The sequence below is a fragment of the Pantoea sp. EKM21T genome (assembly GCF_011800405.1).
GTDB classification, from domain to species: Bacteria; Pseudomonadota; Gammaproteobacteria; order Enterobacterales; family Enterobacteriaceae; genus Pantoea; species Pantoea agglomerans.
Genome location: NZ_JAALFV010000001.1, coordinates 572167 through 684252 on the forward strand (window position 1 = coordinate 572167; position 112086 = coordinate 684252).

The window sequence follows — 112086 nt, forward strand, 5'->3', positions numbered from 1 at the left end:
GATGGTTTCTTTATTCTGTACGAAGGGTTTATCACCCAAAAACTGCGGCTCCAGCACAGTGCTCTTTTTCTGGCCGATAAGATCAGGTGCGCGTGTAATAAAAGACCGGTACGGCTCTGAACTGAGATGTTGCTGGTATGCCTCTTCACTCGCATAAATTTCAATCATATAAGCCTGATGAGCATTTTCTTTATGTTTCAGTGAATACATCGCCAGCGTACCTGGTTGCTCTGCCAGCGAACGGGTAATATTATCTCTGGCAACTTCATCGTACTGTCCGTTTTTCCCGGCCTTAATTTCCATTTCATTCAGATTAATGACACGGTTTGTGGGGTCTGTTAAAGCGGCTGCCGATGCCGGGCCGGCCATCAGCAGAGTCAGAGTCAGAGCGGTAATATTGTTCACGGTCTGCCTTAATTATCGGATGAGGTGATTTGCGATTCATTCGGTGCATTAACCGGCGCGATTTCTGTTTCATCTGGCTATTAAGCCGTTGTGAGTTCCGCATTGAGCTGAGCAATGAGTCGCGACGCGTGTTGCTTTGCTGCAGCAATTTGCTGCGTGATAATAGTTTCATTACGACTGGCATAGCTTATCCCGCAGGTATAAACCGGTTTCTGCATCTCCAGATTGCAGAGTCGGGCGGTGGTTTCAAACTGAATCAGATAATCCTCCAGCTGATGACCAAAGACGCCATCTGCCGCGTATAACGCCTGCGGTGCGCCAGTGGTGAAGGAGAGGATCAGTTTTTTACCGCCGAGTCTGGCCGTTGATCCGTGCGCAAACCCATGAACAAATACGTCATCCAGCCATAACTTCATGAGCCCTGGCAGCGAATACCAGGAGAAGGGAAATTGCCAGACGATAATATCTGCCTTCAGCAGTGCATCCTGTTCGGCGCTGACATTGATGGTGTTGTCCGGATAAAGTGCATCCAGACGACGGATTTCAGCATCAGGCAGCGCAGAAGCGACTTCATTAAGAATGGTAGCATTACCGACCGAATGGCTCAGGTCAGGATGACCGGAAATAATTAATATATTTTTCATTTTCAGTTTTTAATCATCTATTTTTTAACAGATAGCCAGGCGTTGGCGATGCCATCACGCGCTGGTTACTTTTTGCCGCCCGGCACCGTTTAATCAAATCCACTCGCTACGGCTTCCGCCTTTCCTGCCGTTAGCGCTTCACGCGGCGTTTTTACTGCGCCGCCTCCCTGACACCTGTCGGATGACAACACACGGTAGCGGTTTGCGACTGATCATTGGGTCGCGCCCTCTTGCTGAGGCTTATATTCTGCAGCGAACAGGCTTTCCCAGTTGGTGAATGCACCTAACGGGATGCAGTCAAAACTCAGCAGACCGGCTTTTGCCAGCGGAAAGTCAGCCAGCAGGCTTTGGGCCTGTTCCACCGAGTCGCATTCAAGGAAGATCGCAACGCCGGGTCGATCCTGTCGGTAGTAAATATCGCGTAGCGCACCGGATTTAAACAGACTCCAGGCATGGAAAGCTTCGGCAGCTAGATGAGGGTGATACTTTTCCAGCGTGACATCGGGGGCGGGTTTATCCAGACACAAAATTCGCATAGCAATCTCCTGAGATTCACGGCCAGGGGGAACTGATAAGGAGTATATGCTCGCGATTTAGTGAAGATTAGGCCACTATTGACTCAAAGATATTTAGCCTGCGGCTAATAATAAGCAACCCGATTGTGTCAGGATTATCCCGTGAACAACGCCATCTATAACCAGATACGCATCTTCCAGAGCATTGCCCGCGAAGGGAATATTTCATCGGCAGCGCGCAAACTGGAGATTACTCCCCCCTCTGTCAGTAAGGCGCTGAAGCTGCTTGAAGCGCACATCGGTCATCCGCTATTTGTACGAACCACGCGCCGGATTGAGCTGACCGATGCCGGACAGCAGCTGCTGGAACAAACCTCAGCAGCGGTAGCCTCGCTGGAAAAATCGCTGGAAAGCATCCGCGACCAGAATCAGGAACCGTCGGGACTGGTCAGAATCACCCTTTCGCGCTTTGCTTATCTGCTGGTGCTGAAACCTGCGATGGCCGCTTTCTGCCAGCAATATCCCGGTATTCAGCTGGAAATTTCGGTATACGATGGCACCGTGAACATCATTGATGAACGCTTTGATTTGGGGATCCGGTTTGGCGACATTCTGGAAGGTGGCGTGGTGGCGCGACCGCTGATGAAGCCGTTTCGCGAAGGTTTGTATGCCTCTTCTGCCTATCTGGCAGCGTTCGGTATTCCAGAGTCTCCGTCTGACCTGCATCAGCACCGGCTTATCGGTTACCGGTTTATCACCAATAATCGTATTCTGCCGCTGATTCTGGATCATCATGGCGAACAGCTGACCGTTGAGATGCCGGGTCAGTTGATGAGTAATGATATTGAGGTGATGGCTGATGGCATTCGCAACGGGCTGGGTATCGGGCGACTGTTTGAACCGGTTCATAATTTACAGCCGGATAAAGAGGCATTTATTCCGGTGATGGAGCGTTACTGGAAAACTTATCCGCCGGTTTATCTCTATTATCCTAAAAGCGCGGGTAAAACGAAAAGAGTAAAAACGTTAATCGACTTTCTGCTTAAGCACACTGCGGGTTAAGCGCATGTTACTAATTGCGGACTTAATGTATGCGGCTAATGACAGATATTTATGACGAGATATCGCCTGTGACTTTTCTTGTATTCCGAACAATGAATGCTTTCAGTTAATTGCATTTTTTTGAGATCGTTATCGTAAAACTCGCTGTTTATCAGATGATTAAAGTCACTGATTTACATCGATTTTCAGCTGGACTTTTCCTGCAATAGTTGATTATATGTACAGGTATTTAGCGCGATACAGAGGTGTTGGAGCACTCCTGTATCGCTAATCACAACCACTATTGAACGAGAATAGAGATCATGACTGAGTCAGAGTGTAATGCAGTTGGTTTAAATTCAGAAGCCCCTTCCGTTTCCCAACGCAAATTAACGGTGAGTTACGCCAGCCGGTATCCCAGTTACGCGCGTATTCCGTCGATTATCATGAAAGGCCAGTGGCTGGCTGCCGCCGGATTTACCACTGGCACCGAAGTAGAAGTAAAAGTCACGGCGGGCCGTATTGTGCTGACCGTGAAACCACCAGAGCCGGTCGATGAGCAGCTGGTTAACGCGTTAGCGCAGCTGAATAAGCTGCCTGCAAGGAAACAGAAGCAGGTTCTGGCTTTGTCGGGTGTGGTTGCGGGTTAGTGGCGTTGAGGTAAAAGGATGCCGCTTCTGGTTGGGGAGCGGCAGACTTAAGTTGGGTGGTTTAACGAATGATGATGAGGTCTGCAGGTTAATAATCCATTATCAAAACATTTTTCCCAGAAAATATCCTGAATTTCATCCAGTATCAACACACCTTACAGTTAATATATATTTTCAGGTGAATATCAGCTTTTAGAAAAGTGTGTTTGAGGGATTAACCAGATTATTAACAGGGCGCACCTAAACTTATTAAAATAAATATTATGAAGAACCATCACCCTATAAAAAACAGAAGCCTATGATAAACTACCAAACGTAATTACTGGGATTATAACTTTCAAACACCCCCCAGACCAAATAAATCTGCCTCACCGAAATTTCTAAAAACACCCTTCGATATGCAAGGCGTTTTGATCTTCTCGTCAATGAAACGGATTTAAACCCATTACGACTACCTATGGAAATGGAATATGCAAATGGCATAACTCGCGCCCCAAAACCTTATGATTCTGGCACCCTGCCATCCTGCATTTTTCTGAACCAAATCCACCATGTGCAAGTATGCAAAGATACTGTTTGGCCGCCTGAAGCTCGTTCTCTGAAGGTGGCCGCACTAATCCATTTAGCTTTAAGGCAAACTCTGGATACGGTGTCTGTTCCGGGGAACATTCGATGTACCATTCCTGACCGCATTCCATGCAGCGATACATGGATTGAGAGTAATCAAGCCGCGGTTCGAAATGTTCACTTTCCGGTGTTTCGAAATAGTAATTGTGAATAAAGCCCCCTGAGAACTCAAAGCCCCGCTCCAGGGATTCAATTTCAGCCACACAAGCTGGCAACTGTCTGCAATTACACATAGGCCTACCTTTCATTTAACCGCATAACTGGGGTTACTATTTTAAGCCGGGAACGCTAATACGGGCAAGGTTATTAGCGTCGATCTGAATGATACAGAGTGAAAAGAGCTTAAGAGGCAGATACGAAAAAATTCACGCTAAGTGTTCGCACACATTAGGACGAAGCGGTGTGGTTTTGCAGGTCGATTTTAAGGGGCTCTGCAAATCTGAACAGGGGTGTTCAACATTAACACCGACATCAGCATGAATGATTAAGTTATGTTTTAGCCATAATTTAAAAGTGGTTCGAAGAAGCAGATGTCTGGCTTATAAATGATGTGTACAGGGTGGCTGGTCCGGCTTCTGCAATCATCCTAAGTGGAAACGATGCATATATAAATCCACACTTACATAATGGATTGAGTCCAGATTATGATCTGATTACAATAACTACTCCGGATCACATTAAGCGTTTAATTAAACAGAAAAACCAGCGCGAGATGAAGCAGCGTGGATATAACGATTAACCCTCATCAATCTCTTCAGATAAGGTTAAAAATGAAAACAATTACAATCGCAGCGACCATTTTATTACTCACAGCCTGTGTACCCCATAATGACAGACAACACGCTGTGGGCATGGCTAACCCAGCCTCTGTGTATTGTGAAAAGATGGGCGGCAAGCTGGACATAGTGAAGGGCGCGGATGGTGAATCAGGTTACTGTACTCTGCCAGGCGGAGAGCGCATCGAGGAGTGGGCGCTGTACAGAAGGGATAACCAATAGACTCGTTGGTCGGAAGGGATATCAGGGCAGCTATCAAGGAGCCGTAAGAATGGGACGTGGCTTTATGAAAGGAGGATTACCAGCATACGGCCGCATTGATGTTCCTGATTTCACAAAGTGTGTAGTGCGATGAAAATACTGATATTTATTATAATCTTCTCCGCAACTTGGTTTCTCAAACCTGAAAGCATCATCAGATCCCTGGTAGAAGGCCACATTAGCGGTGATGGTGAAGGCGCTATGGATAGTTTCGAATTCACAGTGATTGCACTTAAGGCGGTGCTTTCTGCTCTGCTGGCCTTTATCGGTGTCTGGCTATATCGCAAAGCTAACCAACGATAACGAAGCGACATTCAAGAAGCTGTTCATCGACGGTATCCACAAGTACCTCAAGGGGCTGAACCCGCGGTGGCCTATGGTGCCGGTTAGAGGGGAGCAGATCAGAACGGGATTGCACACCAGATGAGTGTGACTTTCAATAGATGCTAATAGACATCCGAATAAATTAACCTGGCTGAACGCCTTGATATTCAAGGTTCATCACTGCATGATTATGTGGGCGTAAATGACTCTGAACATAGTAAATATTAATAAAATTCTTAATTTACCTCACAAATAGAAAATGTATAATACTTAATCATTTGACTGAAAGGGATTGATTTTGAATGAAAGGAATCGACAAAAAACTTATAATCTTCACTACAAAAAAAAGATTCAATGACAGAAATGCTGATGACATGCAAAGTGGCGACATGGATGCTGATATACTGAAAAAGCATTATCATCTCGGGCAAGTATCAACTTTCATCGACTGGACTACTTTTGGTCCCTCCTATCAGCATCCTGCTACTAATTCTATACAGCCAGTTAGTAGAGAAAAAGCCATTGCGTTGTTATATGATGAGCTACGCTCTCAGTCCTATGCCTTTTCTTTCCGAGGACCATACCATGGCTTGATCATAAATCTTTTCAATCACATGCAACGTAGTAATGGAAATAATTTTCAGCATCCGTTTATGGATAATGCCTACAGAAATCTCATTTTGAGTGACAACTCTATCGATAGCACATTATCCATAATTAAAAACACTATCGAGCAATTTGATTTTAATAAGTCACAATTGACGAAAGAACATTTTTCAAATGTATTATCTAAAAGTCGTTTACCAAAATACACAAGATGGAAAGATTTTGTCAATGGCATGGGCATTACCGTCCATGACATAAACAGCACAGAAATTTCTATAGAAAGCCTGACCTTCCAGGGCAATAAATATACTGCGACTATCAAATACAGAGCACAAGACCATTTTGGCTTAGATAAAGAAGATATCTTAAAAGCTAAATTCAACTCAATTAGTTTCTTTAGAATATGGTTCGTTCTACAGAGGGCTAAGCATTTAGCTCAAAAGCCATTTTTCACAAATTTCGGAGCAACTATAACATTGACAGGAGAAACCAATGTTTAAATACAAAAGGATTGGAGCAGTTCTGATTTTGTTAATATCAGTATATTGCATATGGATTGCTGTAAGACCAGCAAAAATAGTCAGAGTTGATAATGGTGCAGTTTTTGTAGAACATTTACCGATGACTACAGAAGGAAAACTAAAATGGTGGTTAGAAAACAAAGATTCGCTTCAGAATAAATATCATATTATCAATACCCGAGATAACTTCACTGTTATCATCATGAACTTCGATGGTTATGAAAAGTTACCAACAGGAACCAGAGATGGTTCAATTGATGACTATACCTGCTTTGATGATACTAATGGCGGGCATAAGAAATGTGTATACAACAGCATAGCATTAGTTATAAGAGGGAGCCTTGATAGAAAAGCATTTATAAATATAGGCGATAAAACATATATACAGAGTTCTGATGGTAGGGTGACATTAAAATAAAAAAGATATTTTTTACTAAATCGCTTCAAAATTTAAATAGTCTGACCAGGTAAATCAGGCTATTTCAAAATCTTTTTGACTAAATTCTTTTTTAATAACCACATCATCTTCTTTAACAAAAACAGAATTTATTTTGCTTTTCTCTTCTTCAACCATTTTTGTTTGAATTATGCTTGTAATCTTATTAGTATCAACATCAGATGCTAAGACTGAAAAAACCACCAGTCAACACTATTGCATTCAACAATTTCGGTTAATTCAAAATATTCAACTATGCTCACGATTTTTAAGCAATCCTGAGAGGCGTAATACTCTCTAAACATAATATAAACAATATATTCAGCAGGATACATTCTATAGCTTTCAGTAATTTTATTTTTTTCTAATAAATCTACCAAATCATCATGCACTTTGTTAACAAACTCTTTTGCCTCAGTAAATGATATTTGTTCATCTTTCATTTTATCTTTACTCATAAAACCCCCCATTCTTATTTATAATTACTTTAACGCAGATTTATTTTTATCAATATAATTCACATAAAACCTAATGGAGATTTTTGGAAGAACTAATTGTCAGAGTGAATTATGTCTTCACTAATCGCCGTGTAAGCAAGTCCCAGCACATGGGAAAAGACACTCTTAACAGGGCCATAGCGAAGCTTTGCGGTATTGAGCCTGGCAGGAAGAAGCAACCGCCCAATGTTATGGGTGATATTGAATATTTTACTGTTCATGATCTGCTAAGAACGAGCCGGAGCTTACTATGCCACTACACCCGCTTCTCTTTACCAGCTATACGGTATTTGAGTCTCCAGCTTTTGGCTCCGTTTGGAAATATTTCAAGATACATACCGCCACTATCGGCAAGTTTGTATGACTTTTCTTTTGGCTTAGCAGAGTCAATTTGTCGGGCTGTCAGCTTCATTTGGGGGCATCCAGTTGATTGAACCTGGCAATGCCCCCTATCCTGCCCTCAATCGAAACAAGAACGCAATAGGTGACCCTGGACCAAACTGGACCACAGAGAATTGTTATATTCTGATTTTAAAGGAAAAAGTAGACCAGAAAGGATGTTAACAGAAGAAAATATGGTACGCCCTACAGGATTCGAACCTGTGACCTACGGCTTAGAAGGCCGGTGCTCTATCCAACTGAGCTAAGGGCGCATGGAGATGGCACGGATTATACGTCGGGAAGCGGGTACGTCAACGTTTTTGCCGTTTCTCCGCAGCGAAGTGCTGCGGTAATGACCAATTGACGTCAGTGGCGCCTGCGCCATTCGCTGAGCGACACGAGTTTACCGTTGTCGGTAAATTCTCCTTCCAGCTCAATCCCTTGTGATGTGAAACGCGCATTGTATTGCTCACGAAGTGCATGCAGCGCCTGGATGTCCGGTTCCAGCTGGCGCAGAAAGCCCAGCGCGAGCAGCAGCTGCTGGCGGCTAATAAGCGGTGGAAAACCGGCTCGACTGAGAATCGCATGCCAGCGCTGGCTATTCTCCTCACTGCCGTCAACAATGAACACCTGCCAGATCAGCAGTACCGCTGCGCCATTATGCAGATGCGTTTCATTATCGTTGCTGAGATAGTCGGTAAACTCTTTCGCCGCCTCTTTCCCCATCATAGAGATCATTGATTCCACCTGTACCGGTGGCAGCTGCAGCCGTTTGCTGAGCCGCTGAGCGGCGTGGCGTGAGCCAGCGGTGAGCAGCTGAAATCCAGCGACAAACACCACCGCCAGAGTAGCAAGTATTATCCAAATCATTACATCGTCCCCGGATTGTCCTGCAGATATCATACGCATGCAGGCTGGCACTCGTCGCGACGAAAAAGCCGGAAAGCGCATACACGGCTGAAACTGTAACTGACAGCGCGCCGCGCTTCTGACAAAATAGCCCCCTTCCCCGATTCAACACAACACAGTGGATTTCCTCTCTGATGGCAGCAAAAATTATTGACGGTAAAACGATTGCGCAGCAGGTGCGCGTTGAGGTTGCGGAAAAAGTGAAGCAGCGTCTGGCCGCCGGAAAACGCGCGCCGGGTCTGGCAGTGGTTCTGGTGGGTGAAAACCCGGCATCGCAGATCTACGTGGCCAGCAAACGCCGCGCCTGTGAAGAGGTCGGTTTCCACTCCCGCTCTTACGATCTGCCTGCCACGACCCGCGAAGCTGAGCTGCTGGAGCTGATTGATGCGCTCAATCAGGACGACGAAATCGATGGCATCCTGGTGCAGCTGCCACTGCCAGCCGGCATTGATAATGTCAAAGTGCTGGAGCGCATCACGCCTGATAAAGATGTCGATGGATTCCACCCTTATAACGTTGGTCGCCTCTGTCAGCGCGCGCCAACCCTGCGTCCCTGCACGCCACGCGGTATCGTGACGCTGCTGGAGCGCTACAACATTGACACCTACGGCCTGAATGCCGTGGTGGTTGGCGCATCCAACATTGTTGGTCGTCCGATGAGCATGGAACTGCTGCTGGCGGGCTGCACCACGACCGTCACTCATCGCTTTACCAAAGATCTGCGCCATCACGTTGAGCATGCCGATCTGCTGGTCGTTGCAGTGGGTAAGCCAGGGTTTATTCCGGGTGACTGGATTAAACCGGGCGCCATCGTCATCGACGTGGGCATTAACCGGCTGGAGAGCGGCAAAGTGGTGGGCGATGTTGATTTTGATAGTGCATCCGAGCGCGCCTCCTACATCACCCCGGTGCCGGGCGGTGTGGGCCCAATGACAGTAGCTACACTGATTCAAAACACGCTTCAGGCGTGCGAAGAGTTTCATGATAAAGAGGTGGTTTAAATGACAAGTTTTTCACTGGGTAAATTCCCGCACGTCGATCTGTGTGACCTGCTGAAACTGGAAGGCTGGGTTCAGAGCGGCGCACAGGCGAAAGTGGTGATTGCCGAGGGTGAAGTGAAGGTCAACGGTGCGGTAGAAACCCGCAAGCGCTGCAAAATCGTAGCCGGTCAGACCGTGGAATTCGCGGGTTTCCGCATTACTGTGGTCGAGTAATTTCCGGGCGTCCCTGCGGGGACGCTGTTACACCCGCTCATCCCCCTTTACGCATGTCTCCCCTTCCCGCTGTTCCAGTGCAATATGATTCACCGCCGTATGCTGCGCTATCAACGTCGCGAGCCGGGGTGAATGGCTGGTGATCCAGAGCTGACTGAACTCGCTGGCTTCGGCGATTAAGCGCGCCAGCGCAGGCAACAGATCTTCATGCAGGCTGTTTTCCGGCTCATTCAGTGCCATAAAGGCAGGCGGACGCGGGCTGAGCAGTGCGACAACCAGACAGAGAAACCGCAGCGTGCCATCAGAAAACTCGGCGCTCTCCAGCGGACGCAGAATGCCCTGGCGCGACATCAGCATCTGGAAACGGCCATTCTGCACATCGACATCAAACTGGCTGTCGGGAAACGCCTGTTCCATCACCTCAGACAGGAGTTCGGAATGACCACGCTCAACAATGGTCGCCCAGGCCGCCGCCAGATTGCTGCCATCATGGCTCAGCACCGGCGCACGCACGCCAATCTGCGGTGCCCGTATCGGTGAGCCAGGCCAGACCGCAAACTCATGGTAAAAGCGCCACTGCTGCAGACGTTCGCGCAACTGCGAAAGCTCCGGATAGCGATGCGGTTCGCCAAGCTGACCAAACAGCGACTCTTCGGGATGCAGCACCGCCGGATAGGCGACGCGCTCGCCCTCAACGTTGTGCAGAAAGGCAGTCTGATTTTCGCGCTGCATAATACAGGCGGAAGGACGGCGCTGCTGACCGCTCAGCCAGAGTCGCTCCTGCTTCACCAGCGGATCGAGATTAAACAGGCTGGTCACCAGCGGCTCGGGAAAGCCAATCTCCAGCTGGTAATCCATGTCATCCATCACCACGGCCAGCTCCAGGCGCTTTGGATCGTGTCGGCGATCGCCCCGGCGTAAGCCGCCCGCCCACATCGCTTTCTGAATACCGCCTTCTTCAGCCAGCGCCAGTGCCAGGCGACCGCTGGCCGCCTCATGCAGCAGCCGCACCGCTTTGTAGAGGTTGGATTTACCGCAGCCGTTAGGACCGCTCACCACATTCAGCTGCTGCAGCGACAGCGTCAGGTTACGTATCGAGCGGAAGCCGCGGATCTGAATCTGTTCAATCGCCATAATAAAAAAGGGCGATTGCTCGCCCTCTCCGGTTTATTTTCGACGCCAGCTGGAGCCCTGTGGCCCATCCTCGACGATGACACCCAGCGCGTTAAGCTTGTCGCGCGCGATGTCCGCTTCCGCCCAGGCTTTGGCGGCGCGCGCATCGGCACGGGCTTTCACCCAGTGCTCAATCTCGGCAACCTCTTCGTCATTGACCTGCGCGCCGCTTTGCAGGAACAGCTCAGGATCCTGCTGCAGAATGCCCAGCACGTTGGCCATCTCGCGCAGCTTCGACGCCAGCCCGTGCGCTGAAGCGCCATCTTCACTTTTCAGGCGGTTCACTTCACGCGCCATATCGAACAGCACCGAATAGGCTTCCGGGGTGTTGAAATCATCATCCATCGCGCTGCGGAACCGCGCTTCAAACGCTTCGCCGCCGTGGGCAGGCACGCTGCTGTCGGTGTGACGCAGTGCCGTATAGAGACGCTCCAGCGCCGCACGCGCCTGATTCAGGTTATCTTCGCCGTAGTTAAGCTGGCTGCGATAGTGACCGGACATCAGGAAGTAACGCACCGTTTCCGCATCATAATGTTGCAGCACGTCACGCACGGTGAAGAAGTTACCGAGCGATTTGGACATCTTCTCGCGGTCAACCATCACCATGCCGGAGTGCATCCAGTAGTTGACGTAAGGACCGTCATGGGCGCAGCTCGACTGAGCGATTTCGTTTTCATGGTGCGGGAACATCAAATCGGAGCCGCCGCCGTGGATATCGAAATGGGTGCCCAGCTGTTTGCAGTTCATTGCCGAGCACTCGATGTGCCAGCCGGGACGACCGTTGCCCCAAGGCGATGACCAGGCTGGCTCATCCGCTTTGGACATTTTCCACAGCACGAAGTCCATCGGATTGCGTTTCACGTCGGCGACTTCAACGCGCGCGCCCGCCTGCAACTGCTCCAGATCCTGACGCGACAGCGCGCCGTAATCGGTGTCGCTGAGCACATCGAACATCACGTCGCCGTTCTCCGCCACATAAGCGTGACCGCGAGCGATCAGCGTCTCCACCAGCTCGATAATCTCAGCGATGTGACGGGTAGCGCGCGGCTCCTCATCGGGCGGCAGAATCCCCAGCGCGGCGAAGTCGTTTTGCATCTCGCCAATCATGCGGTTAGTCAGGGTTTCGATACTCTCGCCGTTTTCGTTGGCGCGCCTGATGATTTTGTCATCAATGTCGGTAATGTTACGTACATAATTAAGCTGATAACCGAGGTAACGCAGGTAGCGCGCCACCACGTCAAACGCCACGAACGTCCGCCCATGACCAATGTGACAGAGGTCATACACCGTGATGCCGCAAACATACATCCCGATTTTACCGGCATGAATGGGTTTGAATTCCTCTTTCTGTCGACTCAGGGTGTTATAAATCTTAAGCATTGAACGGTTCCGTTTTCGCGTGTGGTTGGCACTTTTAAGTATCCAGACATTGTGCCGTATTTTTATCGCTCGCGCGACGCAAAGCAAGCCAACTGCGCCGCGCTGCTGACGCGTCATTGGAAATTATGATATAAGAACGGTCGACAAAAAGGGGGACGCCCATCGACAGAGCGACCTCAGCAACTGATGACAACCTTTACAGGACGACAAAAATGGTAACTTTCCAGACGAACCATGGCGATATCGTAATCAAAACTTTCGATGATAAAGCGCCGGCAACCGTACAGAACTTCCTGGATTACTGCCGTGAAGGTTTTTACGACAACACCATTTTTCACCGCGTAATCAACGGCTTTATGATTCAGGGCGGCGGCTTCGAGCCGGGCATGAAGCAGAAAGAAACCAAAGCCGAAATTCAGAACGAAGCCAGCAATGGCCTGAAAAACACCAAAGGTACGCTGGCAATGGCACGTACCTCTGCGCCGCACTCTGCGACCGCACAGTTTTTCATCAACGTAGCTGACAACGACTTCCTGAACTTCCGTGACGAAAGCGTTCAGGGCTGGGGCTACTGCGTATTCGCTGAAGTGGTTGAAGGTATGGATGTGGTCGAGAAGATCAAAGCGGTCTCTACCGGCCGCAGCGGCATGCACCAGGATGTGCCAAAAGACGACGTCGTTATCCAGAAAGTGACCGTCAGCGAGTAATGTCGCGCACGCTGTTTATCGCAGATCTCCATCTGTGTCAGGAAGAACCGGCGATTACCGCCGGTTTTCTGCATTTTTTACAGCGCGAAGCGCCCCACTGCGACGCGCTCTATATTCTCGGCGATCTGTTTGAAGCCTGGATTGGCGACGACGATCCCAATCCGCTGCATCAGCAGGTTGCCCGCGCCCTGCGCGCCCTGCCGGTTCCGGTTTACTTTATCCATGGCAATCGCGACTTCCTGATTGGCCGACGCTTCGCGCAGGCCTGCGGCATGACGCTGCTGCCGGAAGAGCAGGTGCTGACGCTCTACGGCCATCGGTTGCTGATCATGCACGGCGATACGCTCTGTACCGACGATGCGGGTTACCTGCGTTTTCGGGCCAAAGTGCATAATCCCTGGATCCAGCGGCTGTTTCTCGCGTTGCCGTTGTGGATACGTAAACGTATTGCCGCCCGGATGCGCGCCGACAGTAAACAGGCCAACCAGCATAAATCCCAGACCATCATGGATGTGAATCAGGAAGCGGTCGTCGCCACTATGCTGCGCCAGCAGGTGCCGCTGTTAATCCACGGTCACACTCATCGCCCGGCGATTCATACGCTGAGCCTCCAGGGTGAAACGGCGCAACGCGCAGTGCTGGGTGCCTGGCACAGCCGGGGTTCCATGATCCAGCTCGACGCCAGTGGCATTCAGCTTATCCATTTCGACTTTTAATCTGCGGTTAAATCCACGACCTTAAGCCCGACGCAACCGTTTTCCTTGCGTGCTTCTCATGCTATTCTCGGTGCCCTTCAAAACCTGTCCGCCCGGCCAGGTCTGTTTGTTCATTCACAGGAGTTGACCCCATGTCATCCAACGCCCCGGCCCGCATCGCCATTGTTATGGGTTCCAGAAGTGACTGGGCCACCATGCAGTTCGCCGCTGAAATCCTCTCCAGCCTGGACGTCCCTTTTGATGTTGAAGTGGTCTCTGCGCACCGCACCCCGGATAAACTGTTCAGCTTCGCCGAAACGGCAGCCGACAAGGGTCTTCAGGTGATTATTGCTGGCGCAGGTGGCGCGGCACATCTGCCGGGTATGCTGGCGGCAAAAACGCTGGTGCCAGTGCTGGGTGTGCCGGTGCAGAGCGCAGCACTGAGCGGCGTCGATAGCCTCTATTCGATTGTGCAGATGCCGCGCGGTATTCCGGTCGGTACGCTGGCGATTGGCAAGGCGGGCGCAGCCAATGCCGCGCTGCTGGCGGCGCAGATTCTGGCGCTGCATGACAGTGCGCTGGCGTTACGCCTGACCACCTGGCGTCAGAGCCAGACCGATGAGGTGCTGAACCATCCCGATCCGCGGGTGGATGCATGAAGCCGGTTTGCGTACTGGGCAACGGCCAGTTAGGTCGTATGCTGCGTCAGGCGGGTGAACCCCTGGGCATCGCGGTGTATCCGGTGGGCTTAGACGCCGATCCTACCGCGCTCCCTATCGCCGACAGCGTGATCACCGCCGAAATCGAACGCTGGCCGGAGACGGCGCTGACGCGTGAGCTGGCCAGCCATCCGGCCTTTGTTAACCGCGATATCTTTCCGCGTCTGGCGGATCGTCTGACGCAGAAACAGCTGCTGGATCAGCTGGGACTGGCCACCGCGCCGTGGCAGTTGCTGGCGGATAAAAGCGAATGGCCAGCGGTGTTCGACTCGCTGGGCGAGTTAGCGATTGTGAAAAGCCGCACCGGCGGTTACGACGGCCGGGGTCAGTGGCGTCTGCGTGCTGATGAGACTCACACCCTGCCGGAGGCGTGCTACGGCGAATGCATCGTTGAGCAGGGCATCAACTTTTCCGGTGAAGTCTCACTGGTGGGGGCGCGCGGTCACGATGGCCAGGTGGTGTTCTATCCGCTGACGCATAACCTGCATCAGGATGGCATTCTGCGCACCAGCGTTGCGCTGCCGCAGGCGGATCAGGCACAGCAGCAGCAGGCCGAAGCGATGCTGAGTGCGATCATGCAGGAACTGAATTACGTCGGCGTAATGGCGATGGAGTGTTTCGTTACGCCAGCTGGATTGCTGATCAATGAGCTGGCGCCGCGCGTCCATAACAGCGGGCACTGGACGCAGAACGGTGCGTCGATCAGCCAGTTTGAGCTGCATCTGCGCGCCATTCTTGGTCTGGCATTACCGCAGCCGGTGGTGTTTGCGCCGTCGGCGATGGTCAATCTGATTGGCACTGACGTGAATCTGAGCTGGCTGCACCAGCCGCTGGTGCATCTGCACTGGTATGACAAAGAGGTGCGTCCGGGTCGTAAAGTGGGCCATCTGAATCTGACCGACAGCGATACAGAACGGCTCAGTGCTGCCCTTAACGCGCTGGTGCCGCAGCTACCGGAAGCGTACGCCAGCGGCATCGCCTGGGCGGTTGAAAAACTGTAATCCCTGCACCTGAGTCTGATGATGGCTTTACCAGGCAGCTCAGAAGGTTAATGTGATGGACGTATACGCCGGTAAGTCAGATTCAGACGCCGGTAACGGGTGCGATCGGGATCAAGGTCAAAGGCGGCCTGGTGCCGCCTTATTCCAGCACTCCCTTACGTCGCATCAAACTTCCTGAACAACGCTTTCCCTTTGAGTAATCGGATCCCCAGCCAGCCACCGCACAGCGATAACAGCAGCGCGCCACACAACGGCAGCGCCAGCCACAGGGTCCAGTCAGGCTGCCACGGGAAGTCGAAAATCTTAGTCTGTAATCCCCACAGCGCCGCTTCTGCCCCCATCGCCGCCGCCACGCCGGAGACCACGCCGAGCAGGGCAAACTCACACCACAGCGTCGTACGCAGCAGGCGTTTACCGGCACCCAGCGTGCGATAGACCACCAGCTCCTGACGCCGCTGGCGCATACCGACCTGAATCTGCGCCAATAGTAGTAACACACCACAGGCGGTCACCAGCACCACCATGATCTCCAGCGCCTGGCTGACCTGCGCCAGCACCTGGCCGATCTGCCGCATTATGCTGCCGATATCCAGCAGACTCAGCGCCGGAAAAGCACGGTTAAGCTGCGCCAGCAGAACAGGATTCGCCTCCATGCGGAAGCTGGTGAGCCAGGTCTGCGGCTGGCTGTCGAGCGCGCCCGGCGGGAAGATAAAGAAGAAGTTCGGCTTCAGGCTTTCCCAGTCCACTTTACGCAAACTGGTAATGCGCGCGCTGAAGGTCTGCGTATCGCCATCGAACGTCAGGGTATCGCCGAGCTTCAGCCCCAGCCGATCGGCCAGCTCCACTTCCATCGACACTTCACCCGCTTTAGGTGGCCAGTTGCCTGCCACCAGCGGATTGTGATCCGGGCGATCGGCCAGTTCCGTCAGGTTGAGCTCACGGTTCAGGGCGTTATCCAGCTTCGGATCGGCCGGTTTGCCGTTGAGTTCACTGAGCCGCACCCGCGCAATCGGGTAAAAGGTGCCGGGCGTGATCTGATGCGACTGCAGGAAATCACGCACCTGCGGCACCTGATCTGCCGTCATGTTCAGCAGGAAGAAGTTCGGGCTATCCGCCGGTAACTGCTGCTGCCAGCGATCCAGCAGATCGCCACGCATTACCAGCAGTAGCGCCAGCAGCATGAACGACAGCGAAAAGGCCGCAAGCTGGCTCAGCGTCATGCCGGGCTGGCGCAGCAGCCGGTTAATCGCCAGTCGTAACGCCAGGTTGCGCACTACCAGCCGACGCAGCAGCAGCAGGGTTCCCCAGCCGAGTAGGGCCAGCAATCCCGCCAGCACCACCACACCCGCCAGCAGCGCCCAGAGCATTTTACTGCCGCCAACCAGCAGCGCTAACAGCGTCACCACAACAGCAATCATCACCGGAATATAGATCTTCAGCGGCCAGAGATTCGCCACCGCATCGCGCCGCAACACCCGCAGCGGCTGTGTCGCCAGCAGCAGACGATAGGGACGCAGACCCACCAGCAGCGAAATCACAAACAACGATCCCACCGCCCAGATCCACGGCCAGACGCTCGCCGCCGGTAAGCTGGCAGGCAGCACGGGTTTCAGCATCGCCATCAGGATCGCTTCCACGCCCTGACCCACCAGGCCACCGGCAATCGCCGCCAGCAGCAGCACCGCCAGCCACTGACCGATGATCAGCCGCTGCAACGCGCCGTGCGTCGCACCCAGGGTTTTCAGCACCGCCACCAGATCGTAGCGGCTGCGGCAATAGTGGCTCATGGCAACCGCCACGGCCGCAATCGCCAGCATCAGCGTCAGCAAGGCCGAGAGCAGCAGGAACTGCTGCGCGCGCTGCATCGAACGGCCCAGTGCATCTTCCGAGTTCTCCACGCTAATCCAGCGCTGGTCCGCCTTCAGCTGCGGTTCAATCCAGCGGTCATAGCTGTCCAGCTGATCGGGATTACCGGAAAACTTATAGCGCCAGGTGATGCGGCTGCCTGGCTGAATCGCACCGGTTTTGGCGGCATCCGCCAGATTGATCAGCAGACGCGGCGCCATCTCAAACGGGTTAAAGCCGCCATCCGGCTCCTGGATCACCTCGCCGCTGATGCGCAGCTGGGTGTCACCCACTTCCAGCGTGTCGCCCACTTTCAGGTTCAGCAGCGCCATCAGGCGCGGTGCCGCCAGCGCGGTACCCGCCTGCGGCCTCAGCCCTGGCGGCTGCGTCTGCAGCGTGCCAAACATCGGGTAGCGATCGTCCACCGCTTTTACTGAGGCAAGCTGCGGTGACTGATCGGCAAAGGTCATGGTCATAAAGGTCAGCTGACGGCTGACCGTCAGACCGCTTTCAGCTGCTTTTGCCAGCCAGGCTTCTGGCGCTGCATCACTGCTGCGCAGCGTACGGTCGCCGGCCATAAAATCACGGCTCTGCTGATTCAGCCCTTTTTCCATGCGATCGCTGATCGACCCCAGCGCCAGCACGCAGGCCACCGCCAGCGTCAGCGCAAGCCAGACAATCAGCAGCGAGGGCGAACGCCACTCGCGCCAGAACCAGCGCCAGATCATTGCTCCTCCCACAATTTACCGTCGCGCAGCCGCAGGCGACGATCGCAGCGCGCCGCCAGTTGCTCGTCATGCGTCACCAGAATCAGCGTGGTGGCGAAATCGCGGTTAAGGGAAAACAGCAGATCGGCAATGCGGTCACCGGTTTTACGATCGAGATTGCCGGTCGGCTCATCGGCAAACAGCAGACCAGGACGGCCACTGAAGGCGCGGGCCAGCGCCACCCGCTGCTGCTCGCCGCCTGAAAGCTGGGCGGGCAGATGATGCAGACGTTCACCCAGTCCGAGCAGCGTCAGAAGCTCTCTCGCCTGTTCACGGCTCTGGCGATCGCTGTCGCCGCGCAGCAGCGATGGCAGCTGCACATTCTCCTGGGCATTCAGGGTTGGCACCAGCATAAATGACTGGAATACAAAGCCGACCTGCCGGGCACGCAGGGCCGCACGCTGCTCTTCGTTCATCTGGTGCAGTGGCTGCCCCAGCAGATGGACTTCGCCGCTGCTGCCATCGTCCAGCCCGGCCAGAATTCCGAGCAGGGTTGACTTGCCGGAACCGGATTCGCCAATTAGCGCAATGGTCTCAGCTGGTTTGACAACCAACTCAACTCCGGTAAGGATGGTTAACTGATGCTCTCCCTGACCGACGGACTTAGTAAGATGATGAACTTCAACAATGTTTTCCGCTGGCATTATCCCTTCCTGTTATTGATTCTTCTGCTGGTGTCGCGTCTTGCTGCTGCAGATACGCTGATGGTACTGGGCGACAGCCTGAGTGCGGGCTATCGCATGTCTGCCACTGCGGCCTGGCCCAGCCTGCTCGATAAGCAGTGGCAGCAAAAACCTAAAGTGATCAACGCCAGTATCAGCGGTGATACGGCTGCACAGGGGCTGGCGCGCCTGCCCGCACTATTAAAACAGCATCAGCCGCAATGGGTGTTAATCGAATTGGGCGGTAACGATGGTTTGCGCGGTTTCCCGCCCGACGCTATCGCGCAGAATCTGAGTAAAGTTATCGACGATGTTAAAGCCGCCAATGCGAAGCCGCTGCTGATGCAGATTCGTCTGCCTGCCAACTATGGCCGCCGCTACACCGAAGCGTTCAGCGGCATCTATCCCGGATTAGCGCAGCAGCATAACATTCCTCTGGTGCCCTTTTTCATGGAGCAGGTTTATCTGAAACCCGAGTGGATGCAGCAGGATGGCATTCATCCTAATCCTGATGCCCAGCCTTTTATCGCCCAGTTAATGGCAAAAGACCTGGCCCCCTTAGTTAAGCAGCCGTAGCGCGCCGGGATGCGCCAAAAGGGTAAAGAAATGCAAAAGCACTAAATAACGGCAAGGTGGCGACTGAGATTTTCGACCGCTTTGCCATTCCTGAGTGTCCAGGCTTCCTCTCTAAACAATATCAATGCGAAAAGATAATTCCGCCCCAATATGGGAACAGTTAGACCCCAAAATTCGAGATGTCGTAACCGATATTTTCTATCAGGGTGTTCACAATGCCAGAGCACTGTTTCAGGCCGCAATTGAAGGTAAGCCCGCATTAATAGCCCATATTAAAAGTAGTCCTACATACATGACCTACGAAAACCACAGAAACAGAATAAGGTTTCTACAGTGAAAAAAGTCTTAATTCTAATGGTCGCTCTTATTGCACCTGCTATGGCGCAGGCTGAATTATCATCAGGGCCAGAACGTGACGCCTGCTTCAAACAGAATGAAGACATACCAACTGCATATAACTGTCTGTCTGCCAAAAGAGACAACAGCAATAAAGCGCTGGATGCGCTAATAGCGGATACATTTAAGAGAATCAAAGCCAACAATGTCGGCCCTTTTAATGGAAAAGAGTCCAGCAAAGAAACGTCCGGAGACGTTTACTCTCGGCGCTTTCTGGATGCGCAAAAAAAATGGAAGGATTACCGGACTCAACTTTGCCTGTCTGTAGCTACAGAGCTTAACGAGGACGCATACGACTACCAGTCATATATCGACCAGTGCCAAATTAATCTGAACAAAAACCATTCTGCTGAAATCACACAAATGGGACTGCCACCCGTCAATTAAGCACACTGGTCTCACTGCTCAGACGTAAAATCTGAAATCGGGCATTTTTTGCGGGGCTGTATAGCCCCGTTTACCGCCCGTTCTGTCAGCCGGTGCGGGCGACAAACTGTCAATCCACAACATAAAATCATTAAAGAACATAACTCAACTTAACTTATTGATTATTAAATCTTATTAAAGGGCGTGAATTTGTGCAAAAAACCATTCTGATTACAGGTTGTTCCAGCGGTATTGGCCTGGTTGCCGCTCACGATTTACTGGCGCGGGGCTACCGGGTGATCGCCGCCTGCCGTAAAGCAGAGGATGTCGCCCGCATGGAAACACTGGGCTTTACCGGGCTGCAGCTGGATCTCGACGATCCGCAAAGTGTGGATCGGGCTGCCGATACTGTGCTCGCGCTCTGCGATAACCGTCTGACGGCGCTGTTTAACAATGCCGGATTTGGTCTCTATGGCCCGCTGCACACCCTCTCCCGCCAGCAGCTGGAACAGCAGTTTTCCAGCAACTTTTTCGGCGTTCATCAGCTGACACTGCGTCTGTTACCGGCGTTGCAGGCCAGCGGCGATGGCCGCATTATTAATACCAGCTCGGTGCTGGGGCTGATCTCCACGCCAGGCCGGGGCGCCTATGCCGCCAGTAAATATGCGCTGGAAGCCTGGAGCGATGCGCTGCGGCTTGAAGTGCGCAGCCGCGGCATCCGGGTCAGCCTGATTGAACCGGGTCCGATTCAGACCCGCTTTACCGACAATGTGACGCAGGGCGAACAGCATAACCCGGTGCGCAACCCTGGCATCGCGGCACGTTTTACCCTACCACCGGAAGCCATTCTGCCTAAACTTCGTCATGCACTCGAGAGTAAACATCCGCGTTTACGCTATCCGGTGACACTGGTCGCACACATAATGAGCCTGCTGAAACGGTTACTCCCCGGCTGGATGCTGGATCGCATTTTGCGCAGCCATTAATCAGCCATGCGCAATAGCGCTTGAAGCCGGGCCAGTTGGCCCCATATTCTTAGAACACTTTTTGCAAAGAGACTTATCCATGTCACCACAAGCTTCGATCATCGACATCAACGAATCTAACCTGCAGCAGACCCTTGAGCAGTCGATGCAGCTGCCGGTGCTGTTCTACTTCTGGTCTGAGCGCAGCCAGCACTGTCAGGATCTGACGCCTGTGCTGGAGCGCCTTGCGCAGGAGTACGCGGGTCAGTTTATTCTCGCAAAACTGGATTGCGACAAAGAGCAAAGGGTGGCGTCGCAGTTTGGTCTGCGTTCAATCCCGACCGTCTATCTGTTTCAGGATGGTCAGCCGGTTGATGGCTTCCAGGGTCCACAGCCGGAAGAAGCGATCCGCGCCCTGCTGGAAAAAGTCCTGCCGCGCGAAGAAGAGCTGAAAGCGCAGCAGGCGATGGCGCTGATGCAGGAAGGTAAACCGCTGGAGGCGCTGCCGTTATTAAAAGATGCGTGGCAGCTGAGCAACCAGTCCAGCGAGATCGGTTTCCTGCTGGCTGACGTACTGATTACCCTGAACCGCAGCGATGAAGCGGAAGCGGTGCTGAAAGTGGTGCCATTGCAGGATCAGGACACCCGCTATCAGAGCCTGATGGCGCAGATCGATCTGCTGAAACAGGCAGCGGATACGCCGGAGATTCAGCAGTTGCAATCCCAGCTGGAGGCTGACCCGACTAACGCCGGGCTGGCTGCTAAACTCTCGTTACAGCTCCATCAGGTGGGTCGTAATGAAGAAGCGCTGGAACTGCTGTTCAGCTTCCTGAAATCCGATCTTAATGCCGCTGATGGCCAGGCGCGTAAAATGCTGCAGGAGATTCTGGCGGCGCTGGGTACCGGCGATGCACTTGCCGCGCGTTATCGCCGTCAGCTCTATTCCCTGCTCTACTAAGCGGCAGCACCCCGGGCCGAAGCGACTCGGCCCGTTAATCTGACAACGCGGAGGTTGTATGATAACTGTAATTCCTGCCCTGATTATTCTGGCGCTGGTGGCGGTCTGGGCCACCGTCAAGATCGTGCCACAAGGTTTTCAATGGACGGTTGAGCGCTTTGGCCGTTATACCCGCACCCTGCAGCCAGGATTAAGCCTGGTAGTGCCGTTCATGGATCGTGTCGGTCGTAAGATCAACATGATGGAACAGGTACTCGATATTCCCTCGCAGGAGATCATCTCCAAAGACAATGCCAACGTCACCATCGATGCAGTCTGCTTTATTCAGGTCGTTGACCCGGCGCGTGCCGCGTATGAAGTCAGCAATCTTGAGCAGGCGATTCTTAACCTCACCATGACCAATATGCGTACCGTGCTTGGCAGCATGGAGCTGGACGAAATGCTGTCACAGCGCGACAGCATCAACACCCGCCTGCTGCATATCGTGGATGAAGCGACCAATCCGTGGGGCGTCAAGATCACCCGCATCGAGATCCGCGATGTGCGTCCGCCGCAGGAGCTGATTGGCGCGATGAATGCGCAGATGAAAGCGGAGCGAACTAAACGCGCCGATATTCTGACAGCCGAAGGGGTGCGACAAGCGGCGATCCTGCGCGCTGAAGGGGATAAGCAGTCGCAAATCCTCAAAGCAGAAGGTGAACGGACCTCGGCGTTCCTGCAGGCAGAAGCGCGCGAACGTCAGGCTGAAGCGGAAGCTAACGCCACTAAGATGGTCTCGGAAGCGATCGCATCAGGTGATATTCAGGCCATTAACTACTTTGTTGCACAGAAATATACCGATGCGCTGCAAAAAATCGGTGAAGCTAATAACAGCAAAGTGGTGATGATGCCGCTGGAGGCGAGCAGTCTGCTGGGTTCGATTGCGGGCATCGGTGAACTGCTGAAGGAATCACGCACTGAGTCGAAACGCTGATGCTGGTCGATATTATCGCGCATCCGCACTGGTTCTGGCTGACGCTGGGTGGGTTACTGCTGGCGGCTGAGATGCTGGGCACCAGCGGTTACCTGCTCTGGAGCGGGCTGGCGGCGGTCATCGTCGGCCTCATTGAGTGGTTTGTGCCGGTAAGCTGGACGGCGCAGGGCTCTCTGTTTGCCGTGCTGACGCTGATCTGCGTCTTTTTATGGTATCGCTGGATGCGCCACCGTGAAGCGCGTCAGAAACCCAATGCCCTGAACCAGCGCGGCAGTCAGATGATCGGGTTGCAGCTGACGCTGGATACCGCGCTGCATAACCGCACCGGCCATGTGCGGATCGGGGACAGCAGCTGGCGGGTCGAGGCGGAGCAGGATCTGCCTGCGGGCACAGCAGTGGTCGTAACCGGCATTGAGGGGATTACGCTGCGTATTCAGCCACGCTGACCGCAGCATCCAGCCAGATTGTTGATAATCGGACATTCGGCGCCGTCATCGCCGGGACAGGCCTCTGCCAGCGCCAGCAGGCGAGCGCGCATGACGTGCAGCTCTTCAATATGCGCCGCAATTTCCTCCGCTTTCTGCAGAGTACGGGCTTTTACATCGGCACTGTGGCGCGACGGATTGTTAAACAGCGCCACCAGCTCACGACACTCATCCAGCGTGAAGCCAACCTGTCGTGCCTGACGTAACAGGTTCAGCTCCTCAAGATGGTGTCCGTTGTAGCTGCGGTAGCCATTTTCACTGCGCAACGGCGGCGTCACCACCCCCTTCTCTTCGTAAAAACGTATCGCCTTGCTGGTCAGTCCGGTCTTTTTTGCCACATCGCTGATGTTCATTTTCGTCCCCTTGACCTTCCCCTTGATGGAAGGTTTATGCTTAAGCATGAATCGAAAATGACCAATCGGTCAAATGGGATTACAGAAGGAGTTGATTATGTCACACACTATTTCTCTGGCACTGGACGGCTTGTCCTGCGGCCACTGTGTCAAACGTGTCAAAGAGGCACTGGAACAACGCGATGATGTTGACCAGGCCGACGTGACCCAACAGGAAGCGCAGGTTTCCGGTCACGCAGATGCGGCCGCGCTGATCGCCACCGTGGAGCAGGCGGGTTATCACGCGACGCTGAAAACCGCGGACGCTTCCCCAAAGTCTGAACCGTTGACAGCATCAGAGCCGCCGCCGGAGGCGCTGACAACGGAGACTGCTTCCCGTCCGGCAGAAACAACCCTCCCCACCCATATGCTGCTGATTGAGGGCATGACCTGCGCCAGTTGCGTGAGCCGGGTGGAAAAAGCACTGCAGCAGGTCGCAGGCGTCAGCCAGGCGCGCGTCAATCTCGGCGAACGCAGTGCGCTGGTGCTGGGCGACGCTGATCCGCAGCAGCTGGTAGCGGCCGTCGATGCCGCGGGTTATGGCGCGCAGGTAGTGGATGACGAGCAGGAGCGACGGGAGAAGCAGCAGCTCAGCGCCCGCAGCGCGATGCGGCGTTTCAGCTGGCAGGCTGCAGTCGCCTTAGCGTTTGGCCTGCCGCTGATGATCTGGGGCATGGTGGGCGACAACATGATGCTCACCGACCACAACCACGGCGTCTGGCTGACGCTGGGCATCGTGACTCTGCTGATCATGATCGTCACCGGCAGCCATTTTTACCGCAGTGCCTGGCGCAGTTTACGCAATGGCAGCGCCACCATGGATACGCTGGTGGCACTCGGCACAGGCGCCGCCTGGATTTACTCCTTTAGCGTGGTGTTGTGGCCCGACTTTTTCCCGCCGCAGGCGCGCCATCTCTATTTCGAAGCCAGCGTCATGATCCTGGGCCTGATCAATCTGGGGCATGCCCTGGAGCAGCGGGCGCGTCAGCGATCTTCTAAAGCGCTGGAAAGATTGCTGGATCTGACGCCAGCCCAGGCGCGGCAGGTTGATCAACAGGGCGACAGGCTGATTCCGGTCAGCGAAGTGCAGCCCGGCATGACGCTGCGCCTGGTCACCGGTGATCGGGTACCGGTCGATGGCGAAATCGCTACCGGTGAAGCCTGGTTTGATGAAGCGATGCTGACCGGCGAGGCGGTGCCGCAAAGCAAGACCCCGGGCGCAGCCATCTTTGCCGGCACCCTGGTGCAGGATGGCTCGGTAGAATTTATCGCCCGGGCGACGGGTAATCACACCACCCTGTCGCGCATTATCCGGCTGGTGCGTCAGGCGCAGAGCAGTAAACCGGATGTGGGCCGTCTGGCGGATCGCATCTCCGCCGTTTTTGTCCCGGTGGTGGTGTTGATCGCACTGCTCAGCGGCGCAGTGTGGTATCTGTTCGGACCGCAGCCACAAATTGCCTACATGCTGGTGATCGCGACAACCGTGCTGATTATCGCCTGTCCTTGTGCGCTGGGCCTGGCGACGCCGATGTCGATTATTGCCGGTGTTGGCCGCGCCGCCGAGCTGGGGGTGCTGGTGCGCGACGCCGATGCCTTGCAGCGCGCCAGCCAAATCGACACCCTGGTGTTTGATAAAACCGGCACACTCACTGCCGGCAAGCCGCAGGTCAGTGACGTGCAGGTCTGGGGCGATGCCACCCGTGAATCAGTATTAGCGACCGCGGCTGCGCTGGAGTTCGCCTCGGGTCATCCGCTGGCGAAAGCGATTGTCGCCGAAGCGAAACTGACCCAGCCGCCTCTGTTAGCGCAATTTCGTACAATACGCGGCAAAGGGGTCAGCGGTAGTCTGGATGGCAGAACGCTGCTACTGGGTAATGCCGCGCTGATGCAGGATAACGGCGTCGATTACCAGGCGGCGGAAGCAGAGATTGCGCGGCTGACGCAACAGGGTGCAACGCCGGTGTTACTGGCTGAGCAGGGCCAGCTAACCGGGCTTATCGCGCTGCGCGATCAGCTTCGGCCGGAAAGCGGCGCAGCTCTGAAGCGACTGCATCAGCAGGGTTATCGCCTGATTATGCTGACCGGCGATCATGAAAATACCGCGCGCGCCATTGCTGCCGAGGTCGGTATTGATGAAGTGATTGCGGGCGTGATGCCGGAAGGCAAAGCGGCCGCAATTGAACACTTACAGCAGCAGGGCCGTCGCGTCGCGATGGTGGGTGATGGCATCAATGACGCGCCCGCACTGGCGCAGGCCGATGTGGGCATTGCCATGGGTGGCGGCAGCGATGTGGCGGTGGAAACCGCGGGCATTACGTTGATGCGTGCCGACCTGAACAGCGTGGCGGACGCGTTAGCGCTCTCTTCCGCGACGCTGCGCAATATCCGGCAGAATCTGTTTGGGGCATTTATCTATAACAGCATCGGCATTCCGGTGGCAGCGGGTGTGCTCTATCCGCTGACCGGTACCCTGCTCAGCCCGATTGTGGCGGGTGCAGCGATGGCGCTCTCCTCCATTACCGTGGTCAGCAATGCTAACCGCCTGCTGCGTTACCCGCCACCACGCGAGTGATCGCCGTTTCAGCGCTGTTTTTCACGCGCTGAAGTCGCTAGCATGGGGTTTTGAATCGCAAAGGACCGGGAATGACAGGCAACATCTGGCGCTCACTGCGCGGCTTTATCAGCCAACTTTTTCCCGCCAGTTACCGCTGGCCTGCGATGGATGTCCGGCTTGGCGATCGTCAGCTGCATCTGGTCGGCAGCATCCATATGGGAACGCGCGACATGCAGCCGTTGCCCGCCCGTCTGCTGCGTCAGTTGCAGCAGGCGGATGCACTGATTGTGGAAGCGGATATTACGCAGGGTGGTTCACCCTTTGATCACCACGGCGATCGTCCCGCGCTTTCCACCCGGCTGGATAGCCACGCGATGCAAACGCTCACTGCACTCTGTCAGGAGATGAGCCTCAATCTGAGCCTGTTTGATAATCTGCCCGCCTGGCAGGTGGCGCTGATGTTACAGGCGCAGCAGGCACAAAGGCTGGGATTGCGACCTGACTACGGCATCGATTATCAGCTGTTGCAGGCCGCGAAAGGTCTGAACAAACCGGTGATTGAACTGGAAGGCGCAGAGGCGCAGATCGCCCTGCTGACTGCGCTGCCGGATGACGGCATGGCGTTGTTGCAGGATACGCTGCTGCACTGGCACACCAATGCGCGCCTGCTGCAGATGATGGTGAGCTGGTGGCTCGATACGCCGCCACGCCAGCCGGAAATCACCCTGCCCGCCACCTTCAGCCAGGCGCTGAATGATACGTTGATCGGTCAGCGAAATGCGCAGTGGTGTGACCGGCTTCAGGGATTATCAGCAGGAAACTATGTGGTAGCGGTCGGTGCTCTGCATCTCTACGGCGAAGATAACCTGCCTGAGATGCTGAAGAAGCCCTGAAAAAAAGAGAGCCGATAATATTATCGGCCCGTCAAAGAGGAATTTGTTTATGATTTTGGTTATCGCTCAGCAATCAGATTGCTGGCGCGCGGCTAATTTTCACTCAAAGAACAAAGTTTCGCCACCTTTTTCCACGATTCTGCGTAATAAGATTATTCTTAGTAAGGAACCTGTATGACGCCCGCCGTAAAATTGCTGGAAAAACAAAAAGTCAGCTTCACCCTGCATCCCTATGAGCATGACAGCAGCGAAACCCATTTTGGTGACGAAGCGGTACGTAAACTCAATCTGGATGCGCGCCAGGTCTATAAGACGCTGCTGGTGGCGCTGAATGGCGAGGCGAAACAGCTGGCAGTGGCGATTACGCCGGTATCTACGCAACTGGATCTCAAGAAAGTGGCAAAAGCGCTGGGCGCGAAGAAAGCGGATATGGCCGACCCACAGCTGGCGCAGAGGGTCACGGGCTATCTGGTGGGCGGCATCAGTCCGCTGGGCCAGAAAAAACGGCTGCCTACGGTGATCGACCACTCAGCCAGCGCGTTTGACGCCATGTTTATCTCAGGCGGCAAGCGTGGACTGGATATCGAACTGGCTCCCCGGGATCTTTCACGACTGCTGGACGCTCCGTTTGCGGATATCGCCCGCCACGGCTAAACCCGAGGCTGGGCGCAGAGCTGATCGATCATCCAGCGACCCGCCGGACCGGGCGGCGTACGGCGTGACCAGACCACCTCAATGGCGATATGCTGCGGCCAGCCCGGCATCGACAACTCTTTCAGAACGCCATGACCAAACTGTTTCACCAGCCAGCGCGGCAGAATCGTCCAGCCAAATCCCTGCTCCGCCATCTCCAGCAGTAACAGATAGGTCGGTGCCGACCAGATGCGCCCCATTGGCGCGGGTTCAGATGCCTCAACCCAGGTATTTAATCGCAGGTGACGAACCCCTTCCAACTCGCTTTCGCTCAGGGTCTTAAGCTGAGCCAGCGGATGATCGCGATGTAAAAAGACCGCCATCTGTGCTTCAACCTGCAGTCGCGCCACCGCGATATCCACCGGCAGATTGGGCTGTGCCCGCACCACGCCCAGATGTACCCGCCCGGCCTGCAGCAGATCCAGCACATCACCATCCTCGGCAATCATGACCTCCAGTTCAATCTCCGGATAACGGGCATCAAATTGCCTGAGCAGATGCTCGTGATGATCGGTTTGCCAGAAGTCTGACATGGCAAAGCTGAGCCGGGGTTCAACGCCCTGCGACAGCCGTATCGCCAGCGCATCCAGCCGCTCGCTGGCTGCCAGGATCTGCTGAACCTGAGGTATAACGCGGCGTCCCTGCTCGGTGAGGACCGGCTGACGCCCTGCCCGTTCAAACAGCGCAAAGCCGAGATCGTCTTCAAGACTGGCTACTGCCGCGCTGATGGTGGACTGACTTTTACCCAGCGCGCGCGCAGCGGCAGAGAAAGAACCGCTCGCCACAGTCTGCATAAAAGCCTCAAGGGATTCCGGGGAGTAACGCATCTGAACCATCGCTTTTTTCGATAGGTGTTCATTTTATCTTAGCATTCCGACGTGTGAAAATGCGCCGCATTATTGAAGGAGAACTCACAATGCGTACCCGCTCACTTAAAGAACGTATTCTTCATGCTGTCTGCTTTGAAACACTGGCGATTCTCACCGTTTCGCCGCTGGCGGCATGGGCAATGAATAAACCGCTGTTTCAGATGGGATCGCTGGCGATTATGCTCTCTACGGTCGCGATGCTATGGAACATGATTTACAACAGCGGATTTGATCGCCTCTATGCGCCAGGCCAGAAACGTAGCCCGGGCGTGCGTGTATTACATGCGCTGGGATTTGAAGGCGGATTCATCCTGATTGGTCTGCCCATTGCCGCCTGGATGCTGGATATCTCTCTGGGTCAGGCTTTCCTGGTCGAAGTGGCCTTTTTCCTCTTCTTCCTGCCCTATACCATGGCCTACAACTGGGTGTGGGACAAACTGCGCGAGCGCTGGATCAGACGTCACGCCTGCCGGGCGTAAGAAAAACGGGAGGCGCAAGCGCCTCCCGGTCAGTTCAATGCGTGGCGGCTGTTTCATTCCCCCACGGCCAGATCCACGCCAGGATCATTTTTGGATAGTTACGCTTCCGCGCTTTTTCCGCAGCTTCATCCCGCGCCCGGATCTGCTCATCGGTCAGATGCACAATCTGCCCTTTCGGCTGATAGTCGCTGGCTTTGACCGGCGAGTGCGTCTTGATCCAGTCACGCAACACCTGCGCATCGACTGCCCCGCTGTTGAGATAACCCGCATGATTATCCAGACGCGGATAACCGTCGCCGCCAGCCGCATTGAAGCTGTTGGTTGCCATGCGATAATGCTGCGCATCCTGCAGCGGTTTACCGTTAATGCTGACGTCGCTGACATGTTTACCGTCTGCGGTCAGGCTGATACCGGCAAACTGGGCGTAGCCACCTGAGTCAGGCTGAATATTGGCGACCACATCCAGATATTTTTTGATCTCCGCCCCGGTCAGGCTGACCGAGACCACCTGATTGCCAAACGGCTGGACCTGCAGCAGGTCACGCCAGCTCAGCTTGCCCGATTTCAGCGAGGTGCGAATACCGCCACCGCTCATCACCGCAAAATCGGCTTTGGTGTGCGCCATCTGGGCGCGCAGAATCAGCTGGCCGAGATTCGTCTGCTCAAAGCGAACCTGCTCTTTTTCACCGCTGAAGCTGCCGTCGGCGCTGCCGACATTCACGGTTAACTTCGCCTCAGCCCGTTTCTGGAATGGCATCAGCAGTTTCATCATGGCGGTGTTTTTCGGGATCTCTTCCTGCCAGGTGAGCCAGGTTTCGCTGCCATCCGCGTTCTTTATCTGATGTTTAAGGTTGACCGGCACCAGCTGATAAGCCTCCAGCGTCACCTGCCCATTACGGAAGGTGAAGTCACCACGTCCGACATATTTGCCCCATTTATCCGCCTGCATAATCCAGATCCCGTTCTGCTGATCGGGTTTGCAGGGCTGACCCGGCTGATAATTTTTAACGCTGACGTTCTCTTTTTCCATGCAGACCGCATCATGCGAATGACCACCAACAATCAGATCGATGGTGCCGGCAGGCAGGCTGCGCGCCAGGGTGACGTCATCAATGCCATTGCTGCCATGCTTACCGTCGTCATAGTGACCAAGGTGGGTCAGCGCGACAATCACGTCCGGCTTCTCTGTGGCGCGCAGTTCGGCCACCGCCTTCTCCGCCTCCGCAATCGGATCGCGGAACTCGGTATCCGTCAGGCCCGCCGGATTGGCCAGTTTCGCCGTGTCCGGGGTGATCAGCCCGACCACCGCAATTTTCAGCCCGAGACGGTTGAATAACGCCCAGGGCTTAAACAGGCGCTGACCGGTACTTTTCTGATAAACGTTAGCGGCGAGCAGCGGGAATCGCGCCCACTTCTCCTGCTTGCGCAGGACCGCGATGGGCTTGTCGAACTCATGGTTGCCCAGCGCCATGGCATCATAGCCAATCAGGTTCATCGCGCGAAAATCGGGTTCAGCGTCCAGCTCATCGGACTCCGGTACGCCCGTGTTCACATCACCGGCAGAGAGAATCAATGCGCCGCCGCCTCTGGACTGCACATCGTAGCGCATCGTATCCATCAAGGTTTTCTGCGCCGCCAGACCATATTCACCCTGCTCAGTAAACCAGAAATGACCATGCTCATCGTTGGTGTGCAGCAGGCTGAAACGATAGGTGCGATCGGCCTGGGCGGCCTGTGAAAACAGCGGCATCAGGGCCACCAATAGTGCCACGCCCGCCCCTGTCCATTTAGATAACAACACTGTGATTCTCCTTAATTTGCCGTCTGGCCCGATTTTAATGCCGGTTTGCCCCACTGTGTCGCACATTCCCCCGGCGAACTCAAGGCCAACGCACATTCGCCTGTCTCTGTATGCCACTCTTTTTATCTCCGGACCGCTTTTGCTGAGCATGACAACAGCCGCAAGGCCGCGCCCGTGTCAGACTGGTTTGTTCCGGATAAGCCAGAACGGGTAGCCAGACCTGTTGTTAACCAGTTGTTTACCCCTGCAAAAGTGCCGCTGACGGGCTTTACCCTGTCTGTGCGCGCATTTAACCCTTATTTGTGTCATACCCACGGCATTTAAGGATGCTAATTTTTATTTACCCGGACCGCTTTAAACCGTCAAATCAGCCAATATTATGGATAATGAACAAAAACACCCTTTCGATTGTGCATTTGACTTTTTTTCCTGCTTTTTTAGGGTATTCCCGCAAATTGCTCAGCGAAAGAATAGATTTTGTTTTAAACTCATTTGTTACAAGCGGATACATTTGTATACAAGGAGACAGGCATGCATCACACCACACCGTTGATCACTACCATTGTCGGAGCACTGGTTCTGGCATTTCTCCTTGGGATGCTGGCGAACCGCCTGCGTATTTCGCCCCTGGTTGGCTACCTGATGGCTGGCGTGCTGGCTGGCCCTTTTACTCCCGGCTTTGTTGCCGATACCAATCTGGCTCCTGAACTGGCAGAACTCGGCGTGATTCTGCTGATGTTTGGTGTCGGCCTGCACTTCTCAATGAAAGATCTTATGTCGGTAAAGTCGATAGCCATTCCCGGTGCCATCGCACAGATCGCGGTCGCGACGTTACTGGGAATGGGCTTGTCGTGGACGCTGGGATGGTCGTGGATGACCGGCCTGGTGTTTGGTCTCTGCCTCTCTACCGCCAGTACCGTGGTGTTACTGCGCGCGCTTGAAGAGCGGCAACTGATCGATAGCCAGCGCGGGCAGATTGCGATTGGCTGGCTGATTGTTGAAGATCTGGTGATGGTGCTGACACTGGTGCTGCTGCCTGCGATTGCCGGCATGATGGAACAGGGCAATGCCAGCGCCGGACTGCTGGCCTGGGACCTGCTGTGGACCATCGGCAAAGTCGCCGCCTTTATGGTGCTGATGATGGTGGTGGGACGGCGTGCCGTCCCCTGGATCCTCGCCCGCAGCGCCGCCACCGGCTCGCGTGAGCTGTTTACTCTGGCGGTATTAGCGCTGGCGCTGGGCATCGCCTTTGGTGCTGTTGAATTCTTTGATGTTTCGTTTGCGCTGGGCGCTTTCTTTGCCGGTATGGTGCTGAACGAGTCGGAACTGAGCCACCGCGCCGCGCGCGATACGCTGCCGCTGCGTGATGCCTTTGCCGTGCTGTTCTTTGTCTCGGTCGGCATGCTGTTTGACCCGTCGATTCTGGTGACGCAGCCGCTGGCAGTGCTGGGCGCGCTGGTGATTATTGTGGTGGGTAAATCGGTCGCCGCCTGGCTGCTGGTATCACTGCTCGGCCATTCACGTCGTACAGCGTTGACCATTTCGGTCAGTCTGGCGCAGATTGGTGAATTCGCCTTTATTCTGGCCGGTCTGGGTATCTCGCTGGGCCTGCTGACTGACGAGGGCCGCAACCTGGTGCTGGCCGCCGCCATCCTGTCGATTATGCTTAATCCGATCCTGTTTACTCTGCTGGAGCGTTTCCTGGCGAAAACGGAGACGATGGAAGAGCAGACGCTGGAAGAGGCGATTGAAGAAGAGAAGCAGATCCCGGTGGATTTCTGCAATCACGCGGTGATTGTGGGTTACGGCCGGGTGGGCAGTCTGATTGGTCAGAAGCTGCTTGAAGCCAATGTTCCGCTGGTGGTAGTTGAAAACTCCCGCGCCCGTGTTGAAGCGCTGCGCGAGCGCGGTATTAAGGCGGTGCTGGGTAATGCAGCCCGCGCTGACACCATGGAACTGGCCCGACTCGACTGCGCCCGCTGGCTGTTACTGACTATTCCGAATGGCTATGAAGCGGGTGAAGTGGTCACCGCCGCGCGTGAAAAACATCAGAATATTGAGATTATCGCCCGCGCCCACTATGACGATGAAGTCGAGTACATCATGGAACGGGGTGCTACACGCGTGGTGATGGGCGAACGTGAGATCGCCAGCAGTATGCTTCAAATCCTGCAGGATGAGATGACCCAGGGCGAAGATTTACAGCCCTGCGATGTCGTGCGCTGATTCGTGTTAAGCAAAACCTGGCAGCCTACTGATCTATCAAAATCAGGGTGAATTTTACCGCAACGAATAAACTCAACACGCAGGGAACACGGGCAGAAGAGGAAAGCGTCCCGCCGCCCGGACAAAAACGCCGGGAGCGTTTTTGAACAACGCGAAGCGTTGGCCCGGCTACGGGCGCACCTCAGGGATGAGGTGCGTACTAAAAACGTCGGGAGCGTTTTTGAACAACGCAATGCGTTGGCCCGGCTACGGGCGCACCTCAGGGATGAGGTGCGTAGTCGTGCGGGACGAGCGGCCCGGGATGGCTTAAGCGACTTTCCGATCTGACCGTGTTCCCTGAGCAGGCTCGATCTCATCGCTAACCGAGCCAGACGTTGCCAGTCTTCTAAGGCCCTTCTCTTCAGAAGGGCTTTTTTATGCGCGGCAGCTGCCAGCTTTACCGATCCCAGTAAGACTCTTCCAGACTGTCTTCCCGCTCCGGCAGACCGCGGGTCAGACGCGGCGAATGCTGATTCAGCACCTGGTAGCTGACGCGGTTGGCATATTTACATACCTGCGCCAGCGATGAGTAGGTCAGGTAAGGACGCGCATGTTTGCTGGAGTTCGGCACATTCAGGCTGTGATAGTTGTTGGCGGTGATGTCATGCAGTAACGCCGCCAGCGCACCATCTCCGGCGCCGTTGGTGTTCATGATCTTTTCCGGTCCGCCCATATAAGGCGCGATGTGCGAGAAAATGCGCAGCGGCTGCTGGCAATCCTGCTGGCGCATCACCCGGCTGAACTCATACTGGTTGAATTCAGCAATCGCGCCAGGCAGCAGCGGATGGTTGGTTTTGCGTTTGAACTCTTCTTCGGTGTAACCCGCCATATAGAGCCCAATCGGGCCAGCAGTACACAGCACCAAATCGACCCAGTCCAGCGCCATATTGGCGGCGAGCAGCGGATCGCTTTCGCCGGTCAGCGCCAGCGCTTCCTCTTCATTCATCGCCACGATGCTGACATGCTCGCGCAGGAAATCGCGCCAGAACTGAGGATTGTCGCCAATCACATGTTTGGTGCCCAGCGTCAGCACCACCGGCACGTTGTGGCGTTTGGCATACTCAATCGCCCGCAACGTTGCCTGTGGCATCGGTTCACCTTCGGCACAGCGCACCAGATAGGAGGTCAGTACCAGCGCAGAGGCTCCGGCGATCACCTCTTCCGGTACGTTATCCGGATGCAGCTGGTTCATCTGGCCGGGGCTGATAGCAAAGGTTCGCTCGCCATGTTCGCCAATCAGCGTAAAGCAGCGTCCAATGGCGCCATCCACGCCCTGCAGATAGTTAAGATCGACCCGGCTTGAGGTGTTACAGAGATAGCGATAGGCGTAGCCGCCAATCTGGATGTTATTGCACATGACGCCCAGCAGCACGGAGCGGTCATCGGCCAGCACCGAGAAATTATGCAGCGTGTTACCGATGGTGCCACCAGCAAACTGGTGGGTGATCAGCGCTTCCTGCATCAGCTCGTTGTACAACGCTTCCGCGACGGCATTATCGATAACCAGCGAGTGCCCGGCACTCAGGCCATAACGTGCGAGAAAAGCGTCATCGACTTTGGCTTCGATATCCACCAGCGTCTGGTCGATACCCACCACCCAGCTGCCTGCATCAACGTCGTGTTGGGCGGGCTGTAACAGGGGATCGCGTGCGCTGACAGGAAAGTAGTGTTTGGATTTGCGTTTGCCGGGAAATTTCATCGGGAGGTGCCGTCTGGAAAAACAGGCAGAGAATGATATCACACTCTCCGCCTGCGCTTTAACGGCGTGCGTCGACCAGTTGCACCATCATGTCGATATGCGCCTCATCGGCGTTCAGCGCAGGGATATACTCAAACTTCTCACCCCCGGCATGCATGAAGATTTCGCAGTTTTCACCACTGATCTCTTCCAGCGTCTCCAGGCAGTCTGACGAGAAGCCCGGGCTCATCACCTGAACATGTTTGATCCCTTTAGCGGGCAGGCTTTCCATGGTTTTGTCGGTGTAGGGCATCAGCCACGGCTCACGACCAAAACGCGACTGGAAGGTCATCATATACTGATCGTCACGCAGGCCCAGCGCTTTGACCAGGGCCGCCGTGGTATCCGCACAGCGCTGCGGGTAGTCATCGCCTTCGTTAGCAAAACGCTGCGGAATGCCGTGGAAGGATAACACCAGCAGATCGGGCTGACCGTGCCGCTCAAAGGATCGCTCCACCGTCGCTTTCAGCGCGGCGATATAGGCCGGATGTTCGGCGTAGTCGCGGATAAACTGCACATCAGGCAGCGAGCGGTAATCTTTGAATACCGCGGTCAGGCCATCCCACACTGCCGCCACGGTGGAGCAGGAGAATTGCGGATAGAGCGGCAGCACAATCAGGCGGGTCACGCCCTGCGCCATTAGCTTATCAACCGCGCTTTTCAGGCTGGGATTACCGTAGCTCATGCCCACCTCGACGGGCATATCGACCCGTGCCGCCAGCGCATCGCGCTGACGCATGCTGTAAACCAGCAGCGGTGAACCGCCTTCCATCCAGACCGATGAGTAGAGCTTAGAGACGCGCGGCGAGCGAAACGGCAGAATAACGGCATTGAGAACCGGCCACCAGAGCCAGCGCGGCGCATCGACCACGCGCGGATCGCTTAAAAACTGTTTCAGATAGCGTTTAACTGCAGGTGTGGTGGGCGCGTCTGGCGTACCTAAATTAACCAATAACACGCCGGCCTTATCTTGCCTCATTTGAGTTCCTTGATAACAACGGGGATGCGTGAAAACGGGGAAATTGTAGCGGAATTAGTGGGAGGTAAAAGCGATTACTGCAAAAGGGGCCAGTAATACCGGCCCCTGTGAACTTAGCCCAGGATCTTAGCCAGCTCGGCACTGACTTCGGTCACCTTACGGGTGCCGTCGATTTTGTGATAGGCAGTGTTGCCCACTTCCGCTTCTTTGCTGTAGTAAGCAATCAGCGGCGCGGTCATCTGATGATATTCCACCAGGCGCTTACGCACGGTCTCTTCCTGATCGTCTTTACGCATGGTCAGCTCTTCGCCAGTCACATCATCTTTGCCTTCCACTTTCGGTGGATTAAAAGTGACGTGATAAACGCGGCCTGATGGCGTGTGAACGCGACGGCCCACGATACGCTCAACGATCAGTTCATCCGGTACGGCGAACTCCAGCACGTGATCAACGGTGATCCCGGCCTCTTTCATTGCATCTGCCTGAGGAATGGTGCGCGGGAAACCGTCCAGCAGGAAACCGTTTTTGCAGTCTTCCTGGGTGATACGCTCTTTGACCAGCGCAATCACCAGCTCATCGGTCACCAGTTTGCCAGCATCCATAATGGCTTTCGCCTGGTTGCCCAGCTCGCTGCCTGCTTTTACTGCTGCACGCAACATGTCGCCGGTGGAGATTTGCGGAATGCCATACTTCTCCATGATGAATTGGGCCTGAGTCCCCTTACCTGCGCCCGGAGCTCCGAGCAGAATAATACGCATTGCGTAAATCCCCTTGCGAATCGCATTGATCTATCTTAGAAGCGAAAGAACATACCATTATGACCCGCTCATCACAAGGAAGGGCGCGGATCGCGCAGGGCGACCTGAGCTGCTTTTTGGCCCTGCCCCCTACCCGCCTGGCCTGCCGGACGCTTTTTCAGATTTACCGCCTGAGCCGAGCAGGAATTGCAGTCGTCGGCTCAGATGATGGGTCATATTCACGCTTTTTTTACCGCTGCCGCGCACGTTAGCATTCAGCAGCAGCCGCGCCTGCTGCGGCCATTTCACCACATCTTCCGCATCTGACAGCGATGTGATCACGGAGGCCGGGACATTAAAGCTGGCAAACGGCAAACCGGGCTGATGGCAGGAGTTCAGCGGCAGCGGGCCTGACAGGGAGAGCGCATCGACGGTGGCGGCATTATAAGGTCGCCAGTGCGGATCGTCGAAGCGGCGCAGTGCCTCATGCGTGGCGGTCAGGGTCAGCCCCTGTTCGAAAAGCCGCAGTTCGCTGCGCACCAGCGTACTGAAGTCATGTGTCCGCAACGCCACCAGCACCAGATCGCTGCAGATCTCAGCGTGGCGATCCAGTCGGGTGACAAACAGATGGGCTTCGTCGATCAGTTTCTGATGCAGTACGCTGGCAAAACTCTCGCTCGCCTCCGTCACGCCCTGGTTCTGGCAATCCCGCAGCGGACGCACGCGGCCATTGGGCAATTCGATATGCGGTACCAGCATGATGCTGCCTGCGATCAGCGGAACTGCTGGCAGGATGTTGAGTTCGGTTACCGGAAAGTGCGAGGCGTAACGGTGCTGATTGCGCGCCTGCTCCTGCCGCAGAAAGAGCTGAGAAAGAAGGACCTGCGCCACATGCAGCGAGGGCGCGAAGAAGAGATCGAACTGCTCCAGCCGGTAAAAACGTGAGAGCGCCAGGCGTAACCGATGGCGCGCCTCTGCTGAAGTTTCAGAGGATAAAGAGCGGTGTGCCATGGTTGTCTCGCTTCGGGGAGTGTGCGGCGTGAACGCTGGTTAAGCGAGGCGGAATACCCTGAAAAATCACAGATATAAGGCTGAGTCAACCCGCCAGAATTTGCCCTACAGAGTAGGTCAATGCGGCTGGACTTTAAAATGATATAAATTGACAATCCCTGTTAGATTTTTGCACAGGGGAAGAGGATGAACGGACTGCCGCCACTGAGAGCGCTGCACTATTTTCACCAGGCAGCCTTACACAGCAGTTTTAGCGTGGCGGCTGAACATCTGCATGTTACGCACAGCGCCATCAGCCATCAGATTCGCCAGCTGGAGAGCTGGATGGGCAAACCACTTTTTGTCCGCAGCCATGGCCGCGTGAAACTGACCTCACACGGTGAACGTCTGCTGCTGAGCTGTCAGCAGGCGTTCAGTGAGTTGCGCAGCAGCTGCGAAAGCATTCGTACCGGGCTGCTTCAGCAGATTCGGGTCTCCTGCGCCCCCAGCTTTTTGTCGCAATGGCTGATCCCCCGTATCGCCAGCTTTTATCAACGCTATCCGGAGATTGAAGTTCACTTCCAGCCGCTGACGCAGATCTCGCAACTGCGCAGCGAACATGTGGATGTGCTGATCCTCAGTCACGGCGAGCCACCTGAATCTGACATAGACGCCACGCTGGTCAGCGAGGATGAGATTGGACCGCTCTGCGCACCTCACTTTGCCTCGCAGCTGCGGGGCGGCGAGGATCTGGCCGCGATGCCCCTGCTGCATGCGGATACCCGGCTGCACGCCTGGTCAGAGTGGGCGGACAAAGCTGGGGTCAGCGGCCGTTTTAACGGCGGTAAGCATTTTGAGAGTCTGACACTGGGGATTCAGGCCGCACGAAGTGGTCTTGGCGTCCTGATGGCACCGCGTTTGCTGGTACGCAAAGAGCTGGAGGATGGCACGCTGCTTGCGCCGCTTGGCTTTGTACGCGTCGAGCGGGCCACATGGATGATGACAAAACAGAGCCGTCGGCACGATACGGAGATCAGCCTGTTTCGCGACTGGCTGCAGGATGCCGCAAAACCATAAAAAAAGCCGGTGAGGGTCACCGGCTTGATGCTGTGGCTTTATCAGCCGTCTGAGGCCGGTGAAAACCACCGGCCTGTTACCATTATGCGGTCAGCAACTGGTTCATGCGGCGGATAAACTGGTTAGGATCGTCCAGCGTGCCGCGCTCGGCCAGCAAGGCCTGATCCAGCAGCAGCTCAATCCACTCACCGAAGCGTGCTTCATCCTGCGTATCCGCAACACGTTTCACCAGCGGATGATCCGGGTTGATTTCGAACAGGTACTTCACTTCCGGCACTTCCTGTCCGGCCGCGGCAAACAGCTTCGCCATCTGCGTGGTCATCTCGTTGGCGTCGGTGGTGACAATCGCCGGAGTATCGGTCAGGCGATGCGTCAGACGCACCTCTTTCACGCGTTCGCCCAGCAGAGTTTTCACCCGCTCAACAAAAGGCTCCAGCGCTTTTTCCGCCTCTTTCTGCTCTTCGGTCTCTTCATCCGCCAGCTTGCTCAGCGATTCATCCGCTTTGCTGACTGACTGGAAGGTTTTACCATCGAACTCAGTGAGGTAGCTCATCATCCATTCGTCGATGCGATCGGAGAGCAGCAGCACCTCAATGCCTTTTTTGCGGAACAGTTCCAGATGCGGGCTGCTCTTCGCGGCGGCATAGCTGTCAGCGGTGATGTAGTAAATCTTCTCCTGACCTTCCACCATGCGGCTGACGTAATCTTCCAGCGAAATGGTCTGTGCTGAACCTTCGCTCTGGGTAGTGGCGAAACGCAGCAGCTTAGCGATCGTCTCCTGGTTAGCGTGATCTTCCGCCGGGCCCTCTTTCAGCACCAGACCAAACTCATTCCAGAAGGTCTGGTATTTCTCGTTGTCATCTTTCGCCAGTTTTTCCAGCATCTGCAGGGTACGCTTCGTCAGCGCGGCGCGCAGACTCTGGGTCACGCGGCTATCCTGCAGGATCTCACGGGAGACGTTCAGCGGCAGATCGTTGGAGTCAATCAGGCCACGCACAAAGCGCAGATAGTTCGGCATAAACTGCTCAGCGTCATCCATGATAAAGACGCGCTGTACGTAGAGTTTCAGGCCATGTTTCTGATCGCGGTTCCACATATCAAATGGCGCACGCGCCGGAATGTAGAGCAGGCTGGTATATTCCTGCTTACCTTCCACCCGATTGTGGCTCCAGGCGACCGGATCGCTGTAATCGTGGGCGATATGCTTGTAGAACTCGTTGTACTCTTCGTCGCTGATCTCAGATTTGTTGCGGGTCCACAGCGCCTGGGCTTTGTTAATCTTCTCCCAGTGTGTCCCTTCGCCTTCTTCATCTTTGCTTTCGATCTCAACCGGCAGCGCGATGTGATCGGAATATTTGCTGATGATGTTGCGCACGCGCCATGCATCCAGGAACTCATCCTCGCCTTCGCGCAGATGCAGGGTGATCTCGGTACCGCGATCGGCTTTCTCAATTTCAGCCAGGGTATATTCGCCCTCGCCTGCGGATTCCCAGAACACGCCTTCTTCGGCTGACGCGCCCGCGGCACGGGTACGCACCGTGACTTTATCAGCCACGATGAATGCAGAATAGAAACCGACACCGAACTGACCGATCAGCTGGCTATCTTTCGCCTGATCGGAGCCCAGGGATTCAAGGAAAGATTTGGTGCCTGACTTGGCGATAGTCCCGAGGTTCTCAATGACCTCATCGCGACGCATACCGATACCGTTGTCGCTGAGCGTAATGGTACGGTTGTCCTTATCAACAGAGAGACGAACGTGCAGTTCGCCATCACCTTCATACAGGCTGGAATCTGACAGGGCACGGAAGCGCAGTTTGTCTGCCGCATCCGAGGCGTTGGAGATCAGCTCACGCAGGAAAATTTCTTTGTTTGAATAGAGAGAATGGATCATCAGGTGCAGAAGTTGTTTTACTTCCGACTGAAAGCCACGGGTCTCTTGTCCTTTCATGGTCATTGCTACCTCAACAAAACAGGTTGAACAAACGTTGAGGTTGATGTGGGGGTGACAGGGAGATTTTCAAGCCGGTGTCTGTCACAACACCGGCAAGTGATTAAAATTTAAACTTCTGGCGGCCCGCCAGTGAATGGGACAGCGTGGTGCCATCAACCATCTCCAGCTCACCGCCCACCGGTACGCCGTGCGCGATACGGCTGGCGTCGACGCCATACTGACCACAGAGTTCCGCGATGTAGTTCGCGGTCGCCTCGCCTTCCACCGTTGGGTTGGTGGCGAGGATCACTTCCTGCAGGGTTTCACTCTCCAGTCGCTGCTCCAGACGATCCAGGCCAATATCAGCCGGACCGATGCCGTCGAGCGGCGAGAGATGTCCCATCAGCACAAAGTAGCGACCGCCAAACTGGCCGGTTTGCTCAATGGCGTGAATATCCGCCGGGCTTTCCACCACGCAGATTTGACCATTCTGCTGACGCCGTGGATTGGCGCAGATGGTGCAAATTTCCTGCTCGGTGAATGTCCGGCAATCGGCGCAGTGTCCGATCTCCGACATCGCCCGGGTCAGCGCCTGCGCCAGCCGCATGCCACCGCTGCGATCGCGCTGCAGCAGCTGGAACGCCATGCGCTGCGCCGACTTCGGCCCAACGCCAGGCAGACAGCGCAGCGACTCCATCAAAGATTCAAGCAGTGGACTGGTTTGCATCAGAACGGCATCTTAAAGCCTGGTGGCAGCTGCATGCCTGAAGAGACAGAAGCCATCTTCTCTTTCTGGGTTTCATCAATGCGACGTGCCGCATCGTTGAACGCGGCTGCAATCAGATCTTCCAGCATATCTTTGTCATCTTCCAGCAGGCTGGGATCGACTTCCACGCGACGGCAGTTGTGCGCGCCGTTAATGGTGACTTTTACCAGGCCAGCACCAGACTCACCGGTCACTTCAATCGCGGCAATCTCTTCCTGAACCTTGGCCATTTTGTCCTGCATCTGCTGGGCCTGTTTCATCAGGTTGCCCAATCCGCCTTTACCACCAAACATAGTTTTCTCTCTCAGCTGAGGCTACAACGCTATCGTTAAGATAGCAGCAGCGTGTTCAAACAGGTCGGATACTCTCCTCATCCAGATCGGCATCAAAAAAGCGCTGCAGCGTCTGGATGTGGGTATCACAGGTGATCGACTGACGCGCCTGCGCCAGTTTCTCTTCGTAAATGGCCTGACGCCATTCAAGTGGCGTCAACACCGATGAATTATCGTCTTCAACTACCGAGAGTTCAACTCTCTGCCCGGCATGCTGACTCAGCGCATCGCTTAATACCTGCTGCGCCGACGGTGAATTAAGGTGACGCTGGCTGCTACGCAAATGCAGGCAGACCCCAGTTTCGGTGGTCTCTTTCCAGGCATTTAACGCCAGCTGCTGCACCAGTTTCGGCAGCGGCAGGATCGCAATCTCTGCGGCCCAGGGATCGCGCTGCTGCGCTTCTTCGGCCAGACGCGCCGCCAGCTCAGGGGTTTTCTCATGCTCCAGCGCAGAACGCAAGGCCTTTGGCGTCGCCACCGGCTCCGCCACTTCCACCGGCTGATTAACCGCTTTCCAGCGGTACGCTTCCTCTTTTACCGGGGCGGCAGGCTCGCGATCGCGGATACGCTGCTGACTGCGCTCGGTGACCGAGGCCAGCCGCTCCAGCGCGGAGTTGGCCGGCCGCGCACCTGGCGCTGCCGGCTCACGCTTTTTTGGCTTGTTCGCTCCCTGACGCAACAACTGAGTGCGCGCCTGCAGGAGCTGACTGGTGGAACTGGAGAGTGCGGTGTCAGGTGCAACGTCAGGCGACGGCGAATGCTGCGGTGCAGCAGCGGGCGCGGCCATCTGCGGCTGAGCGGCAACCTGCTGCTGCGTCTGCTCCGGCACCTGCTGTTGAGTCTGCTGCGCGACGGGCGACGCGGTGTGCGACGGCGGCGTAGCGGCAGCAGGTGACGGTGAAGCTGGCTGTGCTGCCGGTTGCCGTGCTAACGGCGATGGCCCGGATGCTGCCGGTAACGTCTGCGCAGGGGCGACAGGCGCCGTCTGCTGAGTTAATGCGGGACGCGCAATGGGTTCAGCTACGGCAGCTTTAGGATGAAACGCCAATGCACGCAGCAGCGTCATCTCCACACCCATGCGACGATCGGGCGCAATCGGCAGATCCTTGCGGCCCATCAACAGAGTCTGATAATAGAGTTGCAGATCGGCGGGCGGCACCACGCGCGCCAGTTCACGCAAGCGAAGGGCGTTACTCTCATCATCGTCATTAAGCGAGGTCGGCAGCAGTTGCACCATCGCAATCTGGTGCAGCAGGCGCAGCATTTCTACCAGCAGCGCTTCCCATTCCACACCCCGTGACGCGGCCTGGCTCAACAGATTCATCACCTGCTGACCGTCACCGTCGACCAGCGCTTCCAGCAGCCCCAGCGGCTGTTCATCATCCAGCGTGCCGAGCATGATGCTGACCGTACTGCTGGTCACCGCGCCCTGCCCCATGGCGATGGCCTGGTCGGTAAGGCTCAGCGCATCGCGCATACTGCCATCGGCAGCCCGCGCCAGCAGTTGCAGCGCCCGGGTTTCACTCTCAATCTGTTCCTGCTTCAGAACATGCTCAAGCTGCTGACGGATTTGATCCACATCCAGCGCTTTGAGGTGAAACTGCAGGCAGCGCGAGAGAATGGTCACCGGCAGTTTCTGCGGATCGGTGGTCGCCAGCAGGAATTTAACGTGTGAAGGGGGCTCTTCCAGCGTCTTTAACAGCGCATTGAAGCTGTGACGCGACAGCATATGCACTTCATCGATCAGATAGACTTTGAAGCGGCCACGCGCCGGGGCGTACTGCACGTTGTCGAGCAGATCGCGGGTATCTTCAACTTTGGTACGCGATGCGGCGTCAATCTCAATCAGATCGACAAAGCGGCCCTGCTCAATTTCACGGCAGTTATCACACTGACCACAGGGGGTGGCAGTGATACCGGTTTCGCAGTTAAGGCCTTTGGCCAGCAGACGCGCAATAGTGGTTTTCCCTACTCCGCGGGTGCCGGAGAAGAGATAAGCATGATGGATGCGTCCCAGAGACAATCCATTCGCCAGCGCCGTCAGAACATGTTCCTGACCGACAACATCAGCAAAAGCCTGGGGACGCCATTTTCGCGCAAGTACCTGATAGCTCATGTGGAGTTCGACGAAGTTGGATGGAAAGATGAGCGCAGACGCTCTGCAACCCCTGTATAAGATTGCAGTAGTCTATCAGCTACGCTTTTGGCTGGCACTCGTTATCTTGACGCCGAAGGCGTGACGGCCTTGCCGGATGGCAAGGCCGAAAGAGTGGCTTAGTGGCCGGGGAATTTAACCAGGCTGTAGCTCTCAACGCCCATGGCATTAAGACGCGTTTCTCCGGTCAGATCGAACAGATTAATAATGAAAGCCGCGTCTTTAACTTCACCGCCTGCACGACGAATCAGTTTAACGGTCGCTTCAATCGTCCCGCCGGTCGCCAGCAGGTCGTCAACCACCAGCACCAGATCGCCTGGCTGGATGGCATCTTTGTGCAATTCCAGCTTATCGGTGCCGTACTCCAGCTCATAGGATTCGCTGTAGACTTCACGGGGCAGTTTGCCGGGCTTACGCACCGGAACAAAACCGACGCCGAGGCCTAACGCCACCGGTGCACCAAACAGGAAACCACGCGCTTCCGTCCCCACCACCTTAGTGATGCCTTTATTACGGTAACGCTCAACCAGCAGCGCAATCGACGCGGCATAGGCTTTGGGATCTTCCAGCAGGCTGGTGACATCGCGGAACAGGATGCCTGGCTTAGGATAATCGGGAATGCTTTTAATGCTGTTTTTAATGAATTCAAGCTGCTGCGCAGTGTCGGTCATAATGATACGCCTGGTAAAAAATTCTGTTTCGCGCAGCTTCAAAAGCGCTAATACCTGATAACAGGCTCAGCGGAAGTCAATTCACAAAGGGAAGCCACGCACGAAGACGCCCAAATCTAAGCAAATGACCGGCTAAATGCAACTTTATCGCGGCGGCGGCGGTGCGTCCGCTGCTTCTGCCACCACCGGAATACGCCACATAAACAGCAGCAGCGCCGCCAGCATGATCAGCAGCATGATGCGTACCCAGAGCTGATGCACCAGGAAGAGTGAGAGACTAAAGGTGGCGACTATCAGGCAGATAGCGCGTACTTTAGCCCCTGGCGGCATCGCGCAATGCTGCTGCCAGTGGCGCAGATAGCGGCCAAATGGCGATTTCCACAGCAGCCAGTGATGAAAACGCGGCGATGAACGGGCAAAACACCAGGCAGCCAGCAGCATGAATGGCGTGGTAGGTAATAAAGGTAATACAATGCCCAGCGTCCCCAGCACAATCGCCAGCCAGCCGAGGGTTAATAACAGAATGCGTTGCATGAATGCCGCCCAACTCTTTCCTCATCAGCGTACGTTAGCACAATTGAGCGTGACGCGATGAGTGCGATCGCCATACAACAGCGTCTGCAACAGCTCCTTATCGCCCTGCGGCAGGAACTCGCCTGCCATTCAGATGGGGTTTGCCGTCTGCCACGTTTTGACACTCAGCTGTTTCGCACCAAAGGTACGCGGCTGGCTGATTACCTGCTGGAAGTGGAACAGAATTTTGCCCGCCTGTGCGACAGCAGCCACGATCTGGCCCGCAGTGCGTGGCTGGCTGAACGCCTGGTCGATCAGATTGCCGCCCTGCAACGTGAGGCGAGTACGCAACAGCTGCGTACCCGACGCGAACAGCCCGTCAGGAACCCACGCGCCGCAAAATATCAGGAGTACCGTGAATTTGAGCGGCGTTTGCTGGCAATGATCGATCAGCGTGAGCAGAGACTGGCGCTGGCCGAAACGCTGGCGGTACAGCATCAGCTGAAACAGGATCTGGAAACGTTAGAGCAGCGACTGGCACGCTGTCGGCAGGCGATTCGCTCTGTCGAATGGGCCTCGTCGTTGCGCGGCAGCGAATAAAGCGCAGCGTGACAAAAGCGCTCCTATACTGGGTGTGATTCGGCGCGGAGAAGAACCATGGCTTTACTTGTGTGGCTGTTAAGCGGTTTACTGCTGGGGTTGCTGAAGCGCCTGCTGATGCCGGGACCACCGGGCGGCCTGGTTGCTACCCTGACGCTGTCGATGATCGGGGCTCTGATTGGCGGCTATATCGCCACCTATTTTGACCTGGGTACCCTGGCAACGCTGCATATTGGCGCACTGGGCATGGCGATTCTCGGTGCATTAGTGATGCTGCTGGTCGCGGCCCGACTACGTATTTAGGAGAAGAGATGTCACTGGAAAATGCCCCTGACGACGTCAAACTGGCAGTTGATCTGATTCAGCTACTGGAAGAGCATCAACTGCCGGTAGAAACCGTGCTCTCAGCGCTGGCCATGGTGCAGCGCGATTTCGAAAACAAGCGTGATCGCCCATCGGCTTAGTGGTGGGCAGTCAGCGTCGGACTGAGGCGCAGCATATCGATAAAGGCATTGACCAGCGTCGGCGCGTCTCCGGCTAAATCAAAACTGTCCGGCGCAAACAGCCAGCTTTCCATCATACCGTTGACGTAACCGCGCAGGATAAGAGCGGCCTGACGCGTGCTGAGACTGCCCGGAAGTTGTCCGGCTTCGATACACTGGCGCAGCACATCTTCAATTTTGTCGTAGCATTCCAGCAGTAAGCTCTGCTGCATATTCTTCAGCGCCGACATTTCGCCCACAAATTCACATTTGTGGAAAATGATCTCCATCAAGGCGCGGCGCTGCGGATCCTTTGCTGTCGCGTCAAAGATATAGACCAGCATCGCTCGCAACACAGAGAGTGGATCGCCAGGGTATTTTGTCTGATACTCAAGTTCCACATCGTCCAGACCAGCATCACAACGAAGCCATATTTCATGTAATACATCGGCTTTATTTTTGAAGTGCCAGTAGATGGCCCCTCGCGTGACGCTGGCAGCGGTTGCAATATCCGCCAGAGAAGTGGCTGAAACGCCCTGCTGCGAAAACAGAACAATGGCGGCATCAAGAATTTGATGTCGCGTTTCAAGTGCTTGCGCTTTGGTTTTTCGTGCCATAAGGGGCTTTTTTTACAAACAGGTAAGTTTACATACATTTGCGAATGTATGTACCATAGCATGACCTGCGACTTGACACAGCAATGGGTTTTTCAGTTTGTGATCCATTGACCAATTGATATCGGACACTAGAGGTTTATTTATGAATAAAATCAGAGGATTATCGCCTCTGGCGGCCGTCCTGATGCTATCAGGCAGCTTTTTGTTAACAGGATGTGACAACAATAAATCCGAACAAGCCGCCCAGCAACCGCCAGCAGTGGGGGTTGTAACACTGAAAACTGAACCCCTGAAAATCTCGACTGAATTACCTGGCCGCACCTCGGCATATCGTGTCGCCGAAGTCCGTCCGCAGGTTTCCGGTATCATTCTGAAGCGTAACTTTGTTGAAGGCAGCGATGTCAAAGCGGGTCAGTCTCTTTATCAGATCGATCCTGCTACCTATCAGGCCGCCTATGACAGCGCCAAAGGTGACTTAACTCAGGCGCAGGCCAATGCTCGCATCGCTCAGCTGACCGTCAAACGTTATAAGCCTTTACTCGGCACCAAATATATCAGTCAGCAGGATTACGACACCGCCGTTGCCACGGCCGCGCAAAACGATGCTGCGGTTCAGGTAGCAAAAGCCAATGTAGAAACGGCCCGCATTAACCTGGCTTATACCAAAGTCACCTCGCCTATCAGTGGCCGCATCGGCAAATCGTCAGTAACGGAAGGTGCGCTGGTACAAAACGCACAAACCACCGCCCTGGCCACTGTGCAGCAACTTGACCCGATGTATGTCGACGTTACCCAGTCGAGCGAAGATTTCATGCGCTTACGTTCAGAACTGGAGTCGGGTCAGCTGAAGCAGAACGATGGCAAAGCCAACGTGACCCTGCTGATGCAGAACGGCAACAGCTATCCACAGACAGGTACGCTGGAGTTCTCTGACGTTACCGTTGATGAAACCACGGGTTCTATCACCCTGCGCGCCATTGTCCCGAACCCGAACCATGCGCTGTTACCGGGTATGTTTGTTCGCGCTCGTCTGGATGAAGGTACCAATCCTAATGCGTTGCTGGTTCCGCAACAGGCGGTAGCCCGTACCCCAACGGGTCAGGCAACGGTCATGGTGGTAGGTGCAGATAACAAAGTAGAAGCTCGTCAGGTCACCACCTCTCAGGCGATTGGCGACAAGTGGTTAGTCACCGACGGTGTTAAAGCGGGTGAACGTGTGATCAGCACGGGTCTGCAGCGAGCCAAGCCGGGCGCACAGGTTACCCCACAAGAAGTCTCAGACGATGCGAAAGCGGCACCCGATTCAAAGCCGCAGTCTGACAAGTCATCGTCATAACAGGAGCCGTTGATTCATGGCTAAGTTCTTTATCGATCGGCCCATCTTTGCGTGGGTGCTCGCCATCATCATTATGCTGGTCGGTGCGCTATCGATTCTCAAACTTCCGATTGAGCAATATCCCAATGTTGCACCGCCGGCGATTGAGATTCAGGCCACCTACCCTGGTGCAGATGCTAAAACGCTGCAGGACTCGGTGACCCAGGTCATCGAACAAAATATGAACGGCATTGATGGACTGATGTATATGTCCTCAAGCAGCGACTCATCCGGTACGCTGACCCTGACGATCTCCTTTGAGTCAGGAACAGATGCCGATATCGCGCAGGTTCAGGTGCAGAACAAACTGCAGCTGGCGACGCCGCTGTTACCGCAGGAAGTACAGCAACAGGGGATTCAGGTTAAGAAATCTTCCAGTAGCTTCCTGATGGTAGCGGGCTTCATCAGCGACGATGACAATATGACGCAGAATGATATTTCTGACTTTATTTCATCGTCCATCAAAGACCCGATCAGCCGAACCAAAGGCGTGGGTGATACCCAGGTATTTGGTGCGCAGTACGCGATGCGTATCTGGATGGATCCGCACAAGCTGAACAACTACAACCTGACGCCGGTTGATGTTATCAGCGCCCTGAATACGCAGAACACCCAGGTTGCTGCCGGTCAGTTGGGCGGTACGCCTCCGGTTCCGGGACAGCAGCTTAACGCCTCGATCATTGCGCAAACCCGTCTCACCTCTACCGATGAATTCGGCAAAATCCTGCTGAAAGTGAATGAAGATGGTTCTCAGGTTCGTCTGCGTGATGTGGCAAGGATTGAACTTGGCGCGGAAAACTACGAAATCGTTGCCCGTTATAACGGCAAGCCTGCGTCCGGTATCGGTATCAAGCTGGCCACCGGTGCGAATGCGCTGGATACCGCCAATGCGGTGAAAGAAGAACTGGCCAAATTGCAGCCGACGTTCCCGGCCGGTTTGAAAGTGGTCTATCCGTATGACACCACGCCTTTCGTTAAAATCTCGATTTTCGAAGTGGTGAAAACGCTGATCGAAGCGATCGTGCTGGTGTTCCTGGTCATGTATCTGTTTCTGCAGAACTTCCGCGCCACGCTCATTCCTACCATCGCGGTCCCTGTGGTATTGCTGGGTACGTTTGCCGTTATCAGCGCTTTTGGCTATTCGATAAACACCCTGACGATGTTCGGGATGGTGCTGGCCATCGGCTTGCTGGTGGATGACGCCATCGTGGTGGTCGAGAACGTTGAGCGCGTAATGGCGGAAGAGGGATTACCGCCAAAAGAAGCGACTAAGCGTTCTATGGAGCAGATCCAGGGCGCACTGGTCGGTATCGCGCTGGTGCTGGCTGCCGTATTTATTCCGATGGCGTTCTTTGGTGGTTCGACCGGTGTTATCTACCGTCAGTTCTCCATCACTATCGTTTCGGCAATGGCGCTGTCGGTGCTGGTCGCCTTTATTCTGACGCCGGCACTCTGTGCCACCATGCTGAAACCGATTAAAAAAGGCGAGCACGGTAAAACCACCGGTTTCTTCGGCTGGTTCAACCGCATGTTCGACAAAAGCACTAACCACTATGTGGATGGTGTGGGTCACATGGTTCGCAGTACGGGTCGCTATATGGTGATCTATCTGGTGATCGTGGTCGGTATGGCGTTTCTGTTTGTGCGCCTGCCCTCTTCATTCTTACCGGAAGAGGATCAGGGTCTGCTGCTGGCTCAGGCGCAGCTGCCTGCTGGTGCAACCCAGGAGCGTACGCAGAAAGTGCTGGATCAGGTGACGGATTACTTCCTGACCCAGGAGAAAGACACGGTTAAATCGGTGTTTACCGTTAACGGCTTCGGCTTTGCCGGTCGTGGACAGAATACCGGTATCGCCTTCGTCAGTCTCAAGCCGTGGGATGAGCGTACCGGCAGCGACATGAAAGTACCGGCGATTGCTGGCCGCGCCATGCAGGCGCTGGGGGCGATCAAAGATGCAATGGTCATTCCTTTCAACCTGCCAGCCATTATTGAACTGGGTAACGCGACCGGCTTCGACTTTGAGCTGATCGACCAGAATAACCTTGGCCACGATAAGCTGACGGAAGCGCGTAATCAGCTGTTCGGCATGATTGCGCAGCATCCTGATACGCTGGTTGGCGTCCGTCCTAACGGGATGGAAGATACCCCGCAGTACAAGCTGACGATCGATCAAGAGAAAGCACAGGCGCTGGGCGTATCACTGAGTGATATCAACACCACGCTGGCGGCTTCCTGGGGCGGTTCCTACGTCAATGACTTCATTGACCGCGGTCGCGTGAAGAAAGTTTACGTCATGGGTAAAGCGGACGCCCGCATGCTGCCGGACGACATTGGTAAATGGTACGTGCGCAACAGCAGCGGAACCATGGTGCCCTTCTCTGCCTTCTCGTCAGCGAAATGGCAATATGGTTCACCGCGCCTTGAGCGTTACAACGGTCTGCCTGCGATGGAAATCCTGGGACAGGCTGCGCCAGGCAAAAGCTCGGGTGCGGCAATGGACCTGATGGAAGAGCTGGCCGCGAAACTGCCTGCCGGTATCGGCTATGACTGGACCGGCATGTCCTATCAGGAACGCTTGTCAGGTAACCAGGCCCCTGCGCTCTATGCCATCTCGCTGATTGTGGTCTTCCTGTGTCTCGCCGCACTGTACGAGAGCTGGTCGATTCCATTCTCGGTTATGCTGGTTGTCCCGCTCGGGGTCATTGGTGCACTGATCTTTACCACCCTGCGTGGCCTGAGTAATGACGTCTACTTCGTAGTGGGGTTACTGACAACCATCGGCCTCTCCACCAAGAACGCCATCCTTATCGTCGAATTTGCTAAAGATTTGATGGATAAAGAGGGTAAAGGGCTGATTGAAGCTGCGCTGGAAGCGTGCCGTATGCGTCTGCGTCCTATCCTGATGACGTCACTGGCGTTTATTCTCGGGGTACTGCCGCTGGCGATCAGTACCGGGGCCGGTTCCGGTTCGCAAAACGCCGTAGGTACCGGTGTTATCGGTGGTATGGTCACCGCGACCATACTGGCGATCTTCTTCGTTCCTGTGTTCTTTGTGGTGGTACGCCGCCGCTTTGGCAAGAAAAAAGAAGAATCAGCGAACAGTCATCCGGTTGAGCATAACCAGACTCACTAAGCTGTAAATCATCTGAGGCCGCGCAAGCGGCCTTTTTTTATGCCTGCGATTCTGCCCTTCTCCTTTCCTGTCCCCTTGCTTTTCCTGTCTCACGGACAGTTGCAATCCTGGCCTGTGCATCGCATAATATTGTTATAGTATAACATTACATAGGTGTGCATTATGAAAGCGAATATTCATCCTCACTATCGTCACGTGGTTTTCCATGACACATCGGCTGATGTCTGGTTCAAAATCGGATCAACCATCAAAACCGATCGCACCGTGGAGTTCGAAGGCGAAACGCTGCCCTACGTCACCCTGGATGTGTCGTCTGCCTCACATGTGTTTTACACCGGCAAACAGAAAGATTTTGCCAAAGAGGGCAGCACCGCGCGCTTTAACCAGCGTTTCGGGCGCTTTCTTGGAAAGAAATAGAGGAGAGGATCATGCAGGTATTAAGCTCGCTGCGTTCAGCAAAAAATCGCCATCGGGATTGTAAAGTGGTCCGCCGCAAAGGCCGTATTTACGTGATCTGTAAATCGAAGCCGCGGTTTAAAGCAGTACAGGGAAGAAAGAAAAAACGCTAGTTTGTGTCGTGATGACTGGCCGGGCTTGCCCGGCCTTTTTTATGCTTAGTGCATGCTCTTCAGCATCGCATTCACGTTGTGTTTAAAAGCCGCCTGATAGGTGGCTGCGGGGCCAGAGGCCGTGGATAACGCTTCCGGGTAGAGCTCACCACCCGGCTCAGCCCCGGTGGCGCTGGCAATCTGTTTTACCAGACGCGGGTCGGTCTGGTTCTCGATGAAATAGCGGTTGATGTGCTGCTGCTTCAGCTGGGTGATTAAATTACCCACGTTGCTGGCACTCGCTTCCGCCTCAGTAGAGAACCCTACCGGCGCCAGGAAAGTCACGCCATATCGCTGTCCAAAGTAACCAAACGCATCGTGACTGGTCAGCACTTTACGCTTATCGGCTGGCACAGCGTCAAAGGCGGTTTTTGCCCAGCGATCCAGCGCCTGCAGTTGCTGAATGTAATTCTGTCCACGCTGACGAATGGCCGGAGCATCTTCAGGATCGGCTTTGACCAGCGCATTCATCACGTTGGTCGCGTAGATAACGCCGTTTTGCATGCTGTTCCAGGCGTGAGGATCGGTAACGGTTTTACCCTCCTCCTCCATGCTGCGAGTGGTGACACCGGTTGAGGCGACAACCGGCTGACCGCGATACCCTGAGGCGCTGACCAGCCGATCCATCCACCCTTCCAGTCCCAGTCCGCTGACAAACACCAGATCGGCCTTCGCCAGCGCCTGACTGTCCTGCGGTGTCGGTTCAAAAGTATGAGGATCGCCATTCGGCCCCACCAGGCTTTTAACCTTTACATGATCGCCGCCGACCTGCTTAACGATGTCAGCCAGCACGGTAAAGCTGGCCACGACATCCACCGTTTTGGCCATCGCCAGAGGCGTGGCAAACAGCGCAGCGAGCGCCAGGCTAACCGGTAATTTTTTCATAGATACCCCTTAAGATTAATGGCGGCGTAAAATTCCGCCGCACGGCCCTGTAAGAATGGAGAAAAAAAACAGCATGGCGGCGCTCAGCACTACAGCGGGACCCGCAGGCAATGAGAAGTGCCAGGAGAGCATCAGACCGGCCAGCGCCGAAATCATTGCCATGAAAATGGCGATAACCAGCATCGCGGCGAGATGGCGACTCCAGAAGCGGGCGCTGGCGGCGGGCAACATCATTAAACCCACCGACATCAGGGTGCCCAGCACCTGAAAACCCGCCACCAGATTCAGCACCACCAGCATTAAAAACAGACCATGCACCAGCGGCGCGCTCCATTTTCCCTGCGCACGCAGGAAGTCGCCGTCAAACGCATCGATGACCAGCGGACGATAGATCACCGCCAGCAGAATCAGCGTAAAGGCAGCGATGCCGCCCACCAGCAACAGCGCTGCGTTGTCTACCGCCAGCAGCGAGCCAAACAGAACGTGCAGCAGATCCACGCTTGAGCCGCGTAATGAAACCAGCGTGACGCCCAGCGCCAGTGAACCCAGATAGAAGCCGGCAAAACTGGCATCCTCTTTCAGCGGCGTGTAGCGACTGACCGCGCCAGAGAGCAGCGCCACGGCTAAACCAGCGATCAGGCCGCCAACACCCATCGCGACCAGTGACAATCCGGAGATCAGATAGCCAATGGCGGCACCGGGCAGCACCGCGTGTGATAAGGCATCGCCAATCAGGCTCATACGTCGCAGGGAGAGGAATACCCCGAGCGGCGTGGCGCTGACGGCCAGCGCCAGACAGGCCACCAGCGCGCGTCGCATAAAACCAAACTCAATAAAGGGTTGAATCAGGGTCACGGCGCACGACTCCCCAGAGAGGAAGCAGGCAGGCAGGTGCAGTTAACCTCACGTTCATCCATCGACATCACGTTACTGAAGTAGCGCGCCACCAGCGGACGATCGTGCAGCACCACCAGCAGGGTTGTTCCGGCCTGCTGTTGCTGCTCAAGGATCGACATCAGTAGCGTCACCGTCTGGCTGTCAATGCCGTTAAAAGGCTCATCCAGAAGCCAGAGCTGGCTGCGCTGCAGCATCAGCCGCGCAAACAATACCCGCTGCAGTTGTCCGCCGGATAACGTCGCGGGCTGCGCATCCGCATAATCACTCATCTGAACCGCTTCCAGCGACTGCCAGATCTCCCGACGCAGTATCCGGTTAATGCCGCCGAACCAGCCGCAGCGTGGCCAGCAGCCAATAGAGACCAGTTCAAATACCGTCAGGGGAAAGCGGGTCTCAAGTTCGGTGCGCTGCGGCAACCAGCCGATATCCCGGCGTGCAACCTGCAGCTCACAGCGCCCGGCTATCGGTGGCAGTAAGCCAGCAATGGTTTTTAACAGGGTTGATTTGCCGCTACCGTTCGCGCCGACCAGCGCGGTCATCGAGCCGGCTGCGAGCTGGCCGGTAATAGCCGGGGTCACAACCTGTCCCTGGTAGCCCGCGCGAAGCGCGTTAAACAGGATCATGCGCTGATCCCCCATTTTATAGCCACAGCAAGCAGCGTGATAAATAGCAGTGCTACTCCCAGCCGCCCGCTCAGTGACATAAGTAGTCCACTCTGACGCATTACTTCACCATAATGTTATAACATAACAGTAAAGATACCTGATGTTGCTCTCTGTTGAATGTGGGATTGTGTATCAAAAGATAAATACCACCTGCACGCACTGGCAGACCCGCGCTGGCGGTAAGGCCTGCGGCTGCGTCTGGCAAATCTCAGAAACTGAGAGTTTTGTGCTCAACTGACTTGCAAACCAGTTGCAGAAAACCAATGATAGGTTTATTAACGGTTATAAGTGGAACAGATATGCTGTCACTCATTGAATGTGATATTGCCGCGGGTGAATCGGACTGCGCAAAAATAGCAGAGATTGTTCAGCGGAATATTCTCAAAATAACCGATTTGCTGGTAGGGGATTTACGCTGGTACTCACAAAATGCCCGGTTAGTTCCAGGCAGTTTAAAAATCATTTCGGTTGAATACCAGGATCTGAATAGTTTTAAATTACTTTACGATTTTGACTGGAATTTATTTAGTCCCTGCCTGGATCTAAATGAAACCGTGACGCAGTCAGAACAGGTAAACTTTCACATTAAGCCCGGTGCACTTGAGTTTGATGTGATCGACAATGAGCAACCCTCCCCTGGCGATGAATTGTAATATTTAGTAATGGAGGTGAGCAGAACTAATGGTTTTACACTATCTTTAAGGTATCCCGTTTAATAACTGCCCGAATAATCGCTTCCTGGCCGCGTGATCTTCTCTCGCCGCCCTGCGGCAACTGTGCTAGCTATGGAGGGGAAAAAGATGGACGAATACTCACCGAAACGGCATGATATTGCCCAGCTTAAATACCTTTGTGAGAGTCTGTTTGACGACAGCATGGCAACATTAACCGACAGCCATCATGGCTGGGTTAATGATCCCACTTCTGAAAGCAATCTACAGCTTAACGATTTGATTGAGCATATCGCCTCTTTCACCATGAATTACAAAATTAAGCACGTTGAAGATGAAGCGCTGATTTCGCAAATCGATGAATATCTTGATGATACTTTTATGCTATTCAGCAATTATGGTGTCAATAGTCCGGATCTTCAGCGGTGGCAACGTTCAGCAAAACGCTTATTTAATCTGTTCACTGAAGAGTGCGCTTTTCTCCAGCAACCGAGCCATTCATTATAGTAAAGACATGAGAACGGTTTATTTATGAACAAAACCCTGACTAAAACCGATTATTTGATGCGACTGCGGCGCTGCCGCTCTCTTGATACCCTGGAAAGGGTGATTGAAAAAAATAAGTATGAATTACCGGAAGATGAATTAGCGGTATTTTACTCAGCAGCTGACCATCGCCTGGCGGAACTGACGATGAACAAGCTCTACGATAAAGTCCCGGGTTCAGTATGGAAATTTGTCCGTTAATCTGATCGCTTACGGCTCAGTTTTACCCCAATAAAGTACCGGATAATCCTGCCTGCCGGCAAAGGATCGGCCCAGGCGGGTTTTGCCTGTCTGCAGCTTAGGGGGAGAATATCGAAGGGAGAAAGTGGTGGGGGCCCTGCCAGCTACATCCCGGCACACGCGTCACCTGCTACGGCTGCTTCCTTCCGGATCTGACCGAGTTCACAAGCTAGCATTGCGGGAGAACCAACAGGGCCCCCATTGACAAGCCCTCTTTACGAGAGCGGGGGCATTATCTGGGAAGGAGGTGGCAATTGCAAGCGTAGTCGGGACAACCGTTGTTTTCTTGAACAACCACCGCTTTTACGCTTTCTCCGCCTTTTCCCCGTGCTAAAGTTAAAACCCTTTTCCCTGATGAAATAAGTACATGAATCAGCCAGACACTTTCCAGCAACGCATCTGGCAAATTGTTGCCGCTATTCCGGCTGGCCGCGTCACCACCTATGGCGATGTGGCGCTACTGGCCGGTTCTCCGCGCGCGGCGCGTCAGGTTGGTGGCGTGCTGAGCCGCTTACCCGAGGGTACTACCCTTCCCTGGCATCGCGTCGTAAACCGACACGGCACAATTTCTCTTCAGGGTGACCGTCTGTTGCGGCAGCGGGATGCACTGGAAGCGGAAGGCATAGAGGTGAGTGACGACGGACAGCTCGATCTCGAGACTTATCGCTGGCGAGTTTAGACAGGGAAAAAAGGGCGACTATGTCGCCCCGAAATGAGTTTACAGACGGGTTGGAGCAGGAACCGCAGCAGACGGCGTCACCTGAGTCGGTGAGGTCGAAGGAACGGTGGTCGCTGCGCCCGGCTGGGTTGGCATCGCCATAGACGGTACCGGTACCAGCAGCAGCTCTGCTTTGGTGCCACCCTGGTTAATCACTGGCTTCACGCCTTCAGTGATAAAGGCCAGCTTACCGTCGATTGAGATGGCTGCGCTTAACAGAATGCGTGCATCAGGCTTGATGTCGGCTGGGTTAAACGGCAGCACGAACTGGAACGGTGCCTGTTTGCCTTCGGTTCGCACCACGCGCTGCGACAGCACTTTTGAGGGTGCATCGGCGACGGACGCATCAGAGAGCGTCACGGTTAATACCGCATCCGGCGGCAGCGCAATGCGCTGGCGGATAAAGACTGAACCACTTACGTTAGGCTGCGCAATCGCCGCCGTCTGTCCTGCAACCGCAGAACCCAGAGTTGGCGTTGGCACGGGTTTACTCTTGTCGGCGCATCCTACAACAGCAACCGCCATAACTACTCCACTGAACACATGCCTGAGTTTCATTGATGTCGTCTCCATTTGATCAAAATGATTGTCGGCAGCGAATCCTGCTTACAGCGCTTCACTCGCCGTATGTCCTTAATGTTGGCACAAAAATGAAATTTTGCCTGGCACCGACAATGTAGAAAGTCTGATTGACGTCAACTGGTCCGATCTTTCACACTGAGCAGGTCACTATATTGAGGAACGCGCCATGACTCAGGCACTGCAAAATCTGCTGAATTTATTAAATCTGGAAAAACTGGAAGAGGGTTTATATCGCGGCCAGAGCGAAGATATTGGCCTTCGTCAGGTGTTTGGCGGTCAGGTGGTGGGTCAGGCGCTGTATGCCGCAAAGCAAACCGTGGCGGAAGATCGCATTATTCACTCTTTTCACAGCTATTTTTTGCGGCCCGGCGATAGTCAGAAAGCGATTATTTACGATGTTGAAACGCTGCGTGATGGCAAAAGTTTCAGCGCACGTAGGGTCAGTGCCATTCAGAATGGGCAGCCGATTTTTTATATGACCGCCTCGTTCCAGTCACCGGAAAGCGGCTTTGAACATCAGAATCCGATGCCACAGGTGGCGGGGCCAAAGAATCTGTTAACTGAACAGGCGATGGCGCAGAAAATGGCGCATCTGCTGCCAGAAAAGCTACGTGAAAAATTCATTGCTGAGCGTCCGCTGGAGATCCGCCCGGTACAGATTCACAATCCTCTCCGGGGACATGTGGATAAGCCGGAGCGCCAGGTCTGGATCCGCGCCACCGGCCCACTGCCCGACGACTTACGCATCCATCAGTATCTGCTCGGCTATGCTTCCGATCTCAATTTCCTGCCGGTCGCGCTCCAGCCGCACGGCAAAGGCTTTTTAGAGCCGGACATGCAGGTCGCCACTATCGACCACTCAATGTGGTTCCACCGCCCGTTCGACTTCAGTGAATGGCTGCTCTATAGCGTAGTCAGTACTTCGGCGTCAGGCGCACGGGGTTTTGTCCGGGGCGAGTTCTACAATCAGCAGGGTGTGCTGGTGGCCTCAACGGTTCAGGAAGGGGTGATGCGTCAGCGCAGCGAATAAAAAAAGGGGGCGATTACTCGCCCCCGGTTGATCTTTTCACTGCCCATCCATTACTGGTTGTAAGCATTCTCGCCGTGGCTGTTTACATCCAGACCTTCACGCTCATGCTCTTCCGGAACGCGCAGACCGACAATCAAATCAGCCAGCTTGAAGCCGATGAAGGCGACAACGCCCGACCAGACGATAGTCAGGCCCACGCTGAAGAGCTGTACCCAGACCTGATGGCCCATGGTGACACCCTCTGCATAGCCTACGCCGCCCAGTGAAGAGGAGGCAAACACGCCAGTCAGGATACAGCCGACAATGCCGCACACGCCATGCACGCCGAACACATCGCAGGGATCATCCACGCGCAGCCATTTTTTCAGAGTGGTCACGCCCCACAGTCCCGCCAGTCCGCCAACCAGGCCGATAATTAATGCACCGCCGACGCCGACATAACCACAGGCAGGCGTAATCGCTACCAGCCCGGCAATAAAGCCTGAACAGGCACCCAGCAGCGAAGGCTTACCACGTACCGCCCACTCGCCAAAGGTCCATGACAACACGGCGCCCGCTGTTGCGACAACGGTGTTCAGGAAGGCCAGCGCCGCGATTTCGTTTGCTGCAGAAGCAGAACCGGCGTTGAAACCGAACCAGCCGACATACAGAATGGCGGTGCCAGTGAATACCATTGGCAGGTTGTGTGGTTTGAAGGCCTCTTTACCAAAGCCGGCACGTTTGCCCACCAGATAAGCGCCCACCAGACCGGCGACAGCGGCGTTGATATGCACCACGGTGCCGCCAGCAAAGTCCAGCGCGCCATCCTGTGCCAGGAAACCGCCAGCCCACACCATGTGCGCGATAGGCAGGTAAGCCAGGGTCAGCCAGACGCCGACAAAAATCAGTACGGCAGAGAAACGGATGCGTTCTGCGATAGCACCGACAATCAGGCCCACCGTGATACAGGCAAACGAGGCCTGGAACGCGACATGAATATATTGATAGAAGCTGCCCATGACGGCGGTCAGCTGAATGTTTTTCAGCATCACCCAGTTAAAGCTGCCAAAGAATGCGTTGCCTTCACTGAACGCCAGTGAATAGCCGTAAACCATCCATAATACGCAGACCAGTGAGAAGGTGACGGCAACCTGAGTCAGCATCGACAGCACGTTTTTACCGCGAATCAAACCACCATAAAACAGCGCGATACCTGGAATTGACATAAACAGCACCAGCGCGGTGCAAATCATCATAAATGCGTTATCAGCCTTGTCCGCAACGGCAGGCGCAGCCATCGCGAGTGAGGGTAACAGTGCCAGGCTGGTGAGGCCCAACTTAGCGAAAATTTTATTCATTTTTATTCCATCCCATCACAGTACTGAGTCTTTATTACAGAGCGGCTTCGTCGGTCTCGCCGGTACGAATACGGATGACGCGCTGCAGTTCAGCCACGAAAATTTTACCGTCGCCAATTTTGCCGGTGTAAGCCGCTTTACTGATGACATCCACCACTTCGTCTAACTGATCGTCGGCAATAGCGATATCAATTTTGACCTTAGGCAGGAAGTTCACGCTGTACTCTGCGCCACGATAAAGCTCTGCATGGCCCTTCTGACGGCCAAAACCTTTCACTTCGGAGACGGTCAGTCCCTGAATGCCGATAGAGGATAAAGCTTCACGTACATCCTCCAGCTTGAATGGCTTAATTACGACGGTAACCAGCTTCATTGGATCCCCTCCAGCGAGTAAATAGGTAACGTTTACGGACACGCAGGGATATAAGCAAAGCCTGTGCCAGAGTGTGAAAATGACGGTAATACGTTGTTCAGGCGAGACGCGACAAGGGATGCTTTAAAGAGGATGGGAAACAGAGAGGCCGTACAGGGGAAATTGCAGCGGAGGGCTGCACTCCTTTGGTGCTTCAGGCGTCAAAGGAGTGCATTTATACAGATTAATCTGATAAAGGTGCGCAAAAAAGGTGCAACTCAGCCTTCAGTTGTTACAGCGACGCCCGATACCAGATCTTCACCTGCCTGCTGCAGCTGATACATCTGCCAGTAACGTCCCTGCATCGCCAGCAGTTGCTGATGCGTACCCTGCTCAACCACACGACCACGATGCAGCACCAGAATCTTGTCTGCTTCAATAATCGTTGAGAGGCGGTGAGCAATCACCACCAGCGTGCTGTGCTGGCGCAGCGTCTCAAGCGTCTGCTGAATGGCCTGCTCGGTGCCGGAATCAATATTGGCCGTCGCTTCGTCGAGGATCAGTATCTGCGGCAGATCAACCAGCACCCGGGCCAGTGCCAGCAGCTGCTTCTGCCCGACCGACAGATTATTGCCCTGCTCGCCCAGCCGGGTATGTATTCCCTCCGGCAACGCATGCGCCAGCGGAGCCAGCTGCACCTGTTCCAGCACCGTCCAGACGGCCTCTTCGCTGATGTCACGTCCCAGCCGCACATTCGCCAGCAGCGTATCGGCCAGCACCACCGGATCCTGCTGCACCATCGCGATACCGCGCCGCAGCACGGCATGGCTCAGGTCACTAATGGGTCGATCATCAATGCGGATCTCGCCACGCGTCACCGGATAGTAACCCATTAACAGGTTCGCCAGCGTGCTTTTACCGCTGCCGGTATGTCCCACCAGCGCCACAAACTCGCGTGGGGCAACCTCAAGATTGATATCACTGAGCACATCGCGGTTTTCACGGTAGGCAAAGCTCAGATTGTTCAGGGTGATACGACCTGAAGCCAGCGGTTGCTGATCGGCCCCATACTGCTGCTGTGCAGCATCCATCAGTTCGAAAATACGTTCACCTGAAACCACCGCCTGCTGCAGCATCGATTGCTGAGTGGTCAGCTCAATCAGCGGCTCATTCAGACGCCCCAGATAGGTAATAAAGGCATAGAGTACCCCCACTTCAAACACGCCAGGCATCGAGAAACTAAACAGGATCAGCAGCCCACACAACACCATCGCTGAAAACAGGCTCAACAGCGGACGCAGCAGAAAACCATCCAGACGCAGCGTTTCCATTCGCGCCAGATAGTGAGAGCGGCTCGCTTCGCCCATTCGCTCACCAAATCGCGCCTGCTGACGAAACTGCTGGATCACGCTCATACCGCTGATCACTTCGTTGAAGCCATTATTGATGTCTGCCAGATAGCTGCGAACCCGACGGGCAATGGGCGTGCTGTAACGCTGATAGATGAACATCACCACCAGTACCAGCGGGAATATCATCATCGCCACCAGCGCCATGCGCCAGTCAAGGCTGAACATCGCCACCATCATGGCGCCGACCAGTGCGGCACTGCGCAACACGGTTGAAACCACCGTGACGTAGAGATCGCGGATGACTTCGGTGTCGTTAGTCACGCGTGAAATAATCTGCCCGACCGGCTGGGTATCAAAGGCACTCAGCGGCTGACAGAGTGCGGCATTCATCACGTCACTGCGTAACTGCTGTACCACGCCGATAGCGGCTCGGTTAAACAACAGCGCCTGCCAGTAGTGCAGCCCGGCGGCCAGCAGCTGAAGCAGGATAAAACTGACCACCAGTCCTGCGACCACTCCCCAGGGCATCTGATGTTTCGCCACCAGGTTATCGATAAAGTAGCTGACCAGCACCGGTCCGGTCACTTCCGCCGCGGCAGCGATCCACAGCATCCCTACCGCCAGCGACAGGGATTTACGCCACGGCTTACCGTAGCTCAGCAGACGCTTCAGGGTAGGCCACAAGCGTGCAGACTTAGCCATGCGGCACTCCTTTCTCATTTTCATCATCATCCAGCGCCGCTTCCAGTTGCTGGTAACGGTACATGTCCCGATACCAGCCAGCCCTGCCGGTCAGCGCGTCGTGGTCGCCCCGCTGCGCCACCCTGCCCTGCTGCAGGACCAGGATTTCACTGGCTTCCGTCAGTGCCGATAAGCGGTGCGCGCTGATAATCAGCGTGCGTCCCTGCCCCCAGATGCGCAGGTTATGCAGGATTTCGTGTTCGGTACGGCCATCCACCGCGGAAAGCGCGTCGTCCAGAATCAGGATTTCCGCATTCAGCAGCAGCGCCCGGGCAATCGAAAGACGCTGCTTCTGTCCACCCGACAGCATCACACCGCGCTCCCCGACTTCCGTTTCATAGCCCTGCGGCAGACGCAGGATATCGTCATGAACGCAGGCCAGCGTGGCGGCATGCTCAATCTCCTGCTGGGTTGCGCCCGGTTTCCCCAGCGCAATATTGTTCGCCACGCTGTCTGAGAACAGGAACGGTGTCTGGCTGACCACGGCCAGACGGCTGCGCCAGCTATCCAGCCGCAACTGCGGCAGCGGGATCTGGTGATAACGGATGTCGCCCTGCTGAATATCAAAGTGGCGCTGAATCAGGCTAAGCAGCGTACTTTTGCCACTGCCGGTTGGCCCGCACAGCCCCAGCATCTCGCCGGGTTTCAGCTGGAAGCTGACATCGCTTAAGACCGGACCCACGCTGGCCGGATAGTTAAAGGCACGAATCGCGACCTGCAGCGTGCCCGGTTCAGATGGCAGTGACTTATCGCCATCTTCCACCGCTGGCGCTTCCGCCAGCAGCGCGCCGATGCGGCTCCAGGCGGCGCTGCCGCGTTCAACAATATTAAACATCCACGCCAGCGCCAGCATCGGCCAGATCATCAGGCCGAGATACATCACAAAGCTGGTGAGCTGCCCCAGCGTCATCTCTCCATGCCAGACCAGCCAGCTGCCGCCACCAATCGCCAGCAGGTTTGAGAAGCCGATAGCGATATAGATAGTGGGATCGAAACGGGCATCGACCCGCGCCACGCGCAGGTTTTTTTCACCGGTATCGCGGGCGATATCGGAAAATTGCTGCGACTGATGCTGTTCAAGGCCAAAGGATTTAATCATCCGGATGCTGGTCAGGCTCTCCTGCGTCTGATCGTTGAGACTGGAGAAGGCGGCCTGTGCCAGCTTAAAGCGATGGTGCAGTTGATTACCGTAGCGATGGATCACGATGGCCATAATGGGCATCGGCACCAGCGCAAGCAGCGTCAGCTGCCAGCTGATCTGCGTGCTCATTACCAGCAGCACCACGCAGCCCATGACCAGCGAGTCGACCAGCGTCAGTACTCCTTCCCCGGCAGCAAACACAACCCGATCCACGTCGTTGGTGGCGCGCGCAATCAGGTCGCCGGTGCGGTGACGCAGATAAAATGCCGGTTGCTGACGACTCAGCTGGCGATAGAAATCTTCGCGCAGCTCAACCGCCAGCTGGTAGGAGGCACCAAACAGCAGCACACGCCAGACATAGCGCAGCAGATAGACCACCACCGCCGTTGCCAGCATGATCCCAATCCACATCATGATGCGGCTGGTGCTCATGTTGTCACGCGTCACGCCATCGACAATCACCCCGACCACATGCGGTGGCAGCAGCTGCAGAATAGCAATAACAATCAGCAGGAGGACCGCGCCCAGATAGCGCCGCCACTCCCGCAGAAAATACCAACTTAATTGACTGAATAATCGCACAACGCTGCTCTCAATCTCAGGCCCTCAGGGGGCGACAGGTAAAGCCGTGGTGTATTTAATCTCTTCCATGGCGAAGCTGGATGTCACATCAATCAGGCCAGGCACCCCATTCACTACTCGCTTGTAGAAAGCATCATAGCTTTTCATGTCGGCCACCTGAATGCGCAGCAGATAATCATACTCGCCTGCCATACGGTAAAAGGCCATTACCTCCGGCATGCTGCTCACCACCGAGACAAATGCCTGATACCAGTCGCGACTGTGCTGCTGCGTTTTAACAAACATAAACGCCGTCAGTGACAGTCCGATTTTATCTCCATCCAGCAACGCCACCCGTGCGCGAATAATGCCATCATCTTCAAGCTTTTTCAGGCGCTTCCAGCAGGGTGTGGTGGTGAGGTTGACGGCATCCGCCAGCGCCTGCAGCGACAGCGTGCAGTCATGCTGCAGCAGTGAGAGCAATTTAAGGTCAGTTTTATCTAACATTCGCGGCTCCGGGAGAATCATTTTCTCCATTACCGCCATTTTAGCGGTAATTGTGCAATCTCTTTTTCCTGCACGTGCCATAAAATAGCCGCATCACTTTTTTACCGGACGCCTGAGATGCACACCTGCTGGATTCGCCACGCTATCAACGAAATTAACGCTGATTTTCAACGATCGGCTGAGACCCATTTGATCCGTTTCGATCTGGCGGACTTTCCCGGTATCTGGTTCTATCTGAAAGATGAAAGTACCCATCCCAGTGGCAGTCTTAAACACCGGCTGGCACGATCCCTGTTCCTCTACGGCCTCTCCAACGGCTGGATTAAACAGGATACGCCGATTATCGAAGCCTCGTCAGGCAGCACTGCCGTTTCTGAGGCGTACTTCGCAAGGCTGCTGGGTCTGCCCTTTATTGCGGTGATGCCGGCGAGCACAGCGAAGCGTAAAATTGAGCAGATCACTTTTTATGGCGGACAGTGCCATTTTGTTGAAGATCCCTGCCAGCTCTATGCTGAATCTGAACGGCTGGCGCGGGAGCTCAATGGCCATTTTATGGATCAGTTTACCTATGCTGAACGTGCCACCGACTGGCGCGGCAATAACAATATTGCAGAGAGCATTTTCCGTCAGATGGAGCATGAACCTTATCCGATTCCCCATACGATAATCATGAGTGCGGGCACCGGCGGCACCTCAGCCACGCTGGGCCGCTATATCCGTTATCAGGGACTGGAAACCAAACTGCTGGTGGTTGATCCGCAGCATTCGGTGTTTTTTGATTACTGGCAGCAGCGTGATGCCACCCTGACCAGCGCGCGCGGCAGCATGATCGAAGGAATTGGCCGTCCGCGAGTGGAGCCGTCGTTTATGCCTGACGTGATCGACGAAATGATCAAAGTGCCGGATAGTGCAACGCTGGCCGCCATGCTGAAACTGGAAAAGATTCTGGGACGCAAGCCAGGCGCCTCTACCGGCACCAATTTCTGGGGCATGATGCAGGTGGCAAAACGCTTACGGGCAGCGAATCAGCAGGGAGCACTGGTGACACTGCTGTGCGACAGCGGCGAACGTTATCCTGATAGCTACTATCAGCCTGAATGGGTGGCAAAGCATATTGGCGATATCACGCCGTGGCAGCGCGAGCTGGAATAAAAAACCGGACATCCTGTCCGGTTCACGGCAATCCTCAGCATTCGGGGGAATACGCGAGGTCGGGTGTTGCCAGCCAGTGATTTAAATAGTGAGACACCGCCTGTGTCTCGCAATGCCCTAATACCGGCAGATGCGGTAGCGCGGCTTTCAGCTGCGCCATCGCATTGCCCATGATAAAACCCTGTCCGGCCTGCGCCAGCATCTCGCGATCGTTCATCGCATCACCAAACGCCATACACTCCGCCATGGTCAGCGACAGATGGTCACATAACAGTGCCAGCGCGCTGCCTTTATTGCAGCTGGCGGGTAAGACCTCCAGACAATCCACGGCAGAGAAGCAGATGTTAGCCTGCTCGCCCAGTGCGGCATCCAGCTCTGTTTTTATCTGACAGAGGCGCTGATGCTGATCGATAAAGCAGATTTTTGTCACCTGATGCGCGGGCAATCTTTTAAGATCGCACAGCTGATAGCCAAATCCGCTGATCTGATGGGCCACCAGCAGATCAGGCTGTGGGTGATCGGTAAACCACCCCTGATCGTTGAAAACATGCAGGGTGGCGGGCGTATCCCAGCGGCGGTGGATCACCTCTTCGGCGACCGCAGAGGGCAGATCACGCGCAAAGATCAGATTGTCCTGCCTGTCGTGTACACGAGTGCCATTACCGGTAATCAGCCACGCGGGCAGTGTCATTTTTTCCCGTAAGATCTGCATCTCCAGCAGATGGCGGCCCGTCGCCAGCGCCAGATTAACGCCACGCAGATGCAACGCCTGCAGGCTATCCAGCGTCTGCTGACCTAGTTGATGATCCGGCAGCAATAATGTGCCATCCATATCGAACGCGGCTAAACGCACCATGATTTACCTCCTGCTGAAAGATGAACTCCACTATTGCCTGTTAATTGCGGAACTAATAGTGAATACTTTTAAAAAACTGTTCCGGGTTTAACATGCGCCAGCTTAACCGTCTTAATCAGTTCCAGCGTCTGTGGCAGCAGAGTCAGGGCGCCCCACAGCAAACCTGCGTGGCGGAGATGGCCCGCCACTGTATCTGCAGCGAGCGTCATCTGCGCACGTTGCTGTCACAGTGGCAGCATGCAGGCTGGCTCAGCTGGCGCGGCGAGCCTGGCCGTGGCAAACAGGGACAAATAGTGTTTCTGCGCTCACCTGAACAATTACGGCAGCAGTTGCTGCAACAACAGCTCGACGCCGGAGACGCCGCTGAGGCCTTGCAGCTGCTGGATCTGCCGCCGGAAAGGCTGATCAATATGCTGCGGCCATTAATGGGTGGACAGTGGCAGAACGATACGCCGGTGCTGCGCATCCCCTACTATCGTCCGATGGAGAGCACAGAGCCGCGTCAGATTACCGGTCGGGCCGAACAGCACCTGGCTCGCCAGATCTATTCCGGTCTGACTCGCTTTGAGCAGGATGAGCCGGTCGGCGATCTGGCGCATCACTGGCAATATGACGAGGCGTCATCTGGCTGGTTATTCTGGTTACGGCCTCAGCTGATGTGGCACAACGACGAGCCTCTGCAGGCCGCACAACTGGTGGCGCAATTCCGCCAGCTGTTGCGGGATAGGCGCGTCAGCATGTTACTGGCCGATGTGGTCAGCGTGGATGCGCCCCATCCGCTTGCGGTGCGTTTCGTACTGCGCCGCCCTGATTTCTGGCTGCCCCATCGGCTCGCCCACTTGTTGTGCCTGCTGCCCCATCCCATCGATCCCGCCACGGGCAGCGGGCCGTGGAAACTCAGGCACTTCAGCACCGAGCTGGTGAGGATTGAAAGTCACGCGCGCTGGCATCTGCAGCGTCCTCTGCTGCAGGCGGTGGAGTACTGGATTACCCCTCAGCTGTTTGATCCCGCTCTCGGCAGCAGCTGTCGTCATCCGGTGCAGATTGCGATAGGCGATGCCACAGAGCTCAGGACGCTGCAACCGGTCAGCAGCAGTATCAGCCTCGGCTTCTGTTATCTGGTCTGCCGGCCGCGAGCCGGATTTACCGCTGATCAGGCGCGCACGCTTTTCCAGCTGATCCAGCAAAGCGGCATTGTCAGCCGGTTGCCTCTGGATGAGGGACTCATCACTCCCAGTAAAGAGTTGTTACCTGGCTGGAGTGTGCCGCTGATTGATGCTGTCAGGGTTCCCTTACCGGCAACCCTGACGCTGCATTATCAGTTGCCGGTTGAGCTGCATCAGATGTCACAGGCGCTGGTTGCACTGTTAAAACAGCACGGCTGCACCCTGAAGGTAGTTTTTCATCCGGTAAAAAACTGGCACGGCATCGACCCGCTTGATGAGGCGGATATCGTGATGGGCGACAGACTGATTGGTGATGCGCCGGTCTTTACGCTGGCCAGCTGGTTACAGACTGACCCGCTATGGCGGCCGCTGTGGCCCACACTGCAGGGCGAAGAGATTCAGGCGCAACTGCTGGCTATCCAGCAAATTGCTGACGACGAAACCCGTGCCCGCTCGCTGCATCAGCTTTATCATCAGCTGATGACGGGCGGCATCCTGCTGCCACTGTTCAATTATCGCTATCAAATCTACGCGCCGCCGGGCGTTGAAGGGATTGAACTGAATACGCTGGGCTGGTTCGATTTCAGCCGCGCATGGATCCCGCCGCCCATTGATCTGCCATGCAGCTGTTCAGCGGCGGACTGAGGCATTACCATAAGCGCAAAATTAATTATCAGGAAAACACCATGAAACGCGCTGTTGTAGTTTTCAGCGGTGGACAAGACTCCACTACCTGCCTGATTCAGGCCTTAGAACAATATGATGACGTTCATTGCGTCACTTTCGACTATGGACAACGCCATCGGGAAGAGATCGATGTGGCCCGCGACCTGGCGATTAAACTCGGTGCACGTGCGCACAAAGTGCTGGATGTCACCATGCTGAACGAACTCGCCGTCAGCAGCCTGACGCGGGATAACATTCCGGTGCCGGCTTATAATCCCGAGGCCAGTGGATTACCCAGTACGTTTGTGCCGGGACGCAATATTCTCTTTCTGACGCTGGCCTCGGTTTACGCTTATCAGGTCGAAGCGGAAGCGGTGATCACTGGTGTCTGTGAGACCGATTTCTCCGGCTATCCCGATTGCCGCGATGAGTTTGTCAAAGCGCTGAACCATGCGGTGTCGCTGGGCATGGCGCGCGATGTTCGTTTTGAGACGCCGCTGATGTGGCTCAATAAAGCGGAAACCTGGGCGCTGGCGGATTACTGGCAGCAGCTTGCGCTGGTACGCGAGCAGACGCTGACCTGCTATAACGGCGTGAAAGGTGATGGATGTGGTGAGTGTGCAGCCTGTCATTTACGGGCCAATGGCCTGCAGGGTTATCTCAACGATCGTGCTGGCGTAATGGCGGCAATGAAAGCAAAAAGCGGTCTTAACTAAGAGTGTCTGACGTGGCGGCAGAGAATCCGGGTTGCCGCCTTTTTATCGACTCATGCCATCAGACGCATCAGTCGCTCGCGCAACTCCCCTTCCAGCGCAACCGCCTTCTGAGTCCGTAAATCAATACAGACAAAAGTGAGTGCGGCATCCGCCACCACGGTCTCCTGCCCTGCCAGCAAAACCCGCTGCGCAATAATGCCGCTTTTGCCATTCAACTGCGTGATCTCACTGTCGATAGTCAGTACGTCGCCCAGCACGGCCGGGCGACGGTAGTTGATGTTGATGTTTACCACCACAAAAGCCAGTTTCTGTTCCTGCAACCAGTGGAATGCTTCCACCTCTTCCAGCCATTCCCAGCGCGCCTCCTCCAGAAACTCAAGATAGCGCGCATTATTGACGTGCTGATAGACATCCAGATGATAGCCGCGCACTTTTATGGTGGTCTGCATGATCATGCTCTCCTGCTGCTGTGAATTAACTGGTTGGACCTGTTCACTTTAGCAGAGTCGCCTGTCTATCGTGGGTTAAGCATCACAGATGTGTACTGCTTCACAATTTCAGCCGGGCCGCATTTCGCTCTATCAACGCATTGCCGATGCCCGGCACTTCACTGAGTTGCTGAATTGCGCTAAACGGTCCGTACTGTTCGCGATAGCTCACAATTGCCTGCGCCTTTTTCAGCCCCACCCCATTCATAACGGCAGAGAGCTGTTCGGCTGTTGCTTCATTGATGCTGACCTGCTCCTGCTGTGGCTGCGCGGCGGCTTCCGGCTTCGACGCAGGATGTGAGCTCTGCGTGACGGCTGCGCTGACAGGTTCAGGTGCCGCAGAGACGCTGCTGTGACAGAGTGCGCCGCCCAGCGCGAGTGAAAGATAAAAGGCAACGAGTTTAGGTTTAGCCATGCTGTGTTTCTCCTTGTATGTAAACAGCAGCGACAGAGTGGCACTACTGCACATAAGGCTCAAAAGCGGGATTTCAGAAATGGAAAAGGCCGCGAATGCGGCCTTTGATTGTTACAGTCGTTGCGCAGTTTCTGCGAGGCTTACTGCATTTGTGCGGCAGCGCCGTACTTAATTTTGGCCTCTTTACGCAGGTTTTGCAGTAACGCTTCAAACGCCAGCTGCGCATTATTCTGCGTAACGCCTTTGACCATTTCGTCAATCTGCGCCTGCGGCATGCTGCCGGTTTTAACTTTATCAACCGCCACCAGTACCACATTGCCCTGCATATCTTCGCTGACACCCCAGGAAGGTTTATTTTCCGCAGGCTGAGGCAGGTTAAAGGCAGTCTGTGCCACCGGATCCTGCGCATTGCGATCAACGGTCTTGCTGGCGCTCAGCGTCAGACCCGCTGCAGTCAGCGCATCCTGCTTACCGGCTTTCAGATCGGTCAGCAGCTTATCGGCCTGAGCTTTTGCCTGCTGCGTCGCTTTATCATGCTTAAGCGTGTCAGTGATCTGCGCCTTAACCTGCTCAAGCGGTTTTACCGCTTCCGGTTTATGCTCACTGATACGCAGCACAAAGGCACGGTCGCCATCGACAGTAATGATATCGGAGTTGTTGCCCGGCGCGCCGTTTTGCCCGACCAGTCCGCCATTAAAGATCGCCTGCTTCACTGCATCAAAGTTAAGCTCATCTGGCAGCGTATCCTGACTGAACCAGCCAGTCTCTTTCGCTTTCAGACCAGAAGCCTGCTCTGCACCCGCCAGTGACTCATTGTCATTGCTGGCCGCTTCGCTGACTTTCTGTTGCACTTTGTAGAAGGCATCAACGCCCTTCTCCTGCTTCACTTTCGCTGCAATGGCGCTGCGCACTTCATCCAGTGGCTTAACCTGCTCTGGCTGAATATCGTCAAGACGAACCACCAGGAAGCCCACTGAAGATTTGATGACGCCTGACATCTGGCCTTTCTCAGTCAGACCGGCATTTTTCAGCTCATCCGGAGTCGTAGAGGGTTCCAGCCAGCCCATATCGCCGCCCTTACGCGCCGAGATCGGGTCAATGGATTTGGCTTTTGCCACGTCAGCGAAGCTGGCACCTGCTTTCAGCTGCGCCAGGACCGCATTGGCATCGGCTTCAGTTTTGGTCTGAATGACGCTGTAGCGCGTACGCTGTGGCTGCGAATAGTCCGCTTTATGCTGGTCGTACCAGGCCTGAATATCGGCCTCGCTGGCATCCTGCTGCATGCTGGCCGCATCCATCAGGAGGTAGCTGACACGGAACTGCTCTGGTGCCATAAAGCTGGTTTTATGCTGCTGATAATACTGACTGATTTCGTCGTCAGTAACGGCCTGCTTCGCCGCCAGTGCATTGACGTCCAGCGTCGCCTGACGAATCTCACGCTGCTGTGAAACCAGGTCCACCAGTTTGCTGGCTTCGCCTTTCAGCGTGAAGTCGGTGTTAGCCACGGCATTGATCAGCTGTTGATTAGAGAGCTGCTTACGCAACGCTTCGGCATACTGGTCGGCGCTGAAGCCCATATTGCTGATCAGACTCAGATATTTGGCATTGTCGAATTTACCGTTAGTCTGAAAAGCCTGCTGATTGAAGATAGCCTGCTTCACCTGATCGTCGCTGATGCTGAGGTGGAGATCTTTGATGTAGCTATCAAGCAGCGCCTGATCGATTAACTGCGACAGCGCCTGCTGGCGAATCTGCTGCATGTAGCCATCGTTGCTGGCCAGCTGTGAGAACTGATCGCCCAGCATCTGCTGCTGACGACTGCGCTCGCTGTTGAACGCCTGCTCCAGCTGTCCCCGGCTAATCTCCTGGCCGTTAACTTTGGCCGCATAGTCGTTATTGCCGCCAATCAGATAGTTGCCAACGCCCGTCAGCACAAAGGAGAGGATAATCAGCCCCAAAATAATCTTGAGCACGACATGGTTCGACGCCGCGCGTAAATTGTCCATCATGGTATGGCAACACTCCGCTGTAGTGTGAATGTAAAGCTCGGTCGCAATTCGCCATTGGCTGGCGACTCACGCAACTGCTGGCTTAGCTGGCAGTCTCAATCCGGTCCAGGTCCATCTTACGGCCCGATTCTCACCGGTTAAAACAAAAAAGGCACATCTGATTGATGTGCCCGTATGTTACATGAGAACGGGTTAATCGTCCTCTAATCCACTGAAGAAAATGCGTCAATGAATCTATTCGTTGTTATTAATTGACAGCGTCTTTCAATGCTTTACCAGCACGGAAGCCTGGTACTTTACCGGCCGGGATGGTGATCTCTTTACCGGTTTGCGGGTTGCGGCCGGTACGTGCAGCGCGGTCACGCACAGAGAATGTGCCGAAACCTACCAGAGCCACTTCATCACCGTCTTTCAGCGCATCTGAAACTGAGCCCATAAATGCATCTAAAACACGTCCCGCTGCAGCTTTAGAAATATCAGCATCGGCAGCAATTTTGTCGATCAATTGTGACTTATTCACTCTCTTCATCCCCTCTTTTATTATTTCACATCGTACCCTGCATCCGGCAGGGTGCGAACGCGCAGCAAGTTATATCAAGCCTGTGGAGCCGAAACAACGGAATTTCTCTGAGAACGTCGCGTCGGCAGCCACCTAAATTAACGGCACAAAAAAAAGCTGGCAAGCGCCAATTGCCTTGCCAGCTCCGCTTTTTAACGGTTTTTGCCGTTAATCACTATTTTGCTGTTACGACCTGCATACCGTATGGCGCATTTTCCAGTGCCAGATTCAGCACCTCTTCAATGCGTTTCACCGGATGAATCTCCAGATCGGCAATCACGTTCTGTGGAATCTCTTCCAGGTCGCGCTTGTTGTCGTCAGGGATAAGCACGGTTTTAATGCCACCACGGTGCGCTGCCAGCAGTTTCTCTTTCAGCCCGCCAATCGGCAGCACCTGACCACGCAGGGTGATCTCACCGGTCATCGCCACATCCGCCCGCACCGGGTTACCGGTCAGACAGGAGACCAGCGCAGTACACATGGCGATACCGGCACTTGGACCATCTTTCGGCGTAGCGCCTTCAGGTACGTGAACGTGAATATCACGTTTTTCGTAGAAGTCACCATTGATGCCCAGCTTCTCGGCACGGGCACGCACCACGGTCAGCGCAGCCTGAATCGACTCCTGCATCACTTCACCCAGAGAACCGGTGTAAGTCAGCTTGCCTTTACCTGGTACGCAGGCGGTTTCGATGGTCAGCAGATCGCCACCCACTTCCGTCCATGCCAGACCCGTTACCTGACCCACACGGTTTTCGCTGTCCGCACGACCGTAGTCGAAGCGCTGAACGCCCAGGAAATCCTTGAGGTTTTCGCCATTGATGGTGATGTGCTTTTTCGTCTTGTCCATCAGCAGCGATTTAACCGCTTTACGGCACAGTTTCGACAGCTCACGCTCAAGGCTACGCACACCGGCTTCACGGGTGTAGTAACGGATAATGCCCACAATCGCGCTGTCTTCAACCGTAATTTCATTGGCTTTCAGGGCGTTGCGCTCAATCTGCTTGGTCAGCAGATGCTGCTTAGCGATGTTCAGTTTTTCATCTTCGGTGTAACCCGACAGACGAATCACTTCCATACGGTCCAGTAGCGGTGCCGGGATGTTCATTGAGTTCGATGTAGCAACGAACATCACATCAGAAAGGTCATAGTCGACTTCCAGATAGTGGTCGTTGAACGCAATGTTCTGCTCAGGATCAAGCACTTCCAGCAGCGCTGAAGCCGGATCGCCACGCATGTCAGAGGACATTTTGTCGATTTCATCCAGCAGGAACAGTGGGTTTTTAACCCCGACTTTCGCCATTTTCTGGATTAATTTACCCGGCATAGAGCCGATGTAAGTACGACGGTGACCGCGGATTTCAGCTTCATCACGCACGCCACCCAGCGCCATACGCACATATTTGCGTCCGGTTGCTTTGGCGATCGACTGACCGAGAGAGGTTTTACCTACCCCTGGCGGTCCGACCAGGCACAAAATCGGCCCTTTGATTTTGCTGACGCGACTCTGAACCGCAAGATACTCAAGAATACGATCCTTCACGCGCTCCAGCCCGTAATGGTCGGTATCCAGCGTCTCCTGCGCTTTACGCAGATCTTTCTTCACTTTACTGCGCGCGTTCCACGGAACCTGCACCATCCAGTCGATATAGCCGCGAACCACGGTCGCTTCAGCGGACATCGGGGACATCATCTTCAGCTTCTGCAGCTCAGCTTCCGCTTTCTCGCGCGCTTCTTCCGGCATTTTTGCCGCATCGATTTTGCGTTTTAACGCTTCGTACTCGTCGGGCGCGTCGTCCATCTCGCCCAGCTCTTTCTGAATCGCCTTCATCTGCTCATTCAGATAGTACTCGCGCTGGCTCTTCTCCATCTGCTTCTTAACACGGTTGCGAATGCGCTTCTCAACCTGCAGCAGATCGATTTCAGATTCCATCATCGCCATCAGATATTCCAGACGTTCGTTGACGTCGGACATCTCCAGCACAGACTGTTTGTCTGCCAGCTTCAGTGGCATATGTGCTGCGACGGTGTCAGCAAGGCGGGCCGCATCGTCAATGTTGTTCAGCGAGGTTAAAACCTCGGGTGGGATCTTCTTGTTGAGTTTGATGTAGCCTTCAAACTGATTGATCGCCGTGCGCACCAGCACTTCCTGCTCGCGCTCTTCAATCTCTGGCGAAACCAGATATTCAGCTTGTGCCACAAAATGGTCACCGTTATCGGCCAGCGTCGTAATGTGGGCGCGCTGTAAACCTTCGACCAGGACTTTGACGGTGCCATCCGGCAGTTTCAGCATTTGTAATACTGATGCAACGGTCCCTACTGAGAAGAGATCGTTAATGCCAGGTTCATCCGTTGAAGCCTCTTTCTGTGCGACCAGCATGATTTTTTTATCATGATCCATTGCGGCTTCAAGGCACCGAATTGATTTTTCCCGGCCAACAAACAACGGAATTACCATGTGCGGATAAACCACCACGTCGCGCAGCGGCAACACGGGGATTTCAATGCGTTCAGAACGCTCAGGATTCATAGAGCTCTCTCTTTGTTTAATGTCCGCCAGGTGATGGGAACCGCATCAGGCAGGTATGCAGTTAAACCCACAGGTATCTGAGTATATGGGGATGATTGTCCGACATTCAACGTCACAGAGGCGAGAAAAGCAAAAGGGGAAACATTTTCCCCTTTTTTATTACGACAAGATGGACGATCTGTTTAATTATTCGCCAGATGCCTGGGCTTCATGCTTACCGTAGATCAACATGGGCTCAGACTGACCTTCAATAACTGATTCATCAATCACTACTTTTTCCACGTCGTCCATGGAAGGCAGGTCATACATCGTTTCCAGTAACGCGCCTTCTACAATTGAACGCAGACCACGTGCACCGGTTTTACGTGACATCGCTTTCTTAGCAATGGCGGTTAACGCCTCGTCACGGAACTCCAGCTCAACGCCTTCCAGGTTAAACAGCGCCTGGTACTGTTTGGTCAGGGCGTTCTTAGGCTCACGCAGAATCTGAATCAGCGCTTCTTCGCTCAGCTCGCTCAGGGTCGCAACAACAGGCAGACGACCGATGAACTCAGGGATCAGACCAAATTTGATCAAATCTTCTGGTTCACACTGCGCAAGCAGTTCGCCTTCGCTGGCTTTCTGCGATTTCCCTTTCACGGTCGCGCCGAAGCCGATACCGGATCCGGTTTCAACACGCTGGGCGATCACTTTGTCCAGGCCGGCAAATGCGCCGCCGCAGATAAACAGAATTTTAGAGGTATCAACCTGCAAAAATTCCTGCTGCGGATGCTTACGTCCACCCTGCGGGGGAACGGCAGCCACGGTGCCTTCAATCAGTTTAAGCAGTGCCTGCTGTACGCCTTCGCCTGACACGTCACGGGTAATCGACGGGTTATCAGACTTACGTGAGATTTTGTCGATTTCATCGATGTAAACGATGCCGCGCTGTGCTTTCTGTACGTCGTAGTCGCATTTCTGCAGCAGTTTCTGGATGATGTTTTCAACATCTTCACCCACGTAACCGGCTTCAGTCAGCGTGGTGGCATCAGCCATGGTAAACGGCACATCCAGCAGGCGTGCCAGCGTTTCTGCCAGCAGCGTTTTACCACTACCGGTCGGGCCAATCAGCAGAATGTTGCTTTTGCCCAGCTCGATACCATTGCTGGTATCGCCGTTGCGCAGACGCTTGTAGTGGTTGTAAACCGCAACCGCCAGCACTTTCTTCGCTCTTTCCTGACCGATGACATAATCATCGAGGTGATGGCGAATTTCATGTGGGGTTGGCAACGCACTACGTTCACGATGCGGGGCAACTTCCTTAATCTCTTCGCGAATGATGTCGTTGCACAGGTCAACACACTCATCGCAGATATACACTGACGGCCCGGCAATCAGCTTTCGCACTTCATGCTGGCTTTTGCCGCAAAAAGAGCAGTACAGCAACTTTCCTGAACCGTCTTTGCGCTTATCTGTCATCAGTTAACCTCTTCTTGTTCTCAGGCCATACCCGCGTACGGCTCAGGCCGTGCAGAGACGGCCGAAATTCATTCAACCCATAATAGTACCGTTGTCCTGTTAACTATAGACCAGGGACAACGGTAAGTCGGGTCTTATTGGCGATGCGTCAGAATTGAATCGACTAATCCATACTCTACCGCTTCATTTGCAGAGAGGAAACGGTCACGCTCAGTGTCACGCTCAATTTCTTCCAGCGTTTTACCGGTGTGCTCAGCCATCAGCTCATTCATACGCTGCTTAACTTTAAGGATTTCGCGCGCGTGGATCTCGATGTCTGACGCCTGACCCTGATAACCGCCCAGCGGCTGGTGGATCATCACACGTGAGTTCGGCAGACAGAAACGTTTGCCTTTGGTGCCCGCCGTCAGCAGGAAAGCGCCCATAGAACAGGCCTGACCCATACAGATAGTGCTGACATCCGGTTTGATAAATTTCATGGTGTCGTAGATCGACATACCGGCCGTGATCACACCGCCTGGCGAGTTAATGTAGAGATAGATATCTTTTTCCGGGTTTTCAGCTTCCAGAAACAGCATCTGCGCCACAATCAGATTAGCCATGTGGTCTTCGACCTGGCCGGTCAGGAAAATGACGCGCTCTTTAAGCAGACGGGAGTAGATGTCGTAAGAACGCTCACCACGCGAAGTTTGTTCAACCACCATTGGCACCAGCGCATTGTGCGGTGCTGTATATTCACGATCGCCACTGTATGACATTACCGTCTCCTGGATAAATTTCATTGGCAACATTCTGTACCGATTCTACGTAAGACGCGCGGGAAACTCCACGCCGCGCCTTTTTCCGACACCTTCAGGACGGTTAATCAGCCAGCCTCACTCTTATTTCTGCATACTCCCTGTATCTGGGGATGCTGCACGCATGTTTCAAGCATAACAATCTTTTCCCTGTTCGCTAACCCGGAAAAAGCGATGCGTGAATAATTCGCCTGTTTATTAAACAAATAGCGGCGAAGAGTGGCTATCCGGACGCAAAACACAAAAAAGCCCGCGACTTTTCAGTCACGGGCTTAGCACAGACGGTTAAATGCGTGATCAGGCCTGAGCGGTCTGATTCATCAGATCCTGGAAGTTGGTCTCTTTCTCGGTCACTTTAGCTTTCGCCAGGACCGCTTCAACCGCTTGCTCTTCCAGCGCAACGTTGCGCATATTGTTCATCAGCTCGTTATTCTTGCTGTAGAACTCGATCACTTCCTGCGGATCTTCATACGCAGAAGCCATCTCTTCGATCATGGTGCTTACGCGCGCTTCGTCAGCTTTCAGCTCGTGGGTACGAATCACTTCGCCCAGCAGAAGACCGACAACAACACGGCGTTTAGCCTGCTCTTCGAACAGTTCGCGTGGCAGTTCCAGCGCCTGCTGTTCGTTGCCACCGAAACGCTGTGCAGCCTGACGACGCAGAACGTCGATTTCGCTGTCAACCAGCGCAGCTGGCACGTCGATTTCGTTCGCTTCAACCAGACCGTCGATTGCCTGAGTTTTGATGCGATTACGGATAGCGCCTTTCAGCTCGCGATCCATGTTCTTACGCACTTCAGTACGCAGACCGGCAACTGAACCATCTTCAACGCCGAAACGTTTGATGAACTCTTCAGTCAGCTCTGGCAGTTCGCGCGTTTCAACTTTCTTCAGCACGATCTCGAACTTCGCATCTTTCCCTTTCAGGTTTTCTGCGTGGTAGTCGTCCGGGAATTTCACGTCGATAGTGAAAGTTTCGCCCGCTTTGTGACCCACAACGCCTTCTTCAAAGCCTGGGATCATGCGGCCCTGGCCCATGGCCAGAACGAAATCAGAGGCTTTGCCGCCTTCGAACTCTTCACCATCCACAGAACCGTTGAAATCGATAGTGGCACGATCTTCCGGACCTGCTGCAGCGTCGCTTTCGATCCAGTTGGCCTGCTGCTTGCGCAGAGTGTCCAGCATGGTATCAACGTCAGCATCAGTTACTTCAACGACAGGTTTTTCGACTTCGATGTTTTCCAGGCCTTTCAGCTCAACTTCCGGATAGACTTCGAATTCAACCGCGTAGGTGAAATCCTGACCTTCTTTGTATTCGCCTGGCACGTAGTTCGGTGCGCCAGCCGGATTAATTTTTTCTTTGATGATGGCGTCAACAAAGTTGCGCGTCATCAGCTCGCCCAGCACGTCCTGACGGACAGAAGCGCCGTAACGCTGTGCCACGATGTTCATCGGCACTTTGCCTTTACGGAAACCATCGATGCGAACTTTCCTGGCAACGTCAACCAGTTCTTTTTTTACAGCGCTTTCGATGCTGTCAGCAGCGACAGTAATCGTAATGCGACGGCCCAGGCCCTGAGTGGTTTCTACAGAAACTTGCATCTTGTTACCTCAAAAAATCACGTGCTCGGTCAACTTCAGACACCACACATAGTGAAATGCGCCGTATCCAACAACCGGGACGGCTTCCGTGAAGAGAACCTGATCCCTGTTACCAGAAGCGTCCCGAAGACATTCCGGAAAAATAGACGCAGCATTATAGCGGCATCGCTGGAATGAGTCGAGGATGCTAACTCACCACTTTTCAGCAGGTTTGCTGCTTTTTTGAGCCAGGGATCGCGTTTTTCGCTAAATAACAGAAAAAACGGCCCGCAGGCCGTTTCAGAGAAGGGAGATCAGGCGAGTGTTCCGGCACCACGACAGTTAGGCGAAGCCAGTACGGTATCCTGCAACCCTTCCCACTCTTTCAGGGTGTAAGTATGCAGGGCTAAGGCGTGTACGCTGCCCGCTAACTCAGCGGCCAGTTCGCCATAAATCAGGCGATGACGCGCCAGAAAACGCTGGCCTGCAAAGCAGTCGCTCACGATGACCACTTTGAAGTGACTTTCCGATCCGGCAGGAACATTGTGCCGGTAACTTTCGTCGTGCACTTCCAGATGAGCTGGCTGAAACGCCACACGCAGCTTTTCTTCTATTTGTTCGCGGATCATGGCTATTACTCCTCAATGGCGAGCGCAGTGCCCCATCTCATTCAATCTTAGTCGCTTTTAGTGCGCTTACCCGCAAGCGCACGCTAAATATTGCATTTTATGTCAGACCGCTTCCGGCACGCATAATAACGCAGCTGAAACGAACAGCAAACCGACCTGTCAGAGAAGGGGCTTAAAACGGTTTCAGACACAATTTCCCCGGCAACAGGGCTTTTTTCACTGCCGGGCAATGCTATGATGACCGCAGTTTTTGCAAACCAACCCCCTGACACCAACGAGAAAAAGTATGTTGAAAAAACTGTTATTCCCACTGTTGGCTGCGTTCATTTTAGCCGGCTGTGCAACCAGCAATAATACCCTGACTATCCAGCCTAAAATTCAGTTACCGCAGCAGGACCCAGGCCTGATGGGCGTGACTGTCAGCATCAACGGTGCCGACCAGCGTAAAGATCAGGCGCTGGCAAAAGTAAACCGTGATGGTCAGTTAGTGACCTTAACGTCATCGCGTGACCTGCGCTTCCTGCTGCAGGAAGTGCTGGAGAAGCAGATGACAGCACGCGGCTATATGATTGGTCCTAATGGCGCGGTCGATCTGCAGATTGTGGTGAACAACCTCTATGCCGACGTCACTCAGGGCAATGTGCGCTACAGCATCACCACCAAAGCGGACATCTCTATTATCGCAACAGCGAAAAACGGCAACAAACAGGTTAAAAACTACCGCCAGACTTACAGCGTAGAAGGCGCGTTCAACGCCAATAACCAGAAGATTACCAACGCGGTGAACGCCACTATGAGCGATGTGATCGCGGATATGGCTCAGGACACCAGCGTCAACGACTTCATCAAGCAGAACGCCCGTTAATTCAGTCTCTCCTCTGCCCTGCCTTGCGCAGGGCTTTTTGTTATCTGCAGGATCCGCATGAACCACTATCTTCGCCTCTTCAGCCAGAAAAACGCCGCCGTATTGCTGCTTCTTGGTTTTGCTTCCGGACTGCCGCTGGCCCTGACATCGGGCACGTTGCAGGCGTGGATGACGGTGGAAAATGTCGACCTGAAAACCATCGGCTTCTTTTCGCTGGTCGGCCAGGCCTATGTCTTTAAGTTTCTCTGGTCACCGATGATGGACCGCTATACGCCGCCGTTTCTGGGCCGGCGTCGCGGCTGGTTACTGGTCAGTCAGCTGGCGCTGGTTGGCGGGATAATCGCGATGGGATTTCTGCAACCGGGACGCGATCTTACCCTGATGGCCGCGCTGGCCGTGCTGATTGCCTTCTGCTCCGCCTCACAGGACATCGTTTTTGACGCATGGAAAACGGACATCCTGCCGCCTGAAGAGCGTGGCAGCGGCGCGGCGATTACCGTGCTGGGGTATCGACTGGCGATGCTGATTTCCGGCGGGCTGGCGTTGTGGCTGGCTGACCGCTACCTCGGCTGGCAGGCAACCTACTGGCTGATGGCGCTGATGATGGTGCCGGGCATTATCGCCACGCTGGTGGCGAGCGAGCCAGATACCCGTATCTCCACACCCCATTCACTGCGTCAGGCGGTGGTCGATCCACTAAAAGATTTCTTTCAGCGCAACAACGCCTGGCTGCTGATTACCCTGATTATTCTTTACAAGCTGGGCGATGCGTTTGCCGCCTCGCTGACTACCACTTTTTTGATTCGCGGCGTGGGCTTCAACGCCGGTGACGTCGGTCTGGTCAACAAGACGCTGGGTCTGCTGGCGACCATTATCGGCGCGCTCTATGGCGGCGTACTGATGCAGCGTCTGAGCCTGTTCCGGGCGCTAATGATTTTCGGTCTGCTGCAGGCTGTCTCGAACTTTGGTTACTGGCTGCTGGCGGTGACCGATAAACAGTTGTGGAGCATGGCCAGCGCGGTCTTTGTTGAAAATCTCTGTGGCGGCATGGGCACCGCGGCCTTTGTGGCGCTGTTAATGACGCTGTGCAATAAGTCGTTCTCCGCTACCCAGTTCGCCCTGTTGTCGGCGCTCTCAGCGGTGGGTCGGGTCTATGTCGGCCCGGCGGCGGGCTGGCTGGTGGAACTCTGGGGCTGGCCGACCTTTTATGCATTCACGGTGATGGCGGGTCTGCCGGGCCTGGTGCTGCTGGCTTTTTGCCGACAAACATTGAATCAGGTCGAGCAAAGTGGCAATTTTCTGACACGTAGCTACTATCCTCATGGCTATCGCTGGACTAATCGTCTGTTTGCAGCCGGATGTGGCGTGCTGGCACTCTGGCTGGTGGCTCTGGCACTGAATGCGTTGGGCGTGACGGCGCTGACACCGCTGCTTACCCGCCTGTTTGAGCTGGGTATGACACTCTCCCTGCTGGCGGTGCTTTCGGGGGTGTTGCTGGACTATCGGGCGCTGAAGAGAACCCCTGCGTTGCCTGCATCAGATGCTTAAGTGAAATCGATAGGTTTACGGGCTGCGGCTTATTTTATGACACGCCGATAAGTCGCCGCCATTTATCATCGCGTGTTATTTTTTAAAAATAACAATATGACCTGAGGAGGCGTAGCGGAAATACTAAAAACCGGTGAGCAATTACTTTAGTTAAATTTCATCGCGCAAATGATGCAGACTTGTTAAATATTTGGGAGTTAAAAGTAAGGGTTATTCCTTTCCCTGATTTTTTTACGGTTACTTCCATTGGTTTTTGTTATATTGATGCCAACTGCTTGTCTGCGTTAATTATTTGTCACCTGGCGCAACATCTGTGACACCCTTAGCAAAAGGTGTCAACACGTATCTGACACATCCTTAAGCTGGTTTACACTGCATAAACCTTCCCGTAAAATGCGCGCACACTTAAACGACAATAGAGCCCTTTGTCATTGAGGTCGTTAAATGAGACTCAGTAAATACAATAAAAGTTTGGGGATTTTGTCATTAATTGCAGGCACTTTATTAATGAGTGGCTGCGATAGTGCATTGTTAAATCCCAAAGGACAGATTGCACTGGAGCAACGTTCGCTGATACTGACTGCCTTTGGCCTGATGTTGATCGTCGTCATCCCCGCAGTCCTGATGGCCGTGGTGTTTGCCTGGAAATATCGGGCGTCCAACACGAATGCGAAGTACAGCCCTAACTGGTCACACTCTAACAAAGTGGAAGCCGTGGTCTGGACCATTCCGATCCTGATCATTCTCTTCCTCAGCGTGCTGACCTGGAAATCAACCCACGCACTGGAGCCCAGCAAACCGCTGCAATCTGATGTGAAACCGGTTGAGATCGATGTGGTTGCACTGGACTGGAAATGGTTGTTCATTTACCCGGAACAGGGTATTGCGACCGTGAACCAGATTGCCTTCCCGGCAAATACTCCGGTGAACTTCAAAATCACGTCTAACTCCGTCATGAACTCTTTCTTCATCCCAACGCTCGGCAGCCAGATTTATGCGATGGCTGGTATGCAGACCAAGCTGCATCTGATTGCAAATGAGCCGGGAATTTTCGACGGTATCTCTGCGAACTTCAGTGGTCGTGGTTTCTCTGGCATGAAGTTTAAAGCCATTGCAACCAAAGACGATGCGGAATTCCAGCAGTGGGTGGCTAAAGTTAAAGCAGCCCCTAACACGCTGAACACTATGGATGATTTCGAGAAAGTGGCTGTGCCAAGCGAAAATCACCCGGTGGAATATTTCTCTTCAGCTGATCCGAAACTGTTCATGCAAGTCATCGACAAGTTCAAGATGAGCCACGGGAAAATGGACATGCCAAAACATGAAGGTATGGACATGAGTCACGCCGCTTCCGCGGGAGCCGAGGAATAATACGATGTTCGGAAAATTAACACTTGATGCAGTGCCGTACCATGAGCCGATTATCATGGTTACGGTTGCCGCTATCCTGATAGGTGGTGCAGCGCTGGTTGCTGCGCTCACCTATTTTGGTAAGTGGAAATATCTGTGGTCTGAATGGCTGACGTCAGTCGACCACAAACGCCTGGGTATCATGTACATCATCATGGCGTTCGTCATGCTGATTCGTGGTTTCGCTGATGCCATTATGATGCGTACCCAGCAGGTTATGGCTTCGGCCGGTGAAGCGGGCATTCTGCCACCGCACCACTACGACCAGATCTTTACCGCGCATGGCGTGATTATGATCTTCTTCGTGGCGATGCCGTTCGTGGTTGGCCTGATGAACATCGCGGTTCCGTTGCAGATTGGTGCACGTGACGTTGCGTTCCCGTTCCTGAACAACCTGAGCTTCTGGTTTACTGCGGTCGGTGTGATCCTGGTTAACCTGTCTCTGGGTGTGGGCGAGTTCGCACAGACCGGCTGGCTGGCTTATCCGCCGCTTTCCGGCGCGGAGTACAGTCCCGGGGTCGGGGTCGATTACTGGATCTGGAGCCTTCAGCTTTCAGGTATTGGTACGACCTTAACCGGTATTAACTTCTTCGTGACCATCCTGAAGATGCGTGCACCGGGCATGAGCCTGTTCAAAATGCCGGTATTTACCTGGACCGCGCTGTGCACCAACGTCCTGATCATCGCTGCGTTCCCGGTTCTGACCGTGACCCTGGCGCTGTTGACCCTTGATCGTTATCTCGGCTTCCATTTCTTCACCAATGAAATGGGCGGGAACATGATGATGTACGTCAACCTGATCTGGGTCTGGGGCCATCCGGAAGTGTATATCCTGGTACTGCCGGTGTTTGGTGTGTTCGCAGAAATTACCGCGACCTTCTCCAAAAAACGTCTGTTTGGTTATACCTCACTGGTGTGGGCGACCATCGCCATTACCGTGCTGTCGTTTATCGTCTGGTTGCACCACTTCTTCACCATGGGTGCAGGTGCCAACGTTAACGCCTTCTTCGGTATCATGACGATGATCATCGCGATTCCGACCGGGGTTAAAATCTTTAACTGGCTGTTCACCATGTATCAGGGCCGCATTCAGATGCACTCTGCCATGCTGTGGACCGTTGGCTTCCTGGTAACCTTCTCTGTAGGGGGTATGACCGGCGTACTGCTGGCCGTTCCGGGTGCTGACTTTATTCTGCACAACAGCCTGTTCCTGATTGCACACTTCCATAACGTTATCATCGGTGGTGTGGTGTTCGGTTGTATGGCGGGCGTGACCTACTGGTTCCCGAAAGCATTTGGCTTCACCCTGAACGAAACCTGGGGCAAGCGCGCATTCTGGTTCTGGATCATTGGCTTCTTCGTTGCCTTTATGCCGCTGTACGCACTGGGCTTCATGGGTATGACGCGTCGTCTGAGCCAGGATATCGATCCACAGTTCCACACCTTACTGGTGGTAGCTGCGGGCGGTGCCGGTCTGATTGCGCTGGGTATTCTGTGTCAGCTGACCATGTTCTACGTCTCGGTACGTGACCGCGATCAGAACCGTGATGTGACGGGTGACCCATGGGGCGGTCGTACGCTGGAGTGGGCAACCTCTTCACCACCACCGTTCTATAACTTTGCTGTCATCCCGCATGTGCATGAGCGTGACGCTTTCTGGGAAATGAAAGAGAAAGGCGAAGCGTACAAACAGCCGGAATCTTATGAAGAGATTCATATGCCGAAAAACAGCGGTGCCGCAATTATCATCTGCGCATTTGCAACGGTAATGGGTTTCGCGCTGATCTGGCATATCTGGTGGCTGGCGGGTGTTTCATTCCTCGGCATGATCGTTTCCTGGATCGTGAAGAGCTTCGACGAAGACGTGGATTACTACGTTCCGGTTGCCGAAGTTCAGAAGATTGAGAACCAGCACTTTGACGAAATCAGCAAAGCAGGTCTGAAATAATGTCAACTGAAACTCTGATTAAACATCACCACGACGCCCATGCGGAGCATGGGCATCACGATGCAGGAGCCAATAAAGTCTTTGGCTTCTGGATCTACCTGATGAGTGACTGCATTATCTTCGCAACCCTGTTTGCGACCTATGCTGTCATGGTCAACAACACTGCCGGTGGCCCGGCAGGTAAAGATATCTTTGAGCTGCCGTTTGTTCTGGTAGAAACCGCCCTGCTGCTGTTGAGTTCGATCACTTACGGCATGGCTGTTATCTCCATGAACAAGGAGCAAAAAGGTGCCGTTATCGGCTGGCTGGCGCTGACCTTCCTGTTCGGTCTGGGCTTCATCGGAATGGAAATCTATGAATTCCATCATCTGATTGCTGAAGGCTTTGGTCCGGATCGCAGTGGCTTCCTGTCTGGCTTCTTTACGCTGGTCGGTACCCACGGTCTGCACGTGACCTCAGGTCTGATCTGGATGCTGGTTCTGATGTTCCAGATTTCCAAACGTGGCCTGAACGCGACTAACCGCACTCGTATCATGTGTCTGAGCCTGTTCTGGCACTTCCTGGACGTGGTCTGGATTTGCGTCTTCACCGTTGTTTACCTGATGGGAGCCATGTAATGAGTCATTCTGTTAACGAACATGGCGCTTCACACGGTAGCGTGAAGTCCTACATGATCGGCTTCATCCTCTCTATCATCCTGACGGCGATCCCGTTCTGGATGGTAATGGATGGCAGTGCATCTCACGGTACTATCCTTGGTGTTGTTCTGGTATGTGCGGTGATTCAGGTGCTGGTTCACCTGGTCTACTTCCTGCACTTAGACAGCAAATCTGAGGGTGGCTGGAACATGGTAGCCATTGTCTTCTCGGCCATCATCATCCTGATTGTCGTAGTAGGCTCACTGTGGATCATGTGGAACCTCAACTACAACATGATGCCTCACTAAAGAGTCACGCGTAATGTTTAAGCAATACCTGCAAGTTACAAAACCAGGAATTATTTTCGGGAATTTAATTTCTGTGATCGGCGGATTTCTGTTGGCTTCCAAAGGCAACACGGATTACGCCCTGTTTCTCATCACCCTGGTGGGCGTGTCACTGGTGGTTGCATCGGGTTGCGTGTTTAACAACGTGATCGACCGCGACATTGACATCAAGATGGAGAGAACCAGGAATCGGGTGCTGGTAAAAGGCCTCATCTCCGCGAAAGTAAGCCTGGTTTATGCCACTGTGCTGGGTATTGCTGGCTTTGCGTTGCTCTACTTCGGTGCTAATCCGCTGGCCATGTGGCTGGCGGTGATGGGCTTCGTGGTGTACGTGGGCATCTACAGTCTCTACATGAAGCGTAATTCCGTTTACGGTACGCTGATTGGCAGTCTGTCGGGTGCTGCGCCGCCGGTTATCGGCTACTGCGCGGTCTCTAACCAGTTTGATGCTGGCGCACTCATCCTGCTGGCGATCTTTAGCCTGTGGCAGATGCCGCATTCGTACGCGATTGCCATCTTCCGCTTTAAAGATTACCAGGCAGCGAACATCCCGGTTCTGCCGGTGGTGAAAGGCATTTCCGTGGCTAAAAATCATATTACGCTCTATATCCTGGCGTTTATGATTGCCACGCTGATGCTGACGCTGGGAGGCTACGCGGGCTACAAATATCTGGTGGTGGCTGCTGCGGTCAGCGTCTGGTGGCTGGGCATGGCGTTATCGGGTTATAAAACCGCTGATGACCGTGTCTGGGCGCGTAAACTGTTTGTCTTCTCTATCGTGACCATCACCGCACTGAGCGTGATGATGTCGGTGGATTCGATGGCTCCGGCCTCGAAGGACCTGCTGACTTACGTCTGGTAACCGGCACCGATACAGCATGAAAAGGGCGCGATTTTCGCGCCCTTTCTTTTTGTTACCACTGCTTAAAAACTATTGTTTTACCCGCCCTGCCCCGCCCCCTAGAATAAATGCAGCACATTAACAGAGGTTGGAATGAACGATAATAAAATGACTCCGGTGGAGCTGCGCGCCACATGGGGCCTCGGTACGGTCTTTTCCCTGCGCATGCTGGGAATGTTTATGGTCCTGCCGGTACTGACCACTTATGGCATGGCATTACAGGGCGCGAGTGAAACCTTAATTGGCCTGGCAATCGGCATTTATGGCCTTGCCCAGGCGATATTTCAGATTCCTTTTGGTCTGCTCTCCGATCGCATCGGGCGTAAGCCGCTGATCGTTGGCGGACTGTTGCTGTTTGTCCTGGGCAGTATTATTGCTGCCTGCACCAACTCCATCTGGGGCATTATTCTGGGCCGTGCACTTCAGGGCTCAGGCGCGATTGCCGCTGCCGTGATGGCGCTGTTATCCGATTTAACCCGTGAGCAGAACCGCACCAAAGCGATGGCGTTTATCGGCATCAGTTTTGGCGTTACCTTCGCGATCGCCATGGTGGTCGGCCCGATTGTTACTCACGCACTGGGCCTGCATGCGCTGTTCTGGATGATTGCGATTCTGGCGTCGCTGGGTATCGTGATCACTCTGCTGGTGGTGCCATCGGCCTCCCATCATGTTCTGAACCGTGAATCAGGCATGGTTAAAGGCAGCTTCCGCAAAGTGCTGGCTAACCCACGTCTGGTGAAGCTCAATATCGGTATTTTCTGCCTGCACGTCCTGCTGATGTCGAGCTTTGTCGCGTTGCCGGGGCAGTTTGAACAGGCAGGCTTCCCGGCTCCCGAACACTGGAAAGTCTATCTCTCCACCATGCTGATCGCTTTTGCCAGCGTAGTACCTTTCATCATTTATGCCGAAGTGAAGCGCCGCATGAAGCGTGTCTTTGTCGGCTGCGTCGGGATGATTGTCATTGCTGAGATCGTATTGTGGGGCGCGGAAGGACATTTCTGGACGCTGGTGGTGGGTGTTCAGCTCTTCTTCTTCGCCTTCAACCTGATGGAAGCGATTCTGCCTTCGCTGATCAGTAAAGAGTCGCCTGCGGGCTACAAAGGCACGGCGATGGGAATCTACTCCACCAGCCAGTTCCTGGGCGTGGCCGTTGGCGGCAGCATGGGTGGCTGGGTATTTGGTCATTTCGATGCGCAGACCGTATTCCTGGTTGGCGCGATGGTTGCCGCAGCCTGGCTGTTTGTCAGCATGACAATGCAGGAACCGCCTTATGTCAGCAGCCTGCGCATCGCGCTGAGTGATGCCGCACTGGCCGTGCCGAATCTGGAGCAGCGCCTGAAAGCGCAGCCGGGCGTTAACTCTGTGTTTATCGTGCCCGAAGAGAAAAGCGCCTATATCAAAATTGATAGCAAGGTTACCAGCCGCCCTGAGCTGGAAGCTCTGCTGGGTAGTTGTTAGTTTAAAATGGGTTGTGCTGGTTAAATCTGGCCGGTTAGCCGTGGGATCTTGCGTGTAGAGGAAACCGGCTTGCTCGCTCAGATAACCGTTAGCCCATTTCGCTATTTGATCGAGCTGGCTCAGGGAACACGGTCAGATCGGAAAGTCGCAAAAGCCGCCATCCATGGCACGCTCGGCCCGCGCCGTCCTGGCGCGGGACGCTTTCCTCCTCTGACCTTGTTCCCTGCGCCCCTGAGCTTTTGAGTTGCAGCTAAGTTCCCCCAGGATTTGAATCTGTTAACAGACTCAAATCCAACTCAATTCTGGTTTCAGACAGCTTATAAACTCAAAGCAAGGGGGCCAGCATAGGCTCAACCGCGCCAAACCCGGCACAAGCCTTCTTACAGACGACTCATAAATCCAAAGCGATGGGAGCCTGTGCCTGTAGCAAAGCATCGCGGGCCAGGGACAAAAACGCCGGGAGCGTTTTTGAACAACGCAACGCGTTGGCCCGGCTACGGGCGCACCTCAGGGATGAGGTGCGTAATCGCCCGCGCTGAGCCGCCATGGATGGCGCTTTTGCGTCTTTGCGAAAGGCACAGGCTCCCTGAGCAAGCGCGCGATCGCACAGACGCCCTACAGCTCCCAACTCTCTCCAGAATTTCGACTTGTTTAAAGCGACAGAAGCCCACCCAAACTCAACAACAAAAAACCCGGCCTTAGCCGGGTTTTTATCACTGCATTCATGCTGAAATCCAGCCTGTCCCCGCTTAATCGCGGAAGTTTTTAAACTGGAATGGCTGCCCCAGATTACTGTCGCGCACGATTGCCATCGCACCCTGCAAATCATCACGCGCTTTGCCGGTTACACGCAATGCTTCACCCTGAATCTGGGTCTGCACTTTCAGCTTGCTGTCTTTGATCAGCTTCACCAGCTTCTTCGCCACGTCGCTTTCAATGCCTTTTTTCAGTTTGGCATCGACCGCCCAGCTTTTGCCGCTGTGCTCAATCTCTTCCGGCACCTCTAAAGCACCGCCTTCAATCCCGCGCTTCAGTAACTTCTCACGCAAAATATCCACCAGCTGCTTAACCTGAAAATCGGACTCGCTGGTGATTTTGATGGTTTCATTCTTTTCGTTGAGCTCAAACTCGGCGCTCACGTTGCGGAAATCGAAGCGGGTAGACACTTCACGGTTGGCATTTTCCACCGCATTGCGAATTTCCTGCAGATCGACTTCTGAAACGATATCGAAAGATGGCATCTCTTCTTCTCCTGACGCTAAAGTGACATGCATAATACGCGTCTTAAGGTGCTAAATAAAATCAGGCTGCACACAACGCTATAATGACAGTGTGACAGTAAATAATAGATGGATAGCCCGCCAGCGGGAGGCAGCATGAAAATTACCGTGTTAGGTTGCGGCGCTCTGGGTCAGATCTGGATGACAACCCTTGCCCGCCAGGGACATGAGGTGCAGGGATGGTTGCGGGTGCCGCAGCCCTACTGTTCAGCCAATGTGATTGATCCACAGGGTAACATTTCGAACCGCACGTTTATCGCCAACGATCCGCTGTTTCTGGCAGAAAGCCAGCTGCTGCTGGTTACGCTCAAAGCCCCGCAGGTCTCGCCCGCGGTGAAAAACCTGGAAAGCGTGCTGCCAGTAAACTGCCCGGTGCTCCTGCTGCACAACGGCATGGGGACGCTGGAAGAGCTGAAAGGACTGACTCAGCCGCTGCTGCGCGGCGTCACCACCCATGCGGCGATGCGCGACGGCACCGTTATCAAACACATCGCCAGTGGCATTACCCACATCGGCCCCGGTAACCGCAAAAGCGCCGCTTACAGCGATCTCGCCGACATCCTGCATCATGCCCTGCCTGATGTCGCCTGGCATGACAACATCCGGGCGGCCTGCTGGCGCAAGCTGGCAGTGAACTGCATCATCAATCCGCTTAGCGTGGAGTATGAGTGCCAGAACGGTGCCCTGCGCGCTTATCCGGAGCAGATCGCGCAACTGTGCGAAGAGATCAGCTGGGTCATGGAGCGCGAAGGTCAGAACGTTGCCAGCGAAAGCCTGCAGGACATCATCTTTGACGTGATTGAAAGCACCGCGGCCAACACCTCTTCGATGCTGCAGGACATACGCGCCCAGCGTCTTACCGAAATCGACTATATCAGCGGTTTTCTGCTGCGCCGCGCCCGGACGCACGGCCTGGTGCTGACGGAGAACACCCGTCTGTATGACATTGTAAAACGCAAGGAGTCCCATTATGACCGCGAACGCATCAGTGCTGGTTTGCCTGGCACATGGCAGTGAAGAAACCGAAGCTGTCACCACCATCGACCTGCTGGTACGCGCCGGGCTGAACGTTGTCACCGCCAGCGTCGAAAGCGACGGCAACCGGGAGATCGTCTGCTCACGCGGAGTTCGTCTGCTGGCTGACGTGACGCTGGTCGAAGTCGCCGACAATGATTTCGCCGCCATCGTCCTGCCCGGCGGCCTGAAAGGCGCCAAAACCTTCCGTGACAGTCCGCTGTTAGTCGAAACGGTACGCCAGTTTCACCTCAATGAAAGGATCGTCGCCGCTATCTGCGCAGCAGCAGGCACGGTACTCATCCCCCACGATCTCTTCCCGGTCGGTAACATGACCGGCTTTCCCGGCTTAAAAGAGACCATTCCGTCAGACAAGTGGATGGAGCGGCGTGTGGTCTGGGATCCGCGCGTCAATCTGCTGACCAGCCAGGGGCCTGGCACGGCAATGGATTTTGCGCTGAAGCTGATCGATCTGCTGGTGGGAAAAGAGATGGCGCGCGAGGTGGCCGCACAGCTGGTGCTGGCTCCCGGCATTTATGACTATCAGGCGTAAACACGCTGAGTTAAAACGATCTGTTTAAGGCAATACAGCCAGTCAGACCTGAACAGGCGCTGACTGGCTCTGAGGCGTCACTACGGGCGGTAGACTTTCACGTTTTTAAAGCCCTGCTCATGCAGATAGAGTGCCTGCAGACGGCTCATCACACCACGATCGCAGTAGAGCAACCAGGTCCGGTTCTGATCGAGATCGCCAAACTGCGTACTGAGTTTGTAGAACGGCAGCGATTTCACTTCCGTGGCTTTCAGTGCCAGAGGCTTCTCTTCCTGCTCATCAATAGAGCGGATATCCAGCACCACGTCGTTCTCGCTCAGCAGGGCGACGGTCTCAACTTCAACCACCTCCTCTTCTGTCTGCTCAGCGATGGTACGGATATCGACGTTGGTCGCCTCTTCAATGACCCGATCCAGAATCGTGAAGTCGAAATTCTGCTCTTCAGCCTCGATCTTCTCTTTCACCGCTTTCACGGTCGGGCTTTTTGAGATGACACCGCAATATTCCGGCATGGTGCTGGCGAAATCTTCGGTGCCAATCTCACGGGCAATCCTGATGATGTGCTCTTTGTCATGAGAGATCAGCGGACGCAGAATCAGCGTATCAGAGGCGTTATCAATCAGGCGCAGATTGGTCAGCGTCTGGCTCGACACCTGACCCACCGCTTCACCGGTAACCAGCGCCTGCACGCCGTAGCGCTCAGCAATCGTCGAGGCGGCACGCACCATCATGCGCTTCAGCACCACGCCCATCTGGCCGTCATCCACTTTTTCGAGGATCTCACCCACTACCGGCTCAAAATTGATCGCCACGAACCGCACGCGGTGTGAACGACCAAAACGATTCCACAGATAGTGCGCAACCTGACGGACGCCAATCTCATGGGCGGCACCGCCAAGATTAAAGAAGCAGTAATGTACGCGACTGCCGCGACGCAGCAGCATATAGCTGGAGACGCCGGAGTCAAAGCCACCGGAAATCAGCGACAGCACATCTTCCTGCGTGCCGATCGGGAACCCGCCCAGACCTTCGTAGCGCGCAGTCACCAGCGTCAGACGATTCTCTTCAACTTCAAGATTCACTGTAACGTCCGGGTTTTTAAGCTGTACGCGGGCGCTTTCAATATGCTGATTCAGACCGCCGCCAACATAGCGCTCCACATCCTGTGAACTGAAGCTATGCTTACCACGACGTTTAACACGTACGCAGAAGCTCTTCCCTTCAAGGCTGTCGCGATACTGCACTAAAGTCTGTTCAAAGATGTGATGAATATCGGTGTACTCACGATCTTCAACCGCTAAAACGTGATGAATCCCCGGAATGCGCGTCAGCTCATCGGGAATAATGTCCCGCAGCACCGGATTTTTCGAACGCACTTCAATGTGATCCCAGTGACGCACAACGGCGATTTCGTCGCTAACGGTTTTCAGGACGTTGCGGATATTGCTGGCAAGAATCTTGATAAAGCGCAAACGCACCGACGGACTCTTGATGGTGATTTCAGGAAATAACTTGATGATAAACTTCATGGCGGCGACACAGCTTCGTTGGGCAAATAAGTGCTAAAACAGGCAGCACTTAGCTGGTAAAATCACAAAATTGCGGGCTGCAAGGCGCAACCGCATCCGAGGCGCGGGAGTATATCACCTTTGTCAGGTGACTGCTTCTTCATCAGCCGCCGCATTGATTATTTTGCTAATCATAGGGTCTCAGCTACCATGACCGATTGCGAGATAATGTCCCAACCGTGAGTCGACAGGAAATATGCCGAAAAAAGCCGAACAGCCAGCCAGCTTTGAAACGTCATTGCAGCAGCTGGAGCAGATTGTCAGCCGTCTGGAAAGTGGTGAACTGCCGCTGGAAGAAGCCCTGAACGAATTTGAGCGCGGCGTGCAGCTGGCGCGGACTGGCCAGCAGACGCTGCAGCAGGCTGAACAGCGGGTCCGTATTCTGCTGAACGATGATAAAGATGCCGACCTCACTGCTTTCACGCCGGAAAACAGCTAATGGATTTCGCCCGATTACTCGACGCGTATCAGCAGCAGGTTAACGCCGCGCTGACGCGTTTTATAGAGCCACTTCCTTTTCAGAGTTCTCCTCTGGTGAATGCCATGCATTATGGGGCATTATTAGGCGGTAAACGCCTGCGTCCTTTTCTGGTCTACGCTACCGGCGAAATGCTCCACGCCGACCCGGCGAGTCTGGATGCCCCCGCCGCCGCGGTTGAATGCATTCATGCGTACTCTCTGATTCATGACGATCTCCCCGCAATGGACGACGATGCACTGCGTCGCGGGCAGCCAACCTGTCACATTAAATATGGCGAAGATACCGCGATTCTGGCGGGCGACGCCCTGCAGACGCTGGCCTTTTCAATTCTGGCCGACCAGGCGATGCCCGGTGTCAGCGCTGAATATCGTCTGATGATGCTCTCTGAACTGGCGAAAGCCAGCGGCGTGGCCGGCATGTGTGGCGGACAGGCGCTTGATTTAGCGGCGGAAGGTAAATCTGTGGATCTGGACCAGCTGGAGCAGATCCATCGTCATAAAACCGGCGCACTGATCCGTTCAGCGGTACGGTTAGGCGCCTTAACGGCGGGCGATGCTGGCCGGGAAGCCCTGCCGCTGCTCGACCGCTATGCAGAGGCCATTGGTCTCGCGTTTCAGGTGCAGGACGACATTCTGGATGTGATCGGTGACACAGCGGTGATCGGAAAACGCCAGGGTGCCGATCAGCATCTGGGAAAAAGCACCTATCCTTCACTGTTAGGCCTTGAAAATGCCCAAGCTAAAGCGCGGGATTTGTATCAGGAAGCTCTTGATACGTTAGAAATGCTCGCTGCGCACTCTTATAACACTACAGCACTGCAGGCGCTGGCGAGCTTCATAATTGAACGCGACAAATAACTTCCATAATGAGTCTCTGATGAGTTTTGATATTGCTAAATACCCGACACTGGCGCTGGCAAACACGGTTCAGGAGCTGCGCGCCCTGCCGAAAGAGAAGTTGCCTGCGCTCTGTGATGAACTGCGTCAGTATCTGTTAGACAGTGTAAGCCGCTCCAGCGGCCATTTTGCGTCGGGTCTGGGCGTGGTCGAACTGACGGTTGCGCTGCATTATGTCTATAACACCCCCTTCGACCATCTGGTATGGGATGTGGGTCATCAGGCTTATCCCCATAAAATTCTGACCGGTCGCCGCGATCGCATCGGTACGATTCGTCAGAAAAATGGCGTACACCCGTTTCCATGGCGCGGCGAAAGTGAATATGACGTATTGAGCGTCGGTCACTCGTCAACCTCCATCAGTGCCGGTCTCGGCATGGCCGCGGCGGCAGAACGTGAAGGTCAGGGTCGTCGCACCGCCTGTATTATTGGCGATGGCGCCATCACCGCTGGCATGGCGTTTGAAGCGATGAACCATGCCGGTGATATCAAGCCGGACATGCTGGTGATCCTCAACGACAACGAGATGTCGATCTCCGAAAACGTCGGCGCGCTGAATAACCGTCTGGCGCAAATCCTGTCGGGTAAAACCTATGCGCGACTGCGCGAAGGCAGCAAGCGTGTGCTGACCAGCCTGCCACCGATCAAAGAGCTGGTAAGACGCACCGAAGAGCATCTCAAAGGCATGGTCGTGCCGGGTACGCTGTTTGAAGAGCTGGGCTTTAATTATATCGGCCCGGTAGATGGTCACGATGTGCTGACGCTGGTCAATACGCTGAGCAACATGCGCAGCCTGAAAGGGCCGCAGTTCCTGCATATCATGACGAAGAAAGGCAAAGGCTACGCCCCGGCAGAGGAAGATCCGATTGCCTGGCACGCCGTGCCTAAATTCGATCCTGCGATTGGCGAACTGCCAAAAAGCGCGGAAGGCCTGCCGAGCTACTCTAAAATCTTCGGTAACTGGCTGTGCGAAATGGCCGCCGACGATCCGAAACTGATGGCGATTACGCCAGCAATGCGCGAAGGCTCCGGCATGGTGGCCTTCTCACGCGAATTCCCGAAACAATATTTTGATGTGGCAATCGCCGAGCAGCACGCCGTGACCTTCGCTGCCGGTATGGCGATTGGCGGCTATAAACCGATTGTTGCTATCTACTCCACCTTCCTGCAGCGCGCCTACGATCAGCTGATCCATGACGTCGCCATCCAGAAACTGCCGGTCCTGTTTGCTATCGATCGCGGTGGTATTGTTGGCGCGGATGGTCAGACTCACCAGGGCGCGTTTGATCTCGCCTATCTGCGCTGCGTGCCGGATATGGTGATCATGACCCCCAGCGATGAAAATGAGTGTCGGCAGATGCTCTACACCGGCTATCACTATCAGGATGGTCCAAGTGCGGTGCGCTATCCGCGCGGCACTGGTGTCGGTACGCCACTGGCTCCGCTGCAGAGCCTGCCGCTGGGTAAAGCCGTGGTGAAACGTCAGGGTGAAAAGCTGGCGATTCTGAATTTCGGCACCCTGTTGCCGGAAGCGGCCGCCACGGCGGAAGCGCTGAATGCGACTCTGGTCGACATGCGCTTTGTGAAGCCGCTGGATGAAGCGCTGATCGCCGAGCTCGCCGCCACGCACGACTTGCTGATTACGCTGGAAGAAGGCGCCATCAAGGGCGGTGCCGGCAGTGGCGTCAATGAATTTGTTATGGCGAAACGTCTGGCTGTTCCGGTGCTGAACATCGGTCTGCCTGATGAGTTCATCCCGCAGGGGACGCAGGACGAAGTGCGTCATGACTATCTGCTGGACGCGGAGGGCATTCAGCAGCAGATCGCCCGCTGGCTGGCGCAGTAACCTCCTCTCGCTGCGCTCCCCTCGGGGAGCGCAACATCCTGCTATGCTAAGACCTTTGCACTTTCGCAGGAGCCTCCACCATGAAAACGATTCAACTGGGTACCACCGATCTGCAGGTGTCGCGTCTCTGTCTTGGCTGCATGACTTATGGCGAACCCACGCGCGGCAACCATGCCTGGACGCTGCCGGAAGCGAGCAGCCGTCCGCTGATCCAGCAGGCGCTGAACGCAGGGATCAACTTTTTCGATACCGCCAACAGCTATTCAGATGGCAGCAGTGAAGAGATCCTGGGTCGGGCGCTGAAAGACTTTGCCCGCCGTGAAGAGATCGTGGTCGCCACCAAAGTCTATTTCCCGCTGACCAATCTGTCACAGGGATTGTCGCGCAAGAATATTCTGCAATCCATTGATGACAGCCTGCAGCGCCTCGGCATGGAGTATGTCGACCTGCTGCAGATTCACCGCTGGGATTATGAGACGCCGCTGGAAGAGACGCTGGAAGCGCTGCATGAAGTCGTGCAGTCTGGCAAAGCACGTTATATCGGTGCCTCGTCGATGCACGCCAGTCAGTTTGCCCAGGCGTTGCAGATGCAGTCGGAACAGGGCTGGCATCGCTTTGTCAGCATGCAGGATCAGTACAACCTGATTCAGCGCGAAGAGGAGCGTGAAATGCATCCGCTCTGCCTGCAAGAGCAGATTGCCGTGCTGCCGTGGAGTCCGCTGGCGCGCGGTAAGCTGACCCGCCCGTGGGGGGAAAATACCGCGCGTTCCGCCTCTGACAAAGTGATGGCGTCGCTCTATGACAATACCGAAGAGAATGATGCCGTGATTGCAGAGCGTCTGGCGCAGGTGGCGGAAGGTAAAGGTGTAACGCGGGCGCAGGTGGCTCTGGCCTGGCTGCTGAGCAAGCCTGCCGTCACGGCACCGATTATTGGTGCGTCGCGTGCTGAGCAGTTTGAGGATCTGGTGAAGGCGGTGGATGTCACGCTGAGTGACGAGGAAGTTGCACTGCTGGAAGAGGTCTATCAGCCGCATCAGCCGGTAGGATTCGAATAAGGCTGGCAACAAAGTGACGCCCTGCCCGGGCGTCACCTTCTGTCGCGGTGTGAAGAGCCCTGGCAGTTAACCCGCCAGCCAGACCCCAAAGCCATACAGCATGGCAGCGGAAATCACGCCAGCAATAATGTCATCCACCATAATGCCCATGCCGCCATGCACATTGCGGTCAAACCAGCGAATCGGCCACGGCTTCCACATATCAAGAATACGGAACAGCACAAAGCCACCCAGAACCCATTGCCAGCTGTTGACCGGAATCGCCATCAGCGTGATCCACATGCCGATAAACTCATCCCAGACAATACTGCCGTGATCGTGTACGCCCATATCTTTAGCGGTGCGATGGCAGAGATAGACGCCAACGCAGATACCGACCAGCACCACCAGCGAATAGAGATCCTGCGGCAGATAGGTCATCAGCCACCAGAACGGAATGGCCGCCAGCGATCCCATGGTGCCAGGCACGACCGGGCTTAATCCGCTGCCGAAACCGGTCGCCAGCAGATGCCAGGGATTGCTCATCCGCAGGCGACTCTTCGCCACGTCGTTATTTAGCATCAAAGTGATCAAACCCTTTATGACGGAATGTGGCGGGCTTGCCATTATCCAGCAGCGTTAAGCCTTCCGACTCCGGCGCCATCTGTCCGATGCAGGTATAGGGCACGCCCAGGTGACCCAGCGCCACATCGAGCGCGCCGCGATTGACCTCGGGCACCGTAAAGCAGAGTTCGTAATCTTCTCCGCCACTCAGCGCCCAGCGCAGGACCTGCTCAGGGTCGAAATGGTCGCGCAGCGCAGCCGAAAGGGGCAACGCATCCAGATTAAGCCGTGCGCCACAGCCGCTGGCTTTCAGCACGTGGCCGAGATCGGAAATCAGGCCGTCGGAAAGATCCACCGCTGAGGAGGCCAGCGAACGCAGCGCCTGGCCCTGCAGAATGCGCGGCATAGGACGCAGATGACGTTTAATCAGCGCTTCATGCACCGCCGGATCGCTGATACGGCAGTGATGCTGCAGCAGCGCCAGGCCCGCGGCGCTGTCACCCAGCGTTCCGGTCACGTAAATCCAGTCACCCGGCTTCGCGCCTGAACGTTTCAGGGCGCGGCCCTGCGGCACCAGACCGTGAATCGCCAGCGTCAGGCTCAGCGGGCCACGGGTGGTGTCGCCGCCGACCAGCTGCATGTCGTAATATTCCAGCAGTTCAAACAGGCTTTCGCTGAAGGCAGAGAGCCAGCTCTCATCGACCTGCGGCAGCGTTAAGGCCAGCGTCAGCCACGCAGGGTCGGCGCCCATGGCAGCAAGGTCGCTGAGATTCACAGCCAGGGCTTTGTAACCCAGATCGGCAGGATGGATATCCCGTAAGAAGTGCACACCCGCGACCAGGGTATCGGTGCTGATCGCCAGCGTCTGTTTTTCCGGCACGCTAAGTAACGCACAATCGTCACCGATGCCGAGTTCGACATCACGGCGGCTGCGTGTTCTGCGGTTGAAGTAGCGTGCGATGAGTTCAAATTCACCACAAGACATAATTGCGTTCCGCTTAACCCTTCATGAAAAAAGGCCGGCAAGCCGGCCTTTTTGTTTATTTGCGATTGGGTCGAATTTGTGGACCGGCTTTATCAAGCACGCCGTTAACAAATTTATGACTGTCTTCGGCACCGAAGACTTTCGCCAGCTCAATCCCTTCGTTGATGGCCACTTTATAAGGCACATCATTACGTTTGCTCAGCTCATACAGCGAGATGCGCAGGATAGCTTTTTCTACCTGGCCCAGCTCTTCGAGCTGACGCGACAGATAGGGCTTCATCAGTCCATCCAGATACGCACTGTTGGTCGCCACACCGGACAGCAGTTCGCGGAAGTAGGTAATGTCGACGTCTTTGACGTCCTGTTCCGCCAGAAACTGGTATTCCACATCGGCAATGTCGTTATTCGACAACTGCCAGGAGTAAAGCGCCTGAACAGCGCACTCACGGGCGCGACGACGAGCAGCAGGTTTCACAAAATTCCCCTTACAAAAATCAGGCTTTAATGGCTTTCAATACGTTGATCATTTCGAGCGCAGTCAGAGCCGCTTCAGCACCTTTGTTACCCGCTTTGGTGCCGGCACGCTCAATGGCCTGCTCGATGCTTTCAGTGGTCAGCACGCCAAACGCGACAGGAATCTCGCTGTTCATGGCAACGCTGGCGATACCGGAGCTGGCTTCACCCGCCACATATTCGAAGTGCGCAGTGCCACCACGAATAACCGTACCGAGTGCGATAATCGCATCATATTTGCCGGTGTTGGCCAGCGCGCGTGCTGCCAGAGGCAGTTCGTATGCACCAGGCACCCAGACTACGGTGATATTGTCATCTTTGACCTGGCCGATACGTTTCAGGGCGTCAACTGCGCCATCCAGCAGGCTGTCATTAATGAAGTTGTTAAAACGCGCGATAACGATGGCAACATTGGCCTCAGGCGTTGCAACAGCAGCTTCGATAACTTTCATACTTATCCTTTCAGGGGTTTGGTTGGCCCCGCGCAGGGGGGCGGATTCTATCATACTCTTGGGCGGCGTGCTCTCGCTTTTCCGACCGTGTTATTGTGGTGTCAGGGTCAGGCGTAAATCGTCACCGACCTGGCGGACATCACTGAAACGGAAGGCAGGTGCGTCAGCCAGCTGGCTCAGTCCCGGCAGCTGACACAGCCCGCGTCCTTCATGACCTAACAGCTTAGGCGCCAGATAAACAATCAGTTCATCGACCAGTCCGGCCTGCAACAGGGCACCGGCCAGCGTTGCGCCCGCTTCAACCCAGACGCTGTTAATCTGTCGCTGTCCCAGCAGCATCATCATCGCCACCAGATCCAGCTGCTGTTCGCGCAGCGGAACAGCGATTTGCGTCACATCAGCGGGCCAGCTCTGCTCATCGGGCTGATGACGCATCAGCCAGGTTTCGCCCGGCTGCGAAATGAGCCGATGCTGCGGCGTCACGCGATTCTGGCTGTCGATAATCACCCGCACCGGCTGACGCAGTTGCTGTTCATTGAGCAGTGCCTGGCTCTCCGCATTGAGTTCAGACCAGCGTACCGTCAGGGAAGGATCGTCCGCCAGCACCGTGGCGCTGCTGCTGAGAATGGCGGCGCTCTGCGCACGCAGGCGCTGCACATCACGACGGGCAGCCGGCGAGGTTATCCACTGACTTTCGCCGCTGGCCATTGCCGTTCTGCCATCCAGTGAGGCACCCAGCTTGAGCTGGATCCAGGGGAAGCCAGTGCGCATGCGTTTGAGGAAACCGCGATTCAGCGCCTCCGCTTCCGCCATCATCAGACCGTGGCTGACCTCGATGCCCGCCTGATGCAGACGGTGCAGTCCGCGCCCCGCCACCTGCGGATTCGGATCCTGCATGGCGGCCACGACACGGGTAACGCCAGCGGCGATCAGCGCATCACAGCAGGGTGGCGTACGGCCATGATGGCTGCAGGGTTCCAGCGTGACATAGGCGGTTGCGCCACGCGCTTTCTCGCACGCCATGCGCAGGGCGTGGACTTCAGCATGCGGTTCACCGGCGCGCTGATGCCAGCCCTCACCGACCACCTCGCCATCGCGCACAATCACGCAGCCCACATTGGGGTTCGGCATCGTCGTAAAGCGGCCGCGTCGCGCCAGTTCCAGCGCACGCGCCATGTAAAGTTCATCCATGGTTTAATCCTGTAACCGGGCGATCTCTTCGCCAAAATCACGAATGTCTTCAAAGCTGCGGTAAACCGAGGCAAAACGGATGTAGGCGACTTTATCGAGCTTCTTCAGCTCATCCATCACCAGATTGCCGATCAGCTTACTGGGGATCTCACGTTCACCGGTGGCACGCAGCTGGGTTTTAATATGGTTTACGGCGCTTTCAACCGCATCGGCGCTGACCGGACGCTTCTCAAGCGCTTTCATCATCCCGCTGGCCATTTTGTCTTCATTAAAGGGTTCGCGCACGTCATTGCTTTTCACCACGCGTGGCATCACCAGTTCCGCCACCTCGAAGGTGGTAAAACGCTCATGACACATCAGACACTGGCGGCGGCGGCGCACCGAAGAGCCTTCACTAACCAGACGAGAATCAATCACTTTGGTGTCCACAGCGGAGCAGAATGGGCAATGCATGACGTTTCCTGACGCGAGAGAGATGGGCCAGACAGTGTAACGCGAACTGCGAATCAACAAAATCTCTTCCGTGCCTTTCCTGTGCCACCACGCACAGCATAAATGATGTTAAATATCAGCGACGGCAAAAGGGTCTACGCTTATAGAGCCGAAAGACGGCGTATATCCACTAACACACTGGAGGTTGTATGGGTCTGTTTAATTTTGTGAAAGAAGCCGGTGAAAAATTATGGGATGCCGTGAATGGCGGCGATGACCAGAATAAAAAGCTGCAGGATCACATCAACAAGCTCGGGTTACCCGACAGCGACAAAGTGGATGTGAAGGTCAATGGCGATACCGTGACCGTGACGGGCGATGGCCTTTCCCAGGAGCTGAAAGAGAAGATTCTGATCGCAGCCGGTAACGTTGCAGGCATCACCAAAGTGGAAGATAAGGTGACCGTGACAGACAGCGCGGCCGAGTCAGAACTTTACACCGTGAAAAAAGGCGACACGCTGAGCGCAATTTCCAAACAGGTTTATGGAAATGCCAACGAATACAACAAGATTTTCGAAGCGAATAAGCCAATGCTCTCTCATCCTGATAAGATCTATCCTGGCCAGGTTTTACGTATTCCAAAATAACGGACAAGGATAACTTATGAGCAGGATGGTTTGGGTTCCGGTGGCGCTCTCTCTGGTGATGCTGAGCGGTTGCAGCAGTAGCGCCAGCAACCCGCAGGTCAGAGAGTTGCATCAGGAAGTGAGTCAGCTTAATCAGCAGATGCAGCACCTGACCACGCAGGCCAGCGCGCTGGAGATTCAGGGGCAGTTAAACAGCCATTCGCAGCAAGGCGCGTGGCTGATCCCGCAGGCGAACACGCCGGTGGCACTGCAAACCCAGCTCGGCACGCTGCGACTGGCGCTCTCGCCTGTCACCGCTGAAGCCAGCGGCTCGCGGGCAACCCTGACGGTACTCTCAATGGACGATCGCCCTTTGCCCGCCCTGCACGCTACGGTGAACTGGGGCGAACTCGATCCGGCAACCGGTAAACCACTGAGTAACGGCAGTCTGAGTCAGACAATAGCGGTCCCTGCCTCGCTGTTGCCCCAGCATTCGGTGAGCATACCGCTGCAACTCAGCGGCCTCACGCCGGATCAATCAGGTTATGTCCGCGTGCATAACGTCACCGGCGACGCACCTGCGCAGACCTCCCCTGCTGCACCCTGATCACAGGTGCAAAATAAAAACGGGCAGCCACATGGCTGCCCGTTTTTATTTCTCTGCGGCGATTAAGGCAGGATAGAAGGCTGATCGGCGCCCTCTTTCTCGACTTTCTGCACCAGCATATGTTCACGCTTCATGCCCAGCTTCAGCGCCAGCGCCGAAGAGACATAAATTGATGAAATCGTACCAATCGTCACACCAATCAGCATGGTCAGTGAGAAGCCTTTCAGCAGCGCACCACCAAACACGAAGAGGATGAGGATCATCGCCAGCGTGGTCAGCGAGGTAATCAGCGTACGGCTTAACGTCTGGGTCAGTGACACGTTAGTAATATCGTAAGAGCTGCCGCGACGGATCTTGCGGAAGTTTTCACGAATACGGTCCGACACCACGATTTTATCGTTAAGCGAGTAGCCAATCACCGACATCAGTGAGGCAACAATCGTCAGGTCGATTTCAATGCGGAACAGCGCCAGCAGGCCGCAGGTGATGATCACGTCATGCGCCAGCGCCAGCACGGTACCCAGCGCCAGACGCCACTCAAAGCGAAAACCGATGTAGATCAGAATCGCAATCAGCGCGGACAACAGCGCCATCGCACCCGCCTGCGCCAGGTCGCTGCCCACACTCGGACCCACGAACTCAATGCGCTTAACGGTAGCATTCTGCTGGGTGGTCTGGTTAATCACCGACACCACTTTATTGCCTAACTCGGTGCCCGCCGGGCCGGTAACCGGTGCCATACGCACCATGACGTCACGGCTGCTGCCAAAGTTCTGCACCAGCGGCTCGTCAAAGCCCGCTTTCACCAGATCACCACGCAGGACTTCAAGATCGGCCGGTTTTTCCAGCGCGATCTCAATCACCGTACCACCGGTGAAATCGAGGCCCCAGTTAAAACCACGCACACCCACGATAGCAATCGCGGCGAGAATCAGCAGTCCCGAAATGATGAAGGCCAGCTTATCCCAGCGCATAAAGTCGACGACTTTACGCCCGTGGTTCAACTGCTCAATGTTATATTCCTGTGCCACAACGCACTCCTCAGATAGACAGCTTGTTGATGCGTTTGCCACCGTAAACCAGGTTAACAATGGCACGGGTACCGACAATCGCGGTGAACATTGAGGTTGCGATACCAATTGCGGTGGTAATAGCAAAGCCTTTGATCGAACCGGTGCCGACTGCATAAAGAATGATAACTTTGATCAGGGTGGTCACGTTCGCATCGACAATACTGGAGAAGGCGCCTTTATAGCCCTCATGAATTGCCTGCTGAACCGAGCGCCCGTTACGCAGCTCTTCTTTAATACGTTCGTTAATCAGCACGTTGGCATCCACCGCCACCGCCAGCGTTAACACGATACCGGCAATACCCGGCATGGTCAGGGTCGCGCCCGGCAACAGCGACATAATGCCGACAATCAGCACCAGGTTAACCAGCAGCGCGCTGGTCGCAATCAGACCAAACTTCTTGTAGAACACCACCATAAACAGGATCGACGCAAGCAGACCCCACAGGCAGGCTTCCAGACCCTGAGTAATGTTCTGCTGACCCATGGTCGGCCCGATAGTACGCTCTTCCACAATCTGGATGGGCGCAATCAACGCACCGGCACGCAGCAGCAGCGAGAGCTGACGCGCTTCGTTCGGGTTGTTGATACCGGTGATGCGGAAGCTGTTCCCCAGACGAGACTGGATGTTGGCGACGTTAATCACCTCTTCCTGTTTCACCAGAATTGAACGGCCATTGGCATCTTTCTTACCGCTGTCTTTGTACTCCACAAACAGGGTCGCCATCGGCTTGCCGATGTTGTCCTTGGTGAAGTTCGACATGATGTTACCGCCTGCGCCATCCAGTGAAATGTTCACCTGTGGCTGGTTGTACTCATCCATGCTGGAAGTCGAGTCGGTGATGTGGTCACCGGTCAGGATCACCCGCTTGTAGAGCACCACCGGCTGGCCATCACGCATGTCTTTAACTTCAGAGTCACCCGGTACACGACCACTGGCCGCTACGGTTGGATCCACGCTGGTGTTTACCAGACGGAATTCCAGCGTCGCCGTTGCACCCAGAATCTCTTTAGCGCGTGCCGTATCCTGAATACCCGGCAACTCAACTACGATGCGATCGGAACCCTGACGCTGTACCAGCGGTTCAGCCACGCCCAGCTGGTTCACACGGTTACGCAGAATAGTAATGTTCTGCTGAACCGCATATTCACGCGCTTCGCTGAGACGAGCATCGCTCATGGTGGCACGCAGGGCATCGCTGCCGCTGCTGTTGATCACCAGATCCTGATGACGCGAGGTCAGCCAGGAGATCGCCGCATCGCGGCTGGCTGCGTCACGGAAACGAATTTCCACGCCGTAGTTCGCGATTTTGTTGACGGTGGTGTAAGGGATACTTTTGGTGCGCAGGTCGCTACGCAGCGAGTCAGCATTCTGCTCCTGCAGTTTGCCGAGTGCAGTGTCCATGTCCACTTCCATCAGGAAGTGCACACCACCACGCAGATCGAGACCGAGTTTCATCGGTTCTGCTGACAGCATACTCAGCCAGCGAGGCGTGGCTGGCGCGAGGTTCAGCGCAACAACGTAGTCTTCACCCAACGCTTTCATGATCGCTTCACGGGCGCGTAACTGCACATCCGTATTATTGAAGCGCGCGGTAATCGCACCATTTTCCAGCGCAACAGATTTGCTCTGGATATTGTCTTGTTTTAATGCGGACTGAATTTGATCCAACGTCTGCTCACTGGCGGCGCTTCCGCGCGCACCAGTGATTTGAACGGCCGGATCCTCACCATACAGGTTGGGAAGCGCATAGAGCAGGCCGACGAGAATCACGACGACCAGCATCACGTACTTCCACAAAGGATAACGATTTAACACGGCAGTTCCCTTAGGGAAGAAAGAATTACAGCGCCTTGATAGTGCCTTTAGGCAGCACGGCGGCGACGAAATCACGTTTAATGACGACTTCATTGGTGTCATTCAGCGCGATAGCTACGTAGCCCGTGTCAGAGACTTTTGTTACGCGGCCTACAAGGCCACCGCTGGTCAGCACTTCATCACCCTTAGAGATAGAATCCATCAGCTTCTTGTGCTCTTTCGCACGTTTCTGCTGCGGACGCAGGATCATGAAATAGAAAATCAGACCAAACACCACCAGCATGATCACCAGAGAATACGGACTTCCCTGAGACGGTGCGCCTGCTGCGGCCACGGCGTCAGAAATGAAAAAGCTCATTAAATTTCCCTCATTGATGAATTATCAGACGTTAAAGGCGGAACTTCTTTGCCCGTCCGTTGGTAGAACTCGTTTACAAAGCGCTCTAATTTACCCTCTTCGATGGCCTGGCGTAAACCTGCCATCAGGCGCTGGTAATAGCGCAAATTGTGGATAGTGTTCAGACGCGCGCCCAGTATTTCGTTACAACGGTCGAGATGATACAAGTAGGCACGACTATAATTGCGACAGGTGTAACAATCACACTCCGCATCCAGTGGCGCAGTGTCATCTTTGTATCTGGCGTTGCGGATTTTCACCACACCCTCAGTCACAAACAGATGACCATTTCGGGCATTACGGGTCGGCATCACGCAGTCAAACATATCGACGCCGCGACGGACGCCCTCAACCAGATCTTCTGGCTTGCCGACACCCATCAGATAACGCGGTTTATCCTGCGGAAGCTGCGGACAGACGTGCTCAAGAATACGGTGCATGTCCTGCTTAGGCTCACCCACCGCCAGGCCGCCCACAGCGTACCCATCAAAGCCAATCTCTACCAGACCTTTCACCGAGACATCTCGTAAATCTTCGTAAACCGAGCCCTGAATAATGCCAAATAGCGCATTTTTATTGCCCAGGCTGTCAAAACGGTCACGACTGCGTTGCGCCCAGCGCAGCGACATCTCCATCGAGCGTTTGGCGTAGTCCCAGTCCGCCGGATAGGGCGTACATTCATCGAAAATCATCACGATGTCGGAACCGAGGTCATACTGAATCTCCATCGATTTTTCCGGATCGAGGAAGATCGGGTCGCCGTTGATCGGGTTACGGAAATGCACGCCCGCTTCGGTGATTTTACGGATGTCGCCCAGGCTGAAGACCTGGAAGCCGCCGGAGTCGGTCAGGATCGGCCCTTTCCACTGCATAAAGTCATGCAGATCGCCATGCAGTTTCATGATCTCCTGACCCGGACGCAGCCAGAGGTGGAAGGTATTGCCCAGAATGATCTGCGCGCCGGTCTCCTGCACTTCTTCCGGCGTCATGCCTTTAACGGTGCCATAGGTGCCAACAGGCATAAACGCAGGGGTTTCCACCACACCGCGATCAAAAATCAGACGGCCACGGCGTGCGCGCCCATCTGTGGTATCAAGTTCAAATTTCACAAAGCCTCCATCGGAGAAACAGTCCGATGCAGATAACCTTCAGTCGCTCTCAGTCGATTCCGGCTATCGGTTAATAAATCAGTCGCCCACTTTTTCCAGCGGCGCCTGCGGATTTTTGCTGATAAACATCGCGTCACCATAACTGAAGAAACGATATTGCTCAGCCACGGCTGCGCGGTACGCGGCCATGGTGTGCTGATAACCGGCAAACGCCGAGACCAGCATAATCAGAGTCGATTCGGGCAGATGGAAGTTGGTGATCAGCGCATCGATCACCTGATACTCATAGCCCGGATAGATAAAAATCTGGGTATCGTCGAAGAACGGCGCAATCAGGGCATCCTGACTCGCTTTGGCGGCACTCTCCAGCGAACGGACAGAGGTGGTGCCGACAGCGACCACCTTATTGCCGCGTGCTTTACAGGCCAGCACCGCATCAACAACCTCCTGCGGCACTTCGGCATATTCAGCATGCATGTGATGCTCTTCGATGTTGTCGACGCGCACTGGCTGGAAGGTTCCCGCACCGACATGCAGCGTCACAAACGCCATCTCAATGCCCTTCTCTTTCAGCGCCTGCAGCAGCGGTTCATCAAAATGCAGACCGGCGGTCGGTGCCGCAACGGCACCCGGCCGGGCACTGTAAACCGTCTGATAGAGCTCGCGATCCGCCTCTTCATCCGGACGGTCGATATAAGGTGGCAGAGGCATATGGCCGACGCTGTTGAGGATGTCGAGCACCGCGCGCTCATCATCAAACACAATCTCAAACAGCGCATCGTGACGCGCCACCATCGTCGCTTTGACGCTCTCGTCTTCGCCCAGCAGCAGTTCTGCTCCCGGCTTCGGCGCTTTCGAGGCGCGCACATGGGCCAGCACACGCTTGTCGTCGAGCATCCGCTCCACCAGCATCTCGATTTTGCCGCCACTGGCTTTGCGGCCAAAGACGCGCGCCGGAATCACACGGGTGTTGTTGAACACCAGCAGATCGCCCGGATTCAGCTTATCCAGCACGTCGGTGAACACACCGTGCGACAGCGTCCCGCTGGGACCCTCGAGCGACAGCAGACGACAGCCGCTGCGCTGCGCCTGGGGATAGTGAGCAATCAGGGATTCGGGCAGTTCAAAAGCAAAATCGGCGACACGCATGAAAGAGTTCTTTCTCAGGCAAAAACAGGCGGCACAGTTTAGCGGAAAATCGACCAATTCTGAACAACTGGCTGCGCAAAGGCAGTTCAGCCTATAATGCGGCATGAACTTTCTTGCTCATCTCCATCTGGCTAAGCTGGCCGACAGCTCCTTACTCGGCAATTTAATGGCCGATTTTGTGCGTGGCAACCCGCACCAGTACTGGTCTGCGCCCGTCGCGGACGGCATTCTGATGCACCGTCGTCTCGATGTGATGACCGATGCGCTGCCGGAAGTGCGCAGCGCCCGTCAGCTGTTCCGTGCCGAAACCTATCGCGTGGCACCCATTACGCTGGACGTCATCTGGGACCATTTTCTGGCCCGGCACTGGCAGCACTTCACGCCCGGCCAGACGCTGGTGCACTTTTCTGCCGCCGCCGAACGTGAAATCATGCCGCAACTGGCAGACACCCCCATCGAGTTTCAGGAACTCAACGCGGTGATGTGGCGCGAGCGCTGGTTTGAGCATTATGCCCAGCCCGCGCGGCTGGAGCGGGTGCTGCACGGCATGGCCAGCCGCCGTCCACGCCTGGCGGCCCTGCGCGACTCTTACCACGATTTCACGCAACACTATGATCAGCTGGAAGCGCTGTTTTTTGTTTTTTATCCGCGTTTAATGGCGCTGGCGACCAGCAGAACCCTGTAAAACCCGATCCTCTGCTGCCGGGCTGGCGGACGCCAGCTTTCGCCCGCCGGGAAAGCGCCTCACCCGACCCCGCACCATCTTGCCATTGCTGCCTATCTGCGGCTTAATGAAGCCTTTCTTAACAATAGTTAAGTAAATATCACAGCCAGACCGCCTGTTCAGGCGTGCCTTCCGTTCGTTTTGACCAAAAGACATAAGAGGAAAAGATGTCATCCGCTTCGCATTCTGAAATTGACGCGCGTTACCGTTACGCCTGCGACATCGCCCGTGCGGCGGCCAGCCGGGCTTATTCGTGGTATCAGCAGCGTCAGACACTGGTGGTGGAACACAAAAGGGATTTGCAGGACGTGGTCAGCGAGGCTGATCGTAACGTTGAGGCATTGATTAAGACATTAATCGCTGAGCGCTTTCCTGACGATGCTGTCTATGGCGAAGAGAGCGGTGGTGAGGTTCAGGGCGCGCCCTTTATCTGGGTGGTCGATCCCATCGACGGCACCGCCTGCTTCGTCAACGGCCTGCCTAACTGGTGCGTCTCGCTGGCGGTGGTCTGTGACGGCGAACCAGTGATCGGCGTGGTCTGCGATCCCAATCATCAGGAGCTGTTTCACGCACGAGCAGGTCAGGGTGCGTGGGTTAATGAGAGCCGTTTGCAGGTTCATAGCGCGACGCATCTCAACGAGGGTTTGCTCGGCATCAGCAACTCCAGTCGCACCCCTGCCGAAAGCGTCTCGCGCCTGATTAGCGGCTTAACTGAACAGGGTGGCATGTTTATTCGCATCGGTTCTGGCGCGCTGACCAGCGCCTGGGCGGCCGCCGGGCGACTGATTGGCTACTATGAAGCGCATATGCATCCCTGGGATAGTCTGCCGGGCATCGTCCTGATGCGCGAAGCGGGCGGCGTTACTAATGATTATCTGCGCAACGAAGGACTCAAAAACGGCAACCCGGTGTTGCTGGCCAATGCGACTCTTTATCCAAAAATCAAAGCGCTGACCGGTAATCGCGCGCTGGAGGAGTAAATGACGCTGCCAGGCCTGTACCGCTGCGCGCTGATCCTCTGTTCTCTCTGGCTGTTAAGTCCGGTGTCACAGGCGGCGGATTACCAGCTGGAGAAGGTGGTCGAACTGAGCCGTCACGGTGTCCGTCCGCCCACCCCCGGCAATCGTAAAGAGATTGAAGCCGCCAGCCAGCAACCCTGGACGCAGTGGACCACCGCCGATGGTGAGCTGACCGGTCATGGCTACAGCGCGGTGGTCAATAAAGGACGCTGGCAAGGCGAGCACTATCGCCAGCTCGGCCTGCTGGGCGCGGGCTGTCCTGATGCGGCACAGGTCTACGTGCGCGCCAGTCCGCTGCAGCGCACCCGTGCCACGGCCACAGCGCTGACTGACGGGGCCTTTCCCGGCTGCGGCGTGCCGGTGCATCACGTAGCGGGCGAAGTCGATCCCCTGTTTCAGAGTGAAAAGCTGACGATCACCCAGAGCGATCCTGCTCAGGAGCTGGCGGCTAAGCAGCAGAAAGCGGGCGATCTGGCGCGGCTGCAACAGCAGTTGCAACCCGCCATTCAGCAGCTGAAAGCCGCCGTCTGCCCGCCCGCGACTGACTGCCCCCTCTTTGATGCGCCCTGGTCGTTCCGGCAAACCCGTAATGGCAACACATACGTTTACGGGCTGAGTGTGATGGCAAGCATGGTGGAGACGCTGCGACTGGGCTACAGCGAAAACCTGCCGTGGGATCAGCTCGCCTGGGGACACATCACCTCGGCCGCGCAGATCACCACGCTGCTGCCGCTGCTGACCGCAAACTACGATCTCAGCAACGACGTGCTCTATCAGGCACAGCGCCGTGGCTCGATATTGCTCAACGCCCTGCTGGAGGCGATTGCTTCCGATAGCGCGCCGGGCCGCTGGCTGATTCTGGTGGCACATGACACCAATATTGCGATGGTGCGCACCCTGATGGGCTTTAGCTGGCAGTTGCCAGGCTATTCACGCGGCAACATTCCACCGGGCAGTAGTCTGGTGCTGGAGCGCTGGCGCGACACCCACAGCGGCGAACGTTTTTTGCGGCTCTATTTCCAGGCGCAGAGTCTGGATGGGATTCGTCAGTTACAACAGATTGATGATAAACATCCGTTATTACGTCAGGAGTGGCATCAGCAAGACTGCAGAATCACCGATGTCGGCGTGCTCTGCCCTTATCAATCCACGCTGATTCAGTTGCGGAAAAAGCTGGATGACAGCGCTGTGCTGCCGGTTTCGGTTATATTGCCCTGAGTCTGTGGCTAATCAAATTCAGGCCGCAGCATCAACGCGGCCTGAATAATGTTAACCGCTGTTAATTAACGCCATTCCGACCTTTTCTTATTTAAATCGCCTGACTATCAGCGCCACTCGTTTTGTTTTACGATAGACCCGTCAATCATCCCTTTATTAACTATTTTCCTGTAATTCTTGAGTATTTCGGCGACTGGTTTCGCCGTTTTTTATTTCTCTCTTTCTGTCTTCTCCCCCTGTGCCCATGTACCCACACGCGCTCTCGCCTGAAGCTACATACCCGGCCTGGAAAATAGTAAGGTTGAATTTAATTGCCTCCTTAAAATCAACCTGTTAATCCCTTACCTGCTGATTACGGGAGTCAGGAACACTTCGGCGCAGAATACTGAATTCCGCGGCACTGTCCTGATATATCGATCGATTCCCCAGATACCACATAATAAATTCATTATTGTTTTTTACTCCTATTTTCCTCATCACCCTTCTTTTGTAATAACTAACGGACTTCTCAGTCAGCCCTAACCATTCGGCTATCTGCTTCAGGGTCATGCCGGTCATAAAGAACCAGGTGACAGCGACTTCATTCTCAGTAAATGACATGCAGCGTTGGGTATTATCCATAAACGTCACAGTTCCTCCATTGCTTAAAACGGATTAAATAATGTTGTAAAAGCTGTAAACAGCGTTATTCTGCCAGTCTGGAACCAGCGTATATAAGGTGAAAACTAATTCAGGTTTTTAGTGAAAACGGCCTCTTTTCCGACGTCATCGACCAGCGTGTATTCAACGGTCATTTTTTTATTTTTTATTACTTCAGGCAAACTAAAACCTTTATTGTCATAAGGAGCAATCATTCTGTCCATGCCCAGTTTTAGTGACTGCTCTCCAGCCAATGACGTAACTTTTAATGAAACAGGCGTCACAAAATAGGGCGTAGGATTACTCAGCTCGAGTGAATGACCGTTGTCGGCAATGCGGACGTTTATAGCGCCGCCAATACTGTTAATGTCCATACTGCTATTGAAAGGCCGATAGGTAATTCTCAGCTGG

At 54.8% G+C, this 112086-nt stretch carries 115 protein-coding genes, 1 tRNA gene, 1 other RNA gene, 3 pseudogenes and 1 other annotated feature (2 of these 121 cut by a window edge); of the genes and pseudogenes, 60 read left to right on the top strand and 60 right to left on the bottom strand.

Annotated features, from left to right (window positions below; all coding sequences use genetic code 11):
• From HFD87_RS02775 to HFD87_RS02785, 3 genes are all read right to left on the bottom strand, one after another.
• Positions 1-405: the 5' portion of a putative quinol monooxygenase gene (locus tag HFD87_RS02775; protein ID WP_167422904.1), read on the bottom strand. Its footprint begins 318 nt before the window's first position; the window shows 405 of its 723 coding nt (coding positions 1-405); the start codon lies at positions 403-405; its stop codon lies beyond the left edge, outside the window.
• Between the two features lie 80 nt (positions 406-485).
• Positions 486-1049 carry an NAD(P)H-dependent oxidoreductase gene (locus HFD87_RS02780; RefSeq protein WP_050680175.1) on the bottom strand — a complete coding sequence of 188 codons (564 nt, stop codon included), beginning with the start codon at positions 1047-1049 and terminating at the stop codon, positions 486-488.
• 212 nt (positions 1050-1261) lie between these two features.
• The gene (locus tag HFD87_RS02785; protein WP_167422905.1) at positions 1262-1585 is read right to left on the bottom strand and encodes a superoxide dismutase; all 324 of its coding nucleotides are present in this window, start codon (positions 1583-1585) and stop codon (positions 1262-1264) included.
• A 141-nt stretch (positions 1586-1726) separates the two neighbouring features.
• Here HFD87_RS02785 and HFD87_RS02790 point away from each other — a divergent pair, with 141 nt between their 5' ends.
• The 7 genes and pseudogenes from HFD87_RS02790 to HFD87_RS02815 all read left to right on the top strand — a co-directional run bounded on the left by HFD87_RS02790 (position 1727) and on the right by HFD87_RS02815 (position 6788).
• Complete coding sequence (locus tag HFD87_RS02790; RefSeq protein WP_010259037.1) at positions 1727-2626, top strand: LysR family transcriptional regulator; 900 nt, start codon at positions 1727-1729, stop codon at positions 2624-2626.
• Between the two features lie 302 nt (positions 2627-2928).
• The gene (locus HFD87_RS02795) at positions 2929-3255 is read left to right on the top strand and encodes a SymE family type I addiction module toxin (protein WP_022626076.1); all 327 of its coding nucleotides are present in this window, start codon (positions 2929-2931) and stop codon (positions 3253-3255) included.
• Between the two features lie 1397 nt (positions 3256-4652).
• Positions 4653-4880 carry a DUF333 domain-containing protein gene (locus HFD87_RS02800; protein ID WP_089414547.1) on the top strand — a complete coding sequence of 76 codons (228 nt, stop codon included), beginning with the start codon at positions 4653-4655 and terminating at the stop codon, positions 4878-4880.
• Between the two features lie 129 nt (positions 4881-5009).
• Positions 5010-5222: a hypothetical protein gene (locus HFD87_RS02805; protein ID WP_064689934.1), complete on the top strand. Its 213-nt coding sequence runs from the start codon at positions 5010-5012 to the stop codon at positions 5220-5222.
• Positions 5197-5346: pseudogene (locus HFD87_RS23130) on the top strand (LexA family protein); the annotation flags it as partial. The gene HFD87_RS02805 and the pseudogene HFD87_RS23130, both read left to right, overlap by 26 nt.
• Positions 5347-5545: 199 nt before the next feature.
• Positions 5546-6349 (top strand): DUF3289 family protein, encoded by an 804-nt coding sequence (locus tag HFD87_RS02810; protein WP_167422906.1) that lies wholly within the window; start codon positions 5546-5548, stop codon positions 6347-6349.
• Entirely contained in the window at positions 6342-6788 is a 447-nt protein-coding gene (locus tag HFD87_RS02815) for a DUF943 family protein (protein ID WP_045140695.1), read from the top strand. The genes HFD87_RS02810 and HFD87_RS02815 overlap by 8 nt, the downstream gene beginning before the upstream one ends.
• Before the next feature lie 203 nt (positions 6789-6991).
• Here the strand turns inward: HFD87_RS02815 and HFD87_RS02820 are convergent, their stop codons facing one another.
• Positions 6992-7264 (bottom strand): hypothetical protein, encoded by a 273-nt coding sequence (locus tag HFD87_RS02820; RefSeq protein ID WP_132499484.1) that lies wholly within the window; start codon positions 7262-7264, stop codon positions 6992-6994.
• A gap of 110 nt (positions 7265-7374) precedes the next feature.
• Here HFD87_RS02820 and HFD87_RS22875 point away from each other — a divergent pair.
• Positions 7375-7551 (top strand): annotated as a pseudogene (locus HFD87_RS22875) (integrase); the annotation flags it as partial.
• Between the two features lie 11 nt (positions 7552-7562).
• On the opposite strand, the pseudogene HFD87_RS02830 reads toward HFD87_RS22875, so the two are convergent.
• The 3 genes and pseudogenes from HFD87_RS02830 to HFD87_RS02840 all read right to left on the bottom strand — a co-directional run.
• Positions 7563-7715: pseudogene (locus HFD87_RS02830) on the bottom strand (Arm DNA-binding domain-containing protein); the annotation flags it as partial.
• A gap of 164 nt (positions 7716-7879) precedes the next feature.
• Positions 7880-7956: transfer RNA gene (locus HFD87_RS02835), tRNA-Arg, on the bottom strand.
• Between the two features lie 94 nt (positions 7957-8050).
• On the bottom strand, positions 8051-8554 hold the full coding sequence (locus tag HFD87_RS02840; protein ID WP_167422907.1) for a DUF1198 family protein: 504 nt from the start codon (positions 8552-8554) through the stop codon (positions 8051-8053).
• A 173-nt stretch (positions 8555-8727) separates the two neighbouring features.
• On the opposite strand from HFD87_RS02840, the gene folD reads away from it, so the two are divergent.
• Positions 8728-9594, top strand: coding sequence for a bifunctional methylenetetrahydrofolate dehydrogenase/methenyltetrahydrofolate cyclohydrolase FolD (gene folD / locus HFD87_RS02845; RefSeq protein ID WP_010671240.1), 867 nt, complete (start codon positions 8728-8730; stop codon positions 9592-9594).
• Positions 9595-9807, top strand: coding sequence for a ribosome-associated protein YbcJ (gene ybcJ / locus HFD87_RS02850; protein ID WP_003849455.1), 213 nt, complete (start codon positions 9595-9597; stop codon positions 9805-9807).
• Between the two features lie 27 nt (positions 9808-9834).
• Here ybcJ and HFD87_RS02855 read toward each other — a convergent pair whose 3' ends face one another.
• Positions 9835-10941, bottom strand: coding sequence for an AAA family ATPase (locus tag HFD87_RS02855; protein WP_010671239.1), 1107 nt, complete (start codon positions 10939-10941; stop codon positions 9835-9837).
• Between the two features lie 33 nt (positions 10942-10974).
• Positions 10975-12360, bottom strand: coding sequence for a cysteine--tRNA ligase (gene cysS, locus HFD87_RS02860; protein WP_167422908.1), 1386 nt, complete (start codon positions 12358-12360; stop codon positions 10975-10977).
• Between the two features lie 212 nt (positions 12361-12572).
• On the opposite strand from cysS, the gene ppiB reads away from it, so the two are divergent.
• From ppiB to purK, 4 genes are all read left to right on the top strand, one after another.
• On the top strand, positions 12573-13067 hold the full coding sequence (gene ppiB / locus HFD87_RS02865; protein WP_010259052.1) for a peptidylprolyl isomerase B: 495 nt from the start codon (positions 12573-12575) through the stop codon (positions 13065-13067).
• Positions 13067-13783, top strand: a complete 717-nt coding sequence (gene lpxH, locus HFD87_RS02870; protein ID WP_033766656.1) for a UDP-2,3-diacylglucosamine diphosphatase — start codon at positions 13067-13069, stop codon at positions 13781-13783. The genes ppiB and lpxH overlap by 1 nt, the downstream gene beginning before the upstream one ends.
• 131 nt (positions 13784-13914) lie before the next feature.
• Positions 13915-14421, top strand: coding sequence for a 5-(carboxyamino)imidazole ribonucleotide mutase (gene purE, locus HFD87_RS02875; RefSeq protein WP_010259054.1), 507 nt, complete (start codon positions 13915-13917; stop codon positions 14419-14421).
• Positions 14418-15482: a 5-(carboxyamino)imidazole ribonucleotide synthase gene (gene purK, locus HFD87_RS02880; protein WP_167422909.1), complete on the top strand. Its 1065-nt coding sequence runs from the start codon at positions 14418-14420 to the stop codon at positions 15480-15482. Before purE ends, purK begins: the two co-directional genes overlap by 4 nt.
• A gap of 155 nt (positions 15483-15637) precedes the next feature.
• Here purK and ybbP read toward each other — a convergent pair whose 3' ends face one another.
• Both ybbP and ybbA read right to left on the bottom strand, forming a co-directional pair.
• Entirely contained in the window at positions 15638-18055 is a 2418-nt protein-coding gene (gene ybbP, locus HFD87_RS02885) for a putative ABC transporter permease subunit YbbP (RefSeq protein WP_167422910.1), read from the bottom strand.
• Positions 18052-18738 carry a putative ABC transporter ATP-binding protein YbbA gene (ybbA, locus tag HFD87_RS02890; RefSeq protein ID WP_010259059.1) on the bottom strand — a complete coding sequence of 229 codons (687 nt, stop codon included), beginning with the start codon at positions 18736-18738 and terminating at the stop codon, positions 18052-18054. Before ybbA ends, ybbP begins: the two co-directional genes overlap by 4 nt.
• Here ybbA and tesA point away from each other — a divergent pair.
• From tesA to HFD87_RS02920, 6 genes are all read left to right on the top strand, one after another.
• A complete protein-coding gene (gene tesA / locus HFD87_RS02895; RefSeq protein WP_010671236.1) occupies positions 18706-19332 on the top strand; it encodes a multifunctional acyl-CoA thioesterase I/protease I/lysophospholipase L1 in 627 nt (208 codons plus the stop codon). The two genes, ybbA and tesA, sit on opposite strands and share 33 nt — an antisense overlap.
• 333 nt (positions 19333-19665) lie before the next feature.
• Positions 19666-20115: a lysozyme inhibitor LprI family protein gene (locus tag HFD87_RS02900; protein WP_181955666.1), complete on the top strand. Its 450-nt coding sequence runs from the start codon at positions 19666-19668 to the stop codon at positions 20113-20115.
• 191 nt (positions 20116-20306) lie between these two features.
• A complete protein-coding gene (locus HFD87_RS02905; RefSeq protein WP_010259063.1) occupies positions 20307-21080 on the top strand; it encodes an SDR family oxidoreductase in 774 nt (257 codons plus the stop codon).
• 79 nt (positions 21081-21159) lie between these two features.
• The gene (locus tag HFD87_RS02910; RefSeq protein ID WP_010259064.1) at positions 21160-22017 is read left to right on the top strand and encodes a co-chaperone YbbN; all 858 of its coding nucleotides are present in this window, start codon (positions 21160-21162) and stop codon (positions 22015-22017) included.
• 58 nt (positions 22018-22075) lie between these two features.
• Positions 22076-22990, top strand: a complete 915-nt coding sequence (locus tag HFD87_RS02915; protein WP_010259065.1) for an SPFH domain-containing protein — start codon at positions 22076-22078, stop codon at positions 22988-22990.
• A complete protein-coding gene (locus HFD87_RS02920; RefSeq protein WP_010671234.1) occupies positions 22990-23436 on the top strand; it encodes an NfeD family protein in 447 nt (148 codons plus the stop codon). Before HFD87_RS02915 ends, HFD87_RS02920 begins: the two co-directional genes overlap by 1 nt.
• Here the strand turns inward: HFD87_RS02920 and cueR are convergent.
• Complete coding sequence (cueR, locus tag HFD87_RS02925) at positions 23424-23828, bottom strand: Cu(I)-responsive transcriptional regulator (RefSeq protein WP_010671233.1); 405 nt, start codon at positions 23826-23828, stop codon at positions 23424-23426. The two genes, HFD87_RS02920 and cueR, sit on opposite strands and share 13 nt — an antisense overlap.
• Before the next feature lie 97 nt (positions 23829-23925).
• On the opposite strand from cueR, the gene copA reads away from it, so the two are divergent.
• The 3 genes from copA (at position 23926) to ybaK (ending at position 27968) form a co-directional block, all read left to right on the top strand.
• Positions 23926-26439 (top strand): copper-exporting P-type ATPase CopA, encoded by a 2514-nt coding sequence (gene copA / locus HFD87_RS02930; RefSeq protein WP_167422911.1) that lies wholly within the window; start codon positions 23926-23928, stop codon positions 26437-26439.
• Positions 26440-26510: 71 nt separating this feature from the next.
• On the top strand, positions 26511-27314 hold the full coding sequence (locus HFD87_RS02935) for a TraB/GumN family protein (protein ID WP_010259069.1): 804 nt from the start codon (positions 26511-26513) through the stop codon (positions 27312-27314).
• A 174-nt stretch (positions 27315-27488) separates the two neighbouring features.
• Positions 27489-27968, top strand: a complete 480-nt coding sequence (gene ybaK / locus HFD87_RS02940) for a Cys-tRNA(Pro)/Cys-tRNA(Cys) deacylase YbaK (RefSeq protein ID WP_033756794.1) — start codon at positions 27489-27491, stop codon at positions 27966-27968.
• Here ybaK and HFD87_RS02945 read toward each other — a convergent pair.
• Entirely contained in the window at positions 27965-28834 is an 870-nt protein-coding gene (locus HFD87_RS02945; protein WP_010671230.1) for a LysR family transcriptional regulator, read from the bottom strand. The genes ybaK and HFD87_RS02945 overlap by 4 nt on opposite strands.
• Before the next feature lie 89 nt (positions 28835-28923).
• Here HFD87_RS02945 and HFD87_RS02950 point away from each other — a divergent pair, with 89 nt between their 5' ends.
• Positions 28924-29355 carry a multidrug/biocide efflux PACE transporter gene (locus tag HFD87_RS02950; protein ID WP_062758236.1) on the top strand — a complete coding sequence of 144 codons (432 nt, stop codon included), beginning with the start codon at positions 28924-28926 and terminating at the stop codon, positions 29353-29355.
• A gap of 34 nt (positions 29356-29389) precedes the next feature.
• On the opposite strand, the gene ushA is transcribed toward HFD87_RS02950, so the two are convergent.
• Positions 29390-31156, bottom strand: a complete 1767-nt coding sequence (gene ushA / locus HFD87_RS02955) for a bifunctional UDP-sugar hydrolase/5'-nucleotidase UshA (RefSeq protein ID WP_167422912.1) — start codon at positions 31154-31156, stop codon at positions 29390-29392.
• A 531-nt stretch (positions 31157-31687) separates the two neighbouring features.
• On the opposite strand from ushA, the gene ybaL reads away from it, so the two are divergent.
• Positions 31688-33382 (top strand): YbaL family putative K(+) efflux transporter, encoded by a 1695-nt coding sequence (gene ybaL / locus HFD87_RS02960; protein ID WP_010259074.1) that lies wholly within the window; start codon positions 31688-31690, stop codon positions 33380-33382.
• A 436-nt stretch (positions 33383-33818) separates the two neighbouring features.
• Here the strand turns inward: ybaL and HFD87_RS02965 are convergent, their stop codons facing one another.
• From HFD87_RS02965 to HFD87_RS02980, 4 genes are all read right to left on the bottom strand, one after another.
• Positions 33819-35120, bottom strand: a complete 1302-nt coding sequence (locus HFD87_RS02965) for an inosine/guanosine kinase (RefSeq protein ID WP_010255936.1) — start codon at positions 35118-35120, stop codon at positions 33819-33821.
• Positions 35121-35178: 58 nt separating this feature from the next.
• A complete protein-coding gene (gene hemH, locus HFD87_RS02970; protein WP_022626102.1) occupies positions 35179-36138 on the bottom strand; it encodes a ferrochelatase in 960 nt (319 codons plus the stop codon).
• A 113-nt stretch (positions 36139-36251) separates the two neighbouring features.
• Complete coding sequence (gene adk, locus HFD87_RS02975; RefSeq protein WP_122889127.1) at positions 36252-36896, bottom strand: adenylate kinase; 645 nt, start codon at positions 36894-36896, stop codon at positions 36252-36254.
• Between the two features lie 129 nt (positions 36897-37025).
• On the bottom strand, positions 37026-37886 hold the full coding sequence (locus HFD87_RS02980; RefSeq protein WP_167422913.1) for a DUF6024 family protein: 861 nt from the start codon (positions 37884-37886) through the stop codon (positions 37026-37028).
• A gap of 186 nt (positions 37887-38072) precedes the next feature.
• Here HFD87_RS02980 and HFD87_RS02985 point away from each other — a divergent pair, with 186 nt between their 5' ends.
• The gene (locus tag HFD87_RS02985; protein WP_033785429.1) at positions 38073-38942 is read left to right on the top strand and encodes a LysR substrate-binding domain-containing protein; all 870 of its coding nucleotides are present in this window, start codon (positions 38073-38075) and stop codon (positions 38940-38942) included.
• A gap of 82 nt (positions 38943-39024) precedes the next feature.
• Here HFD87_RS02985 and htpG read toward each other — a convergent pair whose 3' ends face one another.
• The 6 genes from htpG to HFD87_RS03015 all read right to left on the bottom strand — a co-directional run bounded on the left by htpG (position 39025) and on the right by HFD87_RS03015 (position 45333).
• On the bottom strand, positions 39025-40899 hold the full coding sequence (gene htpG, locus HFD87_RS02990) for a molecular chaperone HtpG (RefSeq protein WP_029519428.1): 1875 nt from the start codon (positions 40897-40899) through the stop codon (positions 39025-39027).
• 97 nt (positions 40900-40996) lie between these two features.
• Positions 40997-41602 (bottom strand): recombination mediator RecR, encoded by a 606-nt coding sequence (gene recR / locus HFD87_RS02995; RefSeq protein WP_003850420.1) that lies wholly within the window; start codon positions 41600-41602, stop codon positions 40997-40999.
• Complete coding sequence (locus tag HFD87_RS03000; RefSeq protein ID WP_003850423.1) at positions 41602-41934, bottom strand: YbaB/EbfC family nucleoid-associated protein; 333 nt, start codon at positions 41932-41934, stop codon at positions 41602-41604. Before HFD87_RS03000 ends, recR begins: the two co-directional genes overlap by 1 nt.
• A 55-nt stretch (positions 41935-41989) precedes the next feature.
• Positions 41990-44089, bottom strand: a complete 2100-nt coding sequence (gene dnaX, locus HFD87_RS03005; RefSeq protein WP_167422914.1) for a DNA polymerase III subunit gamma/tau — start codon at positions 44087-44089, stop codon at positions 41990-41992.
• Positions 42587-42648, bottom strand: a sequence feature (DnaX frameshifting element). Its footprint overlaps the gene before it by 62 nt.
• Before the next feature lie 158 nt (positions 44090-44247).
• Positions 44248-44799: an adenine phosphoribosyltransferase gene (apt, locus tag HFD87_RS03010; RefSeq protein WP_010671221.1), complete on the bottom strand. Its 552-nt coding sequence runs from the start codon at positions 44797-44799 to the stop codon at positions 44248-44250.
• Positions 44800-44943: 144 nt separating this feature from the next.
• Positions 44944-45333 carry a DUF454 family protein gene (locus HFD87_RS03015; RefSeq protein ID WP_167422915.1) on the bottom strand — a complete coding sequence of 130 codons (390 nt, stop codon included), beginning with the start codon at positions 45331-45333 and terminating at the stop codon, positions 44944-44946.
• Positions 45334-45390: 57 nt separating this feature from the next.
• Here HFD87_RS03015 and priC point away from each other — a divergent pair, with 57 nt between their 5' ends.
• From priC to rsmS, 3 genes are read left to right on the top strand one after another with little or no spacing between them, the layout of a single operon-like run.
• Positions 45391-45912: a primosomal replication protein PriC gene (gene priC / locus HFD87_RS03020; RefSeq protein WP_010255912.1), complete on the top strand. Its 522-nt coding sequence runs from the start codon at positions 45391-45393 to the stop codon at positions 45910-45912.
• 57 nt (positions 45913-45969) lie between these two features.
• Complete coding sequence (locus HFD87_RS03025) at positions 45970-46215, top strand: membrane protein (RefSeq protein ID WP_010255909.1); 246 nt, start codon at positions 45970-45972, stop codon at positions 46213-46215.
• Positions 46216-46223: 8 nt separating this feature from the next.
• The gene (rsmS, locus tag HFD87_RS03030; RefSeq protein WP_010255907.1) at positions 46224-46376 is read left to right on the top strand and encodes a pleiotropic regulatory protein RsmS; all 153 of its coding nucleotides are present in this window, start codon (positions 46224-46226) and stop codon (positions 46374-46376) included.
• Here rsmS and acrR read toward each other — a convergent pair.
• Positions 46373-47011 carry a multidrug efflux transporter transcriptional repressor AcrR gene (acrR, locus tag HFD87_RS03035; protein WP_010255906.1) on the bottom strand — a complete coding sequence of 213 codons (639 nt, stop codon included), beginning with the start codon at positions 47009-47011 and terminating at the stop codon, positions 46373-46375. The genes rsmS and acrR overlap by 4 nt on opposite strands.
• Positions 47012-47153: 142 nt before the next feature.
• Between acrR and HFD87_RS03040 the strand changes: the two genes are divergently transcribed.
• From HFD87_RS03040 to ykgO, 4 genes are all read left to right on the top strand, one after another.
• Positions 47154-48347, top strand: coding sequence for an efflux RND transporter periplasmic adaptor subunit (locus tag HFD87_RS03040; protein ID WP_010255904.1), 1194 nt, complete (start codon positions 47154-47156; stop codon positions 48345-48347).
• Between the two features lie 16 nt (positions 48348-48363).
• Positions 48364-51519 carry a multidrug efflux RND transporter permease subunit AcrB gene (locus HFD87_RS03045; protein WP_010255902.1) on the top strand — a complete coding sequence of 1052 codons (3156 nt, stop codon included), beginning with the start codon at positions 48364-48366 and terminating at the stop codon, positions 51517-51519.
• A gap of 162 nt (positions 51520-51681) precedes the next feature.
• Positions 51682-51936, top strand: coding sequence for a type B 50S ribosomal protein L31 (locus tag HFD87_RS03050; RefSeq protein ID WP_010671219.1), 255 nt, complete (start codon positions 51682-51684; stop codon positions 51934-51936).
• An 11-nt stretch (positions 51937-51947) separates the two neighbouring features.
• Positions 51948-52088 carry a type B 50S ribosomal protein L36 gene (gene ykgO / locus HFD87_RS03055; protein ID WP_167422916.1) on the top strand — a complete coding sequence of 47 codons (141 nt, stop codon included), beginning with the start codon at positions 51948-51950 and terminating at the stop codon, positions 52086-52088.
• A gap of 45 nt (positions 52089-52133) precedes the next feature.
• Here the strand turns inward: ykgO and HFD87_RS03060 are convergent, their stop codons facing one another.
• The 3 genes from HFD87_RS03060 to HFD87_RS03070 are packed head-to-tail and all read right to left on the bottom strand — an operon-like array spanning position 52134 to position 54532.
• Complete coding sequence (locus tag HFD87_RS03060; protein WP_010255893.1) at positions 52134-53012, bottom strand: metal ABC transporter substrate-binding protein; 879 nt, start codon at positions 53010-53012, stop codon at positions 52134-52136.
• Positions 53013-53027: 15 nt separating this feature from the next.
• A complete protein-coding gene (locus HFD87_RS03065; protein ID WP_010255890.1) occupies positions 53028-53867 on the bottom strand; it encodes a metal ABC transporter permease in 840 nt (279 codons plus the stop codon).
• Positions 53864-54532: a metal ABC transporter ATP-binding protein gene (locus HFD87_RS03070; RefSeq protein WP_010255888.1), complete on the bottom strand. Its 669-nt coding sequence runs from the start codon at positions 54530-54532 to the stop codon at positions 53864-53866. The genes HFD87_RS03065 and HFD87_RS03070 overlap by 4 nt, the downstream gene beginning before the upstream one ends.
• 341 nt (positions 54533-54873) lie before the next feature.
• Here HFD87_RS03070 and HFD87_RS03075 point away from each other — a divergent pair, with 341 nt between their 5' ends.
• The 3 genes from HFD87_RS03075 to HFD87_RS03085 all read left to right on the top strand — a co-directional run bounded on the left by HFD87_RS03075 (position 54874) and on the right by HFD87_RS03085 (position 55992).
• On the top strand, positions 54874-55227 hold the full coding sequence (locus HFD87_RS03075; RefSeq protein ID WP_167422917.1) for a hypothetical protein: 354 nt from the start codon (positions 54874-54876) through the stop codon (positions 55225-55227).
• Positions 55228-55374: 147 nt separating this feature from the next.
• The gene (tomB, locus tag HFD87_RS03080) at positions 55375-55752 is read left to right on the top strand and encodes an Hha toxicity modulator TomB (protein WP_003850455.1); all 378 of its coding nucleotides are present in this window, start codon (positions 55375-55377) and stop codon (positions 55750-55752) included.
• A gap of 24 nt (positions 55753-55776) precedes the next feature.
• The gene (locus tag HFD87_RS03085) at positions 55777-55992 is read left to right on the top strand and encodes an HHA domain-containing protein (RefSeq protein WP_003850458.1); all 216 of its coding nucleotides are present in this window, start codon (positions 55777-55779) and stop codon (positions 55990-55992) included.
• Positions 55993-56126: 134 nt separating this feature from the next.
• Here HFD87_RS03085 and ffs read toward each other — a convergent pair.
• Positions 56127-56223: signal recognition particle sRNA small type (gene ffs / locus HFD87_RS03090), an RNA gene on the bottom strand.
• A gap of 175 nt (positions 56224-56398) precedes the next feature.
• Between ffs and HFD87_RS03095 the strand changes: the two genes are divergently transcribed.
• Entirely contained in the window at positions 56399-56710 is a 312-nt protein-coding gene (locus HFD87_RS03095) for an MGMT family protein (protein ID WP_033756781.1), read from the top strand.
• A gap of 39 nt (positions 56711-56749) precedes the next feature.
• On the opposite strand, the gene HFD87_RS03100 is transcribed toward HFD87_RS03095, so the two are convergent.
• Complete coding sequence (locus HFD87_RS03100; RefSeq protein WP_010255881.1) at positions 56750-57307, bottom strand: YbaY family lipoprotein; 558 nt, start codon at positions 57305-57307, stop codon at positions 56750-56752.
• 190 nt (positions 57308-57497) lie between these two features.
• On the opposite strand from HFD87_RS03100, the gene tesB reads away from it, so the two are divergent.
• Entirely contained in the window at positions 57498-58361 is an 864-nt protein-coding gene (tesB, locus tag HFD87_RS03105) for an acyl-CoA thioesterase II (RefSeq protein ID WP_167422918.1), read from the top strand.
• A 50-nt stretch (positions 58362-58411) separates the two neighbouring features.
• Here tesB and amtB read toward each other — a convergent pair whose 3' ends face one another.
• From amtB to HFD87_RS03130, 5 genes are all read right to left on the bottom strand, one after another.
• Positions 58412-59698, bottom strand: a complete 1287-nt coding sequence (gene amtB / locus HFD87_RS03110; protein ID WP_010255877.1) for an ammonium transporter AmtB — start codon at positions 59696-59698, stop codon at positions 58412-58414.
• 34 nt (positions 59699-59732) lie between these two features.
• Positions 59733-60071 (bottom strand): P-II family nitrogen regulator, encoded by a 339-nt coding sequence (gene glnK, locus HFD87_RS03115; protein WP_003850469.1) that lies wholly within the window; start codon positions 60069-60071, stop codon positions 59733-59735.
• A 257-nt stretch (positions 60072-60328) separates the two neighbouring features.
• Positions 60329-62104, bottom strand: coding sequence for a SmdB family multidrug efflux ABC transporter permease/ATP-binding protein (locus HFD87_RS03120; RefSeq protein WP_052272132.1), 1776 nt, complete (start codon positions 62102-62104; stop codon positions 60329-60331).
• Positions 62097-63866 carry a SmdA family multidrug ABC transporter permease/ATP-binding protein gene (locus HFD87_RS03125; RefSeq protein ID WP_033756779.1) on the bottom strand — a complete coding sequence of 590 codons (1770 nt, stop codon included), beginning with the start codon at positions 63864-63866 and terminating at the stop codon, positions 62097-62099. The genes HFD87_RS03120 and HFD87_RS03125 overlap by 8 nt, the downstream gene beginning before the upstream one ends.
• Before the next feature lie 24 nt (positions 63867-63890).
• Entirely contained in the window at positions 63891-64352 is a 462-nt protein-coding gene (locus HFD87_RS03130) for an Lrp/AsnC family transcriptional regulator (RefSeq protein ID WP_031592177.1), read from the bottom strand.
• 117 nt (positions 64353-64469) lie between these two features.
• Between HFD87_RS03130 and HFD87_RS03135 the strand changes: the two genes are divergently transcribed.
• Positions 64470-65504 carry a PLP-dependent cysteine synthase family protein gene (locus HFD87_RS03135; RefSeq protein WP_167422919.1) on the top strand — a complete coding sequence of 345 codons (1035 nt, stop codon included), beginning with the start codon at positions 64470-64472 and terminating at the stop codon, positions 65502-65504.
• A gap of 34 nt (positions 65505-65538) precedes the next feature.
• On the opposite strand, the gene cof is transcribed toward HFD87_RS03135, so the two are convergent.
• Positions 65539-66360 carry an HMP-PP phosphatase gene (gene cof, locus HFD87_RS03140; protein WP_167422920.1) on the bottom strand — a complete coding sequence of 274 codons (822 nt, stop codon included), beginning with the start codon at positions 66358-66360 and terminating at the stop codon, positions 65539-65541.
• A gap of 92 nt (positions 66361-66452) precedes the next feature.
• On the opposite strand from cof, the gene HFD87_RS03145 reads away from it, so the two are divergent.
• Both HFD87_RS03145 and queC read left to right on the top strand, forming a co-directional pair.
• Positions 66453-68171: an SgrR family transcriptional regulator gene (locus tag HFD87_RS03145; protein ID WP_167422921.1), complete on the top strand. Its 1719-nt coding sequence runs from the start codon at positions 66453-66455 to the stop codon at positions 68169-68171.
• A gap of 41 nt (positions 68172-68212) precedes the next feature.
• Positions 68213-68908 carry a 7-cyano-7-deazaguanine synthase QueC gene (gene queC / locus HFD87_RS03150; RefSeq protein WP_031592184.1) on the top strand — a complete coding sequence of 232 codons (696 nt, stop codon included), beginning with the start codon at positions 68213-68215 and terminating at the stop codon, positions 68906-68908.
• A 50-nt stretch (positions 68909-68958) separates the two neighbouring features.
• Here queC and HFD87_RS03155 read toward each other — a convergent pair whose 3' ends face one another.
• From HFD87_RS03155 to bolA, 9 genes are all read right to left on the bottom strand, one after another.
• Positions 68959-69357 (bottom strand): YbgC/FadM family acyl-CoA thioesterase, encoded by a 399-nt coding sequence (locus HFD87_RS03155; RefSeq protein WP_010671209.1) that lies wholly within the window; start codon positions 69355-69357, stop codon positions 68959-68961.
• Positions 69358-69457: 100 nt separating this feature from the next.
• Positions 69458-69811 carry a helix-hairpin-helix domain-containing protein gene (locus tag HFD87_RS03160; protein WP_010255849.1) on the bottom strand — a complete coding sequence of 118 codons (354 nt, stop codon included), beginning with the start codon at positions 69809-69811 and terminating at the stop codon, positions 69458-69460.
• Between the two features lie 140 nt (positions 69812-69951).
• Positions 69952-71820 (bottom strand): peptidylprolyl isomerase, encoded by a 1869-nt coding sequence (ppiD, locus tag HFD87_RS03165; RefSeq protein WP_033779659.1) that lies wholly within the window; start codon positions 71818-71820, stop codon positions 69952-69954.
• Between the two features lie 247 nt (positions 71821-72067).
• Positions 72068-72340 (bottom strand): nucleoid-associated protein HU-beta, encoded by a 273-nt coding sequence (gene hupB, locus HFD87_RS03170; protein WP_009091701.1) that lies wholly within the window; start codon positions 72338-72340, stop codon positions 72068-72070.
• Positions 72341-72554: 214 nt separating this feature from the next.
• On the bottom strand, positions 72555-74909 hold the full coding sequence (lon, locus tag HFD87_RS03175; protein WP_010255415.1) for an endopeptidase La: 2355 nt from the start codon (positions 74907-74909) through the stop codon (positions 72555-72557).
• A gap of 186 nt (positions 74910-75095) precedes the next feature.
• Positions 75096-76367, bottom strand: coding sequence for an ATP-dependent protease ATP-binding subunit ClpX (clpX, locus tag HFD87_RS03180; RefSeq protein WP_010671205.1), 1272 nt, complete (start codon positions 76365-76367; stop codon positions 75096-75098).
• 134 nt (positions 76368-76501) lie between these two features.
• The gene (gene clpP / locus HFD87_RS03185; protein ID WP_010255410.1) at positions 76502-77125 is read right to left on the bottom strand and encodes an ATP-dependent Clp endopeptidase proteolytic subunit ClpP; all 624 of its coding nucleotides are present in this window, start codon (positions 77123-77125) and stop codon (positions 76502-76504) included.
• A gap of 336 nt (positions 77126-77461) precedes the next feature.
• Complete coding sequence (gene tig, locus HFD87_RS03190) at positions 77462-78766, bottom strand: trigger factor (RefSeq protein ID WP_010255408.1); 1305 nt, start codon at positions 78764-78766, stop codon at positions 77462-77464.
• Between the two features lie 293 nt (positions 78767-79059).
• Positions 79060-79374, bottom strand: coding sequence for a transcriptional regulator BolA (bolA, locus tag HFD87_RS03195; RefSeq protein WP_008924895.1), 315 nt, complete (start codon positions 79372-79374; stop codon positions 79060-79062).
• Between the two features lie 286 nt (positions 79375-79660).
• On the opposite strand from bolA, the gene HFD87_RS03200 reads away from it, so the two are divergent.
• The 8 genes from HFD87_RS03200 to HFD87_RS03235 all read left to right on the top strand — a co-directional run bounded on the left by HFD87_RS03200 (position 79661) and on the right by HFD87_RS03235 (position 88489).
• A complete protein-coding gene (locus HFD87_RS03200) occupies positions 79661-80239 on the top strand; it encodes a lipoprotein (RefSeq protein ID WP_010255406.1) in 579 nt (192 codons plus the stop codon).
• Between the two features lie 57 nt (positions 80240-80296).
• Complete coding sequence (gene ampG, locus HFD87_RS03205) at positions 80297-81787, top strand: muropeptide MFS transporter AmpG (RefSeq protein WP_010255404.1); 1491 nt, start codon at positions 80297-80299, stop codon at positions 81785-81787.
• A gap of 444 nt (positions 81788-82231) precedes the next feature.
• Positions 82232-83158: a cytochrome o ubiquinol oxidase subunit II gene (cyoA, locus tag HFD87_RS03210; RefSeq protein WP_010255402.1), complete on the top strand. Its 927-nt coding sequence runs from the start codon at positions 82232-82234 to the stop codon at positions 83156-83158.
• 4 nt (positions 83159-83162) lie between these two features.
• Entirely contained in the window at positions 83163-85145 is a 1983-nt protein-coding gene (gene cyoB / locus HFD87_RS03215) for a cytochrome o ubiquinol oxidase subunit I (RefSeq protein ID WP_010255400.1), read from the top strand.
• A complete protein-coding gene (locus HFD87_RS03220) occupies positions 85145-85762 on the top strand; it encodes a cytochrome o ubiquinol oxidase subunit III (protein WP_009091720.1) in 618 nt (205 codons plus the stop codon). Before cyoB ends, HFD87_RS03220 begins: the two co-directional genes overlap by 1 nt.
• Positions 85762-86091: a cytochrome o ubiquinol oxidase subunit IV gene (locus tag HFD87_RS03225; protein WP_008924889.1), complete on the top strand. Its 330-nt coding sequence runs from the start codon at positions 85762-85764 to the stop codon at positions 86089-86091. The genes HFD87_RS03220 and HFD87_RS03225 overlap by 1 nt, the downstream gene beginning before the upstream one ends.
• Positions 86092-86104: 13 nt before the next feature.
• Positions 86105-86992 carry a heme o synthase gene (cyoE, locus tag HFD87_RS03230; RefSeq protein ID WP_010255394.1) on the top strand — a complete coding sequence of 296 codons (888 nt, stop codon included), beginning with the start codon at positions 86105-86107 and terminating at the stop codon, positions 86990-86992.
• Positions 86993-87124: 132 nt separating this feature from the next.
• Positions 87125-88489, top strand: a complete 1365-nt coding sequence (locus tag HFD87_RS03235) for an MFS transporter (RefSeq protein WP_167422922.1) — start codon at positions 87125-87127, stop codon at positions 88487-88489.
• 749 nt (positions 88490-89238) lie between these two features.
• Here HFD87_RS03235 and HFD87_RS03240 read toward each other — a convergent pair.
• Positions 89239-89730 (bottom strand): YajQ family cyclic di-GMP-binding protein, encoded by a 492-nt coding sequence (locus HFD87_RS03240; RefSeq protein ID WP_167422923.1) that lies wholly within the window; start codon positions 89728-89730, stop codon positions 89239-89241.
• Between the two features lie 135 nt (positions 89731-89865).
• On the opposite strand from HFD87_RS03240, the gene panE reads away from it, so the two are divergent.
• Together panE and yajL are read left to right on the top strand one after the other, a co-directional pair.
• A complete protein-coding gene (gene panE / locus HFD87_RS03245) occupies positions 89866-90786 on the top strand; it encodes a 2-dehydropantoate 2-reductase (RefSeq protein ID WP_167422924.1) in 921 nt (306 codons plus the stop codon).
• Complete coding sequence (gene yajL / locus HFD87_RS03250) at positions 90740-91336, top strand: protein deglycase YajL (RefSeq protein WP_167422925.1); 597 nt, start codon at positions 90740-90742, stop codon at positions 91334-91336. The genes panE and yajL overlap by 47 nt, the downstream gene beginning before the upstream one ends.
• Before the next feature lie 80 nt (positions 91337-91416).
• Here yajL and thiI read toward each other — a convergent pair whose 3' ends face one another.
• Positions 91417-92865, bottom strand: a complete 1449-nt coding sequence (gene thiI, locus HFD87_RS03255) for a tRNA uracil 4-sulfurtransferase ThiI (RefSeq protein WP_022626121.1) — start codon at positions 92863-92865, stop codon at positions 91417-91419.
• A gap of 235 nt (positions 92866-93100) precedes the next feature.
• Between thiI and xseB the strand changes: the two genes are divergently transcribed.
• From xseB to HFD87_RS03275, 4 genes are all read left to right on the top strand, one after another.
• Positions 93101-93343, top strand: coding sequence for an exodeoxyribonuclease VII small subunit (gene xseB, locus HFD87_RS03260; RefSeq protein WP_010255382.1), 243 nt, complete (start codon positions 93101-93103; stop codon positions 93341-93343).
• Positions 93343-94242 carry a (2E,6E)-farnesyl diphosphate synthase gene (gene ispA / locus HFD87_RS03265; RefSeq protein WP_010255381.1) on the top strand — a complete coding sequence of 300 codons (900 nt, stop codon included), beginning with the start codon at positions 93343-93345 and terminating at the stop codon, positions 94240-94242. Before xseB ends, ispA begins: the two co-directional genes overlap by 1 nt.
• Before the next feature lie 19 nt (positions 94243-94261).
• Positions 94262-96127 carry a 1-deoxy-D-xylulose-5-phosphate synthase gene (gene dxs, locus HFD87_RS03270; RefSeq protein WP_167422926.1) on the top strand — a complete coding sequence of 622 codons (1866 nt, stop codon included), beginning with the start codon at positions 94262-94264 and terminating at the stop codon, positions 96125-96127.
• Positions 96128-96207: 80 nt separating this feature from the next.
• Complete coding sequence (locus HFD87_RS03275) at positions 96208-97182, top strand: aldo/keto reductase (protein ID WP_033756762.1); 975 nt, start codon at positions 96208-96210, stop codon at positions 97180-97182.
• Between the two features lie 66 nt (positions 97183-97248).
• On the opposite strand, the gene pgpA is transcribed toward HFD87_RS03275, so the two are convergent.
• From pgpA to nrdR, 6 genes are all read right to left on the bottom strand, one after another.
• Complete coding sequence (pgpA, locus tag HFD87_RS03280) at positions 97249-97743, bottom strand: phosphatidylglycerophosphatase A (protein ID WP_031293112.1); 495 nt, start codon at positions 97741-97743, stop codon at positions 97249-97251.
• Complete coding sequence (gene thiL, locus HFD87_RS03285; RefSeq protein WP_010255374.1) at positions 97733-98710, bottom strand: thiamine-phosphate kinase; 978 nt, start codon at positions 98708-98710, stop codon at positions 97733-97735. The genes pgpA and thiL overlap by 11 nt, the downstream gene beginning before the upstream one ends.
• Positions 98711-98765: 55 nt before the next feature.
• Positions 98766-99185 (bottom strand): transcription antitermination factor NusB, encoded by a 420-nt coding sequence (gene nusB / locus HFD87_RS03290; RefSeq protein ID WP_010255372.1) that lies wholly within the window; start codon positions 99183-99185, stop codon positions 98766-98768.
• A gap of 19 nt (positions 99186-99204) precedes the next feature.
• Positions 99205-99675, bottom strand: a complete 471-nt coding sequence (gene ribE / locus HFD87_RS03295) for a 6,7-dimethyl-8-ribityllumazine synthase (protein WP_010255369.1) — start codon at positions 99673-99675, stop codon at positions 99205-99207.
• Between the two features lie 90 nt (positions 99676-99765).
• Positions 99766-100866, bottom strand: coding sequence for a bifunctional diaminohydroxyphosphoribosylaminopyrimidine deaminase/5-amino-6-(5-phosphoribosylamino)uracil reductase RibD (ribD, locus tag HFD87_RS03300; RefSeq protein WP_167422927.1), 1101 nt, complete (start codon positions 100864-100866; stop codon positions 99766-99768).
• A gap of 3 nt (positions 100867-100869) precedes the next feature.
• Positions 100870-101319 (bottom strand): transcriptional regulator NrdR, encoded by a 450-nt coding sequence (gene nrdR / locus HFD87_RS03305; protein WP_009091750.1) that lies wholly within the window; start codon positions 101317-101319, stop codon positions 100870-100872.
• A 188-nt stretch (positions 101320-101507) separates the two neighbouring features.
• Between nrdR and lysM the strand changes: the two genes are divergently transcribed.
• On the top strand, positions 101508-101945 hold the full coding sequence (gene lysM / locus HFD87_RS03310) for a peptidoglycan-binding protein LysM (RefSeq protein ID WP_010671197.1): 438 nt from the start codon (positions 101508-101510) through the stop codon (positions 101943-101945).
• Positions 101946-101961: 16 nt separating this feature from the next.
• Entirely contained in the window at positions 101962-102531 is a 570-nt protein-coding gene (locus tag HFD87_RS03315; RefSeq protein WP_163850634.1) for a DUF3251 domain-containing protein, read from the top strand.
• 62 nt (positions 102532-102593) lie between these two features.
• Here HFD87_RS03315 and secF read toward each other — a convergent pair whose 3' ends face one another.
• The 5 genes from secF to queA form a co-directional block, all read right to left on the bottom strand.
• Entirely contained in the window at positions 102594-103562 is a 969-nt protein-coding gene (secF, locus tag HFD87_RS03320) for a protein translocase subunit SecF (protein WP_010255357.1), read from the bottom strand.
• A gap of 10 nt (positions 103563-103572) precedes the next feature.
• Positions 103573-105420: a protein translocase subunit SecD gene (gene secD / locus HFD87_RS03325; protein WP_071997994.1), complete on the bottom strand. Its 1848-nt coding sequence runs from the start codon at positions 105418-105420 to the stop codon at positions 103573-103575.
• A gap of 25 nt (positions 105421-105445) precedes the next feature.
• The gene (gene yajC / locus HFD87_RS03330; RefSeq protein WP_010255353.1) at positions 105446-105778 is read right to left on the bottom strand and encodes a preprotein translocase subunit YajC; all 333 of its coding nucleotides are present in this window, start codon (positions 105776-105778) and stop codon (positions 105446-105448) included.
• Positions 105778-106926, bottom strand: coding sequence for a tRNA guanosine(34) transglycosylase Tgt (gene tgt / locus HFD87_RS03335; RefSeq protein ID WP_010255351.1), 1149 nt, complete (start codon positions 106924-106926; stop codon positions 105778-105780). Before tgt ends, yajC begins: the two co-directional genes overlap by 1 nt.
• Before the next feature lie 78 nt (positions 106927-107004).
• Entirely contained in the window at positions 107005-108075 is a 1071-nt protein-coding gene (queA, locus tag HFD87_RS03340; RefSeq protein ID WP_033779668.1) for a tRNA preQ1(34) S-adenosylmethionine ribosyltransferase-isomerase QueA, read from the bottom strand.
• A gap of 103 nt (positions 108076-108178) precedes the next feature.
• On the opposite strand from queA, the gene HFD87_RS03345 reads away from it, so the two are divergent.
• The 3 genes from HFD87_RS03345 (at position 108179) to HFD87_RS03355 (ending at position 111036) form a co-directional block, all read left to right on the top strand.
• Entirely contained in the window at positions 108179-108760 is a 582-nt protein-coding gene (locus HFD87_RS03345) for an ACP phosphodiesterase (RefSeq protein WP_045140718.1), read from the top strand.
• A 206-nt stretch (positions 108761-108966) separates the two neighbouring features.
• Complete coding sequence (locus tag HFD87_RS03350) at positions 108967-109779, top strand: inositol monophosphatase (protein WP_010255344.1); 813 nt, start codon at positions 108967-108969, stop codon at positions 109777-109779.
• Positions 109780-111036, top strand: coding sequence for a histidine-type phosphatase (locus HFD87_RS03355; RefSeq protein WP_167422928.1), 1257 nt, complete (start codon positions 109780-109782; stop codon positions 111034-111036).
• 333 nt (positions 111037-111369) lie between these two features.
• On the opposite strand, the gene HFD87_RS03360 is transcribed toward HFD87_RS03355, so the two are convergent.
• A complete protein-coding gene (locus tag HFD87_RS03360; protein ID WP_010255342.1) occupies positions 111370-111657 on the bottom strand; it encodes a helix-turn-helix transcriptional regulator in 288 nt (95 codons plus the stop codon).
• 104 nt (positions 111658-111761) lie between these two features.
• A protein-coding gene (locus HFD87_RS03365; RefSeq protein ID WP_010255341.1) for a molecular chaperone crosses the window boundary here: on the bottom strand, positions 111762-112086 show its final stretch. Its footprint extends 413 nt past the window's final position; 325 of the gene's 738 nt are visible here — the last part of the coding sequence; the start codon falls outside the window, past its right edge; its stop codon occupies positions 111762-111764.

Bases quoted from the DNA above. Each gene is read 5' to 3' on its own strand.
- HFD87_RS02780 (WP_050680175.1), bottom strand. From the start codon at position 1,049: ATGAAAAATATATTAATTATTTCCGGTCATCCTGACCTGAGCCATTCG.
- HFD87_RS02785 (WP_167422905.1), bottom strand. From the start codon at position 1,585: ATGCGAATTTTGTGTCTGGATAAACCCGCCCCCGATGTCACGCTGGAA.
- HFD87_RS02795 (WP_022626076.1), top strand. From the start codon at position 2,929: ATGACTGAGTCAGAGTGTAATGCAGTTGGTTTAAATTCAGAAGCCCCT.
- HFD87_RS02800 (WP_089414547.1), top strand. From the start codon at position 4,653: ATGAAAACAATTACAATCGCAGCGACCATTTTATTACTCACAGCCTGT.
- HFD87_RS02805 (WP_064689934.1), top strand. From the start codon at position 5,010: ATGAAAATACTGATATTTATTATAATCTTCTCCGCAACTTGGTTTCTC.
- HFD87_RS02810 (WP_167422906.1), top strand. From the start codon at position 5,546: ATGAAAGGAATCGACAAAAAACTTATAATCTTCACTACAAAAAAAAGA.
- HFD87_RS02815 (WP_045140695.1), top strand. From the start codon at position 6,342: ATGTTTAAATACAAAAGGATTGGAGCAGTTCTGATTTTGTTAATATCA.
- HFD87_RS02820 (WP_132499484.1), bottom strand. From the start codon at position 7,264: ATGAGTAAAGATAAAATGAAAGATGAACAAATATCATTTACTGAGGCA.
- HFD87_RS02840 (WP_167422907.1), bottom strand. From the start codon at position 8,554: ATGATTTGGATAATACTTGCTACTCTGGCGGTGGTGTTTGTCGCTGGA.
- folD (WP_010671240.1), top strand. From the start codon at position 8,728: ATGGCAGCAAAAATTATTGACGGTAAAACGATTGCGCAGCAGGTGCGC.
- ybcJ (WP_003849455.1), top strand. From the start codon at position 9,595: ATGACAAGTTTTTCACTGGGTAAATTCCCGCACGTCGATCTGTGTGAC.
- HFD87_RS02855 (WP_010671239.1), bottom strand. From the start codon at position 10,941: ATGGCGATTGAACAGATTCAGATCCGCGGCTTCCGCTCGATACGTAAC.
- cysS (WP_167422908.1), bottom strand. From the start codon at position 12,360: ATGCTTAAGATTTATAACACCCTGAGTCGACAGAAAGAGGAATTCAAA.
- ppiB (WP_010259052.1), top strand. From the start codon at position 12,573: ATGGTAACTTTCCAGACGAACCATGGCGATATCGTAATCAAAACTTTC.
- lpxH (WP_033766656.1), top strand. From the start codon at position 13,067: ATGTCGCGCACGCTGTTTATCGCAGATCTCCATCTGTGTCAGGAAGAA.
- purE (WP_010259054.1), top strand. From the start codon at position 13,915: ATGTCATCCAACGCCCCGGCCCGCATCGCCATTGTTATGGGTTCCAGA.
- purK (WP_167422909.1), top strand. From the start codon at position 14,418: ATGAAGCCGGTTTGCGTACTGGGCAACGGCCAGTTAGGTCGTATGCTG.
- ybbP (WP_167422910.1), bottom strand. From the start codon at position 18,055: ATGATCTGGCGCTGGTTCTGGCGCGAGTGGCGTTCGCCCTCGCTGCTG.
- tesA (WP_010671236.1), top strand. From the start codon at position 18,706: ATGATGAACTTCAACAATGTTTTCCGCTGGCATTATCCCTTCCTGTTA.
- ybbA (WP_010259059.1), bottom strand. From the start codon at position 18,738: ATGCCAGCGGAAAACATTGTTGAAGTTCATCATCTTACTAAGTCCGTC.
- HFD87_RS02910 (WP_010259064.1), top strand. From the start codon at position 21,160: ATGTCACCACAAGCTTCGATCATCGACATCAACGAATCTAACCTGCAG.
- HFD87_RS02915 (WP_010259065.1), top strand. From the start codon at position 22,076: ATGATAACTGTAATTCCTGCCCTGATTATTCTGGCGCTGGTGGCGGTC.
- HFD87_RS02920 (WP_010671234.1), top strand. From the start codon at position 22,990: ATGCTGGTCGATATTATCGCGCATCCGCACTGGTTCTGGCTGACGCTG.
- cueR (WP_010671233.1), bottom strand. From the start codon at position 23,828: ATGAACATCAGCGATGTGGCAAAAAAGACCGGACTGACCAGCAAGGCG.
- copA (WP_167422911.1), top strand. From the start codon at position 23,926: ATGTCACACACTATTTCTCTGGCACTGGACGGCTTGTCCTGCGGCCAC.
- HFD87_RS02935 (WP_010259069.1), top strand. From the start codon at position 26,511: ATGACAGGCAACATCTGGCGCTCACTGCGCGGCTTTATCAGCCAACTT.
- ybaK (WP_033756794.1), top strand. From the start codon at position 27,489: ATGACGCCCGCCGTAAAATTGCTGGAAAAACAAAAAGTCAGCTTCACC.
- HFD87_RS02945 (WP_010671230.1), bottom strand. From the start codon at position 28,834: ATGCGTTACTCCCCGGAATCCCTTGAGGCTTTTATGCAGACTGTGGCG.
- HFD87_RS02950 (WP_062758236.1), top strand. From the start codon at position 28,924: ATGCGTACCCGCTCACTTAAAGAACGTATTCTTCATGCTGTCTGCTTT.
- ybaL (WP_010259074.1), top strand. From the start codon at position 31,688: ATGCATCACACCACACCGTTGATCACTACCATTGTCGGAGCACTGGTT.
- HFD87_RS02965 (WP_010255936.1), bottom strand. From the start codon at position 35,120: ATGAAATTTCCCGGCAAACGCAAATCCAAACACTACTTTCCTGTCAGC.
- hemH (WP_022626102.1), bottom strand. From the start codon at position 36,138: ATGAGGCAAGATAAGGCCGGCGTGTTATTGGTTAATTTAGGTACGCCA.
- adk (WP_122889127.1), bottom strand. From the start codon at position 36,896: ATGCGTATTATTCTGCTCGGAGCTCCGGGCGCAGGTAAGGGGACTCAG.
- HFD87_RS02980 (WP_167422913.1), bottom strand. From the start codon at position 37,886: ATGGCACACCGCTCTTTATCCTCTGAAACTTCAGCAGAGGCGCGCCAT.
- HFD87_RS02985 (WP_033785429.1), top strand. From the start codon at position 38,073: ATGAACGGACTGCCGCCACTGAGAGCGCTGCACTATTTTCACCAGGCA.
- htpG (WP_029519428.1), bottom strand. From the start codon at position 40,899: ATGACCATGAAAGGACAAGAGACCCGTGGCTTTCAGTCGGAAGTAAAA.
- recR (WP_003850420.1), bottom strand. From the start codon at position 41,602: ATGCAAACCAGTCCACTGCTTGAATCTTTGATGGAGTCGCTGCGCTGT.
- HFD87_RS03000 (WP_003850423.1), bottom strand. From the start codon at position 41,934: ATGTTTGGTGGTAAAGGCGGATTGGGCAACCTGATGAAACAGGCCCAG.
- dnaX (WP_167422914.1), bottom strand. From the start codon at position 44,089: ATGAGCTATCAGGTACTTGCGCGAAAATGGCGTCCCCAGGCTTTTGCT.
- apt (WP_010671221.1), bottom strand. From the start codon at position 44,799: ATGACCGACACTGCGCAGCAGCTTGAATTCATTAAAAACAGCATTAAA.
- HFD87_RS03015 (WP_167422915.1), bottom strand. From the start codon at position 45,333: ATGCAACGCATTCTGTTATTAACCCTCGGCTGGCTGGCGATTGTGCTG.
- priC (WP_010255912.1), top strand. From the start codon at position 45,391: ATGAGTGCGATCGCCATACAACAGCGTCTGCAACAGCTCCTTATCGCC.
- HFD87_RS03025 (WP_010255909.1), top strand. From the start codon at position 45,970: ATGGCTTTACTTGTGTGGCTGTTAAGCGGTTTACTGCTGGGGTTGCTG.
- rsmS (WP_010255907.1), top strand. From the start codon at position 46,224: ATGTCACTGGAAAATGCCCCTGACGACGTCAAACTGGCAGTTGATCTG.
- acrR (WP_010255906.1), bottom strand. From the start codon at position 47,011: ATGGCACGAAAAACCAAAGCGCAAGCACTTGAAACGCGACATCAAATT.
- HFD87_RS03040 (WP_010255904.1), top strand. From the start codon at position 47,154: ATGAATAAAATCAGAGGATTATCGCCTCTGGCGGCCGTCCTGATGCTA.
- HFD87_RS03045 (WP_010255902.1), top strand. From the start codon at position 48,364: ATGGCTAAGTTCTTTATCGATCGGCCCATCTTTGCGTGGGTGCTCGCC.
- HFD87_RS03050 (WP_010671219.1), top strand. From the start codon at position 51,682: ATGAAAGCGAATATTCATCCTCACTATCGTCACGTGGTTTTCCATGAC.
- ykgO (WP_167422916.1), top strand. From the start codon at position 51,948: ATGCAGGTATTAAGCTCGCTGCGTTCAGCAAAAAATCGCCATCGGGAT.
- HFD87_RS03060 (WP_010255893.1), bottom strand. From the start codon at position 53,012: ATGAAAAAATTACCGGTTAGCCTGGCGCTCGCTGCGCTGTTTGCCACG.
- HFD87_RS03070 (WP_010255888.1), bottom strand. From the start codon at position 54,532: ATGATCCTGTTTAACGCGCTTCGCGCGGGCTACCAGGGACAGGTTGTG.
- HFD87_RS03075 (WP_167422917.1), top strand. From the start codon at position 54,874: ATGCTGTCACTCATTGAATGTGATATTGCCGCGGGTGAATCGGACTGC.
- tomB (WP_003850455.1), top strand. From the start codon at position 55,375: ATGGACGAATACTCACCGAAACGGCATGATATTGCCCAGCTTAAATAC.
- HFD87_RS03085 (WP_003850458.1), top strand. From the start codon at position 55,777: ATGAACAAAACCCTGACTAAAACCGATTATTTGATGCGACTGCGGCGC.
- HFD87_RS03095 (WP_033756781.1), top strand. From the start codon at position 56,399: ATGAATCAGCCAGACACTTTCCAGCAACGCATCTGGCAAATTGTTGCC.
- HFD87_RS03100 (WP_010255881.1), bottom strand. From the start codon at position 57,307: ATGAAACTCAGGCATGTGTTCAGTGGAGTAGTTATGGCGGTTGCTGTT.
- tesB (WP_167422918.1), top strand. From the start codon at position 57,498: ATGACTCAGGCACTGCAAAATCTGCTGAATTTATTAAATCTGGAAAAA.
- amtB (WP_010255877.1), bottom strand. From the start codon at position 59,698: ATGAATAAAATTTTCGCTAAGTTGGGCCTCACCAGCCTGGCACTGTTA.
- glnK (WP_003850469.1), bottom strand. From the start codon at position 60,071: ATGAAGCTGGTTACCGTCGTAATTAAGCCATTCAAGCTGGAGGATGTA.
- HFD87_RS03120 (WP_052272132.1), bottom strand. From the start codon at position 62,104: ATGGCTAAGTCTGCACGCTTGTGGCCTACCCTGAAGCGTCTGCTGAGC.
- HFD87_RS03130 (WP_031592177.1), bottom strand. From the start codon at position 64,352: ATGTTAGATAAAACTGACCTTAAATTGCTCTCACTGCTGCAGCATGAC.
- HFD87_RS03135 (WP_167422919.1), top strand. From the start codon at position 64,470: ATGCACACCTGCTGGATTCGCCACGCTATCAACGAAATTAACGCTGAT.
- cof (WP_167422920.1), bottom strand. From the start codon at position 66,360: ATGGTGCGTTTAGCCGCGTTCGATATGGATGGCACATTATTGCTGCCG.
- HFD87_RS03145 (WP_167422921.1), top strand. From the start codon at position 66,453: ATGCGCCAGCTTAACCGTCTTAATCAGTTCCAGCGTCTGTGGCAGCAG.
- queC (WP_031592184.1), top strand. From the start codon at position 68,213: ATGAAACGCGCTGTTGTAGTTTTCAGCGGTGGACAAGACTCCACTACC.
- HFD87_RS03155 (WP_010671209.1), bottom strand. From the start codon at position 69,357: ATGCAGACCACCATAAAAGTGCGCGGCTATCATCTGGATGTCTATCAG.
- HFD87_RS03160 (WP_010255849.1), bottom strand. From the start codon at position 69,811: ATGGCTAAACCTAAACTCGTTGCCTTTTATCTTTCACTCGCGCTGGGC.
- ppiD (WP_033779659.1), bottom strand. From the start codon at position 71,820: ATGATGGACAATTTACGCGCGGCGTCGAACCATGTCGTGCTCAAGATT.
- lon (WP_010255415.1), bottom strand. From the start codon at position 74,909: ATGAATCCTGAGCGTTCTGAACGCATTGAAATCCCCGTGTTGCCGCTG.
- clpX (WP_010671205.1), bottom strand. From the start codon at position 76,367: ATGACAGATAAGCGCAAAGACGGTTCAGGAAAGTTGCTGTACTGCTCT.
- clpP (WP_010255410.1), bottom strand. From the start codon at position 77,125: ATGTCATACAGTGGCGATCGTGAATATACAGCACCGCACAATGCGCTG.
- tig (WP_010255408.1), bottom strand. From the start codon at position 78,766: ATGCAAGTTTCTGTAGAAACCACTCAGGGCCTGGGCCGTCGCATTACG.
- bolA (WP_008924895.1), bottom strand. From the start codon at position 79,374: ATGATCCGCGAACAAATAGAAGAAAAGCTGCGTGTGGCGTTTCAGCCA.
- HFD87_RS03200 (WP_010255406.1), top strand. From the start codon at position 79,661: ATGTTGAAAAAACTGTTATTCCCACTGTTGGCTGCGTTCATTTTAGCC.
- ampG (WP_010255404.1), top strand. From the start codon at position 80,297: ATGAACCACTATCTTCGCCTCTTCAGCCAGAAAAACGCCGCCGTATTG.
- cyoA (WP_010255402.1), top strand. From the start codon at position 82,232: ATGAGACTCAGTAAATACAATAAAAGTTTGGGGATTTTGTCATTAATT.
- cyoB (WP_010255400.1), top strand. From the start codon at position 83,163: ATGTTCGGAAAATTAACACTTGATGCAGTGCCGTACCATGAGCCGATT.
- HFD87_RS03220 (WP_009091720.1), top strand. From the start codon at position 85,145: ATGTCAACTGAAACTCTGATTAAACATCACCACGACGCCCATGCGGAG.
- HFD87_RS03225 (WP_008924889.1), top strand. From the start codon at position 85,762: ATGAGTCATTCTGTTAACGAACATGGCGCTTCACACGGTAGCGTGAAG.
- cyoE (WP_010255394.1), top strand. From the start codon at position 86,105: ATGTTTAAGCAATACCTGCAAGTTACAAAACCAGGAATTATTTTCGGG.
- HFD87_RS03235 (WP_167422922.1), top strand. From the start codon at position 87,125: ATGAACGATAATAAAATGACTCCGGTGGAGCTGCGCGCCACATGGGGC.
- HFD87_RS03240 (WP_167422923.1), bottom strand. From the start codon at position 89,730: ATGCCATCTTTCGATATCGTTTCAGAAGTCGATCTGCAGGAAATTCGC.
- panE (WP_167422924.1), top strand. From the start codon at position 89,866: ATGAAAATTACCGTGTTAGGTTGCGGCGCTCTGGGTCAGATCTGGATG.
- yajL (WP_167422925.1), top strand. From the start codon at position 90,740: ATGACCGCGAACGCATCAGTGCTGGTTTGCCTGGCACATGGCAGTGAA.
- thiI (WP_022626121.1), bottom strand. From the start codon at position 92,865: ATGAAGTTTATCATCAAGTTATTTCCTGAAATCACCATCAAGAGTCCG.
- xseB (WP_010255382.1), top strand. From the start codon at position 93,101: ATGCCGAAAAAAGCCGAACAGCCAGCCAGCTTTGAAACGTCATTGCAG.
- ispA (WP_010255381.1), top strand. From the start codon at position 93,343: ATGGATTTCGCCCGATTACTCGACGCGTATCAGCAGCAGGTTAACGCC.
- dxs (WP_167422926.1), top strand. From the start codon at position 94,262: ATGAGTTTTGATATTGCTAAATACCCGACACTGGCGCTGGCAAACACG.
- HFD87_RS03275 (WP_033756762.1), top strand. From the start codon at position 96,208: ATGAAAACGATTCAACTGGGTACCACCGATCTGCAGGTGTCGCGTCTC.
- pgpA (WP_031293112.1), bottom strand. From the start codon at position 97,743: ATGCTAAATAACGACGTGGCGAAGAGTCGCCTGCGGATGAGCAATCCC.
- thiL (WP_010255374.1), bottom strand. From the start codon at position 98,710: ATGTCTTGTGGTGAATTTGAACTCATCGCACGCTACTTCAACCGCAGA.
- ribE (WP_010255369.1), bottom strand. From the start codon at position 99,675: ATGAAAGTTATCGAAGCTGCTGTTGCAACGCCTGAGGCCAATGTTGCC.
- ribD (WP_167422927.1), bottom strand. From the start codon at position 100,866: ATGGATGAACTTTACATGGCGCGTGCGCTGGAACTGGCGCGACGCGGC.
- nrdR (WP_009091750.1), bottom strand. From the start codon at position 101,319: ATGCATTGCCCATTCTGCTCCGCTGTGGACACCAAAGTGATTGATTCT.
- lysM (WP_010671197.1), top strand. From the start codon at position 101,508: ATGGGTCTGTTTAATTTTGTGAAAGAAGCCGGTGAAAAATTATGGGAT.
- HFD87_RS03315 (WP_163850634.1), top strand. From the start codon at position 101,962: ATGAGCAGGATGGTTTGGGTTCCGGTGGCGCTCTCTCTGGTGATGCTG.
- yajC (WP_010255353.1), bottom strand. From the start codon at position 105,778: ATGAGCTTTTTCATTTCTGACGCCGTGGCCGCAGCAGGCGCACCGTCT.
- queA (WP_033779668.1), bottom strand. From the start codon at position 108,075: ATGCGTGTCGCCGATTTTGCTTTTGAACTGCCCGAATCCCTGATTGCT.
- HFD87_RS03345 (WP_045140718.1), top strand. From the start codon at position 108,179: ATGAACTTTCTTGCTCATCTCCATCTGGCTAAGCTGGCCGACAGCTCC.
- HFD87_RS03350 (WP_010255344.1), top strand. From the start codon at position 108,967: ATGTCATCCGCTTCGCATTCTGAAATTGACGCGCGTTACCGTTACGCC.
- HFD87_RS03355 (WP_167422928.1), top strand. From the start codon at position 109,780: ATGACGCTGCCAGGCCTGTACCGCTGCGCGCTGATCCTCTGTTCTCTC.
- HFD87_RS03360 (WP_010255342.1), bottom strand. From the start codon at position 111,657: ATGGATAATACCCAACGCTGCATGTCATTTACTGAGAATGAAGTCGCT.